The organism is Sphingomonas sp. SP2 (genome assembly GCF_058313385.1).
In genome coordinates, this window is sequence record NZ_JBZFLD010000001.1 from 2001636 (window position 1) to 2085155 (window position 83520).

Annotated in this window: 79 protein-coding genes (1 of these 79 cut by a window edge); 29 read left to right on the plus strand and 50 right to left on the minus strand. The window is 67.0% G+C overall.

The genetic code is table 11. From position 1 onward, the window contains the following. The 11 genes from AC4GYU_RS10185 to clpX all read right to left on the minus strand — a co-directional run. Positions 1–403: the 5' portion of an N-acetylmuramoyl-L-alanine amidase gene (locus AC4GYU_RS10185; RefSeq protein ID WP_491086915.1), read on the minus strand. The gene continues 230 nt to the left of window position 1, outside the view; only the first 403 of its 633 coding nucleotides appear in the window; its start codon is at positions 401–403; the stop codon falls past the left edge of the window. A gap of 122 nt (positions 404–525) precedes the next feature. After that, positions 526–1362, minus strand: a complete 837-nt coding sequence (locus AC4GYU_RS10190; protein WP_491086769.1) for a CheR family methyltransferase — start codon at positions 1360–1362, stop codon at positions 526–528. Next, on the minus strand, positions 1349–2380 hold the full coding sequence (locus tag AC4GYU_RS10195) for a chemotaxis protein CheB (RefSeq protein WP_491086770.1): 1032 nt from the start codon (positions 2378–2380) through the stop codon (positions 1349–1351). The genes AC4GYU_RS10190 and AC4GYU_RS10195 overlap by 14 nt, the downstream gene beginning before the upstream one ends. A gap of 75 nt (positions 2381–2455) precedes the next feature. Continuing rightward, positions 2456–2821 (minus strand): response regulator, encoded by a 366-nt coding sequence (locus AC4GYU_RS10200; RefSeq protein WP_491086771.1) that lies wholly within the window; start codon positions 2819–2821, stop codon positions 2456–2458. Between the two features lie 72 nt (positions 2822–2893). Next, positions 2894–3337 (minus strand): chemotaxis protein CheW, encoded by a 444-nt coding sequence (locus AC4GYU_RS10205; RefSeq protein WP_491086772.1) that lies wholly within the window; start codon positions 3335–3337, stop codon positions 2894–2896. Next, complete coding sequence (locus tag AC4GYU_RS10210; protein ID WP_491086773.1) at positions 3334–5694, minus strand: chemotaxis protein CheA; 2361 nt, start codon at positions 5692–5694, stop codon at positions 3334–3336. Before AC4GYU_RS10210 ends, AC4GYU_RS10205 begins: the two co-directional genes overlap by 4 nt. 50 nt (positions 5695–5744) lie before the next feature. Next, positions 5745–6428 carry a hypothetical protein gene (locus tag AC4GYU_RS10215; protein WP_491086774.1) on the minus strand — a complete coding sequence of 228 codons (684 nt, stop codon included), beginning with the start codon at positions 6426–6428 and terminating at the stop codon, positions 5745–5747. Positions 6429–6553: 125 nt separating this feature from the next. Further along, positions 6554–7036: a ribosome maturation factor RimM gene (rimM, locus tag AC4GYU_RS10220; RefSeq protein WP_491086775.1), complete on the minus strand. Its 483-nt coding sequence runs from the start codon at positions 7034–7036 to the stop codon at positions 6554–6556. A gap of 82 nt (positions 7037–7118) precedes the next feature. After that, positions 7119–7631, minus strand: a complete 513-nt coding sequence (rpsP, locus tag AC4GYU_RS10225) for a 30S ribosomal protein S16 (protein WP_491086776.1) — start codon at positions 7629–7631, stop codon at positions 7119–7121. A gap of 26 nt (positions 7632–7657) precedes the next feature. Beyond that, positions 7658–9115: a signal recognition particle protein gene (ffh, locus tag AC4GYU_RS10230; RefSeq protein ID WP_491086777.1), complete on the minus strand. Its 1458-nt coding sequence runs from the start codon at positions 9113–9115 to the stop codon at positions 7658–7660. 236 nt (positions 9116–9351) lie between these two features. Further along, positions 9352–10620, minus strand: coding sequence for an ATP-dependent Clp protease ATP-binding subunit ClpX (gene clpX / locus AC4GYU_RS10235; RefSeq protein WP_491086778.1), 1269 nt, complete (start codon positions 10618–10620; stop codon positions 9352–9354). Positions 10621–10996: 376 nt separating this feature from the next. On the opposite strand from clpX, the gene AC4GYU_RS10240 reads away from it, so the two are divergent. Further along, complete coding sequence (locus AC4GYU_RS10240) at positions 10997–11539, plus strand: D-Ala-D-Ala carboxypeptidase family metallohydrolase (protein ID WP_491086779.1); 543 nt, start codon at positions 10997–10999, stop codon at positions 11537–11539. On the opposite strand, the gene AC4GYU_RS10245 is transcribed toward AC4GYU_RS10240, so the two are convergent. The 14 genes from AC4GYU_RS10245 to AC4GYU_RS10310 form a co-directional block, all read right to left on the minus strand. Next, complete coding sequence (locus AC4GYU_RS10245) at positions 11536–12330, minus strand: tetratricopeptide repeat protein (protein WP_491086780.1); 795 nt, start codon at positions 12328–12330, stop codon at positions 11536–11538. The two genes, AC4GYU_RS10240 and AC4GYU_RS10245, sit on opposite strands and share 4 nt — an antisense overlap. Continuing rightward, positions 12327–13283: a LytR C-terminal domain-containing protein gene (locus AC4GYU_RS10250; protein WP_491086781.1), complete on the minus strand. Its 957-nt coding sequence runs from the start codon at positions 13281–13283 to the stop codon at positions 12327–12329. The genes AC4GYU_RS10245 and AC4GYU_RS10250 overlap by 4 nt, the downstream gene beginning before the upstream one ends. Continuing rightward, positions 13280–14257: a type II secretion system F family protein gene (locus tag AC4GYU_RS10255; RefSeq protein ID WP_491086782.1), complete on the minus strand. Its 978-nt coding sequence runs from the start codon at positions 14255–14257 to the stop codon at positions 13280–13282. The genes AC4GYU_RS10250 and AC4GYU_RS10255 overlap by 4 nt, the downstream gene beginning before the upstream one ends. A gap of 4 nt (positions 14258–14261) precedes the next feature. After that, on the minus strand, positions 14262–15263 hold the full coding sequence (locus tag AC4GYU_RS10260; protein WP_491086783.1) for a type II secretion system F family protein: 1002 nt from the start codon (positions 15261–15263) through the stop codon (positions 14262–14264). Then, a complete protein-coding gene (locus AC4GYU_RS10265; RefSeq protein ID WP_491086916.1) occupies positions 15263–16651 on the minus strand; it encodes a TadA family conjugal transfer-associated ATPase in 1389 nt (462 codons plus the stop codon). Before AC4GYU_RS10265 ends, AC4GYU_RS10260 begins: the two co-directional genes overlap by 1 nt. A 4-nt stretch (positions 16652–16655) precedes the next feature. Next, a complete protein-coding gene (locus tag AC4GYU_RS10270; RefSeq protein ID WP_491086784.1) occupies positions 16656–17861 on the minus strand; it encodes a CpaE/TadZ family protein in 1206 nt (401 codons plus the stop codon). Positions 17862–17869: 8 nt separating this feature from the next. Continuing rightward, positions 17870–18475 (minus strand): TadE/TadG family type IV pilus assembly protein, encoded by a 606-nt coding sequence (locus AC4GYU_RS10275; RefSeq protein ID WP_491086785.1) that lies wholly within the window; start codon positions 18473–18475, stop codon positions 17870–17872. After that, positions 18472–19038 carry a TadE/TadG family type IV pilus assembly protein gene (locus AC4GYU_RS10280; RefSeq protein ID WP_491086786.1) on the minus strand — a complete coding sequence of 189 codons (567 nt, stop codon included), beginning with the start codon at positions 19036–19038 and terminating at the stop codon, positions 18472–18474. The genes AC4GYU_RS10275 and AC4GYU_RS10280 overlap by 4 nt, the downstream gene beginning before the upstream one ends. A gap of 2 nt (positions 19039–19040) precedes the next feature. Continuing rightward, complete coding sequence (locus AC4GYU_RS10285; protein WP_491086787.1) at positions 19041–20711, minus strand: pilus assembly protein TadG-related protein; 1671 nt, start codon at positions 20709–20711, stop codon at positions 19041–19043. 11 nt (positions 20712–20722) lie between these two features. Beyond that, the gene (locus tag AC4GYU_RS10290) at positions 20723–21043 is read right to left on the minus strand and encodes a hypothetical protein (RefSeq protein WP_491086788.1); all 321 of its coding nucleotides are present in this window, start codon (positions 21041–21043) and stop codon (positions 20723–20725) included. After that, entirely contained in the window at positions 21033–22541 is a 1509-nt protein-coding gene (locus AC4GYU_RS10295; protein WP_491086789.1) for a type II and III secretion system protein family protein, read from the minus strand. Before AC4GYU_RS10295 ends, AC4GYU_RS10290 begins: the two co-directional genes overlap by 11 nt. Continuing rightward, a complete protein-coding gene (gene cpaB / locus AC4GYU_RS10300) occupies positions 22531–23454 on the minus strand; it encodes a Flp pilus assembly protein CpaB (protein ID WP_491086790.1) in 924 nt (307 codons plus the stop codon). Before cpaB ends, AC4GYU_RS10295 begins: the two co-directional genes overlap by 11 nt. Positions 23455–23572: 118 nt before the next feature. Next, positions 23573–23758, minus strand: coding sequence for a Flp family type IVb pilin (locus AC4GYU_RS10305; protein ID WP_491086791.1), 186 nt, complete (start codon positions 23756–23758; stop codon positions 23573–23575). Between the two features lie 428 nt (positions 23759–24186). Continuing rightward, positions 24187–24972 (minus strand): DUF2569 domain-containing protein, encoded by a 786-nt coding sequence (locus AC4GYU_RS10310; protein WP_491086792.1) that lies wholly within the window; start codon positions 24970–24972, stop codon positions 24187–24189. Positions 24973–25088: 116 nt separating this feature from the next. Between AC4GYU_RS10310 and AC4GYU_RS10315 the strand changes: the two genes are divergently transcribed. Next, positions 25089–26489: a hypothetical protein gene (locus AC4GYU_RS10315; protein WP_491086793.1), complete on the plus strand. Its 1401-nt coding sequence runs from the start codon at positions 25089–25091 to the stop codon at positions 26487–26489. On the opposite strand, the gene AC4GYU_RS10320 is transcribed toward AC4GYU_RS10315, so the two are convergent. Continuing rightward, the gene (locus AC4GYU_RS10320; RefSeq protein ID WP_491086794.1) at positions 26461–27162 is read right to left on the minus strand and encodes a PP2C family protein-serine/threonine phosphatase; all 702 of its coding nucleotides are present in this window, start codon (positions 27160–27162) and stop codon (positions 26461–26463) included. The genes AC4GYU_RS10315 and AC4GYU_RS10320 overlap by 29 nt on opposite strands. Before the next feature lie 93 nt (positions 27163–27255). On the opposite strand from AC4GYU_RS10320, the gene AC4GYU_RS10325 reads away from it, so the two are divergent. Beyond that, positions 27256–29532 (plus strand): serine/threonine-protein kinase, encoded by a 2277-nt coding sequence (locus AC4GYU_RS10325; protein ID WP_491086795.1) that lies wholly within the window; start codon positions 27256–27258, stop codon positions 29530–29532. A gap of 32 nt (positions 29533–29564) precedes the next feature. Further along, positions 29565–30014 (plus strand): ion channel, encoded by a 450-nt coding sequence (locus tag AC4GYU_RS10330; RefSeq protein WP_491086796.1) that lies wholly within the window; start codon positions 29565–29567, stop codon positions 30012–30014. On the opposite strand, the gene AC4GYU_RS10335 is transcribed toward AC4GYU_RS10330, so the two are convergent. Both AC4GYU_RS10335 and AC4GYU_RS10340 read right to left on the minus strand, forming a co-directional pair. Further along, a complete protein-coding gene (locus AC4GYU_RS10335; protein ID WP_491086797.1) occupies positions 30011–31801 on the minus strand; it encodes a hypothetical protein in 1791 nt (596 codons plus the stop codon). The two genes, AC4GYU_RS10330 and AC4GYU_RS10335, sit on opposite strands and share 4 nt — an antisense overlap. A gap of 32 nt (positions 31802–31833) precedes the next feature. Continuing rightward, the gene (locus AC4GYU_RS10340) at positions 31834–32769 is read right to left on the minus strand and encodes a TIR domain-containing protein (protein WP_491086798.1); all 936 of its coding nucleotides are present in this window, start codon (positions 32767–32769) and stop codon (positions 31834–31836) included. Between the two features lie 255 nt (positions 32770–33024). Here AC4GYU_RS10340 and otsB point away from each other — a divergent pair, with 255 nt between their 5' ends. From otsB to AC4GYU_RS10385, 9 genes are all read left to right on the plus strand, one after another. Next, on the plus strand, positions 33025–33750 hold the full coding sequence (gene otsB, locus AC4GYU_RS10345) for a trehalose-phosphatase (RefSeq protein ID WP_491086799.1): 726 nt from the start codon (positions 33025–33027) through the stop codon (positions 33748–33750). Beyond that, positions 33747–35528, plus strand: a complete 1782-nt coding sequence (locus tag AC4GYU_RS10350; RefSeq protein WP_491086800.1) for a glycoside hydrolase family 15 protein — start codon at positions 33747–33749, stop codon at positions 35526–35528. The genes otsB and AC4GYU_RS10350 overlap by 4 nt, the downstream gene beginning before the upstream one ends. Further along, positions 35525–36955 carry an alpha,alpha-trehalose-phosphate synthase (UDP-forming) gene (locus AC4GYU_RS10355; RefSeq protein WP_491086801.1) on the plus strand — a complete coding sequence of 477 codons (1431 nt, stop codon included), beginning with the start codon at positions 35525–35527 and terminating at the stop codon, positions 36953–36955. Before AC4GYU_RS10350 ends, AC4GYU_RS10355 begins: the two co-directional genes overlap by 4 nt. A 36-nt stretch (positions 36956–36991) precedes the next feature. Continuing rightward, the gene (locus tag AC4GYU_RS10360) at positions 36992–37924 is read left to right on the plus strand and encodes a cation diffusion facilitator family transporter (RefSeq protein WP_491086802.1); all 933 of its coding nucleotides are present in this window, start codon (positions 36992–36994) and stop codon (positions 37922–37924) included. Between the two features lie 258 nt (positions 37925–38182). Beyond that, entirely contained in the window at positions 38183–38758 is a 576-nt protein-coding gene (locus AC4GYU_RS10365; protein WP_491086803.1) for a hypothetical protein, read from the plus strand. A gap of 131 nt (positions 38759–38889) precedes the next feature. Next, positions 38890–39492 (plus strand): hypothetical protein, encoded by a 603-nt coding sequence (locus AC4GYU_RS10370; protein ID WP_491086804.1) that lies wholly within the window; start codon positions 38890–38892, stop codon positions 39490–39492. A 121-nt stretch (positions 39493–39613) separates the two neighbouring features. After that, positions 39614–40372, plus strand: a complete 759-nt coding sequence (locus AC4GYU_RS10375; protein ID WP_491086805.1) for a fimbria/pilus periplasmic chaperone — start codon at positions 39614–39616, stop codon at positions 40370–40372. A 6-nt stretch (positions 40373–40378) separates the two neighbouring features. Further along, positions 40379–42883 (plus strand): fimbria/pilus outer membrane usher protein, encoded by a 2505-nt coding sequence (locus AC4GYU_RS10380; protein ID WP_491086806.1) that lies wholly within the window; start codon positions 40379–40381, stop codon positions 42881–42883. Then, on the plus strand, positions 42880–43764 hold the full coding sequence (locus AC4GYU_RS10385) for a hypothetical protein (protein ID WP_491086807.1): 885 nt from the start codon (positions 42880–42882) through the stop codon (positions 43762–43764). The genes AC4GYU_RS10380 and AC4GYU_RS10385 overlap by 4 nt, the downstream gene beginning before the upstream one ends. A gap of 15 nt (positions 43765–43779) precedes the next feature. On the opposite strand, the gene AC4GYU_RS10390 is transcribed toward AC4GYU_RS10385, so the two are convergent. Next, the gene (locus AC4GYU_RS10390; RefSeq protein WP_491086808.1) at positions 43780–44151 is read right to left on the minus strand and encodes a hypothetical protein; all 372 of its coding nucleotides are present in this window, start codon (positions 44149–44151) and stop codon (positions 43780–43782) included. Positions 44152–44378: 227 nt separating this feature from the next. On the opposite strand from AC4GYU_RS10390, the gene AC4GYU_RS10395 reads away from it, so the two are divergent. Genes AC4GYU_RS10395 through AC4GYU_RS10425 form a run of 7 tightly spaced genes read left to right on the plus strand, consistent with a single transcriptional unit; the run spans position 44379 to position 52955 of the window. Next, positions 44379–45122, plus strand: coding sequence for a TorF family putative porin (locus tag AC4GYU_RS10395; protein WP_491086809.1), 744 nt, complete (start codon positions 44379–44381; stop codon positions 45120–45122). Beyond that, positions 45122–45214: a K(+)-transporting ATPase subunit F gene (gene kdpF / locus AC4GYU_RS10400; RefSeq protein ID WP_491086810.1), complete on the plus strand. Its 93-nt coding sequence runs from the start codon at positions 45122–45124 to the stop codon at positions 45212–45214. Before AC4GYU_RS10395 ends, kdpF begins: the two co-directional genes overlap by 1 nt. A gap of 14 nt (positions 45215–45228) precedes the next feature. Continuing rightward, the gene (gene kdpA, locus AC4GYU_RS10405; protein WP_491086811.1) at positions 45229–46947 is read left to right on the plus strand and encodes a potassium-transporting ATPase subunit KdpA; all 1719 of its coding nucleotides are present in this window, start codon (positions 45229–45231) and stop codon (positions 46945–46947) included. Positions 46948–46960: 13 nt separating this feature from the next. Beyond that, a complete protein-coding gene (kdpB, locus tag AC4GYU_RS10410; protein WP_491086812.1) occupies positions 46961–49000 on the plus strand; it encodes a potassium-transporting ATPase subunit KdpB in 2040 nt (679 codons plus the stop codon). A 15-nt stretch (positions 49001–49015) separates the two neighbouring features. Next, positions 49016–49606, plus strand: a complete 591-nt coding sequence (gene kdpC / locus AC4GYU_RS10415) for a potassium-transporting ATPase subunit KdpC (protein ID WP_491086813.1) — start codon at positions 49016–49018, stop codon at positions 49604–49606. Continuing rightward, complete coding sequence (locus AC4GYU_RS10420; RefSeq protein WP_491086814.1) at positions 49603–52260, plus strand: DUF4118 domain-containing protein; 2658 nt, start codon at positions 49603–49605, stop codon at positions 52258–52260. The genes kdpC and AC4GYU_RS10420 overlap by 4 nt, the downstream gene beginning before the upstream one ends. After that, entirely contained in the window at positions 52257–52955 is a 699-nt protein-coding gene (locus tag AC4GYU_RS10425; RefSeq protein ID WP_491086815.1) for a response regulator, read from the plus strand. Before AC4GYU_RS10420 ends, AC4GYU_RS10425 begins: the two co-directional genes overlap by 4 nt. Positions 52956–52965: 10 nt before the next feature. Here AC4GYU_RS10425 and AC4GYU_RS10430 read toward each other — a convergent pair whose 3' ends face one another. The 12 genes from AC4GYU_RS10430 to AC4GYU_RS10485 all read right to left on the minus strand — a co-directional run bounded on the left by AC4GYU_RS10430 (position 52966) and on the right by AC4GYU_RS10485 (position 64835). Continuing rightward, positions 52966–54348 carry an efflux transporter outer membrane subunit gene (locus tag AC4GYU_RS10430; protein ID WP_491086816.1) on the minus strand — a complete coding sequence of 461 codons (1383 nt, stop codon included), beginning with the start codon at positions 54346–54348 and terminating at the stop codon, positions 52966–52968. Between the two features lie 11 nt (positions 54349–54359). Further along, positions 54360–57539 carry an efflux RND transporter permease subunit gene (locus tag AC4GYU_RS10435; protein ID WP_491086817.1) on the minus strand — a complete coding sequence of 1060 codons (3180 nt, stop codon included), beginning with the start codon at positions 57537–57539 and terminating at the stop codon, positions 54360–54362. A 54-nt stretch (positions 57540–57593) separates the two neighbouring features. After that, positions 57594–58868 (minus strand): efflux RND transporter periplasmic adaptor subunit, encoded by a 1275-nt coding sequence (locus AC4GYU_RS10440; RefSeq protein WP_491086818.1) that lies wholly within the window; start codon positions 58866–58868, stop codon positions 57594–57596. Next, complete coding sequence (locus AC4GYU_RS10445) at positions 58865–59287, minus strand: hypothetical protein (RefSeq protein WP_491086819.1); 423 nt, start codon at positions 59285–59287, stop codon at positions 58865–58867. The genes AC4GYU_RS10440 and AC4GYU_RS10445 overlap by 4 nt, the downstream gene beginning before the upstream one ends. 292 nt (positions 59288–59579) lie before the next feature. Next, entirely contained in the window at positions 59580–60179 is a 600-nt protein-coding gene (locus tag AC4GYU_RS10450) for a TetR/AcrR family transcriptional regulator (protein ID WP_491086820.1), read from the minus strand. A 117-nt stretch (positions 60180–60296) separates the two neighbouring features. Beyond that, entirely contained in the window at positions 60297–61076 is a 780-nt protein-coding gene (locus AC4GYU_RS10455; RefSeq protein WP_491086821.1) for a sulfite exporter TauE/SafE family protein, read from the minus strand. Next, entirely contained in the window at positions 61076–61525 is a 450-nt protein-coding gene (locus tag AC4GYU_RS10460; RefSeq protein WP_491086822.1) for a protein tyrosine phosphatase family protein, read from the minus strand. Before AC4GYU_RS10460 ends, AC4GYU_RS10455 begins: the two co-directional genes overlap by 1 nt. Before the next feature lie 3 nt (positions 61526–61528). Further along, on the minus strand, positions 61529–61975 hold the full coding sequence (locus AC4GYU_RS10465; RefSeq protein ID WP_491086823.1) for a DUF6691 family protein: 447 nt from the start codon (positions 61973–61975) through the stop codon (positions 61529–61531). Then, the gene (locus AC4GYU_RS10470; protein ID WP_491086824.1) at positions 61972–62412 is read right to left on the minus strand and encodes a YeeE/YedE family protein; all 441 of its coding nucleotides are present in this window, start codon (positions 62410–62412) and stop codon (positions 61972–61974) included. Before AC4GYU_RS10470 ends, AC4GYU_RS10465 begins: the two co-directional genes overlap by 4 nt. Next, complete coding sequence (locus tag AC4GYU_RS10475) at positions 62409–63338, minus strand: MBL fold metallo-hydrolase (RefSeq protein ID WP_491086825.1); 930 nt, start codon at positions 63336–63338, stop codon at positions 62409–62411. Before AC4GYU_RS10475 ends, AC4GYU_RS10470 begins: the two co-directional genes overlap by 4 nt. Continuing rightward, positions 63328–63690 (minus strand): ArsR/SmtB family transcription factor, encoded by a 363-nt coding sequence (locus tag AC4GYU_RS10480; RefSeq protein ID WP_491086826.1) that lies wholly within the window; start codon positions 63688–63690, stop codon positions 63328–63330. The genes AC4GYU_RS10475 and AC4GYU_RS10480 overlap by 11 nt, the downstream gene beginning before the upstream one ends. Positions 63691–63704: 14 nt before the next feature. Further along, complete coding sequence (locus tag AC4GYU_RS10485; protein ID WP_491086827.1) at positions 63705–64835, minus strand: helix-turn-helix transcriptional regulator; 1131 nt, start codon at positions 64833–64835, stop codon at positions 63705–63707. Between the two features lie 194 nt (positions 64836–65029). On the opposite strand from AC4GYU_RS10485, the gene AC4GYU_RS10490 reads away from it, so the two are divergent. The 5 genes from AC4GYU_RS10490 (at position 65030) to AC4GYU_RS10510 (ending at position 70224) form a co-directional block, all read left to right on the plus strand. Continuing rightward, positions 65030–65488: a hypothetical protein gene (locus AC4GYU_RS10490; RefSeq protein WP_491086828.1), complete on the plus strand. Its 459-nt coding sequence runs from the start codon at positions 65030–65032 to the stop codon at positions 65486–65488. Between the two features lie 7 nt (positions 65489–65495). Next, positions 65496–66485 (plus strand): L,D-transpeptidase, encoded by a 990-nt coding sequence (locus AC4GYU_RS10495; RefSeq protein ID WP_491086829.1) that lies wholly within the window; start codon positions 65496–65498, stop codon positions 66483–66485. Between the two features lie 126 nt (positions 66486–66611). Beyond that, positions 66612–67421, plus strand: coding sequence for a hypothetical protein (locus AC4GYU_RS10500; RefSeq protein WP_491086830.1), 810 nt, complete (start codon positions 66612–66614; stop codon positions 67419–67421). 59 nt (positions 67422–67480) lie between these two features. Then, positions 67481–68140 carry a hypothetical protein gene (locus tag AC4GYU_RS10505; protein ID WP_491086831.1) on the plus strand — a complete coding sequence of 220 codons (660 nt, stop codon included), beginning with the start codon at positions 67481–67483 and terminating at the stop codon, positions 68138–68140. A gap of 32 nt (positions 68141–68172) precedes the next feature. Then, positions 68173–70224: a M13 family metallopeptidase gene (locus AC4GYU_RS10510; protein WP_491086832.1), complete on the plus strand. Its 2052-nt coding sequence runs from the start codon at positions 68173–68175 to the stop codon at positions 70222–70224. A gap of 16 nt (positions 70225–70240) precedes the next feature. Here the strand turns inward: AC4GYU_RS10510 and aqpZ are convergent, their stop codons facing one another. From aqpZ to AC4GYU_RS10540, 6 genes are all read right to left on the minus strand, one after another. Next, a complete protein-coding gene (aqpZ, locus tag AC4GYU_RS10515) occupies positions 70241–70972 on the minus strand; it encodes an aquaporin Z (protein ID WP_491086833.1) in 732 nt (243 codons plus the stop codon). Between the two features lie 891 nt (positions 70973–71863). Next, positions 71864–72370, minus strand: coding sequence for a hypothetical protein (locus tag AC4GYU_RS10520; RefSeq protein WP_491086834.1), 507 nt, complete (start codon positions 72368–72370; stop codon positions 71864–71866). Between the two features lie 15 nt (positions 72371–72385). Further along, positions 72386–73147, minus strand: coding sequence for a hypothetical protein (locus AC4GYU_RS10525; protein WP_491086835.1), 762 nt, complete (start codon positions 73145–73147; stop codon positions 72386–72388). A gap of 342 nt (positions 73148–73489) precedes the next feature. After that, positions 73490–74728 (minus strand): toll/interleukin-1 receptor domain-containing protein, encoded by a 1239-nt coding sequence (locus AC4GYU_RS10530; RefSeq protein ID WP_491086836.1) that lies wholly within the window; start codon positions 74726–74728, stop codon positions 73490–73492. Next, the gene (locus tag AC4GYU_RS10535) at positions 74728–75243 is read right to left on the minus strand and encodes a hypothetical protein (protein WP_491086837.1); all 516 of its coding nucleotides are present in this window, start codon (positions 75241–75243) and stop codon (positions 74728–74730) included. Before AC4GYU_RS10535 ends, AC4GYU_RS10530 begins: the two co-directional genes overlap by 1 nt. Before the next feature lie 136 nt (positions 75244–75379). Next, the gene (locus AC4GYU_RS10540) at positions 75380–76105 is read right to left on the minus strand and encodes a hypothetical protein (RefSeq protein WP_491086838.1); all 726 of its coding nucleotides are present in this window, start codon (positions 76103–76105) and stop codon (positions 75380–75382) included. A gap of 362 nt (positions 76106–76467) precedes the next feature. On the opposite strand from AC4GYU_RS10540, the gene AC4GYU_RS10545 reads away from it, so the two are divergent. The 3 genes from AC4GYU_RS10545 to AC4GYU_RS10555 all read left to right on the plus strand — a co-directional run bounded on the left by AC4GYU_RS10545 (position 76468) and on the right by AC4GYU_RS10555 (position 81203). Continuing rightward, positions 76468–76866, plus strand: a complete 399-nt coding sequence (locus AC4GYU_RS10545) for a hypothetical protein (protein ID WP_491086839.1) — start codon at positions 76468–76470, stop codon at positions 76864–76866. A gap of 2 nt (positions 76867–76868) precedes the next feature. Then, the gene (locus tag AC4GYU_RS10550; RefSeq protein ID WP_491086840.1) at positions 76869–80399 is read left to right on the plus strand and encodes a DUF4132 domain-containing protein; all 3531 of its coding nucleotides are present in this window, start codon (positions 76869–76871) and stop codon (positions 80397–80399) included. 171 nt (positions 80400–80570) lie between these two features. Continuing rightward, positions 80571–81203, plus strand: coding sequence for a tyrosine-type recombinase/integrase (locus AC4GYU_RS10555; RefSeq protein ID WP_491086841.1), 633 nt, complete (start codon positions 80571–80573; stop codon positions 81201–81203). 154 nt (positions 81204–81357) lie between these two features. Here the strand turns inward: AC4GYU_RS10555 and AC4GYU_RS10560 are convergent, their stop codons facing one another. The 3 genes from AC4GYU_RS10560 to AC4GYU_RS10570 all read right to left on the minus strand — a co-directional run bounded on the left by AC4GYU_RS10560 (position 81358) and on the right by AC4GYU_RS10570 (position 83125). Beyond that, the gene (locus AC4GYU_RS10560) at positions 81358–81813 is read right to left on the minus strand and encodes a pentapeptide repeat-containing protein (RefSeq protein ID WP_491086842.1); all 456 of its coding nucleotides are present in this window, start codon (positions 81811–81813) and stop codon (positions 81358–81360) included. A gap of 58 nt (positions 81814–81871) precedes the next feature. Then, positions 81872–82294, minus strand: coding sequence for a VOC family protein (locus tag AC4GYU_RS10565; RefSeq protein ID WP_491086843.1), 423 nt, complete (start codon positions 82292–82294; stop codon positions 81872–81874). 363 nt (positions 82295–82657) lie between these two features. Then, the gene (locus AC4GYU_RS10570; protein WP_491086844.1) at positions 82658–83125 is read right to left on the minus strand and encodes a GNAT family N-acetyltransferase; all 468 of its coding nucleotides are present in this window, start codon (positions 83123–83125) and stop codon (positions 82658–82660) included. A 102-nt stretch (positions 83126–83227) separates the two neighbouring features. On the opposite strand from AC4GYU_RS10570, the gene AC4GYU_RS10575 reads away from it, so the two are divergent. Beyond that, positions 83228–83520 (plus strand): hypothetical protein (locus tag AC4GYU_RS10575; protein ID WP_491086845.1); only part of this gene is annotated, 293 nt, incomplete at its 3' end.

The window sequence follows — 83520 nt, forward strand, 5'->3', positions numbered from 1 at the left end:
GCTTGGCGAGCGCGTCCCACGGGAAGAGCTCGCCCGGATCTTCCTTGCGGGTCGGCGCGATGTCGGAATGGGCGACGACATTGCCGCGGCCGATTCCGTGGCGGTCCTTGATCCGCGCGACCAGCGGCAGCAGCGCCGCAATCTGCTCGTCGGGAAAGGGCCGGTAGCCGAATTCGTGGCCCGGATTGACGATCTCGATCCCGATGCTGGCGCTGTTGACGTCGCGGATGCCGCGCCAGAAGCTCTTGCCCGCATGCCAGGCGCGCCGCTCCTCGTCGACGAGGTGAAAGATGGTCCCGTCCTCGTCGATGCAATAATGGGCCGAGACCTTGGCCTCGGGCGAACAGAGCCGGTCGAGCGCGCCTTCACAGGTCGGCATGCCGGTATAATGGAGCACGATCATGCTGATCGGCAGCGCGCGCTCGTCGTGATTGGGGGAAGGCCGGGCGGTGAACAACACGGCCCCCTAGGGACTATGGGTGGCGGCGCAGGTCAAGAGGCGAAGCCGCTGTTTGAGCCCGAGTTTCAGGCGGCTTTCGCGGTTCCGCTCTTCAGCCGGTAAAGGCCGCGCATCTCCCGGTCGGTCTCGAGATTGGTGGTCTGGCCGATCACCGTCTCCCCTGCCCCAAGCATCAGCCAGCCGTCGGGCGCGAGGCTCGTCGACAGGCGCTCGAACGCCATTCGCCGCGTATTCTCATTGAGATAGAGAAGGACGTTGCGACACAGGATGAGGTCGAAGCGACCCGGGTGCGGCGGGGTTTCGAGGAGGTTGTGGACCTGGAAGCGGACGAGCTTGCGCAATGCCTCATTGGCGCGCCAGCCGCTCGGCGTCTCCTCGAACCAGCGGATCATCTGCTGGATGCCGAGACCGCGCTGGACTTCGAACTGGGTGTAGGTGCCCGACCGCGCGCGTTCGACGACGCTTTCGCTGACGTCGGTGGCGACGATGTCGATCGACCAACCGGCCCAGCGCAGCGGGTCCTCGGCGAAGAGCATGGCGAGGCTGTAGGCCTCCTGCCCCGCCGAGCAGCCCGCCGACCAGATGCGCAGCACCCGCTCGCGTTCGCGGCGCTTGGCGAGTTCCGGCAGGGCACTTGCCTTCAGCAGGTCGAACGGCGTGCGGTCACGGAAGAAATAGGTCTCGTTGTTCAACAACGCCTCCACCACGCGGGTCGAGAGATGCGGCTCGCGCCCCATGACGAGGATGGTGATGAGCTCGTCGATGCTGGCGATGTTGCGTTCGCGCAGCAGCTGCGAGAGCGCGGTCTCGAGCCGCCAGCGGCGGCTCATGGTCAGCTGCTGGCCGGTCCGCGCTTCGAGCAGGCCGGCGAGGATGCGCGAACTGCTGTCACTGATCTGCATGCGAAAGCCCGATCCTGGACGCAACACGACGGGCAAGTTTCTCGGGCGGGAGGATGGCCGCGGCAAGACCCGCCTCGGCGACCGCGCGGGGCATTCCCCAGACCGCGCAGGAAGCTTCGTCCTGGACCAGCACCGAGCCGCCCGAACGGACCAGCGCCGAGGCGCCCTCGACCCCGTCGCGGCCCATGCCCGAGAGGATGACGGCGACCGCGCCGGGGCGCTTCAGCTCGGCGACGCTCGCCAGCATCGGATCGACGCTCGGCAGGCAGCCGCTGGACGTGCGGCCACCGGTGAGGTGGACGAATAGACCCGACCGGCGTGCCTCGACGGTGAGGTGCGCGTCGCCCGGCGCGATCAGGATTTCGTCGGGCACCAGCGGCGCGCCTTCGGTCGCGATCCGGGTGACCCGCTGCGCGGCGGTCCCGAGCTGGCGTGCAAAGACGTCCATGAAGGGCGGCGGCAGATGCTGGGTGACGAGGATCGGCACATGGATGCGCCGCGGAAGATCGTTGAAGAAGCGGCCGAGCGCGTGGATCCCGCCGGTCGACGCGCCCACCGCAAGCAGCGACAAGGGATCGCTGGCGAAGGCCTGGAGCGGCGCGGGCCGGTTGGCGAGGCCGGGATCCGTCTCCTCGTAACTCGAATCGCCGAGCGCGCGGATCTTACACAGCAGATGGTCGGCGAAACGGCCCTGGATGCGCCCGGTGCCGGGCTTGAGGAGCGTATCGGCAGCGCCGTCAGCGAGCGCCCGGACAGTCGCCGCGGCGCCTTCCTCGGCAAGGCTGGAGACGATCAGCACGCGTGCGCCGCGGGCGACGCGGACGATGTCGGGCAATTTGTTGAGGCCGCCCGCGCCCGGCATCTCGAGGTCGAGCAGGATGACGTCGACCTTCACATGGGCGAGCGCCTCGACCGCATCCTCGGCGGTGCCGGCGACGGCGGCGATGTCGATCCCGCCGCCGAGCTCGACCATCCGGGTCAGCACCGCGCGGGCGACCATCGAATCGTCGACGATCATCAGCCGGATCGGCCGGACCCTGCCCCCCGCGGGAGGGGTGGTCAGTCTGGCGGTCGCCGAGCCCATCGAAGGTGCTTAGGCGACGCCGACGAGCTGGAGCTTGATGTGCAGCGTTTCGCGGTCGAACGGCTTCATCACATATTCGTCGGCACCGGCCTCGAGCGCAGCGCGGATGTGCGCCATGTCATTCTCGGTGGTGCAGAACACGACCTTCGGCTGGTCCGAATGGCCGCGCTGACGGAGGAGCTTCAAAAACTCCATTCCGCTCATCACCGGCATGTTCCAGTCGAGCAGCACGACGTCGGGCATCGACGCTTCGCAGCGCTCGAGCGCCTCGCGTCCGTCGCCGGCCTCCTCGACGCTGAACTCGAGCGTTTCGAGGATGTGGCGGGCGACTTTCCGGATGACCTTGGAGTCATCGACAATGAGGCAGGTCTTCATAAGGGAGGCACCGATCCGGAGCAGGTTGATGTCGTGCGACGGAGGTACGCCGCAGGTAGTTAAGAAAGCGCTCTATGCCGCCTGGCGGACAGTGTCGGGGCCGCCGACCAGCGCGCCGACGTCGACCAGCAGCAAGGCGCCCTGTTCGGTCTCGACCATGCCGGTCGAAACGCGCTCCCAGCCCTCGCCCATCGCGGCGCGGATCGGGCTCGGATCGCTGAGCGCCTCGATCACGTCCTCCACCCCGTCGACGATCAGCGCATAATGATGGCCGTCGAGCTCGGTCACCGCGGCTTCGAGGAAGCCATCGGTCTCGAGCGGCATGTCAAGGCCGAGCGAGCGGCGGCAGCAGATGACGGTGAGCACCCGGCTGCGCAGCGCCGACAGGCCGGCGATATGCTCGGCGGCGCGCGGGACCGGGATCAAGGTATCGAGCTCGACCACGCTCTCGATGCGCGCGGCCGGCATGGCGACGCGCTGTCCGGCGATCCGGACGACCAGCAGCAGTTCGTTCATCGGCCGGCTCCCCTCGCGGCGGCATCGCGCAGCGCGACGAGCAGCCCCGCGCGATCATAGCGATAGATGTGGTTCTCGTTGGCCGGCCCGTCGGCATCGGGGCTCAGCCACAAGGTCCGGGCAGCGCTCGGCGCGGCCGTGCTTCCGGCCCAGGCAATGGCAAGGTCGGCGGCGGCCTCGCTGTCGGCCGGGACCACGCGATAGCCTGCGGCCTCGACGATCGGGCGGAGCATGTTGCGGACCCAGGGATCGCCAAGGTCAAGGCGGCAGACCGGCGGCCCCTCGCCTGCCTGCGCCGCATTGGGGGCGTAGTCGGCGAACAGCCAGTGGGCGTCGACCAGCTCGGCCGGCTCGCCGGCGACAAGGGTCACGCCCTCGACCGGACCGGGCACGTCGGCGGGGATCACGGCCTCGGCAATGGCGTCGAGGTCGATCACTTCGCGGAAGGCGAGGCCCATCTGGGCGGCCCCGTCGCTGAGGCGGAACAGGCGAACCTTCTCGTCGGCGGCGGGCGGGCTGTCGATGCCGGCAAGCGGAAGGATGTCGTCGCCGAGCTGGACGCGCATCTTGCCCGCACTGACCCGGACCGCGCTCCCGACGACTTCCTCGATCCGGTCGACGATGCCGAGGCGGATCGCCCGGCGCGCGCCGTCACGGTCGCGGAACAGGAGGATCGGGGTCTGCTCCTCGGCTGCGGCGGGCGCGGCTTCCTCGAGCAAGCGGACGCTGCGCTCCTGCGCCTCGAAGCGGACTCCCCCGACCCGGGCGAGACCGGCGGGATCGAACAGCAGGATGGGCGAGCCGTCGTCGGCAAGCGTGGTCCCGGCATAGAGGCCTGTCGCCATCACCGCGGGGGCGGCGGGCTTCACCACCAGTTCCTCATGGTCGTGGACCCGGTCGACCGCGAGCGCATAGACGTCGCCGCCGGCAGGCTTGAGGACGATCAGGGTGCGCTCGCTGTCGGCCAGCGGGCTGGCGAGGCCGAGGACGTCGGCAAGGACGATCTCGGGCACGCGGCGGCCACGGATGGTGACGATCCCCGCCCCGCCGACATGGGAGAGTTCGACGCTGTCGCCGCCGGCGCGCACGATCTCCTCGATCGCGACTCGGGGAATGGCGAAATGCTGGCTGCCGATCGAGACCGTGAGCGCGGGAATGATGGTGAGGGTGAGCGGCACGCGAAGGGTCATCCGGGTCCCCTGCCCGCCCTTCGATTCGACCTCGACGATCCCCCCGATCCGCTCGACGTTGGAGCGGACGACGTCCATTCCGACGCCGCGGCCCGAAATGCTGGTCACGGCCTGTGCGGTCGAGAGGCCAGCCTCGAAGATGAGCTGAAGCTGCTCCTTGTGGCTGAGGCGCGCGGCCTCGGCCTTGTCGAGGATCCCGGCGGCGATGGCCTTGTCGACGAGACGCCGCGCGTCGATGCCGCGGCCGTCGTCGACGATGTCAATCAGGATCTGGTTGCCCGACTGGCGCGCCGAGACGCTGAGGAGGCCGATCTCGCGCTTGCCGGCCTTGAGGCGCTCGGCCGGAGGCTCGATGCCATGGTCGACCGCATTGCGGACGATATGCGTCAGCGGATCGCGGATCATCTCGATCATCTCGCGGTCGAGCTCGACGTCGCCGCCGTCAATGTCGACAAGCACCTGCCGGCCAAGCTCGGCGGACAGGTCGCGCACCATTCGTGGGAGGCCGACGAAGAGGCTCTCGATCCGCTGCATGCGGGTCCGGGTGATGGCATCGCGCATCTCGGCGATGATTCCGCTCATCCGTTCGAAAGCGCCATCGACGGCGACGTCGGTGCTGCTGTCGCGAAGGCGGCGGGCAAGCTCGTTGCGGGCAAGGACGAGGTCGCTGACCCCGCTCATCATGCGGTCGAGGAGGTCGACCGAAAGGCGGATGGTGCGCGGCGCGGCGCCGCTGGCGAAGGCATTGGCGACGGGATTGGCCGACGGCGCGGGCTGGGCCGGCTGGGCGGGCTGCTCGGCACCGGGCTTCAGCGCCTCGATGAGATCGGAGTCATCGCCCTCGGGGAGCGGCTGGCCGGCGGCGATCACCTCGACCATCTCGCCGATCCGGTCGATCACCGCGAGCACGGCGCTGACCAGGGCCGGGTCGGGCTGGCGGCGGCCGGCGCGAACATCGGCCAGCGCATCCTCGGCGGCATGGCTGAGCGCCTCGAGCCGGGGAAATTCGAAGAAGCCGCAATTGCCCTTCACCGTATGGACGAAGCGGAAGATGCTATCGAGCCGCGCGCGGTCCTGCGGCTGCGCTTCCCAGGCGACGATCTCCCCGCCCAGGCTCTCGAGCATGTCCCGGCATTCGGAGACGAAATCGGCAATCAGGTCGTCCATGGCCTCACTTCGCGCATGTGCTTCGTGAAGCGATGGCTAAAGGGTGAGGGTTAAGGCCGCGTTAGTGGCGCAATGCGCGACAGGGCCGCCGCCGTTTCGGCCGCGCGGGGCAGGCGGCGCAGGACCTGCTCCTCCACGGCACCGTTCGCGCCGCGCAGCACGAGATGCAGTTCCTCGCCGAGACTCCGTGCCGGCGGAACCAGCACGACCTCGACGATCCGCTCCGCGGAAATCTCGTCGACCACCCTGCCCCGCAGGCTGAGCCAGGCGAGGCGGCGATCGGTGACGACCAGCCGACCCGTCAACGCGTGCAGCCAGCGATTTTCCCGGAAGAGCGCCCACCACAAGGGCCCGAACGCCATCGGCCCGAACGCCGCCAGCAGGCCGAGACCGAACAGGATGCGGAACAGCATGACGGACAGGCCGCCCGCGTCGAACGTCGAGCTGCGAAGGAGCCAGCTCAGGCTCAGGAATAGCGGGGTTGCAGCCAGAAGCATCGCGAGCAGGCGGGCGGCATGTTCCTTGCCGAGGGCCCGGAAGCCGAGCCGCGCCGACCACAGCATGGGCTCGCCGAGGCTGAGCATCTCCCGCGGTCGCGGCTCGGCTGCCGGCGGGAGGTCGCGGAGCAGCCGGACAGCGCGGACCGCCTCGAAGAACCCGAACAGGGCCAGCAGGGCGGCAAATCCGACCCACAAGGGCCGGGCCAGAAGAGGGTCGACGATTGGCGCATCCATTCCGCGGCCGAGGCGGGTCACGCTGCAGCCGTCGAAGGCGAGCGCGAGGATCAGCGCCGCGAAGGCGATGGGCAGGAGCGTCCGAAGCGCGAGCGCCGCCCAGAGCGATGCGCGCCCGGATCGGCTCAGGCGAGGAAGGCGGGGTCGCAGATGACCTTGCCGTCGGCGAGGTCGGCGATTCCGGGACGGAAGGGCACGAGGGTGCGCTTGCCCCCGTCCCGCTCGATCTCGAGCAGGTCGCCGGCGCCGAAATTCTCGACCGCGACAACGCTGCCGATCGGGCTTCCTTCCCCGTCGACGCAGGACAGGCCGATCAGGTCGGCATGATAATATTCGCCGTCCTCGAGTGGCGGCAAGGCGTCACGATCGACTTCGACCAGCGTGCCGCGCAGCGCCTCGGCGGCATTGCGGTCGGCGACGCCCTCGAACTGCGCGGTCGGGCTCTTGGCGGTGCCGCCGACCCGGACCAGCCGGCGCAGCGTCCCGCCGACATAGAGCCGATCGTGAACGCGGAGGCTGTCCGGACCATCGCCGAACAGCTTGAGGCGAAGCTCGCCGCGGACGCCATGGGCGCCCGCGACGGCGGCAAGGGTGATGCGATTGGTCATCCGAAACGTGTCTCGACTTCGCCCGACCCTCGCGGATCAGTGGAGATCCGTTCGTCCCAAGCGAAGTCGAGGAACAAGGGCCTTAGCCCTCGGCCTTCTCGGCGCCTTCGGCCGGAGCGGCCTCGTCCGAACCTTCGGCCGGCTCGGGCTGGGTCGGAGCGCTGACTTCCTCGGTCGCCGGGGTTTCGGCGGCGGGCTCTTCAGCGGCAGGCTCTTCGGCCGGCTGGGCAGCAGCGGCGGCAGCGGCCTCGGCGGCTTCAGCGGCCTTGGTGGCACGCTCTTCGGCGCGCTCGGTGGCCTTCTCGCCCGGCTTGCCCTTGTTCGGGTTATTGCGGGCGGCGCGCTCCTTGATGCCGGCGGCATCGAGGAAGCGGGCGACGCGGTCGCTCGGCTGGGCGCCGACGCTCAGCCAGTGCGAGATGCGGTCGGCGTCGAGCTTGACGCGCTCGGGCGAATCCTTCGCCAGCAGCGGGTTGTAGGTGCCGACCTTCTCGATGAAGCGGCCGTCACGCGAGTTGCGGCTGTCGGCCACGACGACGCGATAATAAGGACGCTTCTTGCTGCCACCGCGAGCGAGGCGAATTGCAACTGCCATTGTGTCTTCCTTCTGTTCGAACGTTGTTACTTTTTACCGAAATTCTGGCCGCCCGGCGGAAGGCCGAACGGGTTGGAGCCGCCGGGAAGTCCCGGGAGCCCGGGCGCCTGGGCGCCGGGCAGGAGCCCGCCCATCGCGCCCTCGAGCCCGCCCTTGCCGAACATGGCGGCGAGCTTGCCGAGGCCGCCCATCTTCTTGAGGCGCTTCATCGCGCCTTCCATCTCCTGGTGCATCTTCAGGAGCTTGTTCACTTCCTGCACCGTCCGCCCCGAGCCCTTGGCGATGCGGATCTTGCGCTTGGCGTTGATCAGGCCGGGACGGCTGCGCTCGGCAGCGGTCATCGAGGACAGCATCGCCTCGAGGTGGACGAGCGCCTTGCCGTCCTGCGCCTTCTCCATCGCGCCCTTCATGCCCTTCATGCCGGGCATCATGTTGGCGAGCGCGCCGAGGCCGCCCATGCGCTGCATCTGGGCAAGCTGCATGCGCAGGTCGTCGAGGTCGAACTTGCCCTTGGCCATCTTGGCCGCGAGCTTCTCGGCTTCCTCGACCTTGATGGTCTCGGCGGCGCGCTCGACCAGGCTGACGACGTCGCCCATGCCGAGGATGCGGCCGGCGACGCGGCTCGGATGGAAGGGCTCGATCGCGTCGAGGCCTTCGCCCGTGCCGGCGAACTTGATTGGCTTGCCGGTGACCGCGCGCATCGACAGTGCCGCGCCGCCGCGGGCATCGCCGTCCATGCGGGTGAGGATTACGCCGGTGAGGTCGATCTGGCCACCGAAGCCCTTGGCGACGTTGACCGCGTCCTGGCCGGTCAGGCTGTCGACCACGAGCAGGGTCTCGGCCGGGCGGCTGGTCTCGGCGACCGCCTTCATCTCGCCCATCAGGCTGTCGTCGACGTGGAGACGGCCGGCGGTATCCAGGAGCAGGACGTCATAGCCCTGGAGGCGCGCCGACTGGAGCGCGCGCTTGGCGATGTCGACCGGCGACTGACCGGGAACGATCGGGAGCGTGTCGACCTTGGCCTGGCGGCCGAGCACGGCAAGCTGCTCCTGCGCCGCCGGGCGGGCGACGTCGAGGCTCGCCATCAGGACCTTCTTGCGGTCCTTTTCGGTGAGGCGCTTGGCGAGCTTGGCGGTCGAGGTCGTCTTGCCCGAGCCCTGGAGGCCGACCATCATGATGACCGCGGGCGGGCTGACCGCGAGCTCGAGTTCGGCGCTGTCCGCGCCCAGCATCTCGACCAGCGCGTCGTTGACGATCTTGACGACCTGCTGGCCCGGTGTGACCGAGCGCAGGACTTCCTGGCCCACCGCGCGCTCGGTGACCTGGTCGACGAAGTCGCGCGCGACCGGCAGTGCGACATCGGCCTCGAGCAGCGCGACGCGCACTTCGCGCATGGCCCCGCGCACGTCCGCCTCGGTGAGGGCGCCGCGGCCGCGAAGCTTGTCGAACACGCCGCCAAGGCGGTCGCTGAGGGTCTCGAACATCACATCAACTCCGGTATCGACAGGCGCAAAGCAACAACGCGCCGGCGGGCGAAACCTCGCCGGCCAGCGTGCCCCGAAAGGCGCTCATCGATGAATGTCACGAATGACGGTGGGGCGCTTAGCTCAAGAGAGCCGGGAAGGCAACCAAGCTGTTCTCCTGCGCAAGCAGGAGCCCAGCTCGACGTTACCGGACCGATCGGGACTGGCCCCCTGCTTTCGCAGGGGAGCAGTTCGACTTACGCCGCCGCGTCGTCCTTGGCTTCGCGGTTGGCGTAGACGCGGACGGGTTCCTTGCGGCCCTCGACCACGTCCTTGTCGACATGGACCTTCTCCACCCCGTCCATGCCGGGGAGGTCGAACATCGTGTCGAGCAGGATCGCCTCGAGGATCGAGCGGAGGCCGCGGGCGCCGGTCTTGCGCTCGATCGCCTTGCGCGCGACCGCGCTCAGCGCCTCGTCCGAGAAGGCGAGCTCGACATCTTCCATGTCGAAGAGCTTGCCATATTGCTTCACCAGCGCGTTCTTCGGCTCGACCAGGATCTTGACCAGCGCGGTCTCGTCGAGGTCCTCGAGCGTCGCGATGACGGGCATGCGGCCGATGAATTCGGGGATGAGGCCGAACTTCATCAGATCCTCGGGCTCGGTGTTCTTGAGCACCTGGCCGGTGCGGCGCTCCTCGGGCGCGGCGACATGCGCGCCGAAGCCGATCGACTTGCCCTCGAGCCGATCGCCGATGATCTTCTCGAGGCCGGCGAATGCGCCGCCGCAGATGAACAGGATGTTGGTCGTGTCGACCTGGAGGAATTCCTGCTGCGGATGCTTGCGGCCGCCCTGCGGCGGCACGGACGCGGTGGTGCCTTCCATCAGCTTCAGGAGCGCCTGCTGGACGCCCTCGCCCGACACATCGCGGGTGATCGAGGGATTGTCCGACTTGCGGCTGATCTTGTCGATCTCGTCGATGTAGACGATCCCGCGCTGCGCCTTCTCGACATTGTAGTCCGACGCCTGGAGCAGCTTCAGGATGATGTTCTCGACATCCTCGCCGACATAGCCCGCCTCGGTGAGCGTGGTCGCATCGGCCATGGTGAAGGGCACGTCGAGGATGCGCGCAAGCGTCTGCGCGAGCAGGGTCTTGCCGCAGCCGGTCGGGCCGATCAGCAGGATGTTCGACTTGGCGAGCTCGACCTCGGTGCCGGTCTTGGCGCCGTGGTTTAGCCGCTTGTAATGGTTATGGACCGCGACCGACAGGACGCGCTTGGCGCGGCTCTGGCCGATCACATAGTCGTCGAGCACCTTGTTGATCTCGGACGGGGTCGGGACGCCATCACGGGTCTTCACCAGCGCGGACTTGGATTCCTCGCGGATGATGTCGTTGCAGAGCTCGACGCACTCGTCGCAGATGAAGACGGTCGGGCCGGCGATTAGCTTGCGGACCTCATGCTGGCTCTTGCCGCAGAAGCTGCAGTAAAGGGTGCTCTTGCCGTCCCCGCCGGAAAGCTTGGTCATAATCGTCCTTGTCTGCCGACCGTTCGCACACGGCCGAGCGGGCAGCCTAGCCCGCTTTCTGTCACAATCAAACTCTCCGAACGCTTAACGCGTTGCGTGGTCCGGATCGTTCTTGCTCCGGATATGGCCCTGCCGCCACGCCCCAGCAAGGGAGCGGTCGCCCAAAAGGGCAAAAGATCAGGCATTTGCGCGGCTTTCCGCCGATCCTCGCGCGGCAGGTGACCCGCGAATGGTCGTGGGCGGGCGCGATGAGCCGTGGCGGTGCGGCGGCGGAGGGTGGGCTCGTCCCGTCCCGGGAAGCCCCCCGAAGCCGGTTCTCCTCGACTTGGGGGCGAGAAAGCATTAAATATGCGCTTACGCTTGATGGGGATCGCGCGTGCTTGGGGGCATCTTCCTTTTGCTGGTGGCAGGGGCGTCGCAGCCGACCGATTTCGGCCTGCGCGTGGTCGGCCAGCCGGTGCCCGGGCCCGCCCTCGCCAGCCCCGCGCCGCGGATCAGCCGGCGCTTCCTGCCGCAGGTCGGCGGACGCTTCCAGATCAGCGCCGCCGCCCTCATCGGCGCCCGCTTCGGGCGGGTCACGAGCACGGTCCGCAGCCCCGAGCATAATCGCCGGGTCGGCGGAGTGCGCAACAGCTGGCACCTGTCGGGCCGGGCGATGGACATTGCCCGGGCGCCCGGGGTCAGCCATGCGATGATCGCGGCCGAGCTTCGCCGCCGCGGCTTCCACCTGATGGAATCGCTCGACGAGGGCGACCACAGCCATTTCGCCTTTTCGGACGGCCCGGTCCGGCTGATGCCGCGCAGCCGATCGGAGCAGCTGGCCGAGATCCGGGGCGAGGCGCATTATTTCCGCTTCGCCCTCGCCCCGAGGGGCAAGCGCGAGATCGCCGACGCGTCGAGCGCGCCGAGCCTGCCCTAGGGGGCGACCGATCCGCCCGCGAGCGCCAGATTGTTGGCCGCCCGCGCATACCAACGATCGCTGGTTTCGAGCGCGCGGGCGAAGGCGGCGACGGCGCGCGCCCGATCCCCCTGGCGCAGCGCGATCACCCCGGCATCGTTGAGGCGCGCGGCAAAGTCGCGGTCCCCCTCCCCCGCCCGGCGCTCGGGAAGGTCGGCGAGCATGGCGGTCCGGGCGAGCTCGGCATTGGCGGCGATGCGCCGGCTCGAAGGATCGAGCGCGGCGGCGCGGGCGAGCCGGTCCGACGCCTCCGCCCAGCGCCCGCGCAGCATCAGCGACCAGCCGAGATTATTGAGGAGGGTCGCGCTGGAAGGCGCAGCCTTGAGGCCCGCGGCATAGGCCACGTCGGCGGTCGACCAGTCGCGTTCGCGATCGGCGGCGACCCCGCGCGCATTCCAGGCGCGCCAGCTTGCCTGTGGCCGGGCGACGGCCTTGTCGAGCCAGGCGATCGCGCGATCGGGCTCGTCCGACTGGAGCGCCGATATGCCCCCGCGCTCGAGCAGCATGGGATCGTCGGGCATGCGGGCAAGGAGCAGCGCATAGGCCTCGCGCGCCTCGACCCAGCGGCCTTCGGCGAAGGCGAGGTCGGCGAGCAGCCGGTCGACGCGCTCGCCCGAGGCCCCCTCGCCCACCGCCGCGCGGATCATCTCGCGCGCCTGTTCCGGGCGACCGGCCACAAGCGCCCGCTCGGCTTCGGCCAGCGTGACGTCGGGCGCGAGGGTCGCCGCCAGGAGGGCGACGGCAAGGATCATGCGGCGGTCCGGCGCCTCGCCGCGTCGCGTCCGAGACGCACGACCAGCACCTCGCCATTGCTCGGCTGCTGGAGGTCGATCCCGAGCTGGCGTCCGAGCCGCTGCGCGATCTTGCGGTGGCGTTCGGGATAGAGGATCGCCGAGCGGTCCGCGGGCACGGCGGCATTGCCGATGGCGACGCGCTGCCAGCCATATTGGCGCAGCTGAAGCCGCGTGTCGGCAGCGAGGCGATGGGTACGCGCGGCGTTGAGCAGGCGAATTTCGGGTGCGGCCAGCGCCGTCTTCGGCATCGGCGTCAGCGAGGGCACCTGCGCCGCCGCGGTGCGCGTGACGCTGGCGGGCGCGGCGCGCATGTGCGGGGTCGTCACCAGCATGACTTCGGCCATGGTGATCCGCTCGAGCCGCGGCGCGGCGGTGGCCGGTTCGGGGCGATCGAGCGTGACCGCGATCGCTTCCGCGGCCGCGGTCGGCGCCGCGTCGGCAGCCACGGTGACGGGCTTTGCAAGCGGGACGCTGACCGCGCTTGCGGCCTGCAGGCGCTGAGTCATTTCGGCACGGACGGCTTTGGCTTCGGCGGTCTTGCCCTGGAGTTGCAGCGAGAGCGCGAGATTGGCGTAGAGCCGTGCGTCCCCCGGCGCCAGCGCGAGGGCGCGCTCATAATAGCTGCGCGACAGGTCGAAGCGGCCAAGCTTGTCGTAGCAGGCGGCAAGTCCGTTCAGCGCGTCGACGCTGGCCGGATCCTCGCGCAGCGCACGGCGGAAGCCCTCGGTCGCGAGCCCGATGCTGCCAAGTTCGAAATAGCCGCGCGCCTCGGCGACCCGGAAGGCGGCGCTCTTCTGCCCTTCGGCAAGCGCGGGCGTCTGCGCGCGGACCGCGAGCTTCGCGCCGTCACCGGCGCAACCGGCGAGCAAAGCCGCGACGCACAAGGAAAAAGCCGGTGACTTCTTCATCATCCCCCTCCCAGGGCAGGAACGAGGCTGCGCACGACGCGGATTGCGGCGGGCAGCATCAGCACGCCGATCATCACCGGCAGCATGCAGGCGACGAGCGGCACCGACAGCAAGACCGGCAGTCGGTGCGCCTTCTCCTCGGCGCGCATCCGCCGCTTCTCGCGCATTTCGCCGGCATAGATGCGCAACGTCTGCGCGACCGACGAGCCGAGCTTGGTCGACTGGATGAGCAGGGTTGCGAAAGCCCGCACCTCGTCGGCCTGGGCACGGTCGGCCATGCGCCGCAGCGCATCCTCGCGACTTCGCCCGGCGCGCAGTTCAAGCACGACATTGCCGAGCTGCTGCGCGATCAGCGGATGGGTAGTGCTCATCTCCTGTCCGACGCGGGCGAAGGCGGCCTCAAGGCCGAGCCCGGCCTCGACGCAGACCAGCATCAAATCGAGCGCGTCGGGAAAGCCGTTGATGATCGCTTCCTGCCGGCGGTCGGCCTTGGCGCTGACGAACAGGCTCGGGAGATAGAGGCCAGCGAGCGCCGCGATCATGCACTGGAGGTAGAGGCCGACGAGGCCGGGCCGCTCGGGGCTCAGCCAGCGAAAGGCGATCCACAACACGGGGAGCAGGATGACCAGCCCAAGGCGAATGAGGGTGAAGAGGCGCGGCGCATAAGGCGAAGAAAAGCCCGCCGCCGCGAGCCGCTGGCGGAGCGACTTGTCCTTGGTGTCGGCGAGGCTCAGCCCGCTATTTTCGATCCGTTCGACCAGCCGCGCCCAGCTGCTTTCATTCTCGTTGCTGCGCAGCGAGCCAGAGGCGATCAGCCCCTCGATCGGCGCGTCCGATCCGCTTTCCAGCCGCCGCCGCACCGCGCGCCGCCCGAGCGTCAGATTGACCAGCGCGAAACTGACCGCGCAGACGCCCGCGAACAGCACCACCAGGATGGCGATGCGGACCGCGTTGCTGCCGGCGAACCCTTCGATCATGCGGCTACACCTTGAGGTCGACGAGGCGGCGAATGGTGAAGACGCCGATCACGTAGAGGAGGATGAGGCCGGCAAAGCCCGGCACGAACGCCGGGTCATCCGCGACCTCGAGATAGAAACCGGGATTGAGGAAGAACAAGGCGGTGAAGGCGAGCACCGGAAGCAGCGTCAGCATGATCGCGGTCATCCGCCCTTCCGACGACAGCGCCCGAACCTTGAGGAACAAGGCGGTCCGCTCGCGGATCACCTTGCTCAAATTTTCGAGGATTTCGGCGAGGTTGCCGCCCGTCTCCTGCTGCACCGAGAGACTGACGACGAACATCCGCATGTCGTCGAGGTCCCAGCGTTCGGCGAGGTCGGCGAGCGCGTCGCGAAGCTCGGCGCCATAGGTCACTTCGTCGACGACGACGCCGAACTGGCTGCCGATCGGATCGGGCATCTCGACCGTCAAAAGGTCGAGCGCGGCGGCGACCGGATGGCCCGCACGAAGACCGCGCACGAACACGTCGAGCGCGACCGGAAACTGCTCCTGCATCTTCTTGCGGCGCCGCGCGGCCTTGGCCTGGAGGAACAGCAGCGGAATGGCGAGGCCGATGGCGACGGCGATCACCGCCAGGAGCAAAAGTCGCCCGGGTCCGATGGCGAAGCCCGCCATCAACGTCACCACGATGATGAAGGCGAACAGCATGATCGGCGCAAGCATGATCCCGAGCAGCAATTGCCCGGTCGGCGCGACGATGCCCGACGCCATCAGCATCCGCTCGAGCTGGCGGCCCGGCCCCTGCAGCCAGAAGGGCAACCGGCGGATGGCGAGATCGTCCTGGCGGCGAAGCCGGTTCATCGTCTCGCCGCGCGGGACCCCGCGCCCGATCATCGTCAGGCGCTGGTTGATCGCGCGGCTCTCGCCGCGGGCGCGGAGCACCATCGCGGTCACCACCTCGACGAGGAGCAGCACCGTCGCGAAGGTAAGGACGAGGACGAGGACGCGGAGCGCAGTATCCTGCATCAGTCGAACCTCGCGTCGGGCCGGAACAGCTCGGTCGACAGCGTCTGCCCGTGGGTCACCGCATGATCGAGAAAGCGCGGCCGGAGCCCGGTCGCCTCGAACTTGCCGAGTACCGCACCATCGGCCGACAGGCCGGTCTGCCGGAAGCGGAAGATCTCCTGCATGGTAATGACGTCGCCTTCCATGCCGGTGATCTCCGACAGGCTCATCAGGCGGCGGCGGCCATCGGACAGACGCGCGATCTGGACAACGACGTTGATCGCCGACGCGATCTGTGCCCGGGCCGAGCGTGCCGGAATGTCGATCCCGCTCATGCCGATCATCTGCTCGAGACGCGACAAGGCGTCGCGCGGCGTGTTGGCGTGGACCGTCGTCATCGACCCGTCGTGGCCGGTGTTCATCGCCTGCAGCATGTCGAACGCCTCGCCGGCGCGGACCTCGCCGACGATGATCCGGTCGGGCCGCATGCGCAGCGCATTCTTGACGAGGTCGCGCTGGCCGATCTCGCCCTTGCCCTCGATGTTCGCCGGGCGCGTCTCGAGCCGCGCGACATGTTCCTGCTGGAGCTGGAGCTCGGCCGAATCCTCGATCGTCACGATCCGCTCGCGATTGTCGATGAAGGCCGACATGGCGTTGAGCAACGTCGTCTTGCCGGAGCCCGTGCCGCCCGAGATGAGGACGTTGCGGCGCGACGCGACGATCGCCTTCAGCACCTCGGACACCTGCGCCGGGATCGAGCCGATCTCGACCAGCCGCGCCATCGAGATGGGCACCTTGGCGAACTTGCGGATCGACAGCAGGGAGCCGTCGAGCGCGAGCGGCGGGACGACCGCGTTGACGCGGCTTCCGTCGGCCAGGCGCGCATCGACCAGCGGCGAGCTTTCGTCGACCCGGCGCCCGACGGCCGAGACAATCTTCTGGATGATCCGCAGGAGATGCTTGTCGTCCTTGAACCGCACCGGGCTGGCCTCGAGCTGGCCGTAGCGCTCGACGAACACGCGGTCGGGTCCGTTGACGAGGATGTCGGTGATCGTCGCGTCCTTGAGCAAGGGCTCGAGTGGTCCGAGGCCGAGCAGTTCGTCGAGCACGTCCTCGACCAGCCGGCGCCGCTCGACGAGGTTGAGCGCGTGGCTCTGCTTCGCCAGCTCCTCCTCGACGATCTCGCCGATGTCGGCCTTGACCTGCTCGCGGCTCATGCCCTCGAGCGCGCTGAGGTTGATGCAGTCGATCAGCCGCTGGTGCAACTCGACCTTGAGGTCGGTGTGGACGTCGCGCTTGGCGAAGGCGCCGGCATCGCCGACGCTCATCAGCTGGCGCTCGGCAAGGCTCGGTGCGGCCTTCTCCTCGGGAGCCGCAGCGGCGGCATCGGGCTTGCGGAATTGCCACATCATCTCAGCGCTCCAGCCGGAGGGCGCTGGTGATGGCGGCATCGAGCGTGTCGAGGTCGCGCACCAGCGCCGATTTGCGGCGGATGTCGCCAACGGTCACGCCCTGGTCGATCGCGGCGCCCATCAACTCGGGCTCGTCGCTGATCGTGAAGTCCACCTTGCGGCCGAGCGCCTGTTCCGCGCCATCCACCCCGACCGCCTTGAACAGTCCCTTGCGGTAGCGATTGGCGACCACGCCGATGTCGATATTGCCGAGGCCCTGCGCCTCGAGCAGGTCGAGCTGGCGCCGCGCCCGGGCCAGCCCGGCAACGGTGAGATCGGTCACCAGAAGAAGCAGATTGGCGCGCGCGACGAGGCTCAGCGACCAGTTGGTCCAGTTGGCCGGAAGGTCGACGAACAGCGTCCCGAATTCGCGCAAGCCGCGCTCGACGATCGCGATGGCCTGCTCGTTGCTGAGGCTTTCGAGCGGCAGCATGGTGGCGGGCGCCGCGGCGACGAACAGGCCGCTGTCATGCTGGGTCATCGCCGAGCGCAGCAGCGGCCCGTCGAGCCGGACGCCGGCCTCGATCATGTCGGTCATGGTCAGCCGCGGACGAAGCCCGAGCTGGAAGGCGGCGTCGCCGAACTGGAGGTCGAAATCGATCAGCGCCGCCTCGCGCCCGGCGTCGCGCTCGGCCGCGGCGAAGCGACAGGCGAGCTGGGCCGCGATCGAGGTCGCGCCGCACCCGCCGCGCGACTTCAGGAAGACGACCAGACGGTTGTTGCTGACGAGCGTCTCGGCCGGCGCCGAGCGCACCGCCTGCTCGCGCAAGGGCGCGATCGAGGTCTCGAGATCGTCGAGGTTGAGCGGAAGCGGCAGGACGTCGTGCGCGCCCGCCTTGAGCAACTGCCGGACCAGCGCCAGCGGCGGGTCGTAGCAGGCGGCGATGAGCGGCTTGTCGTCCGTCATCGCGAGCCGCTCGAAGCGCTTGAACGACGCCGGCGCGTCGGCATCCACCTGAACCACCGCGATCGCCGCGGTGGCTAGATCGGTGGGGTCGATCCACTCGGTCACCGGGACGATGCTGAGCTGCAGCGGCATCCCCCCGACCCGCGCGCCCAGAAGCTCGCTGGCGTCCCCGTCCACGCCCGAGAAATAAAGGTGCACCCCCGCCTCGATGCCCTGCGGTTGGAAGCCCTTTTCAGCCTCTGGTGGGGTCATGACGCTCACGGTGGATCCTATTCGGAAAAGCCGCCCGACGCATCTTCGGCCGTCAGCGTGGTCGAGGAGGCAGGCAGGGGAAAATCGAGCAAGCTCAGGGTGACGGCGGGGTGGAATTGCAGCCCCGTCAGCGCGACCGTAATGAGCGGCGAAATTTCCATCGCGCCGCCGGGCGTTCCGGCCTGGCCGAAGCCCGAGCCGCGATAGGTGATGACGACGTTGCTCGCGGCAATCTCTCCGTCGATCTGCTGCATGCGAGTAACGACCGCGGTGAACGCCGTTGAATTCACGGACAGGTCGGTGATGCCGCAGGTACCCTGACAGGTGCAGCCGGTGGAGGTGCAGACGAGCCCGGTCAGCTCCGACGCGGGAATGAGCGAGCCGGCAGGCACCGTCCCCGACGCGAAATTGTGCGCGACGAGCCCTGGCGAGACCGGCGTGGTGACCGCCGCCATGCGCGCGCCCACCTGCGTCGCCTTCTCGCCGAGGTTGAGCGCATACATGAAGCGACCGACATCGATGATGCCGATGAGCAGGAGGAACAGCGCCGGCAGGACCAGCGCGAATTCCGCGCCGACGGCGGCGGTGTCCGAACGGACGAGGCGGCGCGCGAGCTTGCTCATATCCCCGCCACCGCGCTTTCGCTGGTCGCTCTGACGCACAGGGCGCCGGTGTCGAAGCCGAGATTGCCGAGGATCGAGGGATAGGCGACGTCGGCGCTTACCGACACGACCGGGATCGAGCCGCTGAGGCCGCTGTAGACGCCGGAATAGGTGCCCTTGGCGACACAGCGGATGCTGACCGTGACCGGCTGCCCGCCCTGGCTGCAGGCCGTCCAGAAGCTGCTATTGCCCGCTCCGAAGCGACCCGTCGCTGCGCCGTCGACCGACCCTGTCTTGGTGACGTTGATGATCTTGGTATTGGCGGCGCCGTCTTGGAACACGGTGCTGTTGGCGGCGAGCGCACCCGACTGGCAAGCGTAGGCGGCGCTGAGCGTCAGGCGCGACCCAAAGCGCGCGCCGTCGCGCACCTGCTTTGCGAGCGCATGATTGGTGAGGAAATAATTGCCGAGCTCGGCGCTGCCGAACATCACCGCGACGAGGATCGGCGTGACCAGCGCCATCTCCGCGGCGGCGCTTCCGTCGCGCCGGCGGCCGAGACGTTTGAAGAGGGAGAAGAAGGCCATCCTCAGCGCACCAGATAGGGCCGCGTGCGGCTGTAATATTGGAAGCCCGAACCCCCGCCGACGGTGGTCGCGGGACCGACCACCTCGCCGAAGATTTCCTTCTCGTCGGTGACCTTCACGCCGGCCCGGCTGCGGTTCTGCGACGGCTCGGTGAGGAAGATGTCGAAGGCGCGCAGGATGAGATAATCCTGATAGGCCGCGCCCTTGCCCTTGAGGTTGGTGCAATTGGCCGCGACGATCGGGAGTACCCGCCGGTCCTTCTGGTTGGGATAGCTGGTCCCGGCGGTGATCGGCCGCGGATAGGTGCACTGGCTGACGAGCGTGTGATTGTAGCGGCCGTTCGGGCGAAGCTCGGAGGTCGTGGTGACCTGCCGCCGCGGGATCAGGCGCGCGGGCCGGTCCTGGTTTTCCCAGCGATAGACATCGTAGCGCGTGAGCTGGTTCGCGGCCTTGCCGGCAAAGGTCGCGGCGGCCGAAGCGTCACCCCCGTAATAGAGGTTGAAGTAAGCGGTGCGGTCCCAGTTGCCGTCGCCGATATTGGCCGCGAGCGGATCGGCATTTCCCGTTCCGCAGGTCGACGAATAGAAGCAATTGTCGCGGTCGAACCCCTTCACCGGCGGCGTGACAGGCGCCTCGAATTCGAGCGCCGACATGTCGGGCGTCGCCGGGCAGGAGGCGGCCGCGACGGTCGGGGTCGCGGAGTTCACGTTGTTTTCCGTGACCGTATATTTCAGCACCATGTCCTTGCTGCTGTTGGGCGACGGACAGCCGGAGCCGGTGGTGAGGTCGCACTTCGGCGTCTTGGAGGAATTGTTCCAGACGGACTGATTGTTGTGCGCATAGACGTCCATGCGGGTGTTGATCGCATCGGTGACGATCGTCTTGGTGCCCGGCTCGGTTTCATTGTCGTCGGTCGACTGACAGCCATTGAGGCCGAAGCCCATCAGCGCGCTGGTCACCGCGCCGGTGCCGTTGCCGAAATCGAGCAGCCCGTAATTGCCTGAAATGCCGTCGAGCGGCTTGAGCAATATGCCCTTGCCGATGTCGGAATTGGTCGGGAAATCCTGGCGGCCGGCAGGCACGCAGACAAGCAAGGGCGCGACGTTGCAGATCGAGCTCTCCACCCCCGCGACCGACGTCGCGCTGAGCGAGCCGCCGAACGCCGCGATGATCGGCGTGAAGGCGTAGCGGGCCGTGCGAACCGTGGTCGTCACCATCACGAAGCGGCTCAGCGTAGGCTCGTTCGTCTCGGTGCAGGCATCGTCGCGGTTTGCCACGCTGTCGTCGAACGCGCTGCAGAAGGTGATGTGGGTGGTGACGGTGTCGTCCTTGGTGTCGGCCGTGCCCTTGGTATCGGTGGTCGTAAATTCGACGCCCGTCCCGAGCCCGTCATTGCCGAAGCGCGTGCTGTTCGCGGCCAGGCGATTGGCCGCAGTGGCGCTCGTGATGGCGGCGATGGCATTGGTCTGCGCATTGGCCGACCGGTCGAGCTGGGAAGCAGCGGCAAGCGCGGCCTGGTCGGCGGCATTCTGGAGTTCGGTATCGAGCGCGGCGAGGCGGGCGTAATCGAAGGCCAGGCCCCCCGCGCCGATTAGCGCGAAGAGGGCAAGGCCGACGACCGGCGCAACGGCGCCGCTGTCAGTCCTCCATGCCTTCCGCCAGTCCCCGAGCATCACCCTTCACCTTAGTTGCCGCCGCCCCCGGAGCCGTTGCTGGAACCACCGCCGTTCCCGCCGCCGTTCGAGCCGCCGCTGCTGATCCGCTTGGTGTCCTTGACCTCGCCCTTCTCGTAGCGGTCGACGGCCTTCGCGCCGCGTTCGCCATTGTCGCCGGGAAGCGCCGCATCGGCGGTGTAGACGGGGTCGGGATTGATGATCTGGACCGCCTTGTTGCGGGCGGTGACGTCGCCGAAATAGGGATCGGGCGACTGGCTCACCGGATCGACGCTCTGGCAGGCGGCAAGCGCGAGGGCACCGAGGAGCGGCGCGAACCTCTTACAGGACATGGCCATACTCCTTGTCGAGCCCGGTCGGCGCGGTCGCGGCCGGGGCCATGGCGCCCGTCGTCGAGGTGGGCGCAGGGGCTGGCACCGCCCGCGGCGTCGCGCCGCTGATCGGCGCTACCGGGGGCACGCCGGTGTCGGTGCGCCCCAAGAGCAGGATATCGGCGTCGGCCGGCCCCTTCACCCGGTCGGTCGGTGCGGCCAGCTGATCGGGCCGGACCGGGCGCACCAGCCGCGGGGTGACGATGATCACCAATTCGGTCTCGTCGCGGTTGAAGCCGGTCGAGCGGAACAGGGTGCCGATGATCGGGATGTTGCCGAGCAGCGGGAATTGCCGGACCGTGCTCTGGAAATCCTTCCGCAGCAGCCCGGCCATGGCGAAGCTCTCGCCGTCGCGAAGCTCGACCGTGGTCTTGGCTCGGCGGGTCTGGAGCCCGGGGATCCGAAGGTTGCCGACCACCACCGACGCGCTGCTATCGATCGAGCTCACCTCGGGTTCGACGAGCAGGTTGATCACCCCGTCGGCAAGCACCGTCGGCGTAAAGGCGAGGCTGACCCCGAACGGCTTGAACTGGACCGAGATGGCGCTGCTCGCGAGCCCGTCAGTCGACGAGCCGCTGTTGCCTTGCGCCACCGGAATCGGGAATTCGCCGCCGGCGAGGAAGCTCGCGGTCTCGCCCGACAGCGCGATCAGCGTCGGCTCGGCAAGCGTGGTGATCGCGCCCTTGCGCTCGAGCGCGTCGAAGGTCGCCTCGAAATTGGTCCCGAAGGCGCGGAAGGTGCGGGTCAGGATGCCGAAGCTGTCGCTGATCGCGCCGAGGGTCGGCGGACCCGAGCCGGCGAGCGCCGCTCCGCCGCCGATCGCGCCGTTGAACTTGCCCCCGTCCGACCCGACGAAGAAGCCCGCGCCGAGCTGCTTCAGCGCCGAGCGCTTCACCTCGGAGAATTTGACTTCGAGCATGACCTGCTGCGCCGAGCCGATCGAGAGCAGGTTGACGACCTTGCCGGGCGCGTAGGTTTCGGCGATCTGCGCCGCGCGATTGGCCGCGACCGCGTTCGACACGACGCCCTCGAGGACGATGCTGTCGTTGCTCATCCGGGCGCCGACGCGGTCGCCGGCGATCAGTTCGGATAATTGCTTGCGCAGCCCGATGACGTCGGGTCCGACCGCCACGTCCATCACCGCGATCAGCGAATTGCTGCGGTCGTAGAGGGTGAGGCTGGTGGTGCCGAGCTTCTTGCCGAGCACGTAGATCGAGCGGTCGGTCAGCGGCAGCACGTCGGCGATGTCGGGATTGCCGATCAGCGCCTTCGAATAGGGCCGGTCGACCCGCAGCACCTGGCTCTTGTTGACCGGCACCGCGAGCTCGCCCGCATGGACCGCGTCGGTCTCGCTCGAGACGCGCTGGGCCGCGGCCGGCGCCGCCGCGCCAAGCGTGAGGCCGATGCTCGCGACGCCAAGCGCAAGGCTTGCGGCGAATGCCCTTCCCTTACCTGCCACCGGCATAGTCCCCCACCCGATAATCGCTGCCAGCGGTGCCGCGCACCACCTGGACGTTGCTTCCTGAAGGCGCGGCCGGCGCGGGCGCCGGGGCCCGCGGCCGCGGCGCGGCCTGCTGGCGGATGACCCGGACCACCGGGCGCGCGATCGGCGCGGCCGCGGCCTGGCCGGCGACGGGCGCGCCGCCGTAGAGGCTGTAGCGGAGGTCGGCGAGACTGACCGTCTTCACCCCCATGATGTCTTCCTGCGCGCCGGGCTTGCGCAGCACGAGGCTGAGCGACCCGGCCTGCTGGCCGAGCGCGAGCTTCTGCGCATCCAGGGGCGCGACCTCGAGCGTCGCGGTGCTCGCCACCACCGGCTGGCCGTTCGCATTATTGGCCTGCTGGCCCATGGCGATGACGCGCACGTTCTGGAGCAGGACGTCGGTCAGCTGCTGGCTCTGCTGGTTGGTGCGCGTGATGAGGACGTCGACGCTGTCGTTGGGCTGGATGAAGCCGGCGACGCCCGACACGTCATTGATCCGCACGGTCGCGGCGCGGCGCCCGTCGGGAAGGGTGGCGGCGATCGACGCGCCCTGCCCTTCGCCCGAGATCTTGCCGGCGAGAATGGGTTCGTTCACCTCCATCGGCCGGATCACCACGCGGCGCTTGCCGGCGGGAAGCAGTTCGGCCCCGCTGCGGAACACGCCGGCGGGAATGGTGGCGGACGGAAAGTCGGCGAAGCGGATCTTGTCGGGGGTCAGCTCGGTCCCGTAGCCCAGCGGCACGGCGGCGACCGCGACCCGGGTCATGCCTTCGGCAGGCCCCTGGTCCGCATTGGCGCGCGACTGAAGATAGATGTTGGCGAGATAGACGGCGACGAGGCCGAGCAATATGGCCACCCCAAGCGCGATCAGAGACTGCTTTCTCAGCATCCCACGAGTCCCCCTCGCTCACTAACTTAGCGTAAAAAACGCCGTTAAGCTGTGACGGGTGTGCAACAACCGCCGAAAAGTGCGGGGAAGCAGCCTGGGGCTACCTCCCCGCTATCCGTTAGTCGCAGTTTGCGGCGTTGGGAGTGTCAATACAGGTGCTGGCGTCATTCATGGCGCCGGCAATCGAGTTGCCGAGACCGATGGCGGCGACCGCAATGGCGGTGCCGACGATCGCCAGGATCAGCGCATATTCCGCCGCCGAAGCCGCAGACTCGTCCTTGAGCATCTTGATGAAGTTCGACATGTGAAGTCCCCTAGGTTGCGTAATGAAGGCCGGCGCCAATTCGCCCCTGCACCTCCCCAGGCGGCGCAACCTCAAGCGGACCACTCACCATCCCCATCGCACCAACCCCGAAGTTACGCTCAAGGGATTGGCTGAGTGTCCGAGGTCACATCGCTGACGTCAGTGGGACCCTTCCTTAAACTCTTGTCAAGCATATCGGTTTAACACGCGTTAGACGTGCTCGGACAGAAATTCGCGTCTAAGTTGCTGGAAAGATACGCAGATATCGGCAGATTTGCGACATCTTCGCATGATCGCCAACAATCGCTCGTCCCATTACCGGACAGAAAAGCAACGGATATGACGGGTTAATCAGAACAGCTTCGCAACGTTTGCGAATCGATGGCCAAAGTAAGTTCCCGCGAGTCGCAAATAAATTTGCGTGCCGTTCAGGCCGGTATCCTGTGCCGGTAGGTGACGTTCACCCGGGTCGAGAGGATCAGGTAGGGAAGCCACAGTCCCATGCTGATCAGCACCTTGGTGACATTCTTTTCGAGCAGCTGGTGAAGCGGCGTCGCAACGATGGTCGGAAGTCCCGCCCCCACCGCGCCATGGGCGATCAGCAATTGCATCGCGATGTCGACCATCCACACCAGCAGCAGCAGCCGCGGGAACAGCGGCACGCGCTTCAGCGCCGCTGCGAAACAGATGGCGTAAAGGCTGCTCATCAGGACGACATCGAAGGTCATCCAGAAATGAAGGCCCGCGAGCCAACCCGGCGCTGCAGCCGAGATGGCGGGCATGGTCAGGAGATATTCGCCGGCGCGAAAGGGAATGTTGAGGAGCAGCCCGACCAGGAGCGAGACCATGATCCCGCTCGTCCCGTAGAGCGGGTGGCGGCGCGCAAGGATGGGCGACAAAGCCTGCCAGCGACCGACCATGGCAAGGCGCGTCACCGGCTGCGGCATGGAATCGGCATCGTCGAACCAGCGCAGCGCCAGCATGAGCGAGGCGACCGGGGCGCCGACCAGCAGGAGATAGGGAAGCATGAGGTCGCCGCTCAGCCCCTGATGGGCAAGCGGGCTGATCGCGATCCGCAGCAGGCTCGCCAGCGCAATCAGGCAGAACCAGCCGAGCATGATCTGGGGAAGTCGCACCTCGAGCACACCGAGCACGCCCAGCGAGCGCCGGTACATGGTCCGGCTGACGGCAGCGATGACCGGCACTCTGTTCACGCGGGACCCTGTCCTTCCAATCGCCCCGCTCTTGTGATCGCTTCCCCTTTCGATCAGGTAAATGACCATCCACCGCCGCAGGTTCCGGCGGAGGCATGCTGGGGGGCTGGCAGAGGATGAGGTCCGTACCGTTCACCTCCGCGCGCGGGACGAATGTCGCATCAGGCGCGCTGCTGATCCTAGTCTTGCTCTGGCCCGCACTCCTGAATGGCCTGCCGCTCTTCTTTCCCGACAGCGGGGGCTACCTGATGGTGGCCTGGGGGGACTATTGGCTCACCGACCGGAGCAGCTTCTACGGGGCCTATCTCAAACCCTTCGCCATGCCGTGGGGGATCCCCGGGTTGTGGCTTGCGCTAATCCCGCAGCTGGCGGCCATCGCCCTGCTGCTTGTCGCCACCGCCAAGCGACTGGAGGCGACCTTCTGGCCATGGCCATTGCTCCTTCTCGCGGCGACGACGGGGCCCTGGCATGCCGCGCAGCTGATGCCGGACGCCTATGCCGTGCCGACAATTCTCCTCGGATGGATCCTCGCAAGCCGGGCGCCGAGCGCGCCGGGTTCACCCCTGCTCTGGTTGGCCGCCGCAATAGTCTGCCTGACCCATTCGACCTTTCCAGCATTGCTAGTCGCCAGTGTGGTCGCGACACTCCTCGTCCTTTGGTGCGGCGGTCTGGCATTCAGGGACGTGGGCGCACGGCTCGCGGCACTTGGCCTGACTTTATTCTTCACCGTGGGAATCCAGCTCGCAGCCAACACCGGCTTCATCCACACCACGACCTATGCGCCACGCAGCTCGGCCTTCCTCTACGCCAGCCTCAATGAGGACGGGCTCATCGAGCCGTGGCTTAGTAAGCATTGTTCGGAGGACCCGCGAATCCGCGACCTCTGCGCGATTGCGCCGAGTTTTCCCCGCGACAGCCAGCAATTGCTCTGGTCGCCCGACAGCGTCTTCTTCAAGACCGTCTGGGCGCAGCGAGGCGACCGGCCAGGCGTCGACTGGGACAGGCAGCTTGGCATTGCCACGCGTGGGGCACTCTTGCAGTCGCCCGCTGCCTTCGCCGCCGCTGCCATCGACGCCACCGTGGAGCAATTCTTCTCCTACCGCGTGCTCGATGACGAATGCCCGGGCGTCTGCCGCAACCCGCGCAGCGCGCTGCAAGGCGCCCTGCGCGAATTCCGCCCCAACCTGCAGCAACGGATCAATGAATCGCCTCAGATGGAAGGCACACTAAGGAGCTACCCTCTTCAGGCCGCGACAGGACTTGTCAGCACGCTCGGGCTGCTCGCTTTGTTCGCCTGTCTCCCGCTCGCCCTCCGCCGACGCGACACGGTGGCCGCGTCGCTGCTGCTTGCGATCCTGGCGGCGCTGCTCGCCAATGCCTTCGTCACGGGCACGCTGTCGGACGTGCATGACCGCTACCAGAGCCGAGTGATCTGGCTCGCCCCGGTCGCCTGCCTGCTGGTGCTGCTGCGATGGCGCGCCGCGAGGCTCAGCCAGCCCGAACCAGCACCACGGTGAGATTGTCGGGCGCGCCGCGGCGGAGGACGGTCCAGACCAGGCCGTCGGCGATCTCGGCGAGGCTCGGCGTCGACTGGAGCGCGGCGGCGAGCTCGGCGTCGGGGATCAGCCGGGTCACCCCGTCGCTCGCCAGCAGATAGAGATCGCCCGCGCGGCAGTCGCTTGCCTTGAGGTCGAGGCGGAGCGTGTCCGCGGCGCCGACCGCGCGGGTGATGACATTGCCGTTGGGATGATCCTCGGCGCGCTCGGGATCGATCATCCCCGCGTCGAGCAATTCCTGGACGAGGCTGTGGTCGCGGCTCAGCGCTTCGAGCTGCCCGCCGCGCAGGCGGTAGGCGCGGCTGTCGCCCGCCCAGAAGCAGGTCGCTGCCCCGTCGCTCAGGTAGACGCCCGCGACCGTACTGCCGATGGTCCGCGGCCCCTCGCCTTCGCGGGCGAGGGCGCGAAGGTCCGCATTCACCTCGTCCAGCGCCTCGCTGATGCTGTCGCCGTCGATCCGCTTGAGGAGGCCCAGCGCCTCGACAATCCGCGCGCTCGCAACTTCGCCCGCCTCGTGGCCGCCCATTCCGTCGGCGACGGCGAACAGGCCGACGTCGGGCCGCTCGAGGTAATTGTCCTCGTTAATTCTGCGCTTCAGTCCGACATGGGTCCTGCTGACGCTTTCGAAGCGCATCGCCTCACCTCCCCCGGAAAACCGCCATCACACTAGCAATCAATCGAGCGTTATGCGATTTGTTAATCATCTCGACATGTCAGGGGGGCACGCGTGAACAAGGCGTACAGCACCAAGGCATTGCCGCCGGGCACGGTGCTCCGCGAATGGCGCCTGGAGGAAGTGCTCGGGGTCGGCGGCTTCGGCATCGTCTACAAGGGCCGCGGAATCTACTTCAACGAGCTGGTCGCGATTAAGGAATATTTCCCCAGCTCGATCAGCGAACGCGACGCCGAGGCGACCGTCGTCCCGATCGACAGCGACGCCGAGGAAGTCCACGCGCTCGGCCTCAAGAAGTTCGTCGAGGAGGCCAAGCTCCTCTGGAACCTCTCCACCCCCTCGCGCCACCCGAACATCGTCAGCGTCCGCAGCCTCTTCGAGATCCACGGCACCGCCTACATGGTGATGGACTTCGAGGACGGCATGTCGCTGTCGCGGCTGATCAAGCAGGGCCAGAAGTGGAATGAGCGCAGCCTGCTTGCGATCATCCGGCCGATCGCCGAGGGGCTCGACCGCGCGCACCGCGTCGGTGTCCTCCACCGCGACATCAAGCCGCCCAACATCCTCATCAACGACAGCGGCAAGCCGGTGCTGATCGACTTCGGCTCGGCCCGCTTCGAGGCGGCGGAGGCGACCAGCACCAAGGTCACCTTCCACACCCCGCCCTACGCGGCGATCGAACAATATGTGAAGACCTTCGACCAGGGCCCGTGGACCGACATCTACGCGCTCGGCGTCGTGCTCTACGAATGCGTCACGGGGACCAAGCCGCCCGAGGTGCTCGAGCGGATGCACGGCGGCGCGGGCGAGGCGCTCGCGGACAAGGCATGGCCGGGCTACAGCCGCAACTTCCTCCAGGCGGTCGACAAGGCGATGGCGGTCCGGCCCGCCGACCGCCCGCAGTCGATCGGCGCCTGGCTCGCGATGCTCGACGCGCCGGACGAGGCGGGCGACGAGGTCGAGGACGTGACCCGGATCGTGCCGTTCGACACCAGCTCGGAATCGATCATGCCGATCGCGCCGGTCGCGCGCGGCCAGGCCGGAGTTCCGCTCGAGACCGGCGTTCCCGACCATCCCGAAAAGGCCGAGTTCAAGCGCGCCGGTCATACCAAGGCGGAGAAGAAGCCCGCCAAGGACAGCGCCCCCGCCAAGGCCGCGGCTGCGGCGGCTGCGGCGGCTACGGCGAAGGCGTCCGACAAGGGCGCGCGCCCTTCCGAGCCGCCGACGTCGAAACCGGCGCCCGCCGCTGCCGAGCCGGCAAAAAGCGACACCAAATCGCCCTCGCGCGGCCTGCTTGTCGGCGGCATCGCGGCGGCGCTCGTGGCGGTGGTCGCGGGCGGCTATGCCCTGACCAGTCGCGATCCGTCACCGAGCGGCGAGGACGGCGCGGTCGAAGTGGTCCCCACCCCCGCGCCCGCCGCCGCCGCAGTGGTGCCCGCGGCCGATCTCGTCGGCCCGCTGACCGAGCTTGGCGAGGAGGCCGCCGCGGCCAAGGTGCCCGAGGAGGCGCTGGCGCCGATCACCGCGCTCACGCAGGCCTTCGGCGCGACGCCGGCGCCGTCCGATGCCGATGCCAGCGCGCAGGCCCGGGGCGCCGCGACGACACTCGCGGCGAGCCTCATCAAGGGGATCGAAGCGCGGGCCGAGCAGGTGTCGCAGAAGATCGCCTGGTCGAACGCCGATCCCGCGACCCTCCCCGCCGATCGTCAGGCCGCGGTCACTGCGCTTCGCACCAGCCTTGCCGAAGCACGCGGGGCCGAGCAGCGCACCCGCTCCGCAGGCGATCCGGGTGGCGCGCTTGCACAGGTCCGCCAGCTCGTCGCGCAATATCGCAGCTTCGGCGGTGCGGCCGACCGCATCGCCGCGCTCCAGGCAGGCGACGACCAGCGCCTTGCCGCCGCGTCGCGCGTGAAGGACCTGCCCGAGCCCACGGTCGCGCGTCCGCGTCTCAGCACCGCGCCGACCACCGCCGCGACCGCCCCCGCGCAGGCCGCCGCCGCGCCCGCGCAATCCGCCGACCAGCTGTCGTCGTCAACCGTCAGCCAGTTCAACGCGATCGTCAGCGAAGGCCGCGGCATGGCCCGGGACGTCATCCGCATGGGCGACCGGGCGCGCAGCGGAAGCGCGCCCGAGGATCGCGCGGCCTATGACTTGCTGCGCGCCAACGCGCAGCTCGCGCGGACCTACGACAGCAGCCTCGCAGGCCTGAAGGACAGCTTCCGCGGAGTCCGCTCCGACCGCCAGGCCGACGCCCTGATCAAGCAGGCCCGGCAGACCCGCGCCTATCTCGTGTTCCTGGTAAAGCGTAGCTCGGACGCCAGCCGGCGCTGAGCCTTCCATCCGATGACGACATGGGGATTGGGGTGCTGGTCACACTGACGGTCGCGGCCGGGCTGACGGCCTTGTGCTGCTATGTGCATCTGCTCGTGCTGCGCGCGCTGAAACAGGTGGTCGACGGCCCGCGCCGGATGGGACATCCCCTGCTCTTCATCATCCTCGTCCTGTTCGCCGCGCACGTGTTCGAAGTGGTGCTCTTCGCTTTCGCACTGTCGGCGCTCGACCTTGCCGGATACGGCCGATTGATGGGCGCGGTGGTCGGCGGGCCCGGCTGGTTCGAGGACCATTTCTATTTCTCGATCGCCTCCTACACGACGCTCGGGATCGGCGACATCGTGCCCGAGGGACCGATCCGCGTGATCGCGGGGATGGAGGCGCTTACCGGGCTCGTGATGGTCGCGTGGAGCGCGTCCTTCACATACATCGCGATGGAGCGGCTCTGGACCCGCACCACCACCGACACGGATCAGCTCTAGGCGGGAATCTCGAGCGAGCGCTCGCTGTAGCTCGCGGTCCATTCGTTGAGGTCGGCGAGCATGATGCTGGCGCTGCCCTCGAGCTCCTTCGCCAGCTGGTCGAGCTTGGCCGCGCCGCGCAGCCGTTCGACATTGCCGCTCAGCGCCTTCACCGTATGCGCCGAGCGGCTCGCCGCCAGCAGATGCTCGCCATGCCCACGCATCCCGAACACCGCGGCGCCGATCGCGGGCAGCCCGGCAGTCAGGAAGATGAAGGCGCCGGTGAGCGTCTTGGTCCACTCGTGGATCAGGAAATAGCCCATGATGTAGAGGAAGCAGGCGGCGATCACCGCGCCCATCAGGAAGTTGCCGATCTCGTGCAGCCGGTGGTCGAGCTTGTGCATCCGCTCGGCGTTGACCTTGTGATAGGCGGCCTGCGGAAGGAGCTGCTCGGTCACCACGTCGTCGGCAAGGTGGCGGATCGAATCCGCCGTCAGTTCGCCGACCGGCCAGTCCATCTGCCGCCACACCGCCGCGGCATACCAATGCGTCCAGTCCGCCCCGCCGCGCCGGTGCATGGCGTGGACGCTTCCCTGGCTGCGGAAAGGCGGTCCGATCATGCCTGTGCGCTTGAGATAAAGGAACGGTCGCAGCGTCTCGGCGAGATAGCGATATTGCAGCCACTTGCGGTGCCAGTTGCCCTGCGTCCCGGCCTTGGTATTGAGGAACAGGAGCCCGATCACGCCAAGCTCGGCGAAGACAAGGTAGAGCTTGATCGACGGGACGATCAGTCCGAACAGGGCAAGGTTCACCGCCAGCGCCGACAGCACGTAATTGGTGATGTGACCGCTTCGGAACAGCTGCGCGTAGCGGATCGCGAGGAAGTTCGCCCAGCCATAGGCCTGCGCGATCGGCTGCCACACTTCGGGGCCGCCAGGGTCGCGGACATCCTTCCAGTCGTGCGCGATATCGTCGGCGACGCTGCTCTGCCGCCACGGCCGCCGCGCCAGTTTCTTCACCCCGAGAATGGCCAGCAGCAGCGGATATTCGAGCCGCCAGTTCGCGGTGCGCTCGCGCTCGTCATAATAGCCTCGGATATGCGCCTGCTCGTCGCGATCGGCGGGGAGCAAGGTGTCGCGGATAAGGTTCGCCATGGCCGCCGGAGCGGACAAGGGCGTCGATTCATAATCGAGCAGGTCGCGCCCGAAGATCAGCCGCGGCTCGCCGGCGGTGCAGCTGTCGCGATCGATCGGGATGTGGATGACGGGCACGGCCGAAGTGAGGGCAAGGTCGACGACATGCGCGGTGCCGCCCGGGCCATTGCCGTCCTTCCCGTCCCACACCGCGATGAGGATGTCGGAGGCTGCGATCACCGCCTTTCCGACCTGGACGTAGGCGGCGTTGGAATCGGCCCGGTCGGACGGCAGCGCAAACACTTCGTGCGCGGTGGTCAGCTGCTGGATGAAGGCGGTCAGCTCCTTCCCCTTGCGAAAGTCGGCGCTGTAGTCCTCCGCCGCGAAGGGCAGCAACGCGCGCACCTTGAAGCCGCAACGCTGCGCGACATCGGCGGCCATCTGGTCGGCCCCGGTGGCGAGCGGCGTATGCAGCCGCACCTGCGGGGCGTCGGCGGCGAAGAGGTCGGGATGATCGCTCGCCAGCAGTTCGGCCGAGCGCCGAAGCTCGCTGAACACCCGCTCGAGGATCGGCGAGGTCAAGGCGACGAGATTGGGCGAAAGCACGCTTGCGCGGTGGCCGGTGATCCCGAGGTTGAGCGTGATCCGCGGCCGCGGCGGATGAGCTGTCGTCACGTGGCGTCTGTCTCCCCCTGCCCCCCGGCCTGTCAGCAGTCGTCCGGACTGCCCAGCCGATGCGTCAATTCGATCTTTCCAACCTTCAGCACCGACCCGACCTCGAGAAAGGCCATGCCCTCGACCTTGCGCCCGTCGACGAAGGTGCCGTTGGTCGAGCGCAAGTCGATCACGCGCAGCCGATCGTCGGCGAGCTCGACGAGGCAATGCGCGCGCGACACGGTCGGATCGGCGAGGATGATGTCGGATGGCGCGGTCCGTCCGATCTTGAGCCCGGCGGTGCTGACCACATAGCGGTTCTCGCGCCCGCGGCTGCCCGACAGTTCGAGCAGGTGGAAGGTGCTGACGTGCGGCTCGAGCGGATCGCTGGCGAGAAGCTCGTGACGGGTGGTGGTTTCGGACGGCGTCGGAGCCGGCGGCGGGCGCCGTTCGGCGACCAGCTGCGCGGCGGCGATCGGCGCGGCGGGCTCGGGCGTTTCCGGCATCGCCCGGCGGCTGGTCGCCGCGGCGGGATCGAACCGGCGCACCGACCGCCCTTCGGCCGCCGGATCATCCTCGGCCGCGCGCCCGACATTGCGGCGAAGATCGTCGATCAGCCGCCGCCAGACGGGATCATCATCGTCGCCATTCCATTCGGTGAGGTCGGTGGTGTGGGTCAGCTGGAAGATGATCGGCCGCTCGCATTCCTCGATCACCACCGGGGCGAGCTTGCCGAGCCGGTCCGCGAGCGTCGCCTCCGCCCTCACCCAGCGCGAGGCGACCGAGCGCGGCGACCACAGGACGACGACCGCGCGGGCGGCGCGCAAATTGCGTTCGATCACCTCGTCGAACGTTTCGCCCGAATGCAGCGCGGCATCCCACCAGACGGTGAAATTCTCGGCCTCGAACCGCTGCGCCAGGTGTCTGGCGACGGTCCGGTCCGACCGGCTGTAGGAGATGAAGATGTCCGTCCCTGACAAGGCTGCCATTTCCCGCCGGGCGGCTCGCCCGTTGCCGTCTTCGCCAAATGCGGGCCGCACGCTCGCCAACATCGCGAGTCGCACCGCGGCCGCCCTTGTCGGTGAATTACGGTTATGAGTCGAGGTTAACGCCAATATCTGTCCCGTCTTGCGCCACTTCGGCGGGGAACAGGCAGGGCGAGCGGATGTTCTGTTGCTGCAACGATGGTTCGCCGGGGCTGTCCTTCGCTTGTGCTTTTCCCACCAACTTCATTTGCAGGACCGATGCCGCTTCCCTCGCCGCCACCCGAACTGCTGCAAGGCGCAAGCCTGTTCCTCGACTTCGACGGTACCTTGGTCGATCTCGCGCCAAGCCCTGACGCCATTCGGGTGACCGAAGCCCTTCGTCCGTTGCTCGCCGCGCTGGTAGACAAGCTCGACGGGCGTGTGACGCTTGTCAGTGGCCGCGCCTCGGCTGACGTCCGCGCCTGGCTTGCCCCACTCGCGCTTGCCGTCGCCGGAAGTCATGGGATCGAGCGCGACGGCGAGACGCCCGCCCGCGCCGACGGCTTCGCCCGCTCGCTCGCCCGTCTGCACGAGGTCGAGGCTCACTATCCCGGCGTACTGGTCGAGGAAAAACCGCTCGGCGCGGCGCTCCACTATCGCAAGGCGCCAGGCGCCGAGGATGCCTGCCGGATCGCCGCCGACGAGGCCGCCGCTTTGTCGGGCTTGTCCGTACAGCCCGGCAAGATGGTGTTCGAACTGAAGCCCGCGACCGGCGACAAGGGGAGCGCGGTCCACGCAATCATGGCCGAGCCCGCCCGGGCCGGCACCCGCCCCCTGTTCGTCGGTGACGACCTTACCGACGAGCATGGCTTCGCCGCGGCCGCCGCGCTCGGCGGTGCCGGGATTCTCGTCGGTCCCGAACGCGCCACCGCCGCGACCTATGGCCTTGCCGACGTGGCGGCGGTCCACGAATGGCTCGAGCAGGCCCGCAAGGTGCTGGCATGAGCGACCTCGACCTCTGGCCGATCGGCAATTGCCAGGTCAGCGCCCTGCTCGATTCCAACGCCGAGATGGTCTGGGCCTGCGTCCCCCGCGTCGACGGCGACCCGCTCTTCTCGGCCCTTCTTGGCGGCGAGAAGAGCGAGCGCGGCCTCTGGGCGATCGACCTCGAGGGTCAGGTCTCGGTCGAGCAGAGCTATCTTCGCAACACGCCCATCCTTTCGACCCGCAAGACCGATGCTGCTGGCAACGCCATCGAGATCATCGACTTCTGCCCGCGCTTCCGCCGGCTCGGCCGAGCCTATCGCCCTGCGGCCTTCGTCCGGATGGTTCGCCCGGTCGCGGGCAGCCCCCGCATCCGCGTGCGCCTCCGCCCAACGCAGAATTGGGGCGAGGCCGCGGCGCCGCTTCCCGGCGGCTCCAACCATATCCGCTTCGCTCTTCCGGCATTGCCGATGCGGCTCACCACCGACGCCCCAGTCACGCTCGTCCGCGAGGAGCGCGCCTTCCGGATCGAGCGACCGCTGACCTTCTTCCTCGGTCCTGACGAGCCGTTCAGCGACGATGTCGCGCGGACCGCCGCCGACATGCTCGCGCACACCACCGCCGAGTGGCGCGAATGGGTGCGCGGTCTCGCCACCCCGGTCGAATGGCAGGACGCCGTTATCCGCGCGGCCATCGCCTTGAAGCTCTGCCAGCATGAGGAGACGGGCGCGATCGTCGCCGCGCTCACGACTTCCATTCCCGAACATGCCGGCTCGCAGCGCAACTGGGACTATCGCTACTGCTGGATCCGCGACGCTTACTATACCGTCCAGGCGCTCAACCGGCTGGGCGCGCTCGACGTGCTCGAAGGCTATCTCGTCTACCTTCGCAACATCGTCGACGATGCCGAGGGTGGCGACATCCAGCCGCTCTACGGGGTCAGCGGCGAAGCCGGCCTCGAGGAGCGCGAGGAACAGGGCCTGCCCGGCTATCGCGGCATGGGGCCGGTCCGGGTCGGCAACCAGGCCTATGAGCAGATCCAGCACGACGCCTACGGCCAGATCATCCTCTCCAACGTCCAGGCCTTCTTCGACCGCCGCCTGTTCCGGGTCGCGACCGAGGAGGATTTCGCCTCGCTCGAGAAGATCGGCGAGCGCGCCTTCGCGCTTCACGACAAGCCCGACGCGGGCCTTTGGGAATTGCGCACCCGCAAGCATGTCCACACCTATTCCGCCGCCATGTGCTGGGCCGCTTGCGACCGGTTGGCGCAGGCGGGCCGTGCGCTCGGCCTCGACGCGCGCGCCGCTTACTGGGCGGACAAGGCCGGGATCATCCGCGGCAACATCGAACGGCACGCCTGGCGCGACGAGGAGAAGTTCGTCTCGGCGACCTTCGAGGGCAGCGACCTCGACGCGAGCCTGATCCAGCTCCTCGACCTCCGCTTCTTCGCGCCCGAGGACCCGCGTTTCCAGGGCACGCTTCGCGCGGTCGAGGGTGGACTCCGCCGCGGCTCGCACATGCTCCGCTACGCGACCGAGGACGATTTCGGCCTTCCCGAAACCGCCTTCAACGTCTGCACCTTCTGGCTGATCGAGGCGCTTCAGGCGACCGGCCGCGAAGCCGACGCCCGCGCCTTGTTCGAGGAGATGCTCTCGCGCCGCACCGGTGCCGGTCTCCTGTCCGAGGACATCGATCCGCAGACCGGCGAATTGTGGGGCAACTACCCGCAGACCTATTCGCTGGTCGGGACGATCAACTGCGCCGTCCTGCTCAGCAAACCCTGGAGTTCGGTCCGATGAACCGACTGATCGTCATCTCCAATCGCGTCGCCGCCTCGACCGGCGGGGCCGCGGGCTCGCAGGGCGGCCTGTCGGTCGCGCTCACCTCGGCATTGCGCGAAAGCCGCGGCCTGTGGTTCGGCTGGTCGGGCAATGTCACCGAGGAATTCACCGGCCAGATCACCTTCCATCGCGAGGAGGGCGTCACCACCGCGACCGTCGACCTCGAGGAACAGGACGTCGAGGAATATTATAACGGCTACGCCAACCGGACGCTGTGGCCGCTCTTCCATTATCGCATCGACCTTGCCGAATATGAGCGCGGCTTCGCGGGCGGCTACCAGCGCGCCAACGAGCGGTTCGCCGAGACGGTCTTCCCGCTGATCGAGCCCGACGATGCGGTCTGGGTGCAAGACTATCACATGATCCCGCTCGGCGCGGAGTTGCGCAAGCGCGGCTGCCGCAACCGGATCGGCTTCTTCCTCCACACGCCCTGGCCGCCCCGCCGGCTGCTGCTGACCCTGCCCGAAGCGCCCGAGCTGGTCGCGACCATGTTCGCCTATGACGTGATCGGCTTCCACACCGACGAATGGCTGCAGTCCTTCGTCGATTTCGTGGTGCTCGAATGCGGCGGCACCTATGCCGGCGGCGTGCTTCGCCTCGGCGAGCGGCAGATCCGCCTCATTACCTGTCCGATCGGCATCGACAGCGCCGAATTCGCCGCGCTTGCGAAGAGCGAGGAGGCCAAGACGGTCATCGCCCAGATGCGCGAAAGCGCGAGCGGCCGGGCGATGATGGTCGGGGTCGACCGGCTCGACTACAGCAAGGGCCTCGAAGAGCGCTTCCTCGGCTACGAACGCTTCCTGATCGAGAACCCCGAGGAGCGGAAGGAAGTCTTCCTCCTCCAGATCGCGCCGCCCTCGCGCGCAAGCGTCGAAAGTTACCAGCGGATCCGAAGCACGCTCGAGGGCCTGTCGGGGCGAATCAACGGTGCCCATGCCGATCTCGACTGGGTCCCGATCCGCTACGTCAACCAGGGCTATTCGCGGGCCGAACTCGCCGGCGTCTATCGCGCCGCACGGATCGCGCTCGTCACGCCCTTGCGCGACGGGATGAACCTCGTCGCCAAGGAGTTTGTCGCCGCGCAGGATCCCGAGGATCCGGGCGTCCTCATCCTCTCGCGCTTCGCTGGTGCCGCGGCGCAGCTGAAGGACGCCATCCTCGTCAATCCCTACAGCGCCGAGGAAATGTCCGACGCCATCCGCACCGCGCTCGCGATGGACAAGGCCGAACGGGTCGCCCGCTGGCGCGCGATGTTCGACAATATCGAGCGCGAGGACGTGGTCTGGTGGCGCGAGTGCTTCACCGAGGCGCTGCTTGCCGCCGTCCCGCCCGGGCCCGGCGACACGCCCGCCTGGCTCAAGACCGCAGCCGTGATCGGCGCGTGACGCCGCGCCCGCCCTTTGCCACCGAAGACCTGCGTCGTGGCCGACCATAGTTCGCGCACCGCGGTCATCGCGGCGCTCATCGGCAACCTCGCCATTGCCGTTACCAAGGGCGTCGCCGCGGCGCTGACCGGTAGCTCGTCGATGCTCAGCGAGGCGGTCCACTCGGTCGTCGATTCCGGCAACGAAGTGCTGCTCCTCTACGGACAGAAGCGATCGACCCGACCGCCCGACGCCATCCACCCCTACGGCTATGGCCGCGAGCTCTATTTCTGGTCGTTCATCGTCGCGCTGCTGATCTTCGCGCTCGGCGCCGGCGTCTCGATCTACGAGGGCGTGATCCATATCATGGAGCCCGAGCCGATCAGCCGGGCGTGGATCAATTACACCGTCCTCGGCCTCTCCTTCCTGTTCGAATCCGGCAGTTGGTGGTTTGCCTGGAAGAGCTTCAACGCCGACCGCCGCGGGCAAACCTTCTGGCGCGCGTTCCGCAACAGCAAGGACCCGACCCGCTTCCTCGTCCTGTTCGAGGACAGCGCGGCGCTCATCGGCATCGTCATCGCCGCGCTCGCAACCTATCTGTCGACCAGCAGCGGCACGCCGTGGATCGACGGCGCGGGTTCGATCCTGATCGGGCTTCTGCTCGCCGCGGTCGCCATTCTCCTCGCACGCGAAAGCAAGGAACTGCTGATCGGCGAACGAGCCTCGCCCGAGATTGGCAAGTCGATCCGCCGCATCGCCGCCGAGGAAAGCTGCGTCAGCCGGGTGATCGACATCACCACCTCGCAGCTTGCCCCCGACCAGGTCATCGCCACCATCGCGATCGACATCGAGGATGAATTGCGCGTGCCCGAGGTCGAGGCGCTGATCGCGCGGCTGGAAAAGCGCATTGCCGCCGAGCATCCCGAAGTCTTCCGGATATTCATCCGTCCCGAACCGGCGCCCGACGCGGAAAATCCTCCGAGACTCTAGCCACAGTCGCGTGCTTGCCGCGCGCTGGACATCCAAAAAAAAGAGCCGGATTCGAGCAAGTGTCGCGATGAGATTTGCTTGCCTGACAAGAGCAGGATTTGTCGCTGTGTTATTTCGGCACAGGAGAAGCGCGTCAGAAAATGGCGTCTTCCCAAATAGATCAACAACGCGCATTAAAGAGTTGTTAACCGATTCGCGCTGCGGGGAAGTTAGCCGAAGTCCTTAACGCATCTGTTGAGGATCTGGGGATCGGTGTTCATGCGTCCTGTTGCGTACGGCGTTCTCGCTCCGCTGCTGTGCCTCGCCGCCATGCCGGCCCAGGCCGCCAGCGTCTCGATCCCCGCCAATCTCGTGCCGTCGCTGCGCTATGAAGTGAGCGGCGTGATCGTGCCCGCCTGCACCTTCGCGCAAGGCGCCCGCGACAATGCCATCGCCGAACTCGCCGACCCCGCGAACGACACCGTCCGCTCGGTCCGCATCGACCTGCCGTTCACCGTCCAGTGCAATTCGCCCGTGCGGGTCGCGATGGTCTCGAACAATGGCGGTCTGAGGCATGTCGGCGTCGGCACCAGCGACCCCGCCTTCACCTCGCTCGTACCTTATGACGCGATCGTCAAACTGCCCGACGGCAGCGCCGCCTTGAGCTGCACCAGCCAGTCGATGGCGCCCGACCAGGCCGCCTGTTCGGCCCGCACCACCCAGCCGGTTTCCGCCGGCCGCGGCCATATCGCTGTGTCGGTTCCAGCGCAGGACCGCCTGCTGCTCGCCGGCCGCTACCAGGATCGAGTCACGCTGACTCTCACCCCCATCCTCGGCGGGGAGAATGGCAGCTGACATCACCAGATGTACGGGGGTGCCGCGTCGCGGTTCGCTCGGCATGACCTCCGTCCGGTCTCCTAGTTTCCACCTGACGGTTTGACCTCGGCGCCCCCCACGGGTGCCCCCACGTAAAGGGGAGTAGTACCATGAAGAAGTTCCTAATGATCGCCACCGCCGCCGCCACCCTCGCCACTCCGGCGATGGCCGCCGACTGGCAGGGTCAGACCTACGGCCAGGACGCCATCGGCCTTTATGACCTCGGCGCGAGCGTTCAGACGTTCTGCAAGTTCGGTACCTCGAGCAGCGGTGAAAATGTGACCGGCACCACCGTCACCCCGGGTGCGCCGGGTTCGGCCGCCGAAGGCGACGGCTCGTTCGAGTTCGACATCCAGAACATGAGCGACAACACCGTCAAGGGCGCGTTCGGCCGCTACAAGATCGCCAAGGCGGTCTGCAACACCGGTCACGACCTGACCGTCCAGTCGGCCAATGGCGGCCTGCGCAATAGCGCCACGACGCCCGACACGGACTTCGTCAGCCTCGTCCCGTACAACGTCGCCCTGCTTTTTGACGGCAATGGCGCGCAGACCACCTCGACCGCCGCGACGACCGAGACCTCGGTCTCGACCATCCGCGAAGCCCGCGCTGGTGCGTTCGAAGTCGGCATCCAGGTTCCGGCGATGGACAAGCTCCTGATCCAGGGCCGCTACACCGATCGCCTGGTCGCGAAGATCCGTCCGATCGTCTAAGACCACATCGGTTTGGGAAGGGGGGCTCCGGCTGGGGCTCCCCTTCTTCAACATTCCGGTAAGGCCCCGTCCCTAAAGCTAGGGCCGACTGTCTCGCGTATTGTCCAGGAAAGTTGCGTCCATGATGAAGTCCCGCCCGCGCGTGCTGCTCGCCTTGGCAGCGCTCCTGATGGGGCTCTTTGCTCTGGCGACGCCGAGCCTCGCCTTGCTCGTCCGCCCGATCATCATCGACCTTTCCGCCAGCGGTACCGGCGTCAACGGCCAGATCGAGGTCGTCAACGACCGCAACAAGCCGATGGCGATCGAGATCAAGGTCAACAGCTTCACCTTGCCCGAGCGCGGCGAACTGGCGCTTGGCGCCGACGCCTCGAAGGACTTCCTCATCTTCCCCGCCATCGCCCAGCTTCCGGCTGGCGGGCGCCAGGTGTTCCGGGTCCGCTATGTCGGCGATCCCGCCATCGCCCAGAGCAAGCTCTACATGTTCTCCTCGTCCGAGCTTCCGGTCAGCGAGTCCGCGACCGGCGACAAGGCGCAGATCGAGGTCCTCTATTCGATCAGCTCGGTCGTCGCGGTCCGTCCGCCCCGCGCCAAGGCCGCGATCGCCATTGCCGGGGTCGAGCGCTCGGTCGGGCCCGACAAGCAGCCCGGCATCCGCATCACCTTCCAGAACAAGGGCGCGGCGCACGGCTATGTCGGAAGCACCGTGCTCGACCTCGCCTCGGGGTCGTGGCGCAAGTCGGTCGGCGCCGACGAAACGGGCAAGGCCTTCGGGCTCGGCCTCGTCCCGGCCAATGCCCGTCGCTCGCTCTTCATTCCCGTCGCCGGCGTTCCCGCGACCGGCGCCATCGACGTGACGATCAAGGCCGCCAGCGAAGCCTGATCGACCATGGCCGGGTCCGCTCATCCCCGCGCCCGCCGCGCCACTGTCCTGCTGCTTGCGGGAAGCGCGCTGCTGGGCGGCCCCTCGGCGGCATTCGCGCAGGATGCCGCGGCGCCGATCGGCCCCTCGCCCGCCGCCGTCCCCGCCCCGCGTCCGAAGCTCAATACCTCAGGCCAGGCGATCGACCTCGTCGTGCCGCTGCGCGAGCGAGTCCCGCTCGGGCAGGTCGCGGTCCGCATCGCGCCCGACGACAGCGTCACCGTTTCGCTGGCCGATGTCGCCGCGGCGCTCGGCCGTTCGGCGACCCCTGCCTTCCTCGACCGGATCCGCGCCATCCCCGCAAGCGATGGCTACGCCAGCCTCGACGCTTTGTCGGCCGCGGGCCTGACCCTCGCCTTCGATCCCGCCGCACTCGATCTCACCGCAAGCTTCGACGCCTCGGGCCGACCCGAGCGCACGCTCGGCCTCGGCTATGCCCGCGACAGTGTCGGCGTGCTGCCTGACACCTCGTCCGGCTTCGCGGCCTATCTCAGCTACCAGGGCAGCCTCGACTGGATCCACCGCGGTCCCGACGCCGGCCTGCGCCGCCCGATCGCCAACTTCGATCTCAACGGCCGCCTGTTCAATCTGGTCTCGTTCGAGAATCAGTTCACCTACGACGGCAATCGCGCACCCTCCTTCAGCCGCTATGCCTCGCGCCTGATCTACGACCGGCCCGACAGCTCGCTGCGCTTCCAGGCCGGCGACCTCTTTTCGATCCCGCAGGTGTTCCAGGACCAGCCCGAGCTGGCCGGCGTGGGTGTCACCAAGCTGCTGCGCGAATTCCGCCCCGACCGCGTCTACACGGCCAGTGCGGGCCGCCGGATCACGCTCAACGATCCCGCGACCGTGACGGTGATCGTCAACGGCGCGCCGTCGCAGACGCTGCGCCTCGATGCCGGAAACTACAATCTCGAGGACCTGCCGCTCACCGGCGGCGCCAACAATGTCCAGCTGCTGATCGAGGACCCCGCGGGCGGCCGCCGGCTGGTCACCTTCGACTTCTTCCTCGACAGCGAATTGCTCGCCAAGGGCGTCGATGAATATGACGCCAAGCTCGGCATCCGCAGCGACTATGACAGCGGCCGGCGGTCCTATCTGTCGAAGCAGCCGCTGGTGACCGGCTTCTACCGGCGCGGCCTGTCCGAGCAGGTGACCGCCGGCGCCAACCTCCAGGCGACCCGTACCCGCCAGCAGTTCGGCACCGAGGCGATCATCGGCACGCCCGTCGGCCTGTTCACCGCCAACGCCTCGGTCAGCCACCTGCGCGACTATGGCAGCGGCTATGCGGCGCGGCTCCAGTATCGCTATTCCTCGCCGCTCGCGCAGGAGCTTGGGGCGCGGCGCATCGACCTGTTCGCCGAACATCGCAGCGAGAATTTCGGCGGGGTCGAAACCGATCGCCCGGGCAACAGCACCGTCTGGTTCTTCTCGGGCCGCTACAGCCAGCCGCTCAGCCGCCGCCTCTCCTTCGGTCTCGGCGCCGATTACCAGATCGGCCGCAACGGCGAGCGCAACCGTTATGCCGTGCGCGGCAGCGCCGGCTACTCGCTCGCCAACGGGATGCAGATCAATGCGTCGGCCGGGTTCGAGCAGCGCTCGGGCCTCGTCTTCGGCGCGACCTTTTTCTGGCGCCGCAGCCGCAACTCGCTCGTCACCGCCCAATATGACAGCCGGATCGACGACGCCCGGATCGGCTATTTCTATTCGCCGCAGCGCCCGATCGACGCCATCGCCTGGAACATCGAGGCAAGCCGCACCAACGGCGTCGCGGGGCTCAACGGCACCGCCGTCTGGCGCACCAACCGCGGGGACTTCGAAGTGTCGCAGCGCGCGGCGCTGATTGGCGGCGACAGCGACAATCGCACCATCCAGAGCTCGGCCCGGGTTCGCGGCACGCTCGCCTTCGCCGACGGCCAGCTCGCGCTCGGCCGCTACCTCACCGACAGCTTCGCGATCGTCGCTCCGCACCGCAGCCTCAAGGGCGCGCAGGTCGTGGTCGGAAGCCGCGTCGGCGACGTGGTCGAAGCACGCAGCGGGACGCTCGGCCCGGCGCTCGTTCCGCTTTCCTCCTATTCGCCGCGCGCGGTCTATTTCAACGTGCCCGACGCGCCCGAGGGCTATTCGATCGGCGAGGGCAATGAATCCTTCTTCGCCTGGCTCCACAGCGGCCGCCGCGTGGTGGTCGGCTCGGACTATAACGTCACCGTGATCGGCACCTTGCTCGACGCGCGCGGCGAGCCGGTCGCGCTCATCGCCGGGACCGCTCGCCGGACCGACGTCGCCCAGTCGCCGACCGTCGCCATCTTCACCAATCGCGAAGGCAAGCTCGGCGCATCGGGCCTGTCGCCGGGTCGCTGGCAGATCAGCGCGGGCGACAATCTCTACGACCTCGTGATCCCCGCCGAAGCGGATTCCTTCGCCGACCTTGCAACGCTCCGCCCGTCCGGGCGACGGGAGAAGCGACCATGACCAAGTGGACCATCCTCGCGGGCGCTGCGATCGCTGCAGTCCTGCCTCTGGCACCCGCCCAGGCTGACAATGGCTGCGCGGTCCAGGCGCCGGTGATCCAGCCGCAGACCGTGATCGTCACTTATGATCCGTTCGATGCGGCGACGGCCAATTCAGACTTCCTGATCCGGCTCGACACGATCAATTGCCCGCCCAACCGCAACCTCTTCCTCGAGATCGATCCGATCGATGCGACCCAGAGCGACGGCACCTCGATCCGCTTCGCCGGAACAAGCGGCGCCAGCCTCCTCGCCGCGATCAGCGACCAGCGCGGCGGACAGGGCCACGGCCGCGACGATTTCTTCAACGTCACTGCCGGAAGCGAGACCTTCTACCTCGTCGTGCCGCGCGGGCAGGTGGTGCCGCCGGGCGATTATCGCGCGCAGGTCCGCGCCGCGGTCCGCCTCAACAACGGCAAGGGCGAGCCCGAGGCGCAGACCCCGTTCGAGATCGTGATCCGCGTCGGCGCCGCGATCGGGCTGGTCCCGGCCATCGGCCGCGGGCTCGATCTTGGCGAATTGCGCGACGGCGACCGGGCCGATGCGCCGGTCAGCTTCGATGCCTATGCCAACGTCCCCTACCGGCTGACGGTGCGCTCGGATTATGGCTATGTCCTTCGCCGCGGCGGGGTCGCGACCAGCAATGGCCCGGCCTATCTGCCGCAGCTCGACAACGACCTGCTCACCACCAGTTCGCCGCAGCGCGATTTCCCGATCCCGCCGGCGAACCTCTGGCGGCGCCGCCACAGCCTTGACGTGCAGGTGCCGAGCATCGCCGGGCAGCAGGCCGGGACCTATCGCGATTATTTGACGGTGGAGATTGGCGCGCTGCTCGGCGAGTAAGCGCCGCCGCTCTTCCTAGAGCGGCATGACCGACAGATGCACCAGCACCGGCCGGCCGCGATCGAGCTGCCGGGCGGACTCGACTGACCAGTAACGCTGCTGGCGCCGCGGTCCCAGGGTGGTGAAGGTCGCCGCTCCGGTCTCGTCGATCGCCGCGCGCTCACTGCCCGCGAGCACGATGCCCTGCGATAGATTGGTGAAGCTCGCCCGGACGCGATAGCCGCCCGGCGTATTGCAGACCTCGGCGACGAGGCCGATCGCCCCATCCTCGCCAAGGCGCGGCGCGGGCGCGTCGATCCGGCAGAAGGATTTGACGTCGGCGGCAAGCGAAAGGTCGACCTCGCCTGGCGCGGCGGCGGCCGGCGAAGTGACGGCGGCAGCGGCCACCAACGGCAACAAGAGCCCGAATGCCCGCAACGCAACCTCCCGACGACAATGTCAGCCGCCGTTCCTAGGCCCTCCTCCTTCCCATCTGGTTAAGAGCAATGTCATTTCCGCACCGAAGACCGGGCTTTCACGAAACTTTTACGGCCGGGCTCCGGCTTCGCATGGCATTGTAACGCACCCCCGCGCCACCTCGCGCTCCGACGGGATTTCGACCCGCGGAGTTTGTCATGCGCGTTTTCGATCTGCTTACCACCGCCGCCATCCTCGCGGCCGCCTTCCCTCTTCGTGCCGCCGCCGCGGAAGCGCGAGGTCCACTGACGGTCAGCGGCGGGACCACTCTCGTCAGCCAGTATCGCTTTCGCGGCATCGGCCTGTCGGACAAGAAGCCCGCGCTGCAGGGCACGCTCAACCTCAGTCATGAAAGCGGCGCCTATGCCGGCGCCTGGGCCTCGAGCCTCGACGGCTTCGGCGAGCTCGGCGGCTCCAATCTCGAGCTCGACCTCTACGCGGGCTACAAGGCGCCGCTGGGCAAGGCGACGCTGGATGCCGGCCTCCTTTATTATGCCTACCCGGGGAGCAAGGGCGGGAAGTTCGAATTCTTCGAGCCCTATGCCAACCTCAGCCTCCCGGTCGGCCCCGCCACCGCCAAGGTCGGCGCCGCCTTCGCCCCGGCGCAGGATGCGATCGGGGGTAACAGCAACATCTATTTCTTCAACGACAACAGCCTGCCGCTGAAGGGCACCCCGCTCACCCTCACCAGCCATGTCGGCTGGTCCAGGGGCCGCACCACGCTCACTCCTGGCGGCGACTATCTCGACTGGTCGCTCGGCGCGCAGGCGAGCTGGCGCAATCTCACCGCGGGCATCGCCTATGTCGACACCGACATCGGCCGCCGCGACGCCGTGGCCGCGGGCGCGACGCGGTCGATCGTCGACAGCGCGGTCGTGCTGTCGCTGGGCGCGAGCTTCTGATGGCCGGCCTCGACCTGTGGCTCGGCGCGCTGACCGTGCTCGGCCTCCTCGCCTATCTCGTCGTCGCGCTGCTGCGACCCGAACGTTTCTAAAAGGAGACGCCGTCGTGGCGCATACCACTTTCGCCGGCTGGCTGCTGATCGCCGGCTTCATCGCAGCGACCTTCGGCATGGCGCGCCTGTTCGGGCCATGGCTGTTCGCGGTCTATGAGGGCCGAACGCCCCGGCCGCTCGCCTTCCTCGCCCCGGTCGAGCGGTTGCTGGCCCGGGCCGGCGGGACAGCGACCCGGACCGAACAGGGCTGGCGCGCCTATGCCGTCCACCTCCTCGCCTTCAACCTGTGCGGGGCGCTTCTCCTGCTGCTGCTCCAGCTTGCGCAGGGCGCGCTCCCGCTCAATCCGCAGGGCTTTGGCGGCGTCTCCTTCGGCATTGCCGTCAACACCGCCGTCAGCTTCGTCACCAACACCAACTGGCAGAGCTATGCGGGCGAGGCGACCATGTCGAACCTCACCCAGATGCTCGGGCTGACGGTGCAGAACTTCCTTTCCGCCGCGACCGGAATCGCGGTCGCCTTCGCGCTCATCCGCGGCTTCGCGCGGCGCGAGAGCAAGGCGCTCGGCAACTTCTGGAACGACCTCGTCCGGGTGACACTCTACCTGCTGCTTCCGGCCTGCATCCTCTACGCCCTTCTGCTGGTCGCGCTCGGCGTTCCGCAGACCTTCGCCGGCTCGGCGATCGCCACCACGCTCGAGGGCGCGCGCCAGACGATCGCGCTCGGACCGGTCGCGAGCCAGGAAGCGATCAAGATGCTCGGCACCAATGGTGGCGGCTTCTTCAACGCGAACAGTGCGCATCCGCTCGAGAACCCGGGCGCGCTCACCAATTTCCTCCAGATGCTGAGCATCTTCGCGCTGGGCGCGGGCCTCACCTGGTGCTTCGGCAAGGCGGTCGGTAACACCCGCCAGGGTTGGGCGATCCTGACCGCGATGATGCTGCTCTTCGCCGGCCTCACCAGCGTGACTTACATCGCCGAAGCGGGCGGCAATCCGATCCACGCCGCGGCCGGGCTCGACCCAGCCTTCGGCAACATGGAAGGCAAGGAGGTCCGCTTCGGGATCGCCGCCAGCGCGCTCTTCGCCAGCGTCACCACCTCGGCCAGCTGCGGCGCGGTCAACGCCATGCATGACAGCTTCACCGCCCTCGGCGGGCTCGTGCCCCTGTTCAACATGCAGCTTGGCGAAGTGATCGTCGGCGGGGTCGGCGCGGGCCTTTACGGAATGCTGCTCTACGTCATTCTCGGCATCTTCATCGCCGGGCTGATGGTCGGCCGCACGCCCGAATATGTCGGCAAGAAGATCGAGGCGCGCGAGGTGAAGCTGGCGGTCATCGCCATCGCCATCCTGCCGCTCTTCATCCTCGGCCTGACCGCGAGCGCCCTTGTCCTTCCCGCAGGGCTCGCCGGTCTCCAGGAGGCCGGACCCCATGGCCTCACCGAAGCGCTTTATGCCTACAGTTCGGCGGTCGCCAACAATGGTTCGGCCTTCGGCGGGCTGACCGCCACCGACGACTGGTGGGCCTACAGCCTCGCCATTGCCATGCTGGTTGGCCGCTTCGCCGTGATCGTCCCCGTGCTCGCCATCGCCGGCAGCCTCGCCGCCAAGAAGGTCACCCCCGAAGGCGCGGGCAGCTTCCCGACCACCGGCCCGCTCTGGGTGAGCCTCCTTGCCGGACTGATCGTCGTTCTCGGCGGCCTAACCTTCCTGCCCAGCCTCGTGCTCGGCCCCATCACCGATCATCTCGCGATGATCTCCGGCCAGACCTTCTGAAGGAACGACGGACATGACCCGTCACGAACAATCGCACTCCTCGATCTTCTCCGCCGCCCTGGTGGTGCCGGCGATCGGCGAAAGCTTCCGCAAGCTCGACCCGCGCCAGCTCGTCCGCAATCCGGTGATGTTCACCACCGGCGTCGTCGCTCTTCTCCTCACCGTCCTGCTGGTCGCCGGCCACGGGGTCGGAAGCCTCGGCTTCCAGGTCCAGCTGGTGATATGGCTGTGGCTCACCGTCCTCTTCGGCAACTTCGCCGAGGCGCTGGCCGAGGGACGCGGCAAGGCTCAGGCGGAATCGCTCCGCGACACCAAGTCGCAGCTCTGGGCCAAGCGCCTGCTCGGCGTCGGCGACACCTATGACCGGATCCCCGCCGGCCAGCTGCTGGTCGACGAGATCGTGCTGGTCGAGGCGGGCGACCTCATCCCCGCCGACGGCGAAGTCGTCGCCGGGGTCGCCTCGGTCAACGAGGCCGCCATCACCGGCGAGAGCGCGCCCGTCATCCGCGAAGCCGGCGGCGACCGCTCGGCGGTGACTGCGGGCACGCGGGTCATTTCCGACTGGATCAAGGTCCGCGTCACGCAGGAAGCCGGCCACGGCTTCCTCGACCGAATGATCGCGCTGGTCGAAGGTGCCTCGCGCCAGAAGACCCCGAACGAGATCGCGCTCACCATCCTCCTCGTCGGGCTGACCATCATCTTCCTGATCGCGGTCAGCACCGTCCCCGGCCTTGCGGCCTACAGCGGGGGCGCGATCGGCGTGCCGCTGCTCGCCGCGCTCCTCATCACCCTCATTCCGACCACCATCGCCGCGCTCCTCTCGGCGATCGGGATCGCGGGCATGGACCGGCTGGTGCGCTTCAACGTGCTCGCCAAGTCGGGCCGCGCGGTCGAGGCCGCGGGCGACGTCGACGTGCTGCTGCTCGACAAGACCGGAACCATCACCATCGGCGACCGCCACGCGACCGAATTCCGGGCCCTGTCGCAGATTGGCGAGGCGCAACTGGCCGAAGCGGCCTATCTCGCCAGCCTCGCAGACGAGACACCTGAGGGTCGCTCGGTCGTGGTCCTCGCCCGCGAGCGATATTCGGTCGGCGAGCAGCCGCTCCCCGCCGATGCCGAGATCATCCCCTTCACCGCGCAGACCCGCCTCAGCGGCGTCCGGCTCGGCGAGCGGCTAATCCAGAAGGGCGCGGTCGACAGCCTGCTCCGCGCCTGCGGCGGCAGGGAGGGCGCCCGCGCCGCCGAACTCACCCGCATCACCGACGAGATCGCGCGCGCCGGCGGCACGCCGCTCGCCGTTGCCGAAAACGGCCAGCTGCTCGGCGCGCTCCACCTCAAGGACGTGATCAAGGCCGGCATGCGCGAGCGCTTCGTCGAGCTTCGCCGGATGGGCATCCGCACAGTCATGATCACCGGCGACAACCCACTCACCGCCGCTTCGATCGCTGCCGAGGCCGGGGTCGACGACTTCCTCGCCGAGGCGACGCCCGAGGACAAGCTCGCGCTGATCCGCAAGGAGCAGGAAGGGGGCCGCCTCGTCGCCATGTGCGGCGACGGTACCAACGACGCTCCCGCCCTCGCCCAGTCCGACGTCGGGATCGCGATGAACACCGGCACACAGGCCGCGCGCGAGGCCGGCAACATGGTCGACCTCGACAGCGACCCCACCAAGCTCATCGAGGTCGTCGGGCTCGGCAAGCAATTGCTGATGACGAGAGGCGCGCTGACCACCTTCTCGATCGCCAACGACGTCGCCAAATATTTCGCGATCATCCCGGCGATCTTCGTGGTGCTCTATCCGTCGCTCGGCGTCCTCAACGTGATGCGGCTGGGTTCGAGCGAAAGCGCGATCCTCAGCGCGATCATCTTCAACGCGCTGATCATTCCCTTGCTGGTCCCGCTGGCGCTGAAGGGCGTCCGCTATCGCCCGGCGCCCGCCGGCGACATCCTCCGCCGCAACCTCGCGGTCTACGGCCTCGGCGGGCTGGTCGCCCCCTTCGTCGGGATCAAGCTCATCGATCTTGCCGTCACCGGCCTCCACCTCGCCTGAACGAAGGAAACAACGATGCTTTCCGATATCCGCGGCGCGCTTCGCCCCGCCCTTGTCCTGCTCCTGCTTCTCACCGGGCTGACCGGACTCCTCTATCCGCTGGCGATCACGGGGGCGGCGCAGCTGGCCTTCCCCGCCGCCGCCAATGGCAGCCTCGTCCGCGACGGCGACCGGGTGGTCGGCTCGTCCCTCGTCGGCCAGTCGTTCACCAGTCCCGGCTATTTCCACGGCCGTCCCTCGGCTGCCGGAGATGGCTATGACGCCGCGGCCTCGTCGGGCTCGAACCTCGGCCCGACCTCGGCCGCGCTTGCGACCAACATCGGCGAACGCGTCGCCGCCGCCCGAGCCGAGGGCGTGGCCGGCGCCATCCCCGCCGACCTCGCCACCGCGAGCGGCTCGGGCCTCGACCCCCATATCTCGCCCGCCAATGCCTTTGCGCAGGTGCGCCGGGTCGCGGCCGCGCGCGGTCTTTCCGAGCCCGCCCTCGGCGCGCTTGTAACCCGCTCGGTCGAAGCGCCCGTCGCCGGCCTGTTCGGCGAACCCCGGGTCAACGTCCTAGCGCTCAATCGACAAGTCGATCGCATGGCGGCACAGACACGCCCGTGACCGCTGCCGAGCCGCCCCGTCCCTCCCCCGACGCGCTGCTGAGCCAGGCGCGCAAGGAGGGGCGCGGCCGGCTCAAGATCTACCTCGGCGCCTCGCCCGGGGTCGGCAAGACCTACGAGATGCTGTCCGACGCCGCCGGCCTTCGCCGCGCCGGCGTCGACGTCGTCATCGGCCTCATCGAGACCCACGGCCGGGCCGAGACCGCCGCGCTGGTCGATGGCTTCGAGCTCATCGCCCGGCGCACGGTCGAGCATCAGGGCCGGCCGCTCGCCGAGATGGACCTCGACGCCATCCTCGCTCGGGCCCCGCGCCTCGTGCTGGTCGACGAGCTTGCCCACAGCAACGCACCCTCCAGCCGTCACCCCAAGCGCTACCAGGATGTCGAGGAGCTGCTCGACGCCGGCATCGACGTCCACACCACCGTCAACATCCAGCACCTCGAAAGCCTCAACGACGTCGTCGCTTCCTTCACCAAGGTGCGGGTGCGCGAGACTGTTCCCGACCATCTGCTCGACGGCGCCGAGCTCGAGGTGGTCGACCTTCCGCCCGACGAACTGATCCAGCGATTGCGCGACGGGAAGGTCTATGTCCCAGACGAAGCCTCGCGCGCGCTCGGCCATTTCTTCTCGCGCTCCAACCTCTCGGCCCTTCGCGAACTTGCGCTTCGCCAGGCCGCGCAGCGGGTCGACCGCGACATCCTCACCGACGTCGCCGCCGCCGGGCTGGGGGGCAACTGGGCCGCGGGAGAGCGCGTGCTGGTCGCGATCAGCGAGCTTCCCGGAAGCGACGGACTGGTCCGTGCCGCCAAGCGCCTCGCCGACGCGCTGCGCGCGCCATGGGTCGCGCTGCACGTCGAGACCCCGCGCTCGGCCGGCTTCGACGACGCGACCCGCAAGCGCCTCGCCGCCACGCTCCAGCTCGCCAGCCAGCTCGGCGCCGAGACCGTTTCCATTCCCGCCGAAAGCGTCACCGAAGGCGTCCGCCGCTTCGCCGCGCAAGCCCGCACCACCCAGATCGTCCTCGGCAAGAGCAACCGCTCACGCTGGTTCGAGCTTCGCCACGGCTCGGTCGTCGACCGGCTGGTCCGCGACACGCCCGACATTGCGGTCCATGTCCTTCCGCTCGGCACCGCCACGCCGCAACCGCGCGCCGCGCCCCCCACCCGCTCCCTCTGGGGCCCGCCAGGCGGCTATCTCGCCGCCTTCGGCCTGGTCGCGCTCGTCACGCTTGCCGGGCGGCTGATCAACGCCAGCTCGCAGCTCACCAATCTCGCGCTCCTGTTCCTCGTGCCGGTGCTGTTCGCCGCCGCCCGCTTCGGCCTTCGCGCGGGGATCGTCACCGGCATCGCGAGCGGCCTGTCGTACAACTTCTTCTTCCTCGAGCCGCTCTACACGCTGACCATCCAGGACCCCGAAAACGTCCTGACCTTCATCGCTTTGCTCGCGGTCGCCATCTTCGCCAGCCAGCAGGCGGCGCGGGTCCGCGCCCAGGCGACGATCGCGCAGCGCAGCGCCGCACAGAATAGCGCGCTCGCGGGCTTCTCACGCCATCTCACCGCCATAACCACCCGCGCCCAACTCGGCGCCGTCTTGACCCGCGAGAGCGCGCGCCTGCTCGACCTCGACACGCTGTTCGTCGAGCGCGTCGACGGCCAGCTCGCGGTCACCGCCGGCGAGCCAAACATGCGCGCGCTCGACATGATCGACGCCGCCGCGGCCGAATGGACGCTCGACCATGGGGAACCCGCCGGCAGCGGGACCGGAACGCTGACCGCGTCGGACTGGCGCTTCCATCCGGTCTCGTCCGCCGGGCGGACCTTGGCCGTGCTCGGCCTCACCCGCGGCGTCGGCGGCGACGTGCTGCGGCCTGACCAGCATCAACTGCTCGTCAGCCTGCTCGATCAGGCCGGGCTCGCGCTCCAGCGGGTTATGCTCGAGGAGGACATGGCCGAAGTCGGCAAGCTCCAGGAACGCGACCGCCTCCGCGCCGCCCTCCTCTCCTCGGTCAGCCATGACCTGCGCACCCCGCTCACCACCATCCTCGCCACCGCCGCCGAACTGAAGCAGCGCCACGGCGGGAGCGAGACGGCATTGATCGAGGCCGAGGCGCTGCGCCTCAATCGCTTCGTCGCCAACCTGCTCGAGATGGTCCGGGTCGAAAGCGGCACCATCGACCTCAGGATGGACGCGGTCGACCTCACCGACGCGGTCGCGAGCGCCGCCGCCGACCTTCGCGCAAGCCTGTCCGACCATCGGCTGACGCTCGCCGTCGCCCCCGACCTCGCCCTGGTGCGCGCCGACGAACGGCTGCTTCACCAGTGCCTCGTCAACCTCATCGAGAATGCCGCCAAATTCAGCCCGCCGGGCAGCGTCATCACCTTGTGCGGCCGGCGTCTCCCGGGCGAACTGCGGCTCGAGGTACTCGACGAAGGGCCGGGCCTTCCCGCCGGTGCCGAGCAGCGCGTGTTCGAGACCTTCGCCCGGCTCGAAGGCTCGGACAAGGTCGGCGGCACCGGACTCGGTCTTGCCATCGTCCGCGGGTTCGCGCTGGCGATGGGGCTCGACGTCGCCGCCGCCAATCGCACCGACCGCAGCGGCGCGATCTTCACCATCCGCTTTCCCGAAAGCCATATCCTGCGCGGAGAAATGCCATGAGCGGCAAGATCCTCGTCGTCGATGACGAAGCGGCGATCCGCCGGCTTCTGCGCGGCGCGCTGCAACGCGGCGACCATGCGGTGGTCGAAGCCCCCGATGCCCGCGCCGCGCTTGCCGCCCTCGCCATCGACAAGCCCGACCTCGTGCTGCTCGATCTCGGCCTGCCCGACCGCGACGGGCTCGAGCTCATCCCTTTGCTCCGCCAGCGCGAGGTGGCGGTGCTGGTGATCAGCGCGCGCGACGCGACCGCCGAAAAGGTCGCCGCGCTCGACCTTGGCGCCGACGACTATGTGACCAAGCCCTTCGACAGCGAGGAAGTGCTGGCACGGGTCCGCTCGGCGCTTCGCCGTCGCACTGCCGAGGCCGCCACCACCGCACCGCTCGCGCTTGGCGACATCGTCATCGACCTCGACGCCCGCCGGGTGGCGAAAGCGGGAAGCGAAGTACACCTCCGGCCGAAGGAATATGCGCTTCTCGCCGAGCTTGCGCGCCAGCCGGGCAAGGTCATCACCCACGCCCACCTGCTGCGCACCGTCTGGGGGCCGGCGCACGAGCGCGACCTCGAATATCTCCGCGTCGCTGCCCGCGGCCTTCGCCTCAAGCTCGAGGACAATCCCGCTGAACCCAGGCTCATCATCAACGAGCCCGCGATCGGCTACCGGCTCGCGATCCCGGCGGCGTCACGCGGCGAGTGACCGGCCCGCCTCAGGACTCCCAGCCGCCCCCAAGCGCGCGGAACAGATCGATCTGCGCGGTGACGATCCGGGCATCGCTTTCGGCGACGGCGGCTTCCGCATCGGCATAGGTGCGCTCGGCATCGAGCAATTCGAGCGAGCTGATCTGACCCTCGCGCTGGAGTGCACGGGTGCGGCGCACGACGGCTTCCGCCTGAGTCCGGGCCGAATTGAGCGCGGCCCGGCGCTGCTCAGCGCGCTGGTAAGCCGACAGCGCAGTCTCGGTCTCCTGCAGCGCCGCAAGGACGCTTCCGTCGAACTGCGCCAGCGCGACGCGGCTGTCGGCTTCGGCTGCCTCGATCCGCGCGCGTGTCGCCGAGCGATTGACCGTCCAGTTGAGTAACGGCCCGACCAGCCAGCTCAGCGGATTGAACAGGTTGGAGACACTGGTGCCGCTGCCCCCGACCGAGCCGCCGAGCGAGATGCTCGGATAAAGATCGGCGGTCGCGACCCCGATGCGCGCGGTGGCGGCGGCAAGGCGCCGCTCGGCCGCGCGAATGTCGGGACGCCGCGCGAGGAGGCCAGCGCCATCGCCGACCGGGATCGGCTGCGTCAGCGCCAGCGTGTCGCTCCGCGCCGCCGCCACCGCCGGAAGCTCGCGCGGCGCGCGCCCGGTCAGGGTCGCGAGGCGCAGCAGCGCTGCCGTGCGCTCGGCTTCGAGCAAGGGCACTTCGGCCTGCCGCTGGTCGCGCAGCGCGGCGATGCGCGCGGTATCGAGGCCGGTTGCGAGCCCGACCACGCGCCGCCGCTCGGTCAGGCCAAGCGAGCGGTCGAGCAAGTCGACGATGCGGGTGGCGACCGCGATCCTCTTGGCCGCAGCGGCGGCATCGGCATAGGCGCGGGTGGTTTCCGCCACGACCAGCACGCGCACCGCGTCGGCCTCGAAGGCGGCCGCGGCGGCATCGCCCCGCGCGGCTTCCACCGAGCGCGCAAGCCGCCCGGCGAGGTCGACTTCATAAGCGACGCTCAGCCCCGCATCGAGCTGAAGGTCGGTGCCGCCCCCCTGCCCCTGCGGCGAACGCCCGGCCTGCGCGCCCGCACTCACGCCGACCTGCGGCTCGCGGGTCGCGCGGCTCTGCCGCACCAGTGCCCGCGCCCGCTCCAGCCGGGCGACCGCGACCCGCACGTCGGTGTTGGCCGCGAGCGCGTCGGCAACCAGCCCGTCGAGCACCGGATCGCGGTAGAGCCGCCACCAGTCCCCCGCCGGCGCGGCGGTACTGACGAGCGGGCTGCCCGACCCGAGGAACGGCGCCGCAGCGGTCGCCGAAACCGGGCGCGCGGCATAGTCGGGCCCGCTCGCGCAGGCCGCGAGGGCAAGGACGGAGACAGCGATCGGCAGCAAGCGCTTCATCATGGTCAATCTCCTCATTCCGCGGGAAGCGGCGCCGGGGCGGCGGCGGCACGGCCACCGCGCAGGCGGCCGATCCGCTCGGCCAGCGCGCGGCAGACGACGTAGAAAGTGGGGGTGAAGATGAGCCCGAAGGCGGTCACCCCGATCATCCCGAAGAAGACCGCCGTGCCGAGCGCCTGACGAAGCTCGGCGCCCGCCCCTTCCGCGATCAGCAGCGGCAGTGAGCCGAGGATGAAGGCGAAGCTCGTCATCAGGATCGGACGGAGGCGATCGCGCGCCGCGCGCACCGCCGCCTCGACCGGGGACATGCCCGCGGCCTCGTCCTGCTGCGCGAACTCGACGATCAGGATGGCGTTCTTCGCCGCGAGCGCGATCAGCACCACCAGTCCGACCTGCGTCAGGACGTTATTGTCCATGCCGCGGAGGTTCACTCCCGCCATCGCCGCCAGCAGGCACATCGGCACGATCAGGATGATCGACAGCGGCAGCACCAGGCTTTCGAACTGCGCCGCCAGCACCAGGAAGACGAACAGCACGGCAAGGGCGAAGACCAGGGTTGCGGTGCTTCCCGCGGCCTTTTCCTGATAGGCAATGCCGGTCCATTCGGTCCGGAAGCCCGCCGGAAGCTGCGCCGCGGCAATCTCCTCCAGCGCCTTCAGCGACTGGCCCGACGAATAGCCCGGGGCGGTGTCGCCATCGATCTCCACCGCGGGGAAGCCGTTATAGCGCGACACGCGATACGGGCCGGTGCGGTCCTCGAAGGTCGTGACCGAACCGATCGGCACCATCGCGCCCGAATTGGAGCGGGCCTTCAGATTGGCGATGTCGGCTTCGCTCGCACGGGCGTCGGCCTCCGCCTGCGCGGTTACCCGGTAGGTGCGGCCGAGCAGGTTGAAGTCGTTGACGAAAGCCGAGCCGAGATAGACCTGGAGCGCCTCGAAGATCCGTTCCGGCGGCACGCCCAGCATGTCGGCCTTGGTCCGGTCGACGTCGGCGAAGACGCGCGGGGTCGAAATGTCGAACAGGGTGTAGACCTGCTTCAGGCCCGGCGTCTGGTTGGCCTTGCCGATGATGCTCCACGACAGGCCCGACAATTCCTTGAAGCTGTGCCCGGCCGTGTCCTGCACAATCATCCGGTAGCCGCCCGCCGAGCCGATGCCCTGGATGAGCGGCGGCGGGATGATCAGCAGGCGCGCCTCGTTGATGTCGGCGGTGCGCTTCTGCGCCTCGGCCATGATGTCGGCGAGCTTGACCCCGAGCTTCTCGCGCTCCTCGAACGACTTCAGCGGAACATAGGCCGCGGCGGCGTTGGGCGCCTGCGTCTGCGACGCGCCGTCGAATCCCGCCAGCATCACCGCGCCCTCGACGCCCTTGATCGGCAGGATCCGGTCGGCGACCTTGCGCATCACCTCGTCGGTGCGCTCGAGCGAGGAGCCCGGCGGGAGCTGGATGACGGTCAGGAAATAGCCCTGGTCCTGCGCCGGGATGAAGCCCGTCGGAGTGATCGAGAACAGCCCCACCGTCAGCGCGATCAGCACCGCATAGGCCGCCATCATCCGCTTGGGCGCGGCGACAAGCCGGCGGGTCAGCCGGGCATAGGTGTCGCTGAAACGCTCGAACATGCGGTTGAAGGCGTCGCCAGCACGCGCCGCGAGCGCCGCAACGCGATTGGCCGGCGGCTCGTGCCCGTGCGGCTTCAGCAGCAGCGCGGCCATCGCGGGCGACAGCGTCAGCGACAGCAGGAGCGAGATCAGGGTCGCGGCCGAGATCGTCACCGCAAACTGGTGGTAGAAGGCGCCCGACAGGCCGTTGAGGAACAGGGTCGGCAGGAACACCGCGCACAGCACCAGCACGATCGCGACCAGCGCGCCCGCGACCTCGTCCATTGACGTCCGCGCAGCCTCGAGCGCGGTCATTCCCTTGGCGAGGTTGCGCTCGACATTCTCGACCACGACGATGGCGTCGTCGACCACGATCCCGATCGCCAGCACCAGCCCGAACAGCGACAGGTTGTTGAGCGAATAGCCGACCATCTGAAGCACCGCGAAGGTGCCGATCAGCGAGACCGGAATGGCGATGACCGGGACCACCGCCGCGCGCCAGCGCTGGAGGAAGACGATGATCACCAGCACGACCAGCAGGATCGCCTCGATCAGCGTCTGGCCGACCGCGTCGATCGACTGGGCGATGAATTCGGTCGGATTGTAGATGACCTTATATTCGAGCCCCTTGGGGAAGGACTTGGACGCGGCCTCCATCTCCTTCTTGACCAGCTCGGCCGCGGCCAGCGCGTTCGAGCCCGGCCGCTGGAACACGCCGAGCAGCACGGTCGGCTCGCCCGACAGATAGGTGTTGGAGGCATAGTCGGCCGCGCCGAGCTCGACCCGCGCGACGTCGGACACGCGCACCTGGCGGCCGTCGGAATCGCTGCGGATGATGACGTTGGCGAACTGCTGCGGGTCGGCGAGCCGGCCCTGCGTCTCGACGCTGAGCTGATAGGCCGCGCCGGTCGCATAGGGCGGCTGGCCGAGCGTGCCCGCGGCGACCTGCACGTTCTGCGCACGCAGCGCCGCGACGATCTCGCCCGCGGTGAGGTTGAGCGCGGCAGCGCGGGCGGGATCGATCCAGACCCGCATCGCATAGTCACGCGCGCCGAACAGCTGCACGTCGCCGACCCCGTCGAGCCGCGCCAGCCGGTCGCGGACCTGGGTCAGCGCATAATTGGACATGTAGCCCCGATTGAGCGAGCGGTCGGGCGACACGAGGTTCACCACCATCAGGAAGTCGGGCGAGGTCTTGCGGGTGATGACGCCGAGGCGCTGCACTTCCTGCGGCAGGCGCGGAGTCGCCACCGCGACGCGATTCTGGACCAGCACCTGCGCGGCGTTGAGGTCGGTGCCCTGCTTGAAGGTGACGGTGATCGTCAGCCGCCCGTCGCCGGTCGACTGCGACGACATGTAGATCATGTTGTCGACGCCGTTGATCTCCTGCTCGATCGGCGCGGCGACCGTCTCGGACACGGTCTCGGCCGAAGCGCCGGGATAGCTGGCGTTGACCGTCACCGTCGGCGGGACGATGTCCGGATATTGCGACACCGGCAGGCCGAAATAGGCGATCGCGCCCATCACGGTGATCAGCACGGCAATCACCGCCGCGAAGATCGGGCGCGTGATGAAGAAGCGTGACAGACGCATGGTTGTTCTCCCCGCCGGCACGGGAGGCGCGCCGGACGGCTGGATGAGTTGGTCTTAGCGGGTCGCGAAGGTCGCCGAGCCGGCGGGCGGCGCGGATGACGGTGCCGAAGGCGGCGGCGCCGCGGCCCTGATCGTGCCGGCGCGGACCTCGACCTTCATCCCGGGCATGGCGAGCTGTGCGCCGCTGATGACGATCCGATCGCTGGGCTCGAGCCCCGAGCGGATCACCCGAAGGCCGTCGACCAGCGGACCGGTCACCACCGGGCGCGGCGCCAGGCTGCCGTCGCGCGCCACTACCGTCACCACCTTGCGGGCCTGGTCGGTCGTGACCGCCGCGTCGGGCACCAGCAGCGCGGCACGCGCGCTCCCCGCGGCGAGGCGGAGGTTACCGAACATGCCCGGGGTCAGGAACTGCCGGCCATTGTCGATCACCGCGCGGAGCCGGATCGTCCCGGACCTCGTGTCGAGGCCATTGTCGGTGAAGTCGAGCCGGCCATGCCAGCGATAGTCGGTCTCGTCCTGGAGACGGATCACCACCTCGCTAGGCGCCTCGCCATTCTCCTGGGCGCGGCGGGCCTTGAGGAACAAGGCCTCGGACGCGTCGAAGGTGAAGTAGATGGGATCAAGCGAGTTGATGGTGGTGAGCAGGGTCGCCTGTCCCCCGCCCTCGCCCTGCACCAGGTTTCCGGCGTCGATCCGCCGGTCCGAGATGCGGCCGCTGATCGGCGCGCGGACCTGCGTGAAGCCGACGTCGAGCTGGCGCGACCGGACCCGCGCATCGGCGGCGGCCAGCGACGCCTGCGCGGCCTGGACCCGGGCGCGGAGCCGGTCAACGTCGCTGCGCGACACCGCATCGGCCTCGAGCAGCCGGAGCGCCCGCGACAGATCGGCCTGCGCGAGGCTCAGCTCGCTCCGCGCGCCCGCCACCGCCGCGCGCGCTTCCGCAAGCGCGGCGGTGAAGGGCCGCGGATCGATGGTGAAGAGCAGCTGCCCCTTGCTGACGTAGCTGCCATCCTTGAAATGCACCCCGACGATCGCGCCCGAGACTCGCGGGCGAACCTCGACCGAGCGGCTGGCTTCGAACCGGCCCGAATAATCATCCCACTCGGCGACCTGTCGGACGAGCGGCTGCGCGGCCGTGACTGTCACCGGCGGCGGCGCGGCATTGGCCTCGGGACCGCCGGGGCGCCCGAGCGCGATGCCCGCGACCAAGGCAAGCGGGACGATGCCGAGCGCGAGCTTCTGCTTGGCGTTCAGCCGCGACAGGCCGGCGGGGCGGCGTGCGGGGATCGGATGCTCGTCCATCGTGGGATGCGACGGCGCGTTCATCGGCCGCGGCCCGGACGACGGCTTGCCGACGCGCGCTCGGCGATGCTCGCCTGGATGAGCTCATACTGGTCGAGCGTGAACCCCTCGGCGAGGAAGTCCTGCAGCTCGCTCTTGGGCACCTTCCAGCCTTCCCGCCAAGCGAAGACGGCGACCCGGCGAAGCACTTCGAGGCGCGGATTGGCAAGCCGGTTGGGCCGGGTGATTCCGAACAGGCTTTCGAGCGCGGCGGCGATCCGGCCCGGCTCGCGCAGCGAGGCGATCGTGTCGCGCTCGGCCAATGCGACCACCGACCATTCGAGCGCCGACAGCCGCGCCGGCGCGGCAGGCAGCGCCGTCTCGACGGGGACGAGCCGCGGCTTGGCGGCGGGAGCGACCGGGCTCTGATCGGTCGGCCAGGCGGTGATGGGCAAAGAGGCCATGAGTGATGTCCTTCGAAGGGCGCAGGCCGTCGTTCCCCGAGCGTGCGCGCTCGCGGTGGTCGGGCTGATGAAGAGCGAGCAGCGACGGCGGCTTCGACGCAGGGACGCTGCGTCGGCCTCAGTCAGGCTGCTGGATAAAAAGGGAGGTTCGGGGCCCCGCGTCTAGCGCGGGCCGGGAACCCTGTCGGGCATTCGAGCCATGGGAGCTTTCCTCTGTTCTATACTGAACGGTATATAAACAGGATCAGCCCCGGTCAAGGGTTCTATACCGACCGGTAGCGAATTTTTCGCGCTATCTTCCGGGCCAGAAGGCAACGCTGGTGCGGACCACTTCCTCGAGCTGCGCCTTGGACGCGCCGCTGCTCGCCTGCACCGACATCCCTTGGAGGATCGCGAGGAGATAATTGGTCATCGCCTCGGCATCGGCATGGGCCGGAAGGTCGCCCTCGTCCTTCGCCTGCTGCATGCGGTCGAGCAGCGCCTGGTGCGACGAGGCCCGCCGCGCGACGAGATCGGCCCGGACCGACTCGGCCTCCTGCCCGCAGCTGATCGTGCTGATCACCCGCAGGCAGCCGCGCGGCTCGCACTCGCTGGTCTGCATCTCGAGCGCGCCGGTCAGCAGCCGCTCCGCCACCTCGCGCGAGGTCGGTGCGCTGAGCGCCTCGCCGATATAAGCGAGCTTCTCCTGCTCGTAGAGATCGAGCGCCTTCTTGAAGAGCGCTTCCTTGTTGCCGAACGCCGCATAAAGGCTCGGCCGGGTAATCCCCATGGCCTCGGTAAGGTCGCTCAGCGAGGCGCCGTCATAGCCCTTGCTCCAGAAGACGCGCAGCGCCGCCGCCAATGCCTCGTCGACATCGAACTCGCGCGGCCGGCCTTTGCAGACCTTGGTCATGACGCTTACCATATCGACCGGTATATAAGTCGCCCGCCCGGAAAGTCCAATCCGCAAAGCGGCTTGCGGATGGCTTGCGCCAAGGCCGGATCGGGAGCCATCGACGCTCGCCCGTATCTAGGCGATCGCTCCCGCGCTCTTCCACAGCATGTAGGCAGCGACCACGAAGATCAGGGCGGCAAAAATAGCGCTCAGCTGGCCCGAGCTCGAGAGCCGCCTCGCCGCCCGTGTGCCGGCAACGCTTCCGACGACACCGCCGGCGATGAAGACTCCCGCCAGCACCCAGTCGACGAGCCCCGAGAAAGCATAGTTGGCGGCGGTCGTCAGGCCGAAAGCGGTCACGGCGACGAGGCTGGTACCGACCGCGTTGATCATCGGCATGCCGGTCGAAGCAATGAGGCCGGGCACGATCAGGAAGCCGCCACCGATCCCGAAGAAACCCGAGAAGCCACCGGTGCCGAGGCCAGCGCCGAGCACCTTCCCGGCATTCGAGCGATCACATTGCGCGCCGGCCTCGCCCTCATGCTTGCGACGACGCAGCATCAGGATGCCGACGACGATCATCACGATCGCGAACAGGAAAAGCAGTCGCTGCCCGTCGAAGGCCTTGCCGGCAGTCGAGCCGAAGAAGGCGCCAATGACTCCGGCGCCGGTATACATCAGGCCGCAGCGCCACTTCACCGTCCCGGCGCGGGCATGGTTGGCGAGCCCGGTCGCCGCATTGGCGGCAACCGCCAGGGCGCTCGTTCCGATCGCGACGTGCGGGCTCTGGACGCCGACCAGATAGACCATGAGCGGAACGGCCAGGATCGATCCGCCTCCGCCAACAAGGCCGAGGGTAAAGCCGACGAGGCTGCCTGACAGCAGGCCGAGGACGTATTGGACAGTGTCGAGCATCAGACGGCCGGGCGGTCGGGATCGGCCTTCTCGCCCGCCTGCGACAGGCGCTGGCGGAAGGGCTCGAGGTCATAGCCTTCCTTGGTGGCGATGCCGATCCGCTCGTCGACGGTGAGGTTGGACTGATTGGCAAGGGCCCACAACAGCGCTGCGCGCGTCCCGGAACGGCAGAAGACGGCGATCGGCTTCGGCAGCGTTTCCAGAGCGTCGCGGAATTGAGCGACCTGCTCGTCGGTGATCTGACCCATGACCACGGGGATGTGCCTCGCTTTCAGTCCCTGCCGGGCCGCCGCCGCCTCGAGGTCGGCCCACGCCGGCTGGTCATCGCTTTCGCCATCCGGACGATTGCCAATGATCGAGCGATAGCCGCGCCGGGCAATGTCCGCGATGTCGTCGGCCGACGGCTGAGCCAAGGCAGAGACATTGGGCGTGAGGACAGCGAGCTTCATGGTTCAGTTTCCTTGAATAGCGAGCGCATTGCGTTCGAACGTGAGGCGGTGGGCCGCCATGCCGACAAGCATGGCAGCGACGAACGGGAGGACGCCGGCGGGTGCCAGCGCGAGGGAGGCGATGGCCGGCCCGGGACACAGGCCGGCCAGGCCCCAGCCGATGCCGAACAGTGCGGCGCCGGCGATGAGCTTGCGATCGATATCGGTGCGGTCCGGCAAGGCGAAGCGCTCGCCGAACAGCGGACGGACCATGCGGGCCTGAACCCGCCACGAGATCCCCATGACGAGCACCGCGCCGCCCATGACAAAGGCCAGCGTCGGGTCCCAGGCGCCGAACAGGTCGAGAAAGCCGCGGACGCGGGCGGGGTCGGTCATCCCGCCAAGGGTCAGCCCACCGCCAAAAAGCGCACCGGAGACCAACGGCGGGAGAAGACGGCGGACGAGCTTCATTGCCAGCCTCCCGTCAGGCGGAGGAAGGCGACGGTCAGGATGCCCGCCGCCATGAAGGTGACCGTGGCGATCAGCGATCGCTGCGACAGGCGGCTGACGCCGCAGACGCCATGCCCGCTGGTGCAACCGCTCCCCATGCGGGTGCCGAAACCGACCAGCAAACCGGCGCCGACGAGCACCGGCCACGGCGCGAAATCGGCTTGCGGCTGTCCGGTCGCAGCCGCAAGGACGATGGCACCCAGCGGCAGGCCGATCAGGAACATCCAGGCACTGCTTCGCGACATGCCGCCGTCGGCGAGCCGAATTGCGCGGGCCGTGATGCCCGAAACGCCGGCGATCCGGCCAGCCCCGAGCAGCATCAGCGCTGCCGCGATGCCGATCATCGCCCCACCGACGAGGCCGTGCAGCGGCTGCGCGTTGGCGAGAAACGCGCTCACAGGAGGTTGATCGGCTGCTTGAGGTAGCACACGCCATTATCCTCGGGATCGGGCAGGTGCCCGCCGCGAATGTTCACCTGCAGGGACGGCAGGAGCAGCTTGGGCGTCGACAGGGTCGCGTCCCGCTGGGTGCGCATCGCGACGAAGTCCTCCTCGCTGACACCTTCGTGGATATGGACGTTGCCGCTGCGCTCGGCGAGCATGGTGGTCTCCCACGCATAATGGTCGCGCCCGGGTGCCTTGTAATCGTGGCAGATGAAGACACGGGTCTCGTCTGGAAGCGTCATCAGGCGCCGCACCGAGCGATAGAGCTGCCGGGCGTCGCCGCCGGGGAAATCGGTGCGGGCCGACCCGAAGTCCGGCATGAAGATCGTGTCGCCGGTGAACAGCGCATCGCCGACGACATAGGCCATGTCGGCCGGGGTGTGGCCCGGCACGTGCAGCGCGATCAGCGTCAGGCCGCCGATATCGAGCAGGTCGCCATCATCGAGCAACCGGTCGAACTGCGATCCGTCGCGGGCAAATTCGGTGCCCTCGTTGAAAATCTTCCCGAAGACACCTTGCACGGTGACGATCTCGCGTCCGATGGCGATCTTCCCGCCGAGCTTCTCCTGGAGGTAGGGCGCCGCCGACAGGTGATCGGCGTGGGCATGCGTCTCGAGGATCCAGTCGACCGTCAGGCCCTGCTCCTCGACATAGGCGATGATCTGGTCGGCGCTGTCGAAACTGGTGCGACCCGACGCCTGGTCGAAGTTCCAGACGCTGTCGATGATCACCGCGCGCGCCGTCGCTTCGTCGCTAACGACATAGCTGACGGTGAATGTCGCCTCGTCGAAGAAGGCCTTCACCTGCGGCGCAGGGCTTTGCCCCCGAACAACGTCGGCGACCTGCGCGACAGCGCGGTCGATGTGGCGGTCATTGGTCATCGGCAATGCTCCCCAAAGGTTCTGAAGTGCCAAGTTCCGGACAGAAAAGGTCATGGAGCAGCGCAAGGACCTGCTGCGCCTTCGGATCGCAGATACGGTAGAAGACGGCCTGCGCCTCCTTTCGCGTGGCAACGAGCCCTTCCTCGCGAAGCTTCGCGAGATGCTGGGAGAGCGCTGACTGACCCAGCCCGACGCGGTCCTGCAGCTGGCTGACCGAAAGCTCTCCCTCGGTCGCAAGGTGACAGAGGACGAGAAGCCGGCATTCGTTCGCCAACGACTTCAGGAGACCGACAGCCCGTTCGGCCTGAGCCCCGAATTGCGCGAGGTGAAACGATTCCATGCCACTCTCCATAAGGAGTAGCTTAATTAGTATATTCTAATTTGCTTTACTATGGGTCGCTGCTTCGCATCTCCGACGGGGAGTTTCGTCCGCCGATAATGCGAGGGGGTCACGCCGAACCAGCGGCGGAAAGTGCGCCAGAAACTCGGGCGGTCAGGGAAGCCGAGCAGCCCGGCGATGTCGGACAAGGCGATGGTTCGGTTGCCGAGCAAGGTCACCGCACGGCGCCGACGTTCGGCATCAACGATCTCGCGGAAGCTCGTCCCCTCGCCGTGAAGCATCCGGACCAATGTCCGCTCCGACTGTTCGAGTTCGTCGGCGATCTGCTTGAGGCGCGGGACCCGATGTCCATTGAGGTGGATTCCGACCAGCGAAAGGACTCTCGCGCCCGCGGTCGTCCCGGCCGCGTCACGCGGCGCTTGAAGCCGCTCCGTCACCAATGCCCACAAATCTTCTTCGTAGGACGGGTTCGGGCGGTCGAGGGCCTCGGCGGCAATGATGATCCGGTCGTCTCTCGCGCCGAACACCACCGGACAGTCGAGCGTGGCGGCGAAGTCGTTCTGGCGAGGACCGCTTAGGCTGGTCTCGATCCGCGCCAGTTCGTGCAGCGGCGTGCCGGTCGCCTCCACGATCGCATGGGTCAGCCCGAGGATCCCAAGCGCGTGGCAGCCGAAAAGATGGCCCGTGAGGAAATCCGAATGAAGCCGAAGGCCGCCCTCTCCGCCCGCGCGGAAGAACCGCGCTGCCATGTGCGGGGTCAGCCGGCTGTGGATGATCGCCCGCGCTTCGAGCGCCTCACCAAGGGTCGGCGCGGCGCGGAAGGCGAGCGCGGACAGGGGATAGAGGCTGGCCATCGGGAAGCGCCGGATGCGCACCGCAAAATCGAACGGATCGATGCGGTCGTAGATGTTGGCGAGAGTGCGAAGGTCATCGGCGATGCTGATCGTGCGCGGAAAGCGAATTCCCGGCGGAAGCGCGGTCCCCTCGACCAGCCATTCGGGCCACCCGAGCGTCTCGCCGAAATAAGCGGTGACCACAGGCCGGACCTCGCGCGAAGCAAGGGGACCGAAGGCCTCGATCGCCCGCCGCGCATCTTCGCGGCATCGTTGCTCATCCGCGACCGCCTCGGCGCTGCGAATGGCTCCCTCAACGCCCATATCGTCCCCCTGGGCCTGTTCCCGATTCGGCGGCGGGAAGGGCGCAAGGGTCCTGCGCGAGCGATACGGAGTCAACGTGGACGGAAGTTCAGGTGGCGCGTTTTGCCAATCGTCTGGCGGGACTTGGCAATGGCCGAGCGGCGCCAGATCGGCCACTCTGCTGCCCGCAACAACGGTGTCCAGGAGTGGTCGCGATGGGCCGAGCTTACCCCCTGTTCCTGGCGGTCGTCGCCCTCGCCGCCTGCGGCCAGGCGCGCGACGAGGCTGTCAGGAACGACGGCAATGTCGCGGCGGCGCCCGAATCCGTCGCCCCTGAACCCGGTGACGGCGACAACCAGGGTGACAGCAAGGTCGCCGGGACCGACTATAATGCGACCGCCGAGATTCCTTGCGCCGGGGTGAAGGGCGGTGGCCCGACCTGCCCGGCGGGCGTCACCCGCGGCCCCGACCAGATCGCGGTCGAGGTCACCATCCCCGGCGGCAAGCGAACCTTGCTGTTCGACGGCAAGGGCAAGTTCGTCACTCACAGCAGCAGCCAGGCCGATGGTTCGGCTGCGCTAGACAGCGCGGGCAAGCGCGAGGGCGACTGGCAGGTCATCACCGTCGGCAGCGAAACCTATCGCGTGCCCGACGCTTTCCTCCTCGGCGATTGAGGCCCTCATGCGCTTAAGGCATCTCGCGACCACAGCTGCAATCCTGCTGCTCGCGCCCACCGCAGCACAGGCGCAAGGCCAACCGGCTTCCTCGGCGGTCGAGTTCGCGCGTAAGGCCGAGGCGCTCAAGCCCGGCCAGTGGGTCTGGGCCCCGGCGATCGCGCCTTCGGGGCCGGTGCTCGTCTTCGTCGACCTCAAGCGCCAGGTCGCGACCGTCTATCGCAACGGGGTGCGGATCGCGGTCACCACCGTGTCGAGCGGCAAGCCCGGCTACGAGACACCGGTCGGCATCTTCACCATCCTCCAGAAGGATGCGACCCACCGGTCGAAGACCTACAACAATGCCGCCATGCCCTTCACCCAGCGGCTGACCTGGCGCGGGGTCGCGCTGCACGCGGGCGGGCTTCCCGGCTACCCCGAAAGCCACGGTTGCGTGCACCTTCCGATCGAGTTCGCGCGGCGGCTGTTCGGCACCACCAGCATGGGCGGGACGGTGATCGTCAGCGGCGATGCCTGGCAGATCAGCGCGGCGCCCGAAACCAGCGTCCTCGCAGCCACCGACGCTGCCGGGCGACCGACCGAGCATCGACCGCTGCCGCCGGGCGAGGCGAGCCGCTGGGAGCCGGCCAAGGCGCCGTCGGGCCCGGTGTCGCTGATCGTCAGCCGCACCGACCAGAGGCTGATCGTGCTCCGCAACGGGATCGAGATCGGGCGCGCGCGGGTCAATGTCGCCGGCACCGACACGGGCACGCACGTCTATACATACGCCGGCATGGTTGCGGGCGAGCGCAAGTGGATGGTCGCCGGTCTCCCCGGCCATGACGGCGCGCCTGCCGGTCCCGTCAGGCCATGGGCGCTCGAAGGCATCGACGTGCCGCCCGACTTCCTCGCCGCGGTCCGCTCGATCCTCACGCCGGGCGCGACCATCCTCGTCACCCAGGCGAAGGTGCTTCCCTCCAACAGCGGGCAGAGCCTGACCGTCCTTGCCAGCAAGTAGGTTTGCGATGGCGTGAAATGCCAATGCCTTGGCGGCAAAAGCCAAGAACCCTTGGCAGCAATCTCTGACATGATGCTCGGGTGCGAAGGACTCGCCCGGGGGGCGCTGAGGACGGGAGCTGCCATCATGACGACGTATCGCAGGCTAAGCGTGGGACTGACGGCCGGGCTGGCCCTGCTGGCGAACCCGGTGATCGCCGCGGCGGCCGACCCGCTCCCGGGATCGGTCCGCGATCTCGTTGGGGTGCGGGCGAGTTCGGGCGAAAGCACGCTCGAAAATCGCGGCTTCACCATGATCAGCGGCGCGACCAGAAACGGGCAGAAGCTCGGCTACTGGTGGAACGGCAACACCAAGGAATGCATCCGGACCGCGACCTCGGACGGAGTCTACAGCCAGATCGTCGTCGCGCCCAAGCAAGATTGCGGACAGCGCAGCGGCGACAAGGGCGCGGCGATCGCGGTCGGCGTCGGCGCGGCGGCGCTGATCGGCGCCCTTGCCCTGTCCCACAAGAGTCACGACCACGACAACGACCGGCATTATGGCGACTCGGTCAGCGAGAGCCAGTATGAGCGCGGCTATCGCGACGGGCTCTACAGCCAGAGCTACCACAATTACGACCGCAGCTCGGCCTACACCTCGGGCTATGAGAATGGCGTGCGCGCCCGTGGCGAGGAGACCAGCTACCGCAGCCACAATCACTTCGGCGGGGGCTACAGCAACTTCGTCTACGTCAACGATCTCAATGGCGGCGACCGTCACTACGTGATGGGCCAGCTCTCGAGCCGCGGCTTCGTCCAGCGCGACAACAAGAAGACCGACGACGGTCGCTACATGACCTACTGGAGGGCCGCCTCCAACCAGTGCATCATCGTCCACAGCAACGATGGACGGGTGAACAACATCGAGTCCACCTCCGCGCAGACCTGCCGCTTGTGAGCGGCGGCGCGCCGCCCCGCTGACACAGACCGATCCGTCCCGTTTCGAGGAGAACAGCCATGCGCGTTTCCGCTCCCCATCTGCTGCGCTGGCTGCCCGCCGCAGCCGCACTCGCCTTCGCCTTCCCCGCCGCCGCGCTGGTCCCGATGCAGGCGGTGGTCTTCCCCGCCGGCAAGACGAGCGCGACCATGCTCGGCTCGATCAAGGGCCAGAATGCGCGCGACTATATGGTCCGGCTGGGCGCGGGCGACCGGCTGAGCGTAACCCTCTCGCCGAGCAATCGCTCGACCTACTTCAACCTGCTTCGCCCCGACAGCGAGGAGGCACTCTACAACAGCTCGGTCGAGGGCAGGAACAGCTGGTCGGGCGCGGTGCCCGAGACCGGCGCCTATCGCGTCCGCATCTACATGATGGGCGCGGCGGCCGACACGGGCAAAAGTTCGATCTACACGCTCAAGGTCGCGGTCGGGATGAACCTCGGTGGCAGCGGATCAGGCGGCGGCAAGGCCTCGCTATCGGATCTTGCCGGGGTCAACGACATCCGCGCCATCGACATGATGAGCGAGAAGGGCTTCCGCGACGTCGACAGCTTCTCCTCGGGCAACACCCGCTACGGCATCTTCTGGCGCCCGCAGTCGCGCCAGTGCGTGCAGCTGACCTTCGCCAACGGGCGAGTGGAATCGGCCAACGACATCGGCACTCATCCCAAGTGCCGCTGACGGCAGGGACCATGACGGCAGGAGACTGACCGATGACGCGCACGGCCCTCGTCCTGATGCTTGCCGGCACGATGCTGGCCTCCCCGGCGACGGCGGCGACGCAGGCCTCCCCTGCCCCCGCCCGGGCGCTGATCGGGACCTGGGGCGTCGACCCCGCCGGCATGTCGAAGACGGTGCGGCCGGGCGACGACTTCTACGCCTATGTCAACGAGGCCTGGCTCAAGGACGCGAAGATCCCGGCCGGGTTCGCCTCTTCCGACACGTTCCTCGCGGTCTACTTCGCCAACGAGCAGAAGCTGCGCGAGATCATCACCTCGCTCACCTCGGCGCCGCAGCAACCCGGCAGCGACGGGCAGCGCGTCGCCGACCTTTATCACAGCTATGTCGACGTCGGCCGGCTCAACCGGCTCGGGCTTGGCCCGATCAGGGCCGACCTCGCCGCGATCGACGCCATCACCGACAAGGCCGGCGCCGCGCGCGCCATGACCATTCCCTGGCAATCGGGCCTGATCGAGGCGGGCGTGCTCAACGACGCCTTCCGCTCGGACGCCTATATCGCGACGGTCGCGCAGGGTGACACCACGCTTCCCTCGGCCGACTTCTACCTGAAGGACGGCGCGCCCTATGACGGGGTCCGGACCGCCTTCCGGACCTACCTGACCGAGGTGTTCCGCCGCGCCGGCTATTCGGAGCCCGAGGTCCGCGCCGGCCGCGTCCTCGCGCTCGAAACCGAAATTGCCCGTCGCAACTGGACCGCGCTCGAACGGCGGGACTCGCGCCGGACCAACCACAACATGACCATCGCGGAGCTCAAGGCCTATGCGCCGGGCTTCCCGTGGGACGTCTACTTGAAGGCCCGCGGTTTCGACCGGGAGCAGCGGATCAACGTCTTCGCCGACACCGCGGTGCAGAAGCTCGCCGCTTTGTTCGACGCGACCCCGCTCGACGCGCTCAAGGACTATCTCGCCTTTCACGCCATCAACGAATGGGCGCCGGCGCTGAGCGAGGATTGGCAGAAGCTGCAGTTCGGCTTCAAGTTCACCACTCTTGCCGGGGTCACGACGATGCGACCGCTCGAAGCCCGGGCGGTGATGATGGTCGGGGACCGGCTAGGCGACCCCCTCGGGCGGATCTATTCCAAACGCTATTTCCCGGCCGCCTACCGCGCCCAGGTCAATGAAATGGTGGGCTATATCCGCGACACCTTCGACCGCCGCATCGGCGCGCTCGACTGGATGGACGCCCCGACCAAGGCCGAGGCCAAGTCGAAGCTCGCCGCGGTCACCTATGCCATCGGCTTTCCCGATCGCTGGCACGACCTCTCTTCGGTCGCGATCCGGCCGGACGATCTCGTCGGCAACCTCAAACGCATCAAGGACTGGGAGCATTCCGACGAACTGGCCAAGCTCAAGGAGAAGCGCCGGACCTGGGAATTCCCCTACACGACCTTCACGGTCAATGCGGGCTACTCGCAGTCGAACAACTCGATCACCTTCCCTGCGGGCATCCTCCAGCCGCCGATCTTCGATCCCTATGCCGACCGGGCGGTTAATTTCGGCGCGCTGGGCGCCGTGATCGGCCATGAATTCGGGCACGGCTTCGACGACCAGGGCAGCCGCTCGGACGGCAAAGGCCAGCTGCGCGACTGGTGGACCGCGGGATCGCGCACCGAGTTCGAAAAGCGCACCGCGATGCTGGTCGACCAATATGGGAAATATGAAGTGGTCCCGGGCGTGTTCATCAACGGCCGCCAGAACCTCGGCGAGAATATCGGCGACCTCGGCGGCGCCAGCATCGCGCTCGACGCCTATCGCCATTACGTGACCGACAAGCTCGGCGGCAAAGCCCCGGTGATCGACGGCTTCACCGGCGAGCAGCGCTTCTTCCTCGCCTGGGCGCAGCAGTGGCGCAACGTCACTCTGCCCGAGGAAGCGCGCCGCCTCACCCTCACCGACAATCACAGCCTCGGCCAGTTCCGGACCAATGGCGTCGTCCGCAACATGGACGCCTGGTACGAGGCCTTCGGGATCAAGCCGGGCGACAAGCTCTACCTCCCGCCCGATCAGCGCGTCCGGATCTGGTGAACCGCCGGACCGGCGGTCAGTTCTTGCGGTCGCCAGTGACCGCCGGCTTGCGCTCCTCGGCGAACAGGGCGCGATGCACGATCCCCCCGAGCAGCCCGCCGACGAGCGGCGCGACCCAGAACAGCCACAATTGCTGAAGGGCGAGACCGCCGACGATCAGCGCCGGGCCCGTGCTCCGCGCCGGATTGACCGAGGTGTTGGTGACCGGAATGCTGACGAGGTGGATGAGCGTCAGCGCGAGCCCGATCGCGATCGGCGCGAACCCCGCCGGCGCGCGCCCGTCGGTCGAGCCGAGGATCACGATCAGGAAGCCCGCGGTGAGCACGACCTCGGCGACCAGCCCCGAGACCAGCGAATAGCCTCCCGGGGACCCCTCGCCATAGCCGTTCTGGGCCAGGCCGTTCTGCGCGAGGTCGAAACTCGCCGCCCCGCTGGCGATGAAGAACAGGATATAGGCCGCGATGATCGCACCCACGACCTGCCCGACGACATAGGGCAGGATGTCGCGGCCGGGGAAGCGCCCGCCGGCCCATAGCCCGACCGTCACCGCCGGGTTGAAATGCGCGCCCGAGACGTGGCCGACGGCATAGGCCATGGTCAGCACGGTCAGCCCGAAGGCGAGCGACACGCCGAGCAGTCCGATCCCGACCCCGGGGAAAGCGGCGGCGATCACCGCGCTCCCGCAGCCGCCGAAGACGAGCCAGAAGGTGCCGAACGTCTCGGCGGCGATCTTGCGGAAATCCGTCATGGTCCGGCCTCCATCCTGTCGGGAAGCGGGACCTGCACCACCGCGCAGGCTATCGCGTTCACCCGCGACGACTATGCCAGCATCGACGCCGCGCTCGCTTTGACAATTACGGCCACATCATTGCCATTTCGCGCCACGCCCGCGCGCTCTTCGAGAGGTCTGGCTCATGCCTCGGCTCCCCTTTAGCGAAATGCGGCGAGCGCGGAGGCAGGCCAACAGCTCCAGTGGTTTCCGCTGAGATGCTGGCTGGGGCGGCAGGATTTTAAGCCGCTGCCAACCGTCAAACTAAGTGTTTGAAACTATTCGACTCGGCACTGCGAACGGATCGATATTGTACCATTCGAAGGCATCAGGCGCAAGTTCCGCCGCCAAGCGAGGCAGTCGGCAAAGGGGCTAAGCTTAGCGCCAAGCGGGGGTGCCGAACGTGGGGTCCCGGCAACCGCAGCAAGGGGGATACTACACGGACCGGTGGCGCGCCGGTCTCTGTCCCGCACTCTCGAGGACACGACCCGTGGCCCTCGCAGAACCGTACGTGTCCACAGGCGACGGTCAGTTTTCGCTGTCAATTTGGAGCCCTTGCCTGTTCAGATTGGATCGCTCGACGACTTACACGTGCCCACCGACAGCTGAGACCAGTCTTGATGCTAGCTCTGACGGGGATCGGAATAAGCAAGTCCGGCCAAGGCGCTGGCGTTTTTCAGCGCGTCCAGAATGACCCACAAGCTGACGTTTACGGCAGCAGCGAGTCGACCAAGATCCGGACGTTTAATTGACAGAAGCCAACAGCTTTCACGCGGCTGGCTGAAGGTTCCGAAGGTGGTGTAATCGCCTCCATCAGTACGGCCATTTAAGCCGACCGGTTTGTTTCCCCGCTCGCTCTCTCGAAGTTCTTCAGGTCCGCATGCTCTCGATCCATCCGGCCGCGCCTCGGTCGGGCGACTTGTAGATTGCAGCCCACTCACCGTCCTCGTTGAGCATCGACACCTCCCAATGTGCGAAGCCGGTAACGTTGCGTGAGTCTGGCTCGATCTGCTCATTGAGCAGGGTAATGTAATGCAAACTTGAGTGCCGCTGGCTGATCCCCACAATACCGATATTGGTGCCCTCTACCGCAAGCAGGCCCGCTGCCTCACGAGGATCGACGGCATACAGGTCAATTGACTGTCGGCTGCCTGGGTCGACGAAGATGTTGTAGTCGCTTGTGAGAAGCCCCCTTCGACCACTCAATACTTCAAGGTCAGCGAACTGAAAGGTTCCTGAGGTCAAATCGACAGCCACGCTGAATTTGTTGACGACCCCGATGAAGAAGCTGGGGTCAGATGTGGCTCTAGCGAAGAAGAACTCCCCCGGCTTGCCGTCGGACAATCGACCTCCCGCAAGCGCTTTCAAATTGATCAAGGAAGTCGCCTTTCCTTACCCACGACGACGGAAGCGATAGCCGCTTCTACGGCGGGCGAGCCCGCGTTCATGCAGCTTGTCTTGCAACAGGGCGGTGAGCCTGTCTTGCCAGTTGTCCCGGTGCTCTACGCGGTCGAAGTGGGCGTCCTGATCCCGCAGAAGGTCCAACCGCGAGCGCCGGGAGACCTCATCCCAGTTCTGATAAAGCAGATAGACGGCGTTGCCATACTTCAGGTTCTCGAACACCACGAGGTCATCGGCGAACTGTGCACCGAAATAGGTGCCGAAGCCCCCTTGACCTTGAACGTAGTTGCGGGGCTGAAATTGCTCGAATAGGCGCACCCGCTCACGAACGTGGTGCTCGAAGTCAGGTGCATCACCGCGCCGTCCAGCGCCGGTGAGCCGCGCCACAATCTCGTCAGCGCTTCCGGGCGGAAAGATCAGCCAGTCCAAGTGAACAGTCGCCATGTAGTCTCGCGCCGTGGCATCGCTGGCGAACACTCCGGTCGCTCCTGTGTTCTCTTGGAGCACGTTGATCGACCAGAGAAGCATAAGTTCAAACTCCGGCATCGAGCGGCTGAGGATCGGAGCCAGCGTGAACTTAAGCACGATGTGCTCGCCGCCCCGGTCCTCAAGCACGACCGGATCGATGGTCATGCCCTGCGGCTCGAACACTTGATGCTGATAAACTTTCTTGGTCCACGACCGCATTGTCCAGCCGTTCCGTGCGCCGTCACCGAAGTTAGGTGACTCGAAGGTCCACGTTTTATCGACCATGGGCCAATCAGTGCGCTTGCGGTCCCAACCGAAGGCATTCCGCTCCGACCACTTCCCCGCGTCGGGGCGAGGCGACATAGGCCCGGAGGTTACAACCCCCGACGCGTTAACGCTCAGCCCCAAGTGACTATAGAGTCCGGACTGTACATCAGCCCTCGACACCTTTTTCGTTGCTGCAACGACCACCAGATCGCTGTCGATCTTACCCAGTGCCTCCCGAACGGAGGCAGGGATGTCACGATAGTTGCTCTTCCAAGGAAACGGTCTCGCCATGTCCTGAACCCTGTTGTTGCCCACCGTGAGAACAGATGGGGACCGAGAGGGCGAGTTCAAGAGCGGTAATCAGGCGTGCCGCTTGGCAAATCGCAGCGTCTGGTCCGTCCTGACCAACTGAATTGATCGCCATGGGGCAGATGCGAGCGTCTGCCTCGAAGAGATCGCGTTGGCACGCTCGAGATAGCATATGGCACTGTTCAGGCGCCGCGGCTCCCAGCCGAGCTCCTCGGCTAGTGCGGCTGTCTGGGTCACCCGCTCACTGCCATTCACCATTCGATTGGCAACAGTCCGCGCGTCAGCTGCCGGGCTGAAGGGCATGAACGCTTCGTCGAACTCGACGAACAGGGCCGGAGTGGGCGAGAAATAGCCCCGCACATTCATCTCTCTCAGCAGCCCCCCTTCAGCGAGATCCAAGAGGCCAACGCGAATGTCTTCCTCGTCAAGCTCCAGCGCCTCGATCAAGGTATCGAGTTGAACCACCGGATCGGACAGCATCGCGTGCTTGCTGGTCGTCACAATATGCCGGCCTATCGACACTGCCGCGTCTGACCAGCCAGCCAGGCTCTCTGGCGCTGACTGAACGTAACTCGGCTTGGCACCGACCGGCGGCTTGCGGCTGACCCCGTGCAAGCGATCAAGCAGGCCTTTACGGTCCGCCTCATTTGTCGGATCTAGCTTGAGGTACAGCATGGACTGCAGGAAGGGCGAGAGCTGGCTTGTGTCGAGTCTAACTACCACTGGGACGAAGCGGCTCTTTCCTCCCACTTGGCTGACCAGCCCAACGTCGATCTCCTTGGCCACCCAAGGCTTGTTGATCGAGGTTTCGGTGAGAACGACGACGAAGTGAGACATGGAGCCCAAGCCCTCTTCCATCTTCTGGCGGAGGCTGTCGCCCGGCTCGATCTCCCACTCGTCGAACCAGACATCGATGCCATTCGCCCTGAGATATGCGGCAATCGGGCGAACCATCTCCTTGTCTTCGCTCGCATGCGCCAAGTAGATTTTGGGATGCTCCAGAGCCTCAGCTGCGCTCACTTGCTCCACCTCACCAACGCCTACCCCCAATCGCTTCTCCAAAAGCCTCGCGAACGCCGGTGAGCCGCTTGTCCGCACGATCAACTTGGTGCCGGCGCGATCCACAAAGACATCCGCATGTTTCCCGGTCTCTGGGTCGACAATGGACGCAGCCGCGCCCCTGACCTTGTCGCTCATTGCTGAGACCGCGGCCTCCATGAACCTGCTCTTTAGATCGGCCGCAAATGTTGCGGCATCGAATGGGCGACCGTTATACGTCACCTTCACCATCAGGCATGTGCCCGGACGTAGCGACGAAGCTCAAGCACGTCCTCATCGATGAGCGAAACGCCCATGGTTGAATACTCGTTCTGAATGACCTGGCGGACCCGCCGCTGATCGAAACAGGGCAGCAGCAACGAATAAGCCGGGTTGAAGCGACGCCGTGGCCAACCTGAAGCCTCTTCCAGCCGACGGGTGCTACCACCCAATTCCGGCTCGTCGATAAGTAGCCGCGCTAAGACAACGGAGTCCTCGACTGGATCATGTCCAGTGATGGCGGCGTCGCACGCGACAAATAGGTCGTTAGTAGTCCGGACCCGTGGCAGCTGAGCGTTGATCGCTGGAGTCAGCTCCACCAAGCCTTCCGATTTCAACTCAGCCAAAGCAAAGCTCAGAGTCTTTCTGGTCTCGTCTGGGAATGCCTTAAGCAACTCATCGTCGAAGTGCCCCGGAAGCCCGTCTGTGCACTGTTCCGCCAGGTATCGGCCAACATTGTGTGCCAATGGACTGAGGTGATCGTACACGGAGGCTCCTTCGTGGCATGTGGAATTAAGGCCGTGCGCGCAGAGACGAACAGGCCTCAGGCGCGCTACCGGCACAGTCCCAAGCTAAGTAGCAACGCCCTCCGCTTCAATGCAGGCCCGGCTGTTGCGCCGCTTGCTAGCTGCTCCAGAATCGAGCGCTAAAATTGTTCAGGTCCCCGGTTGCGCTGTCAGTCACAACGTCGAAGATTGGGGGAATCTTCGTGATCTCCCCGCCGCTCTTAAGGTACTCGCGAACGGAGCTCAGAGCCAACAGGCGCAGGTGGTCCCAACTGGCGTAAAGCTTATTCTGAGCGTCTTCCTCAACCTTCCAGCGCGGCGGCTTGCGCTTAGGCGCGGGCACCATGAGGTCCGGCTGGGTTTTAACATTATGACGAAAAACAATGCTGCCGCTCATCCATTCCGAGTCCGGACGGTCTCGCCACCTGTAACTAACCCTGACCTCCAGTCGCGAGGTGAACGTCCGCAATGGCAGGAGAGGACCGTCCACCTCAAGTAAGGCTCGTTCCTTGTCCTCCTCGGAGAGGCGCTCCTTGCTGTCCCGGACCGCGTAATAGAGATCCATGCCGGATCGTCGGACAACCGACGACGCATCAGCGCGCTTGCGATCGGATTTGGCTTGATTGACGGCCTGGAGAGCTGCGTCGAGGCGCGCTAATCGACTTCGAACATAGTCGCCGCATGCGGCCAGTCCGAGCGCATGCAGATCTCCTGAGCGAAACTGGGAGATAGCTACCTCGATTTCCTCCCGCACTCTGCCGAGATCAATGGATCGTAGCCCAACAGCGTCTGATGGGTGGAAGTAGATGCCGTTCATTTCTTCACTCTGGTTTTCCGTGTCCACGCATAGGCTGGCGATCGGCAGCTGTCACAGCTTCGATTAGTTCGAAAATGGGCAGCCTACGTGTTTCTAGGTCGTTCGTTTCGCGCCCCACCGTCACGGATGGGCGCTGAGCCGTCTGCCGGCTCTCGCACGGGCAGACGTCTGCTTTCTGCTTATGTAGCTCGAAAGCGGCCATTCCGCTTTCCACCAGGAATGCAAGGCTCCACTCCAGGACCGCGCCAAGGCCTCCGTCTTCGAAGCGCCCTTTTTTGTTAACTAATTAGCAGAGCTGATCAATCAGCACCGCCCCCCTCACAGTCCTTGGTTGACCCTTTTGTAACAGCCGCAGAGTATTGGGTTCTGGATTAACACCGGGGGCTGGGATGGCGTTGTTGTTGTTCGACGAAGTGCTGGGCAACGCTGCACCGGTCGGTGTAGTGCGGCGCGTAGCGCCGCGAATGACTGTACGGGAGCTCATCCGCCATCGGGTTGAGCTTGAGGTCGAGCGCCAGCAGCAGATGGCAGACGTGCGCGCGACACTCCCGAGCGCTGCCGAGCGGACACTCAATCCGCACGGTGCTACCGGCGGTTTCGGAGCGATGTTCGCGCCACCGGGAAAGGATCTTGAGGCGCTGGTCGCGGCCGCAGAAGAAGGGTTCGCGCGTGCCCGCTTCGTCTTGTTGCTCGACGACGCCCAAGCCGAGAACCTCGACGAAGAGATAGACATCGGCACGACGGCGCGGGCGACGTTCCTCATCCTCACCCCGCTTCAAGGGGGCTAGGCATGATCTTCGGAAAGCTCGTTCGTGCCGTGTTCGGCGCTGAAGAACTTATGCCTCGCGCCAGAGGCAGCGTGCGTCCCGAGGACGTCATCAACGTGCCGTTTCCGGCCCTACGAGATCTGTTCCACAGCCGCTACTACGCAGGACCTCCCGCTGACCGTGATGAGGAGCGCCGCCAACGCGAGAAGGCGATCGGCGCCGCGCTGGGCATGAACGAGACCGAGGTCATCTCGCAACTGCTGCTCCGAGCGCCCTTGCTGGAGATCCTCAAGGGATCGGTTGACGGTCAGGGCCGGTTCCATCTCGCGCAAGTCTTCGACGCGGCGCTGATGGCGGGCTGGCAACGCGCTTTCGGCGATCCGCGCGGGGCCGCGCAATTCTCCGAACGACAATTGGCGGACTGCTTGCGCGGGTTGCAACTGACCCTCCTTCAGAGCGGTGCGACGACACATGGCTCCGCCGGGCAATGGGTCCGCCCGCTGATCGCCCAGGCGGGTCGCATTCAGAAAGCGGGCATGCGCCAAGCGCTCATCGACTTTCTGGACGGCTTGGTCGGCAAGGCCACGTTCGCCCGTAACAATGCGGTCGCACTGGCGCTCGAGCTTTTGCCGGCCGCCGGGCTTGATGCGCGGGACGTTCCAGCGCTTCGTAAGACACAGGGCGAGATTGCGAGGCGTGATGCGATCCGAGAGCGCATCCTTGATGATTGCCCTCCGTTGCTGCGCGAGGCCGTCGCTGCGGTCCTCGATGGGGACGTGGTGATCGCCTCCCACCGGATGGCGAGCGCGGCCAAGCACCCGGCGCTGGAGGCAATCAAGACCTCCAAGCCGACCGACCGTGGTGCCATGCTAGTCGCGCTGCTCGACATCCTCGAGCGTCAGAAGGAATATGGTATCGAGCGCTGGGGACAGATGGTCCGCAGACATGGAAGCTATACTCTCGATACCGCCACATCGACGTTGAACGCGTTCGGGCACATCTTGGGGACGCTGGTTGGACGCGGCGTCATCGTGACAGACCTTGACCGCGAAGCAGCCCGCTTCGTCGCGCATGTCGCGCAGCACCATTATATCGACATCGGCGGTAAGCCGATCCTTGCTTGGCTGTTCGAGGCTGGACGCGGCGCGCCCAATGGCCGGCTGGTCGCTGCGCTTCGCAAGGAACTCGCCACACGGCAGAGCCTGTTCATCAATGACAAGATCCGTGGTGCGATCGAGGATTTCCTTCGTGATCTCCCTGCGGCTCCGAGCGTCACTCGGTCCTCCTCGGCCCTGGGGCCAGGCTTCGGACGAAAGGGGATGGTCGCGAGCAGCCCCGGTGAAACAGCCGCCCTGCCCGGACTGCAGCCGATCGTTCTTCCACGGTTCGAACTAGGTCAATGGGATGCGCGCGCGACTATCGGGCGGCACTTCGACAATTTTCTCGACGTCCGGCTCTACGATCGAACGCATCGTGAGTGGCTGGAGCAAATGGCAAGGATCCACCAGGCGGTAGTCGCATCGGGTCAGACCGAACCCGCTCAAGTGCGGGAGACGATCGCCAGCGCTGCCCGCGCGCAAGGCATCAAGCTGACGATGGGGTCGGATCGCTGGCATCCTGGCGAGGCCATTGCGCTTGCCGCCAGTCTCCACACGCGTTCCGAACTTCTCGCCCCCTTCGTGCTTGCCAATGCCGAGTCCGCCCGCGCGATCAGCAAGCAAGCAGCGGGCATCGCCAGCAAAGCCACTCCACCGGCCAAGTGGCTGACAGAGCTCCGCGCCGCGGCGGCAGCTATCGACCCGGCCGAGTTGCGGACCTTCTTCGATCAGTTGGTCGCGGCACCGATCGTTGGCTTCAACTGGCAGGTTGGATTGACCGACGTCTATCATCGCGCCCTCATCTACCTTGTCGCCGACGAGGATCCCTCATGGCTCGGCCCGCGCCTCGCCGAATTCGCCCTGAAGCGCTGCTACGTCACCGAAGCTGGCGTGGGCATCCGCGCCGAGAAGCTAGGCAATGCCTGCCTGTGGGCCCTGGTCCGCATGAAGGAAGGCGCGGGGGTACCCTATCTGGCGCGCATTCTCGCGCGGACGAAATATCCCAAGGTCAGGTCGAAAATCGATGCCGCGCTCAACGAGGCCGCTGCCGCTACCGGGCTGACCCGTGGGGCGCTCGACGAACTCTCCGTCCCGACTCACGACCTTGAGGCGGGCGGTCGCCGAACTGTCTTCCTCGGCGGAGGCTCGGCCGAATTGCGCGTGGTCGGCGCCCGCGACGTGGCCATCGCCTGGACCTCGGAGGACGGCAAGCCGCTCAAATCACCCTCGGTAGCCATGAAGGCGGACAAGGTCGCGCTCAAGGCGGTCAAGGAGGCGGCAAAGGAGATCGAGGCCGACCTCGGCACACAAGTGGTGCGGCTGCAGTCGCTATATCTCGAGGATCGTCACTGGACGGTGGAGGAATGGCGTGAGCGCTACTTCGACCATCCCCTGGTCGGCACGCTGGCCCGCAAGCTTGTCTGGTGGATCGAGCGCGAGGATCAGGCGCCTACTGCCGCATTGTTCGATGGCCAGGCCATGGCTCGGCGCGACGGTCAAGCCATCGAACTCAGTGGTGCGAACATCCGCTTATGGCATCCGATCGACGACAGGGTTGAAGAGGTGCTCGGCTGGCGCGACCGGCTAGAGGAATTGCAGCTAACCCAACCCTTCGCCCAAGTCTGGCGGGAAGTTTATGCGCTCACCGATGCCGAGCGGACAACCCGGACTTATTCGAATCGCTGGGCGGCGCACCTCCTCAAGCAACACCAGGCGATGACGCTCGCTCGCATGAACGGCTGGAAGGTGACACACCGCATGTGGGTTGATGCGGCGAACGATCAGCCTTGGCATTTGCCATTACCCGCGCACGGCATGGTTGCGGACTATTGGGTCGAAGGCGCCGGCGGAGACGATCCGCAAGTCACCGACAGCCAAGCCTATTTCTATGTCACTACTGATCGGATCCAGTTCCACCGACTAGAGGAGGGCGCGGCCGGTCCGTTCCGTGGTGAGGCGGTCGCGCTTGAGACACTGCCATCCATCATCTTCTCCGAGGTGATGCGTCACGCCGACCTCTTCACTGCGGTCGCGTCGATCGCTGCCGATCCTAACTGGCTCGATCGCGGCCGAGACGCCGCGCACCCTTCCCAATGGGGCGCACAGGCTGATGCTTACTGGCACCAAATCAACAGTGCCGAATTGCTCGAGGCGGGCAAGCGGCGTCGCGAGATGCTCGAGCGCATCATCCCGCGCCTCAAGATTGCCGGCCAACTGAGCCTCGACGATCGCCACCTGGTGGTCGCCGGCAAGCGCCACACCTACCAGATCCACCTGACTTCGGGTGCCTGCTCGCGAAGTGGACGCCACATTTGCATCGTGCCCGCTGCGGCCGATGGTCCGCGTCTCTGGCTTCCGTTCGAAGGTGATCGCACGCTGTCTATCATACTTTCCAAAGCGATGCTGTTGGCGGCCGACGATAATATCACGGATCCGGTGATTTTAAGGCAGCTCTGAAAGCGAAAAGCTAAGTTCTTTGCCGCCGTGCACCATGCCCTCCGGGCAGGTGACCTTCACGGAAGGCTGCTCCCGGCCTTTTCGGTCACTAAGCTGCCGTTCCGCTTTCCACCATTCTAAGCCGCTTTGCTCGTTTTCCCCTCGGCCGCCGTTGGCCTGAGGAGATGAAGCATGGGACATGCAATCTACGATCCCGGTCAAGAAGACCGACCCGCGTGGAATGTTGGCCGTAAGCTTGGCGCCAAGCGCCCGCTCCTGCCGAAGCAGGTGTGGGCCGTTCGCTTCTTCCTTGAACAGGAGCACCGGCTCCGCGATCGCGCGCTCTTCGACCTGGCGATCGACAGCAAGCTGCGCGGTTGCGATCTCGTGAAGATCAAGATCGATCAGCTGGTCAGTGGAGCCCGCATCCGACAACGGGCAATCATTGTTCAACAGAAGACTGGTCGCCCCGTGCAGTTCGAGCTCTTGGAGCCCGCACGCACGAGTTTGCTCCAGTGGCTTGAGCGGCGTGGTGGCTCGCTCGACGAGTATGTCTTTCCAAGCCGGGTTGACCGGCACAAGCATATGAGCACCCGACAATATGCTCGCCTGGTCGACGAATGGGTGACGGCGATTGGTTTGCGCCGAGAGGATTACGGCACCCATTCGCTCCGGCGCACCAAGGCAGCCCTGATCTACAAGCAGACAGGCAACTTGCGCGCGGTGCAGATCCTGCTTGGTCATACTAAGATCGAGACCACGGTTCGGTACCTTGGCGTCGAAGTCGAAGATGCTCTGGCGCTAGCCGAAGCTACCGAGATCTAAGAAGGGCGGTGGGCTGGTTGGCCAGCCCACCGCACCCCTACTCCGAACGACCGGACCTGGCCGGCAGGAGACCGTCTGGTTTTCAGCGGAACGGTGGCATTCCGGCGGTTGATTAAGGCAGAAGCGAATGTCTGCTTTCGACCCATTGCGGACGTTACGCTGCTGCTTTTCGCATGCCGTTTCGCTCAGGGTCAAAGCCATCCGGGAAGATAGTGGCGTCGTCATATTCGGCGTCGCTTAGGTCGGCACCTGCCAACTTGGCGTCGAGGAGGTTGGCTCCTTGAAGCTGTGTTGACCCACCCAGATTGTCCTTACCGAGCTTAGCGTCAGTTAGGTCCGCACCGATCAGAGTGGCTTCCTTTAGATCGGCCCCGCACAGCAGGGCTCTACTCAGGTCCGCGCCGCTGAGATCAGCGCGGAACATTATCGCCCAGTATAAGTCCGCCCCCCTCAAGGTGGATGAGCGGAGCTTGGCATCCATTAGGACCGCTCCAGACAGGTTCGCGGAGCTTAGATCGCGCCCTGACAGATCGACAGAATCAAGGCCGAGACCGGGGCTGACTTCCGTGACCTCGGCAAGCTCCTCACCTGCAAGATTGCATATCTTCATGCGCCCAATCTGAGCTTGAAGTCCTAACGTCCGCTTTCCACCCAAAGCAGACATCGCTTCATTGGGGTTCTGCCGTCGTTAGCAAGGCATTGTAGCCGGCGGAGTTGAACTCGATCAGGCAAAAGCCGTGCCCGAAGGGATCGGCGAACATCGCAATCTGTCCATACGGCGCCTGTCGGGCCGGGCTTTCCTGGACGGCCCCTGCTGCCAGGGCCTTTTCCGTTGCTCGGGCGATGTCATCGACAACAAAATCGGGATGGATCGGTGACCAATGCCGCTCATAGCGACGAACGTCTCCGCCGGCCGGCCCGATGCTTGTTCCCGCGTCTTTCCGGAGCAGGTAGATATGCGTCTCGGCGCCGACCAGCTCGACGAAGTCCTCGTCGAAGCGGCGGCCCACCTCTAACCCGAAAGCCGACGTGTAGAAGATAACACCGGCTTCAATGTCGGGGACGTCGATGTTGAAGATGACGCTTGTCATGCGTTGCGCCTATCACTCGAGCTAATGCCCGCAATGCGTGGAGAGTGGACGTTAGCTAATCGTCGCTGTATACATCCAACGATGTCGCGGCGTACCTAAACACGTAGGGGAGAACAGCAGGTTGATCAGTCGGAAACTCTGACCCGAAGAAGGCTACGTAGCAGTCGTAGCCAAAGATCTCTTCGCTATTCCAGCAGTGGATGACCACCCCAACCTCTGCCTCGCCTTCATAAGGCTGCAGTCTCACCTTAGTTCCTGGCGCAATGTAACGATTTTCTCGAGGTAGAATCATCATTTCGATTATCTTCCCGAGATTGGTGATGTCCGCAATGGGTGGAAAGCAGACGCTGAAAGTATCGCGAATTAGAGGCGCTTCTCCATACGGTAGTTGTGGATCGGAGTTCCTCGCACTGAAAAATCGCGACGGTGATCCACAGTGAAGCCCTTCCGCAGGAAGAAGCGCCGTGCGGGCTCACTTGCTTCAACGAAAAGCAGCTCAATCCCCGATGCGGAAGCATGGGCTTCCAGTTCGTCGTAGAGTTGGGAGGTCACACCCGTGCCAGCCAAATCCGCACGGCAGAACAAATGGTCAATGTGTCCGTCCGCTTCCAAGTCGGCGAACGCCAGCGGCCGGTCGAGATTGTCCACCGCAAGCAAGAACAACCGACCGTCGCCTCCCCAAGCTGTGACCTGTTCGATGCTGGGAATGGCCGGCACCCAAGCATTCACTTGAGCTTCCGAGTAGTAGCGACGGGCGATCTGATGAACGGCATCATAGAACAATTGTGCCAACGCCGGTGCGTCGTCGGAGCGGAAGGGCCGTATGCGCATTGCCGCCGCATAGCTCGAGAGCAGATGTCTGCAATGGGTGGAATGCGGACATTAACTTTGCCCTGCCAAGTGCGTGTTCGAAAGCAAAGTGGGGCATGTCGTATGCAGGAAATGGACACGTTTCCAAATCTGGAGAGCGCGCTAAACGATCGCTTCCGGGGTCACATCGAACGGGATTTCACTGAGTGGCGTGAAAAATACGCCTACCTCGAAGCGAACGACATTCCGGCGGATGCAACGCGCGCCTGGATCGGTCGGCAGAAGCTCAATTTTCATGGCCTAGGCAGGCGACATGCCCTGCGACACCTCATCAGCGGTAATGTTGATCAGTCATTTCTCGAGGAGATCGGCGAACTCGCGAACCTTGAGCGGCTCGAGCTCGAGTGGCCCATGGT

Coding starts and splice junctions, on each gene's coding strand:
- AC4GYU_RS10200 (WP_491086771.1), bottom strand. CDS start 2,821: ATGAAGACCTGCCTCATTGTCGATGACTCCAAGGTCATCCGGAAAGTC.
- AC4GYU_RS10285 (WP_491086787.1), bottom strand. CDS start 20,711: ATGCTCGGGGACTGGCGGAAGGCATGGAGGACTGACAGCGGCGCCGTT.
- AC4GYU_RS10480 (WP_491086826.1), bottom strand. CDS start 63,690: ATGGAGAGTGGCATGGAATCGTTTCACCTCGCGCAATTCGGGGCTCAG.
- AC4GYU_RS10545 (WP_491086839.1), top strand. CDS start 76,468: ATGGCGTTGTTGTTGTTCGACGAAGTGCTGGGCAACGCTGCACCGGTC.
- AC4GYU_RS10275 (WP_491086785.1), bottom strand. CDS start 18,475: ATGAGCAAGCTCGCGCGCCGCCTCGTCCGTTCGGACACCGCCGCCGTC.
- AC4GYU_RS10450 (WP_491086820.1), bottom strand. CDS start 60,179: ATGACCAAGGTCTGCAAAGGCCGGCCGCGCGAGTTCGATGTCGACGAG.
- AC4GYU_RS10315 (WP_491086793.1), top strand. CDS start 25,089: ATGAGGTCCGTACCGTTCACCTCCGCGCGCGGGACGAATGTCGCATCA.
- kdpB (WP_491086812.1), top strand. CDS start 46,961: ATGACCCGTCACGAACAATCGCACTCCTCGATCTTCTCCGCCGCCCTG.
- AC4GYU_RS10490 (WP_491086828.1), top strand. CDS start 65,030: ATGGGCCGAGCTTACCCCCTGTTCCTGGCGGTCGTCGCCCTCGCCGCC.
- AC4GYU_RS10455 (WP_491086821.1), bottom strand. CDS start 61,076: ATGCTCGACACTGTCCAATACGTCCTCGGCCTGCTGTCAGGCAGCCTC.
- otsB (WP_491086799.1), top strand. CDS start 33,025: ATGCCGCTTCCCTCGCCGCCACCCGAACTGCTGCAAGGCGCAAGCCTG.
- AC4GYU_RS10505 (WP_491086831.1), top strand. CDS start 67,481: ATGCGCGTTTCCGCTCCCCATCTGCTGCGCTGGCTGCCCGCCGCAGCC.
- AC4GYU_RS10210 (WP_491086773.1), bottom strand. CDS start 5,694: ATGGACGACCTGATTGCCGATTTCGTCTCCGAATGCCGGGACATGCTC.
- AC4GYU_RS10395 (WP_491086809.1), top strand. CDS start 44,379: ATGCGCGTTTTCGATCTGCTTACCACCGCCGCCATCCTCGCGGCCGCC.
- AC4GYU_RS10570 (WP_491086844.1), bottom strand. CDS start 83,125: ATGCGCATACGGCCCTTCCGCTCCGACGACGCACCGGCGTTGGCACAA.
- clpX (WP_491086778.1), bottom strand. CDS start 10,620: ATGACCAAGCTTTCCGGCGGGGACGGCAAGAGCACCCTTTACTGCAGC.
- AC4GYU_RS10245 (WP_491086780.1), bottom strand. CDS start 12,330: ATGATCCTTGCCGTCGCCCTCCTGGCGGCGACCCTCGCGCCCGACGTC.
- AC4GYU_RS10350 (WP_491086800.1), top strand. CDS start 33,747: ATGAGCGACCTCGACCTCTGGCCGATCGGCAATTGCCAGGTCAGCGCC.
- AC4GYU_RS10430 (WP_491086816.1), bottom strand. CDS start 54,348: ATGATGAAGCGCTTGCTGCCGATCGCTGTCTCCGTCCTTGCCCTCGCG.
- cpaB (WP_491086790.1), bottom strand. CDS start 23,454: ATGCTGAGAAAGCAGTCTCTGATCGCGCTTGGGGTGGCCATATTGCTC.
- AC4GYU_RS10205 (WP_491086772.1), bottom strand. CDS start 3,337: ATGAACGAACTGCTGCTGGTCGTCCGGATCGCCGGACAGCGCGTCGCC.
- AC4GYU_RS10370 (WP_491086804.1), top strand. CDS start 38,890: ATGAAGAAGTTCCTAATGATCGCCACCGCCGCCGCCACCCTCGCCACT.
- AC4GYU_RS10495 (WP_491086829.1), top strand. CDS start 65,496: ATGCGCTTAAGGCATCTCGCGACCACAGCTGCAATCCTGCTGCTCGCG.
- AC4GYU_RS10425 (WP_491086815.1), top strand. CDS start 52,257: ATGAGCGGCAAGATCCTCGTCGTCGATGACGAAGCGGCGATCCGCCGG.
- AC4GYU_RS10255 (WP_491086782.1), bottom strand. CDS start 14,257: ATGATCGAAGGGTTCGCCGGCAGCAACGCGGTCCGCATCGCCATCCTG.
- AC4GYU_RS10510 (WP_491086832.1), top strand. CDS start 68,173: ATGACGCGCACGGCCCTCGTCCTGATGCTTGCCGGCACGATGCTGGCC.
- AC4GYU_RS10340 (WP_491086798.1), bottom strand. CDS start 32,769: ATGGCAGCCTTGTCAGGGACGGACATCTTCATCTCCTACAGCCGGTCG.
- AC4GYU_RS10365 (WP_491086803.1), top strand. CDS start 38,183: ATGCGTCCTGTTGCGTACGGCGTTCTCGCTCCGCTGCTGTGCCTCGCC.
- AC4GYU_RS10475 (WP_491086825.1), bottom strand. CDS start 63,338: ATGACCAATGACCGCCACATCGACCGCGCTGTCGCGCAGGTCGCCGAC.
- AC4GYU_RS10550 (WP_491086840.1), top strand. CDS start 76,869: ATGATCTTCGGAAAGCTCGTTCGTGCCGTGTTCGGCGCTGAAGAACTT.
- AC4GYU_RS10565 (WP_491086843.1), bottom strand. CDS start 82,294: ATGACAAGCGTCATCTTCAACATCGACGTCCCCGACATTGAAGCCGGT.
- AC4GYU_RS10465 (WP_491086823.1), bottom strand. CDS start 61,975: ATGAAGCTCGTCCGCCGTCTTCTCCCGCCGTTGGTCTCCGGTGCGCTT.
- AC4GYU_RS10260 (WP_491086783.1), bottom strand. CDS start 15,263: ATGCAGGATACTGCGCTCCGCGTCCTCGTCCTCGTCCTTACCTTCGCG.
- AC4GYU_RS10375 (WP_491086805.1), top strand. CDS start 39,614: ATGATGAAGTCCCGCCCGCGCGTGCTGCTCGCCTTGGCAGCGCTCCTG.
- AC4GYU_RS10435 (WP_491086817.1), bottom strand. CDS start 57,539: ATGCGTCTGTCACGCTTCTTCATCACGCGCCCGATCTTCGCGGCGGTG.
- AC4GYU_RS10215 (WP_491086774.1), bottom strand. CDS start 6,428: ATGGATGCGCCAATCGTCGACCCTCTTCTGGCCCGGCCCTTGTGGGTC.
- AC4GYU_RS10280 (WP_491086786.1), bottom strand. CDS start 19,038: ATGGCCTTCTTCTCCCTCTTCAAACGTCTCGGCCGCCGGCGCGACGGA.
- AC4GYU_RS10445 (WP_491086819.1), bottom strand. CDS start 59,287: ATGGCCTCTTTGCCCATCACCGCCTGGCCGACCGATCAGAGCCCGGTC.
- rimM (WP_491086775.1), bottom strand. CDS start 7,036: ATGACCAATCGCATCACCCTTGCCGCCGTCGCGGGCGCCCATGGCGTC.
- AC4GYU_RS10355 (WP_491086801.1), top strand. CDS start 35,525: ATGAACCGACTGATCGTCATCTCCAATCGCGTCGCCGCCTCGACCGGC.
- AC4GYU_RS10440 (WP_491086818.1), bottom strand. CDS start 58,868: ATGAACGCGCCGTCGCATCCCACGATGGACGAGCATCCGATCCCCGCA.
- AC4GYU_RS10385 (WP_491086807.1), top strand. CDS start 42,880: ATGACCAAGTGGACCATCCTCGCGGGCGCTGCGATCGCTGCAGTCCTG.
- AC4GYU_RS10530 (WP_491086836.1), bottom strand. CDS start 74,728: ATGGTGAAGGTGACGTATAACGGTCGCCCATTCGATGCCGCAACATTT.
- AC4GYU_RS10195 (WP_491086770.1), bottom strand. CDS start 2,380: ATGATCGTCGACGATTCGATGGTCGCCCGCGCGGTGCTGACCCGGATG.
- AC4GYU_RS10380 (WP_491086806.1), top strand. CDS start 40,379: ATGGCCGGGTCCGCTCATCCCCGCGCCCGCCGCGCCACTGTCCTGCTG.
- AC4GYU_RS10525 (WP_491086835.1), bottom strand. CDS start 73,147: ATGGTCGATAAAACGTGGACCTTCGAGTCACCTAACTTCGGTGACGGC.
- AC4GYU_RS10555 (WP_491086841.1), top strand. CDS start 80,571: ATGGGACATGCAATCTACGATCCCGGTCAAGAAGACCGACCCGCGTGG.
- rpsP (WP_491086776.1), bottom strand. CDS start 7,631: ATGGCAGTTGCAATTCGCCTCGCTCGCGGTGGCAGCAAGAAGCGTCCT.
- AC4GYU_RS10190 (WP_491086769.1), bottom strand. CDS start 1,362: ATGCAGATCAGTGACAGCAGTTCGCGCATCCTCGCCGGCCTGCTCGAA.
- AC4GYU_RS10320 (WP_491086794.1), bottom strand. CDS start 27,162: ATGCGCTTCGAAAGCGTCAGCAGGACCCATGTCGGACTGAAGCGCAGA.
- AC4GYU_RS10560 (WP_491086842.1), bottom strand. CDS start 81,813: ATGAAGATATGCAATCTTGCAGGTGAGGAGCTTGCCGAGGTCACGGAA.
- kdpF (WP_491086810.1), top strand. CDS start 45,122: ATGGCCGGCCTCGACCTGTGGCTCGGCGCGCTGACCGTGCTCGGCCTC.
- AC4GYU_RS10265 (WP_491086916.1), bottom strand. CDS start 16,651: ATGTGGCAATTCCGCAAGCCCGATGCCGCCGCTGCGGCTCCCGAGGAG.
- AC4GYU_RS10290 (WP_491086788.1), bottom strand. CDS start 21,043: ATGTCCTGTAAGAGGTTCGCGCCGCTCCTCGGTGCCCTCGCGCTTGCC.
- aqpZ (WP_491086833.1), bottom strand. CDS start 70,972: ATGACGGATTTCCGCAAGATCGCCGCCGAGACGTTCGGCACCTTCTGG.
- AC4GYU_RS10250 (WP_491086781.1), bottom strand. CDS start 13,283: ATGATGAAGAAGTCACCGGCTTTTTCCTTGTGCGTCGCGGCTTTGCTC.
- AC4GYU_RS10500 (WP_491086830.1), top strand. CDS start 66,612: ATGACGACGTATCGCAGGCTAAGCGTGGGACTGACGGCCGGGCTGGCC.
- AC4GYU_RS10485 (WP_491086827.1), bottom strand. CDS start 64,835: ATGGGCGTTGAGGGAGCCATTCGCAGCGCCGAGGCGGTCGCGGATGAG.
- AC4GYU_RS10460 (WP_491086822.1), bottom strand. CDS start 61,525: ATGAAGCTCGCTGTCCTCACGCCCAATGTCTCTGCCTTGGCTCAGCCG.
- AC4GYU_RS10305 (WP_491086791.1), bottom strand. CDS start 23,758: ATGTCGAACTTCATCAAGATGCTCAAGGACGAGTCTGCGGCTTCGGCG.
- ffh (WP_491086777.1), bottom strand. CDS start 9,115: ATGTTCGAGACCCTCAGCGACCGCCTTGGCGGCGTGTTCGACAAGCTT.
- kdpC (WP_491086813.1), top strand. CDS start 49,016: ATGCTTTCCGATATCCGCGGCGCGCTTCGCCCCGCCCTTGTCCTGCTC.